This is a genomic window from Streptomyces sp. BB1-1-1 (genome assembly GCF_031597775.1).
GTDB classification, from domain to species: domain Bacteria; phylum Actinomycetota; class Actinomycetes; order Streptomycetales; family Streptomycetaceae; genus Streptomyces; species Streptomyces thinghirensis.
This window is the reverse complement of record NZ_CP134203.1, coordinates 3,108,912-3,224,254: the sequence shown is the minus strand read 5'-3', so window position 1 is coordinate 3,224,254 and position 115,343 is coordinate 3,108,912. Positions and strand designations below refer to the sequence as shown.

Annotated in this window: 104 protein-coding genes and 2 pseudogenes (1 of these 106 only partly in view); 67 read left to right on the top strand and 39 right to left on the bottom strand. The window is 69.3% G+C overall.

Annotated elements, in window-relative coordinates; all coding sequences use genetic code 11:
• Positions 1–1,269, top strand: the 3' portion of a protein-coding gene (locus tag RI578_RS14700; RefSeq protein WP_310871521.1) for a phosphoenolpyruvate carboxykinase (GTP). Its footprint begins 582 nt before the window's first position; 1,269 of the gene's 1,851 nt are visible here — the last part of the coding sequence; its start codon lies beyond the left edge, outside the window; its stop codon occupies positions 1,267–1,269.
• 384 nt (positions 1,270–1,653) lie between these two features.
• On the opposite strand, the gene RI578_RS14695 is transcribed toward RI578_RS14700, so the two are convergent.
• The 4 genes from RI578_RS14695 to RI578_RS14680 form a co-directional block, all read right to left on the bottom strand.
• Entirely contained in the window at positions 1,654–2,076 is a 423-nt protein-coding gene (locus RI578_RS14695; protein ID WP_310871520.1) for a hypothetical protein, read from the bottom strand.
• Positions 2,077–2,154: 78 nt separating this feature from the next.
• Complete coding sequence (locus RI578_RS14690; protein ID WP_310871519.1) at positions 2,155–3,366, bottom strand: pyridoxal phosphate-dependent aminotransferase; 1,212 nt, start codon at positions 3,364–3,366, stop codon at positions 2,155–2,157.
• A 96-nt stretch (positions 3,367–3,462) separates the two neighbouring features.
• The gene (locus RI578_RS14685) at positions 3,463–5,073 is read right to left on the bottom strand and encodes a D-aminoacylase (protein ID WP_310871518.1); all 1,611 of its coding nucleotides are present in this window, start codon (positions 5,071–5,073) and stop codon (positions 3,463–3,465) included.
• Between the two features lie 24 nt (positions 5,074–5,097).
• Positions 5,098–6,381 carry an amino acid deaminase gene (locus RI578_RS14680; protein WP_310871517.1) on the bottom strand — a complete coding sequence of 428 codons (1,284 nt, stop codon included), beginning with the start codon at positions 6,379–6,381 and terminating at the stop codon, positions 5,098–5,100.
• Between the two features lie 138 nt (positions 6,382–6,519).
• Here RI578_RS14680 and RI578_RS14675 point away from each other — a divergent pair, with 138 nt between their 5' ends.
• From RI578_RS14675 to RI578_RS14650, 6 genes are all read left to right on the top strand, one after another.
• Entirely contained in the window at positions 6,520–7,587 is a 1,068-nt protein-coding gene (locus tag RI578_RS14675) for a sugar kinase (RefSeq protein WP_310871516.1), read from the top strand.
• Positions 7,584–8,348 carry an IclR family transcriptional regulator gene (locus RI578_RS14670; RefSeq protein ID WP_310871515.1) on the top strand — a complete coding sequence of 255 codons (765 nt, stop codon included), beginning with the start codon at positions 7,584–7,586 and terminating at the stop codon, positions 8,346–8,348. The genes RI578_RS14675 and RI578_RS14670 overlap by 4 nt, the downstream gene beginning before the upstream one ends.
• Positions 8,345–8,755: a RidA family protein gene (locus RI578_RS14665; protein ID WP_310871514.1), complete on the top strand. Its 411-nt coding sequence runs from the start codon at positions 8,345–8,347 to the stop codon at positions 8,753–8,755. Before RI578_RS14670 ends, RI578_RS14665 begins: the two co-directional genes overlap by 4 nt.
• A gap of 122 nt (positions 8,756–8,877) precedes the next feature.
• Entirely contained in the window at positions 8,878–10,365 is a 1,488-nt protein-coding gene (locus RI578_RS14660) for a gluconate:H+ symporter (RefSeq protein WP_310871513.1), read from the top strand.
• Positions 10,366–10,442: 77 nt separating this feature from the next.
• Positions 10,443–11,114, top strand: a complete 672-nt coding sequence (locus RI578_RS14655; protein ID WP_310871512.1) for a hypothetical protein — start codon at positions 10,443–10,445, stop codon at positions 11,112–11,114.
• A gap of 79 nt (positions 11,115–11,193) precedes the next feature.
• Positions 11,194–12,516 (top strand): Nramp family divalent metal transporter, encoded by a 1,323-nt coding sequence (locus RI578_RS14650; RefSeq protein ID WP_310871511.1) that lies wholly within the window; start codon positions 11,194–11,196, stop codon positions 12,514–12,516.
• 24 nt (positions 12,517–12,540) lie between these two features.
• Here RI578_RS14650 and RI578_RS14645 read toward each other — a convergent pair whose 3' ends face one another.
• The 4 genes from RI578_RS14645 to RI578_RS14630 form a co-directional block, all read right to left on the bottom strand.
• Entirely contained in the window at positions 12,541–13,830 is a 1,290-nt protein-coding gene (locus tag RI578_RS14645; protein WP_310871510.1) for a hypothetical protein, read from the bottom strand.
• A gap of 80 nt (positions 13,831–13,910) precedes the next feature.
• Entirely contained in the window at positions 13,911–14,420 is a 510-nt protein-coding gene (locus RI578_RS14640; protein WP_310871509.1) for a SigE family RNA polymerase sigma factor, read from the bottom strand.
• A gap of 85 nt (positions 14,421–14,505) precedes the next feature.
• Positions 14,506–14,697 carry a hypothetical protein gene (locus RI578_RS14635; protein ID WP_307652189.1) on the bottom strand — a complete coding sequence of 64 codons (192 nt, stop codon included), beginning with the start codon at positions 14,695–14,697 and terminating at the stop codon, positions 14,506–14,508.
• An 11-nt stretch (positions 14,698–14,708) separates the two neighbouring features.
• Positions 14,709–15,560: a helix-turn-helix transcriptional regulator gene (locus tag RI578_RS14630; protein WP_310871508.1), complete on the bottom strand. Its 852-nt coding sequence runs from the start codon at positions 15,558–15,560 to the stop codon at positions 14,709–14,711.
• Positions 15,561–15,770: 210 nt separating this feature from the next.
• Here RI578_RS14630 and RI578_RS14625 point away from each other — a divergent pair, with 210 nt between their 5' ends.
• The 4 genes from RI578_RS14625 to RI578_RS14610 all read left to right on the top strand — a co-directional run bounded on the left by RI578_RS14625 (position 15,771) and on the right by RI578_RS14610 (position 21,687).
• Complete coding sequence (locus RI578_RS14625; protein ID WP_310871507.1) at positions 15,771–16,259, top strand: ATP-binding protein; 489 nt, start codon at positions 15,771–15,773, stop codon at positions 16,257–16,259.
• 121 nt (positions 16,260–16,380) lie between these two features.
• Positions 16,381–16,692, top strand: a complete 312-nt coding sequence (locus tag RI578_RS14620) for a hypothetical protein (protein ID WP_310871506.1) — start codon at positions 16,381–16,383, stop codon at positions 16,690–16,692.
• 6 nt (positions 16,693–16,698) lie between these two features.
• Complete coding sequence (locus RI578_RS14615; RefSeq protein ID WP_310871505.1) at positions 16,699–21,120, top strand: DUF6531 domain-containing protein; 4,422 nt, start codon at positions 16,699–16,701, stop codon at positions 21,118–21,120.
• Between the two features lie 12 nt (positions 21,121–21,132).
• Positions 21,133–21,687 carry a hypothetical protein gene (locus RI578_RS14610; RefSeq protein WP_310871504.1) on the top strand — a complete coding sequence of 185 codons (555 nt, stop codon included), beginning with the start codon at positions 21,133–21,135 and terminating at the stop codon, positions 21,685–21,687.
• A 91-nt stretch (positions 21,688–21,778) separates the two neighbouring features.
• On the opposite strand, the gene RI578_RS14605 is transcribed toward RI578_RS14610, so the two are convergent.
• On the bottom strand, positions 21,779–23,485 hold the full coding sequence (locus RI578_RS14605) for a glycoside hydrolase family 18 protein (protein ID WP_310871503.1): 1,707 nt from the start codon (positions 23,483–23,485) through the stop codon (positions 21,779–21,781).
• A gap of 394 nt (positions 23,486–23,879) precedes the next feature.
• On the opposite strand from RI578_RS14605, the gene RI578_RS14600 reads away from it, so the two are divergent.
• The 13 genes from RI578_RS14600 (at position 23,880) to RI578_RS14540 (ending at position 34,404) form a co-directional block, all read left to right on the top strand.
• Positions 23,880–24,746: a hypothetical protein gene (locus RI578_RS14600; protein WP_310875763.1), complete on the top strand. Its 867-nt coding sequence runs from the start codon at positions 23,880–23,882 to the stop codon at positions 24,744–24,746.
• A gap of 83 nt (positions 24,747–24,829) precedes the next feature.
• On the top strand, positions 24,830–25,537 hold the full coding sequence (cpaB, locus tag RI578_RS14595; protein WP_310871502.1) for a Flp pilus assembly protein CpaB: 708 nt from the start codon (positions 24,830–24,832) through the stop codon (positions 25,535–25,537).
• A gap of 8 nt (positions 25,538–25,545) precedes the next feature.
• Positions 25,546–26,808, top strand: a complete 1,263-nt coding sequence (locus tag RI578_RS14590; RefSeq protein ID WP_310871501.1) for an AAA family ATPase — start codon at positions 25,546–25,548, stop codon at positions 26,806–26,808.
• Positions 26,805–27,215: a TadE/TadG family type IV pilus assembly protein gene (locus RI578_RS14585; RefSeq protein WP_310871500.1), complete on the top strand. Its 411-nt coding sequence runs from the start codon at positions 26,805–26,807 to the stop codon at positions 27,213–27,215. Before RI578_RS14590 ends, RI578_RS14585 begins: the two co-directional genes overlap by 4 nt.
• Positions 27,216–27,348: 133 nt before the next feature.
• Positions 27,349–27,696 carry a TadE/TadG family type IV pilus assembly protein gene (locus tag RI578_RS14580; RefSeq protein ID WP_399063094.1) on the top strand — a complete coding sequence of 116 codons (348 nt, stop codon included), beginning with the start codon at positions 27,349–27,351 and terminating at the stop codon, positions 27,694–27,696.
• Between the two features lie 18 nt (positions 27,697–27,714).
• Positions 27,715–29,052 (top strand): CpaF family protein, encoded by a 1,338-nt coding sequence (locus RI578_RS14575; RefSeq protein WP_310871499.1) that lies wholly within the window; start codon positions 27,715–27,717, stop codon positions 29,050–29,052.
• Between the two features lie 224 nt (positions 29,053–29,276).
• Positions 29,277–30,221 carry a type II secretion system F family protein gene (locus tag RI578_RS14570; protein ID WP_310871498.1) on the top strand — a complete coding sequence of 315 codons (945 nt, stop codon included), beginning with the start codon at positions 29,277–29,279 and terminating at the stop codon, positions 30,219–30,221.
• A gap of 16 nt (positions 30,222–30,237) precedes the next feature.
• Positions 30,238–31,131 carry a DUF5936 domain-containing protein gene (locus tag RI578_RS14565; RefSeq protein WP_310871497.1) on the top strand — a complete coding sequence of 298 codons (894 nt, stop codon included), beginning with the start codon at positions 30,238–30,240 and terminating at the stop codon, positions 31,129–31,131.
• Positions 31,132–31,586: 455 nt separating this feature from the next.
• On the top strand, positions 31,587–31,787 hold the full coding sequence (locus tag RI578_RS14560; RefSeq protein ID WP_310871496.1) for a hypothetical protein: 201 nt from the start codon (positions 31,587–31,589) through the stop codon (positions 31,785–31,787).
• Positions 31,784–32,395 (top strand): pilus assembly protein TadG-related protein, encoded by a 612-nt coding sequence (locus tag RI578_RS14555; protein ID WP_310875761.1) that lies wholly within the window; start codon positions 31,784–31,786, stop codon positions 32,393–32,395. Before RI578_RS14560 ends, RI578_RS14555 begins: the two co-directional genes overlap by 4 nt.
• A gap of 16 nt (positions 32,396–32,411) precedes the next feature.
• On the top strand, positions 32,412–32,987 hold the full coding sequence (locus tag RI578_RS14550; protein ID WP_310871495.1) for a hypothetical protein: 576 nt from the start codon (positions 32,412–32,414) through the stop codon (positions 32,985–32,987).
• Positions 32,988–32,994: 7 nt separating this feature from the next.
• Positions 32,995–33,624 (top strand): OmpA family protein, encoded by a 630-nt coding sequence (locus RI578_RS14545; RefSeq protein ID WP_310871494.1) that lies wholly within the window; start codon positions 32,995–32,997, stop codon positions 33,622–33,624.
• A gap of 420 nt (positions 33,625–34,044) precedes the next feature.
• Entirely contained in the window at positions 34,045–34,404 is a 360-nt protein-coding gene (locus tag RI578_RS14540) for a hypothetical protein (RefSeq protein WP_310871493.1), read from the top strand.
• Between the two features lie 38 nt (positions 34,405–34,442).
• On the opposite strand, the gene RI578_RS14535 is transcribed toward RI578_RS14540, so the two are convergent.
• Positions 34,443–34,820: a DUF192 domain-containing protein gene (locus RI578_RS14535; protein ID WP_310871492.1), complete on the bottom strand. Its 378-nt coding sequence runs from the start codon at positions 34,818–34,820 to the stop codon at positions 34,443–34,445.
• Positions 34,821–35,145: 325 nt separating this feature from the next.
• Here RI578_RS14535 and RI578_RS14530 point away from each other — a divergent pair, with 325 nt between their 5' ends.
• Both RI578_RS14530 and RI578_RS14525 read left to right on the top strand, forming a co-directional pair.
• Positions 35,146–35,808: a hypothetical protein gene (locus RI578_RS14530; protein ID WP_310871491.1), complete on the top strand. Its 663-nt coding sequence runs from the start codon at positions 35,146–35,148 to the stop codon at positions 35,806–35,808.
• Between the two features lie 5 nt (positions 35,809–35,813).
• Complete coding sequence (locus RI578_RS14525; protein ID WP_310871490.1) at positions 35,814–36,833, top strand: hypothetical protein; 1,020 nt, start codon at positions 35,814–35,816, stop codon at positions 36,831–36,833.
• Positions 36,834–37,013: 180 nt separating this feature from the next.
• Here the strand turns inward: RI578_RS14525 and RI578_RS14520 are convergent, their stop codons facing one another.
• Positions 37,014–37,544 (bottom strand): hypothetical protein, encoded by a 531-nt coding sequence (locus RI578_RS14520; protein WP_310871489.1) that lies wholly within the window; start codon positions 37,542–37,544, stop codon positions 37,014–37,016.
• 108 nt (positions 37,545–37,652) lie between these two features.
• On the opposite strand from RI578_RS14520, the pseudogene RI578_RS14515 reads away from it, so the two are divergent.
• The 7 genes and pseudogenes from RI578_RS14515 to RI578_RS14485 form a co-directional block, all read left to right on the top strand.
• A pseudogene (locus RI578_RS14515) lies at positions 37,653–37,902 on the top strand (hypothetical protein); the annotation flags it as partial.
• 121 nt (positions 37,903–38,023) lie between these two features.
• Positions 38,024–38,341 (top strand): hypothetical protein, encoded by a 318-nt coding sequence (locus tag RI578_RS14510; RefSeq protein ID WP_310871488.1) that lies wholly within the window; start codon positions 38,024–38,026, stop codon positions 38,339–38,341.
• Entirely contained in the window at positions 38,338–39,702 is a 1,365-nt protein-coding gene (locus RI578_RS14505) for a putative T7SS-secreted protein (RefSeq protein WP_310871487.1), read from the top strand. The genes RI578_RS14510 and RI578_RS14505 overlap by 4 nt, the downstream gene beginning before the upstream one ends.
• An 84-nt stretch (positions 39,703–39,786) precedes the next feature.
• On the top strand, positions 39,787–40,380 hold the full coding sequence (locus RI578_RS14500) for a hypothetical protein (RefSeq protein ID WP_310871486.1): 594 nt from the start codon (positions 39,787–39,789) through the stop codon (positions 40,378–40,380).
• Between the two features lie 15 nt (positions 40,381–40,395).
• Positions 40,396–41,070: a hypothetical protein gene (locus RI578_RS14495; RefSeq protein ID WP_310871485.1), complete on the top strand. Its 675-nt coding sequence runs from the start codon at positions 40,396–40,398 to the stop codon at positions 41,068–41,070.
• A gap of 41 nt (positions 41,071–41,111) precedes the next feature.
• Complete coding sequence (locus RI578_RS14490) at positions 41,112–41,984, top strand: LLM class flavin-dependent oxidoreductase (protein WP_310871484.1); 873 nt, start codon at positions 41,112–41,114, stop codon at positions 41,982–41,984.
• A gap of 96 nt (positions 41,985–42,080) precedes the next feature.
• Positions 42,081–42,872 (top strand): class I SAM-dependent methyltransferase, encoded by a 792-nt coding sequence (locus RI578_RS14485; RefSeq protein ID WP_310871483.1) that lies wholly within the window; start codon positions 42,081–42,083, stop codon positions 42,870–42,872.
• 48 nt (positions 42,873–42,920) lie between these two features.
• Here RI578_RS14485 and RI578_RS14480 read toward each other — a convergent pair whose 3' ends face one another.
• The gene (locus tag RI578_RS14480) at positions 42,921–44,117 is read right to left on the bottom strand and encodes a winged helix DNA-binding domain-containing protein (protein WP_310871482.1); all 1,197 of its coding nucleotides are present in this window, start codon (positions 44,115–44,117) and stop codon (positions 42,921–42,923) included.
• A 1,047-nt stretch (positions 44,118–45,164) separates the two neighbouring features.
• Between RI578_RS14480 and RI578_RS14475 the strand changes: the two genes are divergently transcribed.
• The 3 genes from RI578_RS14475 (at position 45,165) to RI578_RS14465 (ending at position 49,154) form a co-directional block, all read left to right on the top strand.
• Entirely contained in the window at positions 45,165–46,490 is a 1,326-nt protein-coding gene (locus tag RI578_RS14475) for a PhoH family protein (RefSeq protein WP_310871481.1), read from the top strand.
• A gap of 427 nt (positions 46,491–46,917) precedes the next feature.
• On the top strand, positions 46,918–47,622 hold the full coding sequence (locus RI578_RS14470; protein WP_310871480.1) for a transglycosylase SLT domain-containing protein: 705 nt from the start codon (positions 46,918–46,920) through the stop codon (positions 47,620–47,622).
• Positions 47,623–47,771: 149 nt separating this feature from the next.
• A complete protein-coding gene (locus RI578_RS14465; protein WP_310871479.1) occupies positions 47,772–49,154 on the top strand; it encodes an AI-2E family transporter in 1,383 nt (460 codons plus the stop codon).
• A 66-nt stretch (positions 49,155–49,220) separates the two neighbouring features.
• On the opposite strand, the gene RI578_RS14460 is transcribed toward RI578_RS14465, so the two are convergent.
• Both RI578_RS14460 and RI578_RS14455 read right to left on the bottom strand, forming a co-directional pair.
• Positions 49,221–49,757 carry an alkyl hydroperoxide reductase gene (locus tag RI578_RS14460; RefSeq protein WP_310871478.1) on the bottom strand — a complete coding sequence of 179 codons (537 nt, stop codon included), beginning with the start codon at positions 49,755–49,757 and terminating at the stop codon, positions 49,221–49,223.
• 6 nt (positions 49,758–49,763) lie between these two features.
• Positions 49,764–50,318: a peroxiredoxin gene (locus RI578_RS14455; protein WP_121748980.1), complete on the bottom strand. Its 555-nt coding sequence runs from the start codon at positions 50,316–50,318 to the stop codon at positions 49,764–49,766.
• A 137-nt stretch (positions 50,319–50,455) separates the two neighbouring features.
• Between RI578_RS14455 and RI578_RS14450 the strand changes: the two genes are divergently transcribed.
• Positions 50,456–51,394 carry a LysR substrate-binding domain-containing protein gene (locus tag RI578_RS14450; RefSeq protein WP_310871477.1) on the top strand — a complete coding sequence of 313 codons (939 nt, stop codon included), beginning with the start codon at positions 50,456–50,458 and terminating at the stop codon, positions 51,392–51,394.
• Between the two features lie 126 nt (positions 51,395–51,520).
• Here the strand turns inward: RI578_RS14450 and RI578_RS14445 are convergent, their stop codons facing one another.
• The 5 genes from RI578_RS14445 to RI578_RS14425 form a co-directional block, all read right to left on the bottom strand.
• Positions 51,521–53,863, bottom strand: coding sequence for an FtsX-like permease family protein (locus tag RI578_RS14445; RefSeq protein WP_310871476.1), 2,343 nt, complete (start codon positions 53,861–53,863; stop codon positions 51,521–51,523).
• A complete protein-coding gene (locus RI578_RS14440) occupies positions 53,860–54,549 on the bottom strand; it encodes an ABC transporter ATP-binding protein (protein ID WP_310871475.1) in 690 nt (229 codons plus the stop codon). Before RI578_RS14440 ends, RI578_RS14445 begins: the two co-directional genes overlap by 4 nt.
• Positions 54,546–55,070, bottom strand: coding sequence for a PadR family transcriptional regulator (locus RI578_RS14435; RefSeq protein WP_310871474.1), 525 nt, complete (start codon positions 55,068–55,070; stop codon positions 54,546–54,548). Before RI578_RS14435 ends, RI578_RS14440 begins: the two co-directional genes overlap by 4 nt.
• A 160-nt stretch (positions 55,071–55,230) precedes the next feature.
• A complete protein-coding gene (locus RI578_RS14430; protein WP_310871473.1) occupies positions 55,231–55,530 on the bottom strand; it encodes a hypothetical protein in 300 nt (99 codons plus the stop codon).
• Complete coding sequence (locus tag RI578_RS14425; RefSeq protein WP_310871472.1) at positions 55,527–56,474, bottom strand: SPFH domain-containing protein; 948 nt, start codon at positions 56,472–56,474, stop codon at positions 55,527–55,529. Before RI578_RS14425 ends, RI578_RS14430 begins: the two co-directional genes overlap by 4 nt.
• A 281-nt stretch (positions 56,475–56,755) precedes the next feature.
• Between RI578_RS14425 and RI578_RS14420 the strand changes: the two genes are divergently transcribed.
• Positions 56,756–59,071, top strand: coding sequence for a transglycosylase domain-containing protein (locus RI578_RS14420; protein ID WP_310871471.1), 2,316 nt, complete (start codon positions 56,756–56,758; stop codon positions 59,069–59,071).
• 68 nt (positions 59,072–59,139) lie between these two features.
• Here RI578_RS14420 and RI578_RS14415 read toward each other — a convergent pair whose 3' ends face one another.
• From RI578_RS14415 to RI578_RS14400, 4 genes are all read right to left on the bottom strand, one after another.
• Entirely contained in the window at positions 59,140–61,266 is a 2,127-nt protein-coding gene (locus RI578_RS14415; protein ID WP_310871470.1) for a SpoIIE family protein phosphatase, read from the bottom strand.
• A 280-nt stretch (positions 61,267–61,546) separates the two neighbouring features.
• On the bottom strand, positions 61,547–62,263 hold the full coding sequence (locus tag RI578_RS14410; protein ID WP_310871469.1) for a DUF402 domain-containing protein: 717 nt from the start codon (positions 62,261–62,263) through the stop codon (positions 61,547–61,549).
• A gap of 98 nt (positions 62,264–62,361) precedes the next feature.
• On the bottom strand, positions 62,362–63,765 hold the full coding sequence (locus tag RI578_RS14405) for a class II fumarate hydratase (protein ID WP_310871468.1): 1,404 nt from the start codon (positions 63,763–63,765) through the stop codon (positions 62,362–62,364).
• Positions 63,766–63,844: 79 nt separating this feature from the next.
• Positions 63,845–65,512, bottom strand: coding sequence for a fumarate hydratase (locus RI578_RS14400; RefSeq protein WP_193776494.1), 1,668 nt, complete (start codon positions 65,510–65,512; stop codon positions 63,845–63,847).
• 201 nt (positions 65,513–65,713) lie between these two features.
• Between RI578_RS14400 and RI578_RS14395 the strand changes: the two genes are divergently transcribed.
• Together RI578_RS14395 and RI578_RS14390 are read left to right on the top strand one after the other, a co-directional pair.
• A complete protein-coding gene (locus tag RI578_RS14395; RefSeq protein WP_310871467.1) occupies positions 65,714–66,421 on the top strand; it encodes a DUF1707 domain-containing protein in 708 nt (235 codons plus the stop codon).
• A 104-nt stretch (positions 66,422–66,525) separates the two neighbouring features.
• Positions 66,526–66,903 (top strand): WhiB family transcriptional regulator, encoded by a 378-nt coding sequence (locus tag RI578_RS14390; protein WP_310871466.1) that lies wholly within the window; start codon positions 66,526–66,528, stop codon positions 66,901–66,903.
• Positions 66,904–67,332: 429 nt separating this feature from the next.
• Here RI578_RS14390 and glpX read toward each other — a convergent pair whose 3' ends face one another.
• Positions 67,333–68,364: a class II fructose-bisphosphatase gene (glpX, locus tag RI578_RS14385; RefSeq protein WP_310871465.1), complete on the bottom strand. Its 1,032-nt coding sequence runs from the start codon at positions 68,362–68,364 to the stop codon at positions 67,333–67,335.
• 135 nt (positions 68,365–68,499) lie between these two features.
• On the opposite strand from glpX, the gene RI578_RS14380 reads away from it, so the two are divergent.
• A complete protein-coding gene (locus RI578_RS14380) occupies positions 68,500–69,024 on the top strand; it encodes a DUF4245 domain-containing protein (RefSeq protein WP_310875760.1) in 525 nt (174 codons plus the stop codon).
• Between the two features lie 87 nt (positions 69,025–69,111).
• On the opposite strand, the gene RI578_RS14375 is transcribed toward RI578_RS14380, so the two are convergent.
• Positions 69,112–69,702: a malonic semialdehyde reductase gene (locus tag RI578_RS14375; RefSeq protein WP_310871464.1), complete on the bottom strand. Its 591-nt coding sequence runs from the start codon at positions 69,700–69,702 to the stop codon at positions 69,112–69,114.
• Positions 69,703–69,938: 236 nt separating this feature from the next.
• On the opposite strand from RI578_RS14375, the gene RI578_RS14370 reads away from it, so the two are divergent.
• The 4 genes from RI578_RS14370 (at position 69,939) to RI578_RS14355 (ending at position 74,649) form a co-directional block, all read left to right on the top strand.
• On the top strand, positions 69,939–71,240 hold the full coding sequence (locus RI578_RS14370) for a nucleotide sugar dehydrogenase (protein WP_310871463.1): 1,302 nt from the start codon (positions 69,939–69,941) through the stop codon (positions 71,238–71,240).
• Positions 71,237–72,703 carry a glycosyltransferase gene (locus tag RI578_RS14365; protein ID WP_310871462.1) on the top strand — a complete coding sequence of 489 codons (1,467 nt, stop codon included), beginning with the start codon at positions 71,237–71,239 and terminating at the stop codon, positions 72,701–72,703. The genes RI578_RS14370 and RI578_RS14365 overlap by 4 nt, the downstream gene beginning before the upstream one ends.
• Before the next feature lie 100 nt (positions 72,704–72,803).
• A complete protein-coding gene (locus RI578_RS14360) occupies positions 72,804–74,336 on the top strand; it encodes a polysaccharide deacetylase family protein (RefSeq protein WP_310871461.1) in 1,533 nt (510 codons plus the stop codon).
• A 94-nt stretch (positions 74,337–74,430) separates the two neighbouring features.
• On the top strand, positions 74,431–74,649 hold the full coding sequence (locus RI578_RS14355) for a DUF4287 domain-containing protein (RefSeq protein ID WP_310871460.1): 219 nt from the start codon (positions 74,431–74,433) through the stop codon (positions 74,647–74,649).
• A 25-nt stretch (positions 74,650–74,674) separates the two neighbouring features.
• Here RI578_RS14355 and RI578_RS14350 read toward each other — a convergent pair whose 3' ends face one another.
• The 3 genes from RI578_RS14350 to RI578_RS14340 form a co-directional block, all read right to left on the bottom strand.
• Positions 74,675–74,920 (bottom strand): exodeoxyribonuclease VII small subunit, encoded by a 246-nt coding sequence (locus RI578_RS14350; protein WP_121748993.1) that lies wholly within the window; start codon positions 74,918–74,920, stop codon positions 74,675–74,677.
• 9 nt (positions 74,921–74,929) lie between these two features.
• Positions 74,930–76,138, bottom strand: a complete 1,209-nt coding sequence (xseA, locus tag RI578_RS14345) for an exodeoxyribonuclease VII large subunit (RefSeq protein ID WP_310871459.1) — start codon at positions 76,136–76,138, stop codon at positions 74,930–74,932.
• A 76-nt stretch (positions 76,139–76,214) separates the two neighbouring features.
• Positions 76,215–77,588, bottom strand: coding sequence for an APC family permease (locus RI578_RS14340; RefSeq protein ID WP_310871458.1), 1,374 nt, complete (start codon positions 77,586–77,588; stop codon positions 76,215–76,217).
• A gap of 140 nt (positions 77,589–77,728) precedes the next feature.
• On the opposite strand from RI578_RS14340, the gene RI578_RS14335 reads away from it, so the two are divergent.
• Together RI578_RS14335 and ppgK are read left to right on the top strand one after the other, a co-directional pair.
• The gene (locus tag RI578_RS14335) at positions 77,729–78,745 is read left to right on the top strand and encodes a 4-hydroxy-3-methylbut-2-enyl diphosphate reductase (protein WP_210964216.1); all 1,017 of its coding nucleotides are present in this window, start codon (positions 77,729–77,731) and stop codon (positions 78,743–78,745) included.
• A gap of 29 nt (positions 78,746–78,774) precedes the next feature.
• Entirely contained in the window at positions 78,775–79,539 is a 765-nt protein-coding gene (gene ppgK, locus RI578_RS14330) for a polyphosphate--glucose phosphotransferase (protein WP_310871457.1), read from the top strand.
• Positions 79,540–79,777: 238 nt separating this feature from the next.
• On the opposite strand, the gene RI578_RS14325 is transcribed toward ppgK, so the two are convergent.
• A complete protein-coding gene (locus RI578_RS14325) occupies positions 79,778–80,419 on the bottom strand; it encodes a DUF6542 domain-containing protein (RefSeq protein ID WP_310871456.1) in 642 nt (213 codons plus the stop codon).
• A gap of 185 nt (positions 80,420–80,604) precedes the next feature.
• On the opposite strand from RI578_RS14325, the gene ychF reads away from it, so the two are divergent.
• The 3 genes from ychF (at position 80,605) to RI578_RS14310 (ending at position 82,654) form a co-directional block, all read left to right on the top strand.
• Entirely contained in the window at positions 80,605–81,693 is a 1,089-nt protein-coding gene (ychF, locus tag RI578_RS14320) for a redox-regulated ATPase YchF (RefSeq protein WP_310871455.1), read from the top strand.
• A gap of 281 nt (positions 81,694–81,974) precedes the next feature.
• A complete protein-coding gene (locus tag RI578_RS14315) occupies positions 81,975–82,259 on the top strand; it encodes a hypothetical protein (RefSeq protein ID WP_310871454.1) in 285 nt (94 codons plus the stop codon).
• A complete protein-coding gene (locus RI578_RS14310; RefSeq protein WP_081551890.1) occupies positions 82,241–82,654 on the top strand; it encodes a PIN domain-containing protein in 414 nt (137 codons plus the stop codon). The genes RI578_RS14315 and RI578_RS14310 overlap by 19 nt, the downstream gene beginning before the upstream one ends.
• Before the next feature lie 16 nt (positions 82,655–82,670).
• Here the strand turns inward: RI578_RS14310 and RI578_RS14305 are convergent, their stop codons facing one another.
• Positions 82,671–84,062: a hypothetical protein gene (locus RI578_RS14305; protein ID WP_310871453.1), complete on the bottom strand. Its 1,392-nt coding sequence runs from the start codon at positions 84,060–84,062 to the stop codon at positions 82,671–82,673.
• Between the two features lie 139 nt (positions 84,063–84,201).
• A complete protein-coding gene (locus tag RI578_RS14300) occupies positions 84,202–85,950 on the bottom strand; it encodes a DUF6119 family protein (RefSeq protein WP_310871452.1) in 1,749 nt (582 codons plus the stop codon).
• Between the two features lie 351 nt (positions 85,951–86,301).
• Between RI578_RS14300 and RI578_RS14295 the strand changes: the two genes are divergently transcribed.
• The 7 genes from RI578_RS14295 (at position 86,302) to RI578_RS14265 (ending at position 97,569) form a co-directional block, all read left to right on the top strand.
• A complete protein-coding gene (locus RI578_RS14295; protein ID WP_310871451.1) occupies positions 86,302–88,449 on the top strand; it encodes a hypothetical protein in 2,148 nt (715 codons plus the stop codon).
• 37 nt (positions 88,450–88,486) lie between these two features.
• Positions 88,487–90,118 carry a class I SAM-dependent DNA methyltransferase gene (locus RI578_RS14290; RefSeq protein ID WP_310871450.1) on the top strand — a complete coding sequence of 544 codons (1,632 nt, stop codon included), beginning with the start codon at positions 88,487–88,489 and terminating at the stop codon, positions 90,116–90,118.
• Positions 90,115–91,269, top strand: coding sequence for a restriction endonuclease subunit S (locus RI578_RS14285; RefSeq protein WP_310871449.1), 1,155 nt, complete (start codon positions 90,115–90,117; stop codon positions 91,267–91,269). The genes RI578_RS14290 and RI578_RS14285 overlap by 4 nt, the downstream gene beginning before the upstream one ends.
• On the top strand, positions 91,266–94,580 hold the full coding sequence (locus tag RI578_RS14280; RefSeq protein ID WP_310871448.1) for a type I restriction endonuclease subunit R: 3,315 nt from the start codon (positions 91,266–91,268) through the stop codon (positions 94,578–94,580). The genes RI578_RS14285 and RI578_RS14280 overlap by 4 nt, the downstream gene beginning before the upstream one ends.
• Before the next feature lie 226 nt (positions 94,581–94,806).
• Positions 94,807–94,992: a hypothetical protein gene (locus RI578_RS14275; protein ID WP_098019748.1), complete on the top strand. Its 186-nt coding sequence runs from the start codon at positions 94,807–94,809 to the stop codon at positions 94,990–94,992.
• Positions 94,989–96,395, top strand: coding sequence for an N-6 DNA methylase (locus tag RI578_RS14270; protein ID WP_310871447.1), 1,407 nt, complete (start codon positions 94,989–94,991; stop codon positions 96,393–96,395). Before RI578_RS14275 ends, RI578_RS14270 begins: the two co-directional genes overlap by 4 nt.
• Positions 96,376–97,569: a hypothetical protein gene (locus RI578_RS14265; RefSeq protein WP_310871446.1), complete on the top strand. Its 1,194-nt coding sequence runs from the start codon at positions 96,376–96,378 to the stop codon at positions 97,567–97,569. Before RI578_RS14270 ends, RI578_RS14265 begins: the two co-directional genes overlap by 20 nt.
• A 690-nt stretch (positions 97,570–98,259) precedes the next feature.
• On the opposite strand, the gene RI578_RS14260 is transcribed toward RI578_RS14265, so the two are convergent.
• From RI578_RS14260 to RI578_RS14250, 3 genes are read right to left on the bottom strand one after another with little or no spacing between them, the layout of a single operon-like run.
• On the bottom strand, positions 98,260–98,424 hold the full coding sequence (locus RI578_RS14260; RefSeq protein WP_310871445.1) for a hypothetical protein: 165 nt from the start codon (positions 98,422–98,424) through the stop codon (positions 98,260–98,262).
• 17 nt (positions 98,425–98,441) lie between these two features.
• Positions 98,442–99,377, bottom strand: coding sequence for a site-specific integrase (locus RI578_RS14255; protein ID WP_310871444.1), 936 nt, complete (start codon positions 99,375–99,377; stop codon positions 98,442–98,444).
• A gap of 24 nt (positions 99,378–99,401) precedes the next feature.
• Positions 99,402–99,902 carry a helix-turn-helix transcriptional regulator gene (locus tag RI578_RS14250; protein ID WP_310871443.1) on the bottom strand — a complete coding sequence of 167 codons (501 nt, stop codon included), beginning with the start codon at positions 99,900–99,902 and terminating at the stop codon, positions 99,402–99,404.
• A gap of 118 nt (positions 99,903–100,020) precedes the next feature.
• Here RI578_RS14250 and RI578_RS14245 point away from each other — a divergent pair, with 118 nt between their 5' ends.
• From RI578_RS14245 to RI578_RS14225, 5 genes and pseudogenes are all read left to right on the top strand, one after another.
• Positions 100,021–100,215 carry a helix-turn-helix domain-containing protein gene (locus RI578_RS14245; protein ID WP_310871442.1) on the top strand — a complete coding sequence of 65 codons (195 nt, stop codon included), beginning with the start codon at positions 100,021–100,023 and terminating at the stop codon, positions 100,213–100,215.
• Between the two features lie 508 nt (positions 100,216–100,723).
• Positions 100,724–101,977 (top strand): annotated as a pseudogene (locus tag RI578_RS14240) (DUF3631 domain-containing protein).
• 315 nt (positions 101,978–102,292) lie between these two features.
• Positions 102,293–102,868, top strand: a complete 576-nt coding sequence (locus RI578_RS14235) for a hypothetical protein (protein WP_310875759.1) — start codon at positions 102,293–102,295, stop codon at positions 102,866–102,868.
• On the top strand, positions 102,858–104,555 hold the full coding sequence (locus RI578_RS14230; protein WP_310871441.1) for a relaxase/mobilization nuclease domain-containing protein: 1,698 nt from the start codon (positions 102,858–102,860) through the stop codon (positions 104,553–104,555). Before RI578_RS14235 ends, RI578_RS14230 begins: the two co-directional genes overlap by 11 nt.
• 458 nt (positions 104,556–105,013) lie before the next feature.
• Complete coding sequence (locus tag RI578_RS14225) at positions 105,014–107,734, top strand: ATP-dependent RecD-like DNA helicase (RefSeq protein ID WP_310871440.1); 2,721 nt, start codon at positions 105,014–105,016, stop codon at positions 107,732–107,734.
• A 141-nt stretch (positions 107,735–107,875) separates the two neighbouring features.
• Here RI578_RS14225 and RI578_RS14220 read toward each other — a convergent pair whose 3' ends face one another.
• From RI578_RS14220 to RI578_RS14205, 4 genes are all read right to left on the bottom strand, one after another.
• Positions 107,876–108,421 (bottom strand): HAD domain-containing protein, encoded by a 546-nt coding sequence (locus RI578_RS14220; RefSeq protein ID WP_310871439.1) that lies wholly within the window; start codon positions 108,419–108,421, stop codon positions 107,876–107,878.
• A gap of 32 nt (positions 108,422–108,453) precedes the next feature.
• Entirely contained in the window at positions 108,454–109,146 is a 693-nt protein-coding gene (locus RI578_RS14215) for a class I SAM-dependent methyltransferase (protein ID WP_310871438.1), read from the bottom strand.
• Position 109,147: 1 nt separating this feature from the next.
• On the bottom strand, positions 109,148–110,059 hold the full coding sequence (locus RI578_RS14210) for an aminoglycoside phosphotransferase family protein (RefSeq protein ID WP_310871437.1): 912 nt from the start codon (positions 110,057–110,059) through the stop codon (positions 109,148–109,150).
• 78 nt (positions 110,060–110,137) lie between these two features.
• Positions 110,138–110,887, bottom strand: a complete 750-nt coding sequence (locus RI578_RS14205; protein WP_310871436.1) for a hypothetical protein — start codon at positions 110,885–110,887, stop codon at positions 110,138–110,140.
• A gap of 223 nt (positions 110,888–111,110) precedes the next feature.
• Between RI578_RS14205 and RI578_RS14200 the strand changes: the two genes are divergently transcribed.
• The 3 genes from RI578_RS14200 to RI578_RS14190 are packed head-to-tail and all read left to right on the top strand — an operon-like array spanning position 111,111 to position 113,462.
• Positions 111,111–112,466, top strand: coding sequence for a tetratricopeptide repeat protein (locus tag RI578_RS14200; protein ID WP_310871435.1), 1,356 nt, complete (start codon positions 111,111–111,113; stop codon positions 112,464–112,466).
• A 1-nt stretch (position 112,467) separates the two neighbouring features.
• Positions 112,468–113,004: an NUDIX domain-containing protein gene (locus RI578_RS14195; protein ID WP_310871434.1), complete on the top strand. Its 537-nt coding sequence runs from the start codon at positions 112,468–112,470 to the stop codon at positions 113,002–113,004.
• Entirely contained in the window at positions 113,001–113,462 is a 462-nt protein-coding gene (locus RI578_RS14190; RefSeq protein ID WP_310871433.1) for a hypothetical protein, read from the top strand. Before RI578_RS14195 ends, RI578_RS14190 begins: the two co-directional genes overlap by 4 nt.
• 18 nt (positions 113,463–113,480) lie before the next feature.
• Here RI578_RS14190 and RI578_RS14185 read toward each other — a convergent pair whose 3' ends face one another.
• Entirely contained in the window at positions 113,481–114,023 is a 543-nt protein-coding gene (locus RI578_RS14185; protein WP_310871432.1) for a hypothetical protein, read from the bottom strand.
• A 96-nt stretch (positions 114,024–114,119) separates the two neighbouring features.
• Here RI578_RS14185 and RI578_RS14180 point away from each other — a divergent pair, with 96 nt between their 5' ends.
• A complete protein-coding gene (locus RI578_RS14180; RefSeq protein WP_310871431.1) occupies positions 114,120–114,476 on the top strand; it encodes a hypothetical protein in 357 nt (118 codons plus the stop codon).
• A gap of 66 nt (positions 114,477–114,542) precedes the next feature.
• Positions 114,543–115,079: a CbrC family protein gene (locus RI578_RS14175; RefSeq protein ID WP_310871430.1), complete on the top strand. Its 537-nt coding sequence runs from the start codon at positions 114,543–114,545 to the stop codon at positions 115,077–115,079.
• Positions 115,080–115,343 lie beyond the last annotated feature (264 nt).

The window sequence follows — 115,343 nt, the reverse complement described above, 5'->3', positions numbered from 1 at the left end:
GGCGCCCCGCTGGAGCAGGGCCAGGAGGACGTCCCGTGGCCGTGCAACAGCACCAAGTACATCTCGCACTTCCCCGAGGACCGCGAGATCTGGTCCTACGGCTCCGGCTACGGCGGCAACGCCCTGCTCGGCAAGAAGTGCTACGCCCTGCGCATCGCCTCCGTCATGGCCCGCGACGAGGGCTGGCTCGCCGAGCACATGCTCGTGCTGAAGCTGACCCCGCCCACCGGCGAGCCCAAGTACGTCGCCGCCGCCTTCCCATCGGCCTGCGGCAAGACCAACCTCGCCATGCTGGAGCCCACGATCTCCGGCTGGACCGTGGAGACCATCGGCGACGACATCGCCTGGATGCGCTTCGGCGAGGACGGCCGCCTGTACGCCATCAACCCCGAGGCCGGCTTCTTCGGCGTCGCGCCCGGCACCGGTGAGCACACCAACGCCAACGCGATGAAGACCCTGTGGGGCAACTCCGTCTTCACCAACGTCGCCCTCACCGACGACAACGACGTGTGGTGGGAGGGCATGACCGAGGAGACGCCCGCCCACCTGACGGACTGGAAGGGCAACGACTGGACCCCCGAGTCCGGCACGCCCGCCGCGCACCCCAACGCCCGCTTCACCACCCCCGCCGCGCAGTGCCCGATCATCGCGCCGGAGTGGGAGGACCCCAAGGGCGTGCCGATCTCGGCGATCCTCTTCGGTGGCCGCCGGGCGACCGCCGTCCCCCTCGTCACCGAGTCCTTCGACTGGAACCACGGCGTCTTCCTCGGCGCCAACGTGGCCTCCGAGAAGACCGCCGCCGCCGAGGGCAAGGTCGGCGAGCTGCGCCGCGACCCCTTCGCCATGCTGCCGTTCTGCGGCTACAACATGGGCGACTACATGGGTCACTGGGTCGACGTGGCCAAGGACAAGGACCAGTCCAAGCTGCCCAAGATCTACTACGTCAACTGGTTCCGCAAGGACGACGAGGGCAAGTTCGTCTGGCCGGGCTTCGGCGAGAACGGCCGCGTCCTGAAGTGGATCGTGGAGCGCCTGGAGGGCAAGGCGGACGGCGTCGAGACCGCGATCGGCGTGCTGCCGACCAAGGAGTCCCTCGACACCGACGGCCTCGACCTCGCCGACGCCGACCTGGAGTTCCTGCTCAGCGTCGACAAGGAGGTGTGGCGCGAGGAGGCGGCGCTCGTCCCCGAGCACCTCAACACCTTCGGCGACCACACGCCCACCGAGCTGTGGGACCAGTACCGCAACCTGGTGCAGCGCCTGGGCTGACCGTCCCCACCCAGCTCCGCGTCCGGTCCGACTAGCCCTGACCCGCGAAGTCGTCACGAAGGCCGGCCGCGAGGGGGTCTCCCCGCGCTCCAGTAGCTCAGCAGTACCCCGGAGCACGGGGAGGTCCCACTCGGGCCGGGTCACCGCACAAAGGCGTGCGGCTGACCCGGCCCTTCAGCATGTCGAAACACCGGTGAGATCCGCGCCCCGAAAGGGGCGCGGGGAACTGCGCGACCAGCCACGACGGACGGAAAGCCGCCAACCGCCAGCCGGCCCCACGGCGCACATGCGAACCGCCGCTCCAGCCCACGCAGTGAATGGCACCCGGCCCGCACGTCGCTGCGGGTGCGCGCGGGCCGGGGCCGTCGGGGGAGCCCGGAGGGCTCAGTGGGACGCGAACTCGCGCGGTTCGAGGGCCGCTGCGTGCGCGTCCATGCGCTCGGCGGTCAGGATCGCGACCGCCGTGTCGGCGCGGGAGGCCGCCACCACCAGGGCGCGGCCCGCGAGGGTGTGCGCCCGCCGGTGCAGGGCCGCCAGGTGTGGCTCGGGGCGGGCGGCGGCCACCGGCACGCGGACCGGGGTCTGCCCTCCCCGCAGCCGGGCCACCTGCTCGGCGAGCCGGTCGGCCGCGGTGTCCAGACCGGTGCAGGGGGCCAGCGCGCGCAGCTCGTCCGTGACGGCGAGCAGGGCGGCGAGGTGACCCGCGAGCTGGATGTCCAGCTCTTCCTCGCGGGACCGGTGGGGGAAGTCCGAGGTGCTGCCGGCCATCGTGCTGTGGACCGACTTGGTGCGGATCGGTTCGTACATGGGATGGCCTCCTGAGTGCTTCAGGAAACCATCCTACATTGGATTCAATCTAAAGTTGATAGTGATCCGCGATACGGCTCAGGGCTGGCCGTACCCGTCAAGGAAGGTGCCGATCCGCCCCACCGCATCGCGCAGGTCGCTCGCCGTCGGCAGGGTCACCACCCGGAAGTGGTCGGGCTCGGGCCAGTTGAAGCCGGTGCCCTGGACGACCATGATCTTCTCCTGGCGCAGCAGGTCCAGGACCATCCGCCGGTCGTCCTTGATCTTGAAGACCTTGGGGTCGAGCCGCGGGAAGAGATACAGCGCGCCCTTCGGCTTCACGCAGGTCACGCCCGGAATGCTGGTCAGCGCCTCGTGCGCGGCGTCCCGCTGCTCCCGCAGCCGCCCGCCCGGCAGCACCAGCTCGTTGATGGTCTGCCGCCCGCTGAGCGCCGCGACCACGCCGTGCTGGCCCGGCATGTTGGCGCACAGCCGCATGTTCGCCAGGACCGTCAGACCCTCGATGTAGGACTCGGCGTGCGCGCGCGGGCCGGAGATCGACATCCAGCCGACACGGTAGCCGGCCACCCGGTACGCCTTCGACATGCCGTTGAAGGTGAGGGTGAGCAGGTCCGGGGCGATCGCGGCGGTCGGGGTGTGCGTGACCTCGTCGTACAGGATCTTGTCGTAGATCTCGTCGGAGCAGACCAGCAGGTTGTGCCGGCGCGCGATGTCGGTCAGCCCGCGCAGCATCGCCTCGTCGTACACCGCGCCCGTCGGGTTGTTCGGGTTGATGATGACCAGCGCCTTGGTGCGGTCGGTGATCTTCCGCTCGACGTCCGCGAGGTCCGGCATCCAGTCGGACTGCTCGTCGCACCGGTAGTGCACCGCCGTACCGCCGGAGAGCGAGACGGCGGCCGTCCACAGGGGGTAGTCCGGCGCCGGGACGAGGACCTCGTCGCCGTCGTCCAGCAGTCCCTGCATCGCCATCACGATCAGCTCGGAGACGCCGTTGCCGATGAAGACGTGCTCGACGTCCGTCTCGATGCCGAGGGTCTGGTTGTGCATGACGACCGCCCGGCGCGCGGCCAGCAGTCCCTTGGCGTCGCCGTAGCCGTGGGCCGTCGAGACGTTGCGGAGGATGTCCTCCAGGATCTCCGGCGGGCACTCGAAACCGAAGGCGGCCGGGTTGCCGGTGTTCAGCTTCAGGATGCGGTGCCCGGCCGCTTCCAGCCGCATCGCCTCCTCGAGCACCGGGCCCCGGATCTCGTAACAGACGTTGGCGAGCTTGGTCGACTGGATCACCTGCATGTCCGTGAGCTTACGACCCGGTTGCGCCTCATGGGTCGTGTTGTCCGCCACGTGGGACGTGCGGTTTGGGTGGATTTCCTCCAGCCGTGCGGTCCGCTAGCGGGGAGTCCGCCGCACGGACCGCCCCGCCAGTACGTCCGTCCGCCGCCCGTCCTCCATCACGAACCGCCCGTCGACCAGCACGTACGGGATGCCCGCCGGCAGCACGCGCGGGGTCTCGTACGTGCTGCCCGCCGCGACCGTCGCCGGGTCGAAGAGCACCAGGTCGGCCCGGTACCCCTCGCGGACCAGGCCCCGGTCCGGCAGCCGCAGCCGGGCCGCCGGGCGCGAGGTGAGGTGGGCGACGCACTCCTCCAGCGACAGCACGCCCAGCTCGCGCACGTAGTGGCCCAGGTAGTGCGGGAAGGTGCCGTAGGCGCGCGGGTGCGGCTTGGCGCCCTGGAGGATGCCGTCCGAACCGCCGGTGTGGACCCGGTGCCGCATGATCGCGCGGACGTTCTCCTCGTGGCCGACGTGCTGGAGGATGGTCGGGGCCAGCCGGTCGGTCAGGAGGAGGCGGCGGGCGGTCGTCCACGGGGTCTCGCCGCGCAGCCGCGCCGACTCCAGGACCGTACGGCCGACGTACTCGCCGAGCGCCGGGTCGCCCGTGCCGGAGATCTCGATCGTGTCCCACTCCATGGGCACGCCGTGGCAGCCGTCGGAGCCGATCTCCTCGATGTGGTGGCGGATGCGTTCGGCGGTGTCGTCGTCCGACAGCCGCTTCATGATCTGCTCCGGGCCGCCCTCGCTCGCCCAGCTCGGCAGCATGGCCACGAGGGTGGTGCAGCCGGGGGTGTAGGGGTACGTGTCGAGGGTGATGTCGGCCCCGGTGGCCAGCGCGTCGTCGAGCAGCGTCAGCAGCTCGGGCGCCTTGCCCTTGTTCACGCCGAAGTTCATGGTGGCGTGGGCCAGGTGGAGGGGGCACTCCGCCTCCCGCGTCAGCTCCACCATCTCCTCGTACGCCTGGAGGGCCCCGGCGCCGTACGAGCGGTGGTGCGGGCAGTAGTAGCCGCCGTACGACGCCACCACCCGGCACAGCTCGGTCAGCTCGGCGTCCTTGGCGTACATGCCGGGCGTGTATGTCAGCCCGGACGACATGCCGACCGCGCCCTGCTCCATGCCCTCGGCGACCAGGCGGCGCATGTGCTCCAGCTCGGCCTCGGTCGCCTCCCGGTCGTCCCAGCCGACCGCCAGCGCGCGCACCGTGCCCTGCGGGATCAGGTAGGCGGCGTTGACCGCGATGCCCTGGTCGAGCCGGTCCAGGTACTCGCCGACCGACCGCCAGTCGAAGTCGATGTCGTCACCGGGGCCGTTCCACCCGGCGATGGCGCGGCGCACCTCGCCGAGGGTGCGGTCGTCGACCGGCGCGTACGACAGCCCGTCCTGGCCGATGACCTCCAGGGTGACGCCCTGGGCGGCCTTGGCGCTGTGGTCGGGGTCCCGCAGCAGCGCCAGGTCGCTGTGGGCGTGCATGTCGATGAAGCCGGGGGCCAGGACCAGGCCCTCGGCGTCCAGCTCACGGCGCGCCTTCGGGCGCTGGCAGCCGGCGGCCGCCGCCTCCTTGACGATCGAGACGATCCGGCCGCCGTCGACCACGACGTCCGCGCGGTACGAGTCCGTGCCGGAGCCGTCGACGACGTCCGCGTCCCTGATGACCAGCTCTTCCATGTCCTGTTCCCTTTCCCAGGCGTCTCAGAAGAACGTGCGGATGTAGTCGACGACCGTCCCGTCCGCCTGCGCGACCGGGATGAGCTGCCACTTGTCGAAGGACGTGCACGGGTGGGACAGGCCCGTGCCGAGCCAGTCGCCCACCTCCAGGTCCGCTTCCGCGGTCGTGCGCAGCCAGGCGTGCTGGTCGGACAGGCCGGTCACCTCTACGCCGGTGGCGGGACGCTCGGCGCCGTCGCGGCGGACGACCTGGGCGAAGGGCAGGTGGAGGTCGTACGCCGCGTCCCGCTTGCCCGCGTTGGTGAACGCCTGCTCGGGGGAGGGACGGGAGACGACCTGGCTCCACAGGCGGAAGGCGGGCTCCAGGGCGCCCTCCTCGGGGACCCGGTTGAAGGGGGTCAGCTCGCGGTAGTGGCCGTCGTCGTGGGAGACGTAGGCGCCCGAGCGCAGCAGCTTCAGCACCGGCAGGGACAGGTCGGGGACCTCGGCGAACACGTCGGCGACCGCGTCGAACCAGGCGCTGCCGCCCGCGCTCACCACGATGTCCGCCAAGCCGTCGAACCGTCCGGCCTTGTCGAAGTCGACGGCGAGTGCGACCAGCCGCCGCAGCCAGGCGTGCACCTTCTCGGGGTCGGCGCCGGGCACCTCGCCCTCGTACCCGGCGACACCGGCCAGCCGCAGCGTCCGCGCGCCGGCCACCGCGTCGGCGACCGCCGCGCACTCGGCCTCCGTGCGGACGCCGGTCCGGGCACCCTCACCGGCGGCCAGTTCCACCACGACGTCCACCGGGCGGGAGGCGCCCGCGTCCGACAGTGCCGCGTCCATCAGTCCGACGCCGCGCACCGAGTCGACGTAGCAGACGAAGCGGAAGTCCGGGTCGGCGTCCAGCTCGGAGGAGATCCAGCGCAGGGCGGCGGCGTCGACCAGCTCGTTGGCCAGGAAGACGCGCTGGATGCCGAAGGCCCGCGCCACCCGTACCTGGTGCGGCACGGCGAGGGTGATGCCCCAGGCGCCGTGCTCGATCTGGCGGTGGAAGAGCTGCGGGGCCATGGAGGTCTTGCCGTGCGGTGCGAAGGCGAGGCCGTGCCGGGTGGCGTACGTCTCCATGAGCCGCAGGTTGTGCTCCAGGCGTTCGGCGGACAGGGCCAGCACGGGGGTGGTGAAACCGCCGGTGAAGAGGTTGCGGCCCTGACGGGTCAGCTCGGTGACGGTCAGGCCGTCGGCGTCTGGCGGGAGGCCCTTGAAGCGGTGGTCGACGCGCTCCTCGGCCAGACGGGCGAGGGCTTCGGTGCCGGTGTCGAGGGCCATGGAGCCTCCCTGATCTGATGCGTTGCAAGCAGTGCAACGATCGTTGCGTATATCGCTTACTGCTGTCTAACATCTCGGCCAACGCGGGGTCAACGGATCCGCCGAGGCCCGCGAGAGAGACGAGGAGCCCCCACCATCGTGACCGCCACCGGACCCACCAGCACCGCCCCCGGCGTCGTGGACGTCGTCGCGCTCGGCGAGTCCATGGTCACCTTCCTTCCCTCCGTGCCCGGGCGGCTCGCCGACGTACCCTCCTTCGACCGGGCCATCGGCGGCGCCGAGTCCAACGTGGCCTGCGTGCTGGCCGCCGCCGGGCACTCCGTCCGCTGGGTCGGCCGGGTCGGCGCCGACGGCTTCGGCGACCACCTCGTCGAGGCGATCGGCGCCTACGGCGTGGACGTCTCCGCGGTGCGCCGCGACCCCGACCGCCCCACCGGCGTGTACTTCCGCACCGCCGGGGACCGGGCCACCGACGCGCACGAGGTGGCGTACTACCGGGCGGGCTCCGCGGCCTCCGCGATGTCGGCCCGGAACATGGACCTCGACGCCATCCGCTCCGGGCGCGTCCTGCACCTCTCCGGCATCACGCCCGCGCTCTCCGCCGACTGCCTCGCCCTGATGCGCGAACTCACCGCCCGCCGCCCCGGCCGGCCCCTCGTCTCCTTCGACGTCAACCACCGCCCCGGGCTGTGGCGCGGGCACGACGACGGCTCGCGGGTGCTGCTGGAGCTGGCGCGCGGCGCCGACATCGTCTTCGTCGGCGAGGACGAGGCCTGGGGACTGGGCGGCGCCGAGGCCGTGCGCGCCGCGCTGGCCGAGCCCGAGCTGCTCGTCGTCAAGCAGGGCGCGACCGGCGCCACCGCCTTCCACCGGACCACCGGCGCCGACGGCACCAAGGCCCACCACGTCACCTCCGTCCCCGCCCTCACCGTCGACGTCGTGGCCGCCGTCGGCGCGGGCGACGCCTTCGCCGCCGGGTTCCTCTCCGCCACCCTGCGGGACCTGCCCGTCCGCGAGCGCCTGCGGCACGGCCACCTGATGGCCGCCGCCGCCCTCACCGTCCCCGGCGACCTCGCCGCACCCCCGGCCCGCGACCACGCCGACCGTCTGGCCGCCCTCGACGACGACGCGTGGGGGACACTTCGACTCGGCCCCGGCTGGACACAGGCCGGCGAGAGGGCCGAGGAGGAGGTACGAACCCCATGAGCCAGACCGTCGACCGCGCGCTGAGCATCCTGCCGCTGCTCGCCGAGGGCCCCGCCGACCTGGGCCGGGTCGCCGACCGCCTCGGCGTCCACAAGTCCACCGCCCTGCGCCTCCTGCGGACGCTGCACGAGCACGGCTTCGTCTACCGCCAGTCCGACCAGCGCTACCGCCTCGGCGCCCGGCTGATCGCGCTGGCCCAGGAGGCGATGGAGAACCTCGACGTCCGCGAGATCGCCCACCCCCACCTCGTACGCCTCAACGAGAGTTGCGGACACACCGTCCACCTCGCCGTCTACGAGGAGAACGAGGTCCTCTACATCGACAAGGTGGAGAGCCGCTACCCGGTCCGCATGTACTCCCGGATCGGCAAGCCCGTCGCCATCACCGTCGCGGCGGTGGCCAAGCTGCTGCTCGCCGACCTTCCCGAGAACGAGCGCCGAGCCGTCGTCGAGAAGCTCGACTACCCCCTGTACACGGCCCGTTCGACACCGAACGCCGACGGCTTCCTCAAGGAGCTGGCCAAGGTGCGCGAACAGGGCTGGGCCACCGACCTCGGTGGCCACGAGGAGTCCATCAACTGCGTCGCCGCGCCCATCCGGGGCGCCGACGGCCGGGTGACGGCCGCGATGTCGGTCTCCGCGCCGAACGTCGTCGTCACCGCCGACGAACTCCTCACCCTGCTCCCGCTGGTCCGCCGCACGGCGGACGCCATCAGCGGCGAGTACTCCGGCAGGACCCCAGTCAAGGAAGTCACCGCATGACCGACAAGATCGCCCTCATCCCCGCGACCCACACCGTCCCCCCGGCGAAGTTCAGCCACGGCGTCAAGAGGGGCAACATCCTCCAGGTCGCCGGCCAGGTCGGCTTCCTCCCGCACGAGGAGGGCAAGGCCCCCACCCCGGCCGGCCCGACCCTGCGCGAGCAGACCCTCCAGACCCTCGCCAACGTCAAGGCGATCCTCGAAGAGGGCGGCGCCTCCTGGGACGACGTGATGATGATCCGCGTCTACCTCACGGACGTGGACCACTTCGCCGAGATGAACGAGATCTACAACGCCTACTTCGAGGAGCAGGGCCTCACCCAGCCGCCCGCCGCGCGCACGACCGTCTACGTCGGTCTGCCCGCCGGACTCCTCATCGAGATCGACGCGCTGGCCGTCCTCGGCTGACCCTCGCCTCCGTCTCTCCTTCCGTCTGACTGTCGCACGGCATGGCGCCCCTCACCCCCGGGGCGCCGTGCCGCGCCCCGCCCTGCTCGAAAGCTGTATGTGTTTACCGCGAGGACCCCCGTATGTCCCCTGTGTCCCTCCAGCTCGCCGCCTCCGCCCCGGCGGAGACACCGCCCCACACCGGTGGCCTGCTCCACCTGATCGACGGCACGGCGGGCCTGCTGACCGTCGCCACGATCGGCATCGTGCTGCTGCTCTTCCTGATCATCAAGGTGCGGCTGCAGCCGTTCGTCGCGCTGCTCGCCGTCTCCATAGCCGTCGGCCTGCTCGCCGGCCTGTCGGTCACCGAACTCTTCGGCACCGTCCAGAAGTCCGACGCCGTCTCCACCATCGAGTCCGGCATGGGCGGCATCCTCGGCCATGTCGCCATCATCATCGGCCTGGGCACCATGCTCGGCGCGATCCTCGAAGTCAGCGGCGGCGCCCAGGTGCTGGCCTCCCGGCTGCTGGGCCTCTTCGGCGAGAAGCGCGCCCCGCTCGCCATGGGCCTGACCGGCCTGATCTTCGGTGTCCCGGTCTTCTTCGACGTCGGCATCTTCGTGCTGGCGCCCATCGTCTACGCCGCCGCCAAGCGCTCCGGCAAGTCGGTCCTGCTCTACTGCCTGCCGCTGCTCGCCGGCCTGTCGATGACCCACGCCTTCCTGCCGCCGCACCCCGGCCCGGTGGCCGCGGCCGGACTGCTGCACGTGGACCTCGGCTGGGTGATCCTCATGGGCATCGTCTGCGGCATCCCGGCCGTGCTCGCCGCCTGGGTGTTCTCCGCCTGGATCGGCCGCCGCATCTTCGTGCCCGTGCCGCAGGACATGGTCGAGGCGGCCGAGGAGGCCAAGCAGGCCGTCATCGACGAGCAGAGCAAGGCCGGCGTCGCGCCGCACGAGAGCCCCGTCGCGCTCGGCACGGTCCTCGGCATCATCGGCACCCCGCTGGTCCTCATCCTCGCCGCGACCTTCTCCTCCATCGCCCTGGACGAGTCCACCCTCCGCTCGGTGATCGAGTTCTTCGGCAACCCGTTCGTGGCCCTGACCATCGCCCTGTTCCTCGCCTACTACCTGCTCGGCATCCGGCGCGGCTGGTCCCGCAAGTCCCTGGAGACCGTCTCGACGGCCTCGCTGAAGCCGGTCGGCAACATCCTGCTGGTGGTCGGCGCGGGCGGTGTCTTCGGTGCCGTCCTCAAGGCCAGCGGCGTCGCCCAGGCGCTCTCCGACACCTTCAACGACGTCGGCCTGCCGGTGATCGTCCTCTCCTACCTGATCTCCCTGGTGCTGCGGGTCGCCCAGGGCTCGGCGACGGTGGCCATCGTGACGACGGCGGGCATCGTGGCACCGCTGCTCGCCGAGGGCGACCACTCCCAGGCGTTCGTCGCCCTGGTCATCATGGCCATCTCGGCGGGCTCCATCTTCGCCTCGCACGTCAACGACGGCGGCTTCTGGATGGTCGCCAAGTACTTCGGCATCAGCGAACGGGACACGCTGAAGACGTGGACCGTGCTGGAGAGCGTGCTGTCGGTCGCCGGGTTCGTGGTGGCGGCGGTGCTGAGCCTGTTCGTGTAGGCGTCTCGTGTAGGCGTCTGATAACGAAGTTGGGGCTGGCTGTGTCCGACACAGGATCGTCGACCATACTGCCCGCTGTGGAGCAGCGCAGAGGATCGACCAGCCAGCCCCTGGAAGGCGCCGGATTCGACCCGGCATTCGTCCCCGGGCTCACCGCACCCGTGACCGGTGAGCCGGAGGGCGTGAGATCGGAGAAGGAGGCGGAGGAGGAGCCCGAGGACGTCCGCGTCACGGACGGGACCGCGGCTCCCGAACCCGCCGAACAGGCCGCGGAGCCGGAGGAGGAAGAAGAGGCCCCGGACCCCGGTGGCCCCGTCTTCGAGGCCGCCGACCGCCGCGCCAGGATCGTCGCCGACCACAAGGGCGTACGTCTCTCCCTCGACGACCAGAGCTGCGAGTTCCGCTGGAACGAGGTCGGGGCCGTCGAGACGGAGACGGGCCGCTTCGGCAAGCGGTTCACCGTCACGGTGCACACGCCGGACCGCCGCTGGTACCCGATCGAGATCGAGGCGTCGTCGCGAAGCCGCTTCCCGGAGTGGGAGTCGGCCCTGGACGAGGTCCTGGACGCGTACTTCGAGGACGGCGAGACGCGGGACGAAGCGGAGCCCGAGGCCGAGGCGGACGCGAAGTCCGAGGTGGAGTCCGAGGCCGAGGCGGACGCGGAGCCCGAGGCGAAGTCCGGGACGAAGCCCGAGGCGAAGTCCGTGGCGAAGGCCGACGCGAAGCGCGAGGCGGACGGCGACGAGTAGGCGCATCGCGTGAAGATCCGCGTGAAGATCCCCGCACGCCCTCTTGTCCCACCGGCCGCCATGAGCTTTGTTGGCCCGCATGGCGGACACCACGGGCAACACCAGCGACGCCGGGGCAGCACCCGACCCCGACTCGGCACCTCGTAAATCCAGTTGGCGCTACATCGGCCCCGGCATCGTCGTCGCGGCGACCGGGGTCGGCGCCGGCGACCTCGTGGCCACCCTGATCGCGGGCAGCAACTTCGGCTACACCCTGCTGTGGGCGGCGGTCCTCGGCTGCCTGGTCAAGATCTCCCTCGCCGAGGCGGCGGGCCGCTGGCACCTGTCCACCGGCCGCACCCTCTTCGACGGCTGGGCGAGCCTCGGCCGCTGGACCACGTACTTCTTCGCGGTCTACGTCGTGATCTGGGGCTTCTCCTACGGCGCGGCGGCGATGTCGTCCAGCGCCCTGCCGCTGCAGGCCCTGTTCCCCGGCGTGATGGACCTCGAATGGTGGGGCGTGGCCTGCGGCGTGGTCGGCCTGGTCTTCGTCTGGTTCAACAAGTACGCCGTCTTCGAGAAGGTCATGACGGTCATGGTGGGCGTCATGTTCGTGGTGACGGTCTACCTGGCGATCCGGGTCACGCCCAACCTGGGGAACGCCTTCGCCGGCCTCCTCCCGGTCATCCCGGACGGCGAGGACTCCGTCCTCAACACCCTCGGCCTGATCGGCGGCGTCGGCGGCACGATCACGCTCGCCGCGTACGGCTACTGGGTCAACGCCAAGGGCTGGGCCAACACCGGCTGGATGAAGGTCATGCGGCTGGACAACCGGGTCGCGTACATCACGACCGGTGTCTTCGTCGTCGCCATGCTGTTCGTCGGCGCGGAGATGCTGCACGCCGCGAACATCGCGCTCTCCGGCGGTGGCAAGGGCCTGGTGCAGCTCGGCGACATCCTGGCGGACGAGTACGGCACGGCGACGGCCAAGTTCTTCCTGATCGGCTTCTTCGCCACGTCCTTCACCTCGCTCATCGGCGTGTGGCACGGCGTGAGCCTGATGTTCGCGGACTTCGTGGCCCGGCAGCGCGACAAGACGGCGGGCAAGGGCAAGGAGATCGCCTCCGGCGAGCACGAACGCTCCTGGCCCTTCCGCGCCTACCTGCTGTGGCTCACCTTCCCGCCCATCGTCCTGCTCTTCCAGGGCGAGCCCTTCCGCCTGGTCATCATCTACGGCGTCCTGGGCGCGGCCTTCATGCCCTTCCTCGCCCTGACCCTGATCTGGCTCCTCAACTCCTCCCGCACACCGCGCGAGTGGCGCAACGGCTGGCTGAGCAACACGATGCTCGCGGTCGCGGGCCTGCTGTTCCTGGTGCTGTGCCTGAAGGAGATCTGGGACCAGCCCTGGGCGGAGTTCTTCTGATCCCACCGGCCCACCGGCCGGGTCCTACCGGAGTTTGTCCCACTCCGGGCTGAGCGCCATCTCCCGCAGCTGATCCATGGTCAGCGCGGGATTGCCGCGGGACGGCTCGGCATGGGCGGCACCGTTGTTGAAGGCGCTGATCACAACGCGGAAGCCGTCCTTGCCGGGCCGCAGGGTGTCGGCCGTCCACATCAGGACCCCGGCGACCCGGTCGTCCCCGTTCCCCTGGTGCGTGGCGACGAGGGTGCCGTCGGGAAGGGGCTCGCCGTTGCGGCGCAGATGGTCGGCGATGTCGTGCATGCCGTACTGGACGTTGACCTGGACGAGACTCTCGCCCCGCCCGTCGTCGACGACGACGTAGGTGTACTCGGTCTCCTGGCCGCCCTTCCTCACCACGTCCAGCCCCTTGGGCAGCAACCCGGCCAGCGTCTCGGTGATGTCCTTGCCGGAGACGGCCGGCGGCACGGTGTCGGACGGGGCGGACTTGGTGGGCTTGGTGGGCTTGGTGGACTTCGGCGTCTCGGGAATCGCGTCCACCACCTTGCGCCACACCTCCGCCGTGGCGACCTCCTTCAACTCCTCGGTCGACAGCGGAGGCTCCGGGCGGGAGACGGGCGCGCCCTTCTGCGCGGGGGCGTTCCACTCGCCGACGCTGACATGCTGTCCCTCGGTCGTGACCAGGTCGGCGGACCAGTACTTGGTGTCGACGCGCTTGTCGGGATACTCGTAGCCCTTGAGGAGCCTGAGCAGCGAGCCGTCGGCCAGCCGGGTGGAGGAGCAGTCGTCGTACGGGGTGAACGTCTCGTCGGGGCATCCCGTCAGCTCGCGGACCTGCGGGCTGCCGGGATCGACCCGGGCGAAGCCCACGTTCATCGCGGCGGCTCCCTCCCCGTCGTCGTACACGAGGTACGCGTACGGCCCGTCACCCGATCCACGGGCGTTCTCCTGGCTGAACTCCCCCTCCGGAAGCAGCTTCTTGAGTTCACCGACGATGGTGTCGCCGGAGACGGGAGGCGGAGCGGGCTTCGTGGCGGAGGCGGACGGCCGGGAGGTGGCCCCGGAGGCCGCGGCGGAGACATCGGGGCCGTTGGACTTCCCCTGCGGCAGGAGCACTGCTCCGCCCACCCCGACCAGCGCGACACCGGCCACCGCCCCGCCGACCACCCCGGCCCGGCGCCGCGTCAGCGCCCGCCGTCCTCGGCTCCGACCCCCGGCGACGAGAGCCGTACGGTCGGTGTCGAAGTCGCCGCCGGCGTCGTGCAGGGCGGCGGAGAGCCGCTCCTCGAACGGGGTCTGGTACTGGTCTCCGGGCATGGCGAACCACCCTTTCCGCAAGGTGAGTGAAGTGAAAGCCGAAGTGGGGGAGGGGACGTATGACTGTGCTGGGACGGCCGTCAGGGTCTGGCGTACTCCGCGAGGTCCTCACCGAGCAGCTCACGCAGCCGTCCCAGTGCCCGGGAGCACCGCGTTCGCACGGCCGCCGAGCTGACGTTCATGACGTCGGCGGTCTCCTCGACGGACCGGTCCTCCCAGTACCGCAGGACGACGACGGCCCGGTCCTTGGCGGGCAACCGCGCGAGCGCGTCCAGCAGCGTCAGCCGCAGCGAGGCGTCCCCGTCCCCGGAGCCGGGCAGGTCCGGGAACACGTCCGTCGCCCGCTCCCGGCTGCTGCGCCGCCGCTGATGGGCGAGGAAGGCCCTGGTGAGCACGGTCTGCGCGTACCCGGCGGGATTTCCCACCCGGGACACGCGCCCCCACCGCACGTACAGCCGCCCGAAGGTCTCCTGCACGAGATCCTCGGCCAGATGCGTGTCCCCGGCGGTGAGCAGACACGCGGACCGGTACAGATGCCCGGCCCGCGCCACCGCGAACTCGGCGTACTCGTCCGCCCGCGCTTGCCTCATGTCCGTGTCCCCCGTGCCCACCGCTGCCGCGTACTGCCTTCACCTCATTGATGCGGTGGGCCCCGGAAAATGTTTCACACGAGTCTCAGAGCAGGTGGTCGGCCTTCCCCGCCTTGATGTCGAGGATCATGCGCCGCAGCGCGTCCCGGCTGTCGGTGAGGGGGGCGTCCTCCTCGCCGGCTATCGCGATGTAGGCGTTGCCGGTGGTGTCGGTGCCGAGGCGGAAGCAGGAGTTTCCCTCGCCGCAGAAGGGTTCTTCCCACGTGATGTCGCTCATCGAGCTTCTCCTCAAAGGTCGTTGGCGATCTCGCGGATGAAGTCGCGCGACGCCGCCGACGACAGGGTGATGCGCTCCATCCAGTCCAGGTGGGCACGGTACTTCGCCAGTTGGGCGTCGGCGTGGAGGAAGTCCGGCCCGTGCGAGCTGTCGATCTGCACCGTGTCCAGTTGGGGCACCGGACCTTCCGCGTACAGCACGGTCTGTCCGGCCCCCGGGAAGGCACCGGCGGCGAAGGGGATGACCAGGACGGTCACGTTCTCCTGCTCGGACTTCTCCAGGACGTGATGCAACTGAGCCTTGGCGACCCTGCGACCACCGAACTGCATGCGAAGAGCCGCCTCGTGCACGATGGCGACGAGCGGCGTCGCGTCGGCTCCCTCCAGCACTTGCTGGCGCTCCACCCGATGGGCCAGGCGCAAAGCGACCTCATGCTCGGGCAACTGCGGGATGACGACACGGAAGACGGCCATGGCGTGGTCCGAGGTCTGCAGCAGCCCTGGGATGTGCATGGAGTAGGCGGCGCGCATGCGGGCGGAGTACGCCTCCAACTCCGCGATGTCCAGCATCCCATGAGGAAGAGACCCCCGATACCTCTCCCACCATCCCCGCCGCCCGGCTGCTGCCATGCCGACCAGGGCCTCGACGTACGCCGAGTCCTGGCAGTCGCAGTTGCAGGCGAGGGTGCGGACCCGCTCCGGACTGATCGCCCGCACGCCCGACTCGACGTGCGAGATCGTGCCACGGTCGACCCCCAGCAGTCCCGCGGCGAACTCGGCGGACATCCCCGCCGACGTACGCATGCGACGGACCTCGATCCCCAGCCGCTTCTGACGTGCTGTGGCTGACGTCCTCGCTCCCATACCGCTCCCTCCACCTGCCGTCGTGAGCAGTCTGCCGCCCCGCATACGACCACTCACGATCGAGCGCACTTTTCACTTTGTGGTGCCAAATTAGGCACCGACGTCGATACATTCAGTAGCGCACACGCTACACACGGCGGTCGGAAGTGCATCGCGCAAGCCTGGCCGCGCGACGGAGCCACCGACCGCACCCCTCATGAAGGAGTCACCGTGCCCCCGTCCCGTTGTCCCCTCGCCCCTGTCTACCCGGCAGACCCCACACCCCCGATCCCCGAAACCCTGGCCTACAGCTTCACGCTCCCCGCCGCCCTGTCCAGCCCTTCCCTCGCGCGGGCGACGGCGCGACAAGTGCTCACGGCGCACGGCCTCACGGACATGCTCGACCCGGCACTGCAAGCGGTCAGCGAACTGACGGCTGTCGCCTGCCAGTTCACGGAGTCGGTGGACTACTACCTCGCCCTGCGCTTCCGCTTCTCCACCCTCCGGGTCATCGCCTATGACAGCCACCCCCGCCACACGAGCCCCCACCTGGCCACCGCCTGCGACACCCGCCGCCGCGCCGCCCTCCGCCTCCTGGCCTGCGTCTGCCGCGCCTGCGACGGCACGTGGGGCTTCGGTGAGGCGAGGGAGCCCGGCGGCGGCACGCGTATGTGGGCGACACTGCCGAGGGCGAGCGCGGCGGCGTACGGCGCACCCTGACGGCGTACGTCACAGTCGGTCTTTACTCGCCCTTGGCGCCACCCATACCTCCCGCATAACCGACCTCACTACGGTCATGAGGTTGGCATGTGCACAGGGTTAATCACGGGGGAGGGGCCGCATGGCGGACCTGGCGAAAGAGGCTGCGTCGCTGCACAAGGCGGCAAAGGGACTGCGGGCGGTGGGCCAGCACACGGCGAAGCCGTTGCAAGAGTACGAGTCGGCCTCGCACGACTTGTCGGCCCTGGGAGCCCTGGGCTCCCTTCTCGGTGCGAAGGACGACATCGAGGAGGGCATGACCACGCTCGCGAAGCTGGCCAGGCAGCTGGACGACGAGTGGGAGACCGAAGCGAAGTTCATGGGCGACGTCTCTGACGCATTCGACCTGCTGGACGTGCTGCTGACGTCCGCGGCCCGCGCCGAGAAGGGCTGAGCGGGAGTGGTCGACCTCAACCCCCTGCACTACATCAACAAGTTCAACCACATGTTCGGTGACACGGTCGCCGACGGACTGGAGTTCCTGGGCATCACCGATCCGGCGGTGGACCCGGACGGTATCCGGGAGATCGCCAAGAAGTGGCGTGCCCTGGCCACGGGCCTGGACGAGGCAGCTGAGGCGGCGCGCAAGGCACTGGCGGACGTGGAGTGGGAGGGCAAGTCCGCCAAGGCCCTTCACAAACGGGCCAAGTCGGCCCGTCAGCAAGCCACCGAGATGGCTGACTCTCTCAGGGAGGGTGCGAAGGCGCTGGACGACTTCGCGGACAAGGCGCACGAACTGCTCTCGGAGATCGGCGTCATCCTGGTGGAGATCGCCGAGTTGGAGCTGGCGGGGCTCGCCCTGTCCGTGCTGACCGGCGGCACGTCGGCCGTCGTCTCCACGCTGATGGCCGGCTCGCGCGCGGCGAAGGTGGTCGCGCTGGTCACCCGGATCGAGCAGGAGGGCACCGTCCTGGCGTCCGCGATCCGGGGGGTGATGGAGGTCATCCGGACGGTGGAGCGGGCGCTGAAGGCGCTGAAGGAAATCCGCGGCATCGCGGCGGCCGGGAAGATGGCGAAGGAGGGCATGAAGTTCTCCGCCTTCGACACCCTGCTGCGTGATCCGGAGGCGTTCAAGAACCCCGACAAACTCGCCGCCATCCTCACCGAGGGGGCACTCCTGGGAGTGGGCTTCGGTGCGCTGGGCAAGGCCCTGGGCAAAGGCCTGAAGGCACTCAAGCCGGCCGACCTGGCCAAGCTCAGCAAGGGCCTCAAGCTGGACTGCGCCTCGTTCGAGCGGTTGAGGCTCAACCCGGGCTTCAACAAGCTGCCGGCGTCGATCCGCAACGAGATCAAGAAGTTCGTGCGGGATCCGATCGATGTGGCCACCGGCGATATGGCACTGACCCGCACGGACGTCACACTGCCGGGCGTACTCCCGCTGGTCCTGGAGCGGACGCACCTCTCCTCCTACCGCTGGGGCGGATGGTTCGGCCCCTCCTGGGCCTCGACACTCGACCAGCGCGTGCAGTTGGACGACGAAGGCATCGTCTACGCGACCCCTGACGGCGCCCGCGTCTGCTTTCCGTTCCCCGCCCCGCAGACCGGCGAAGCGGTGAGGCCGAGAACCCCGGGCTCTCGGCTGTCCCTGTGCTGGGACGACGAAATTGACGGAGCCGTACGCATCACGGATCCCGACACCGGCCGTGCGTACGTCTTCCACAGTCCGGTCGCTGCGGTGGGAGACGAGGCGGTCGACCTTCCCGTGCAACATGTCACGGACCGCAATGGAAACCGCATCACCGTCTGTTACGACGAGGGGGACATCCCCGGGTCGATCATCCACTCGGGTGGGTACCGCATAGTCCTGGATCACCACCCCACGCTCTCGCGTATCACCGGCCTGCGCCTCCTTGACCCATCGTTTCCGGATGACCGGGGCATCACCCTGCTCACCCTCGGTTACGATGCACAGGGCCACCTGGCCGAGGAAATCGACTCCTCCGGGTTGCCCATGCGCTACACATACGACGGCGACGGGCGCGTCACTTCCTGGACCGACCGCAACAGCACCACGTACCGGTACACGTACGACGCCCGAGGGCGAGTCGTGACGACGGGTGGCAGCGGCGATTGCCTCGCGTCGGCCCTCGAATACGACAGCGGCGCCGGTACCACGCGCGTGACCGACTCCCTCGGCCAGGTCCGGGTCTACGAGCACAACGAAGCTCTGCGTCTGGTGCGGGAAACGGATCCGTTGGGCAACGTCACGACCCAGGACTGGGACGAGGAGCTGCGGCTGGTCGCCGTCACCGATCCGCTGGGAGCCACCAGACGGTACGTCTACGACGAGCAGGGCAACGTCACAAGAGTAGTGCGGCCGGACGAGACGGAACTGTGCTCCGAGTACGACGCCCTCGGCTTGCCCACGGTCATCAGGGGCCCTGACGGGACCGCCTGGTCGCAGGAGTACAACGATCGAGGTGACCGCGTATCCGTCACCGACCCGTTGGGCACCACCACCCGTTTTGCCTACAACAGCGCAGGTCACCTGGTCTCTGTCACCGATGCACTGGGCCGGTGCACACGGGTCCGGTGCAACGGCGCCGGTCTGCCTGTCGAAATCATCGATGCTCTCGAGGGCCGCACCCGGTACGTCCGAGACCTGTTCGGACGCCCGAGCACAGTTGTTGACGCCGCCGGGAACGAGACCCGGCAGGAGTGGACCACAGAGGGCAGGCTGACTCGCCGTGTCATGGCTGACGGAACCGACGAGGTCTGGACGTACGACGCCGAAGGCAACTGCACCAGTCACACGAGCCCCACCGGAGCGCGGACCCGATTCGAGTACGGCCCGTTCGACGTGTTGACAGCCCGTGTCGGGCCGGACGGCGCTCGTCAGAACTTCGGTTACGACACCGAGTTGCGCCTGGTGGAGGTCACGAATGCTCAAGGGCGGTGCTGGGAATACTTCTACGACCCGGCAGGCCGACTCGTGTCCGAGAGCGACTTCGACGGGCTTACGATCTCCTATTCCCACGATGATGCCGGTCGGCTCGTGGCCAGTACCAACGAATCCGGGCGGGCGATCAGTTTCCGCCGGAACGTCCTCGGTCTCGTCACCGCCAAGACGTCCCCTGAAGGGGAAACCTGCTTCACATACACCCCGACCGGTCGCATCGCCACCGCGGACACGGCCGACTCGTCGCTGGTTCTCACTCACGACCCCTTGGGGCGCTTGCTCTCCGAGACGGTCAACGGCCGTACTTCCACGTACGAGTACGACCTGCTGGGACGACGGACGAAACGCGTCACCCCGACGGGAGCCGTGAGCGTCTGGAATCACGATGCGGCCGGGCGGCACACCGAACTGATCACCGGTGGTGGCGTGATCACGTTCGCCCACGACGCGGCGGGCCGGGAGGTGAGCCGTTCGGTCGGCACGGTCACACTGGCCCGCTCCTACGATGAACTGGGGCGCCTCACGGGCCAGTCCGTGACGGACGCCGCTGGTCAGGTCACCATGAGCAGGGGGTACACCTACCGGGCCGACGGCTACCTGGCGGGTATCGACGATCAGATGACCGGCACACGGCACTTCGCCCTTGATGCCGTTGGCCGGGTCACGGGCGTCCGCGCCGAGGGCTGGTCGGAAAGCTACGCGTACGACGAAGCGGGCAATCAGACCGACGCCGCGTGGCCGGCGGCCCACCCGGGCCACGAGGCCACCGGCCCCCGCAGCTACGCCGGTACGCGGATCGTCCGGGCCGGGAACGTACGGTACGAGCACGACACGGCGGGGAGGATCACGCTTCGCCGAAAGACCCGACTGTCCGGCAGGCGGGACACTTGGCACTACACCTGGAACAGCGAGGACCGCCTTGTCTCGGTCACCACACCGGACGGTACCGAGTGGCGCTATCTCCACGATCCGCTTGGGCGCCGTATCGCGAAACTGCGACTGGAGCCGGACGGCGTCAGCGTCGCCGAGCGGACGGACTTCACCTGGGACGGCGCCGTCCTCTGCGAAGAGACCACTACGTCGGCGCGGCTGCCCCGACCGGTCACGCTCACGTGGGATCACCAGGGGCTGCATCCGATCGCCCAGACCGAGCGCGTGGGGGTCGGCGCGGCGTCCCAAGAAGAGATCGACTCCCGCTTCTTCGCCATCGTCACGGACCTCGTCGGTACGCCGACGGAACTCCTTGACCCCGCGGGCGGCGTTGCCTGGCGGACGCGAACGACCGTATGGGGCACCACGGCCTGGGCGGCCGACAGCACGTCGTACACCCCGCTCAGGTTCCCGGGTCAGTATTTCGACTCGGAGACGGGTCTCCACCACAACTATCACCGTCTCTACGACCCTGAGACCGGGCGCTACCTCACACCCGACCCCCTCGGCCTCGCGCCCGCACCGAACCCGTCGACGTACGTGCACAATCCGCACACCTGGGCCGACCCGCTCGGCCTGGCCCCGCGATGCGAGGAGACGATCCCTGGATTCCGAAAGCAGACCGACCACCCTCTGAGCAAGCGGATACACATAGGCGAGGACGGCAAGGTCACCATCACCGGGAAGGGGGCCCTTTACGTCAATCTGAGCGGAGACATTGGGCATACCGTGCGTTTCCGCGGCGAAGGTGGGCAGATTGTCGAGTTCCAGATATCGGCCGAGTTCCGAGAGAAGATCAGGCGAACCGCAGTGCCCCAGGAGGAGCCCGGCCTCGGCTTCAGCAGGGCCGAGTGGAAGCAAATGAAAAAGATATGCCCGGAAATCTCGGACCCCACCATGGGTGATGACCTGTACGGCATTCCCAGCGGGATGCTCAATGAGTTCAGGGAAGAAGTGGCAAAGTATCCAGGCAGGGTAGTCCAGGAAGGATAGGGCGCGTTCGGCATGTTGCATGAAATCGAGGACGTCGAGCAGGAGCGGCTCCGGTTGTCGCGCAGACCGTCGATACAGGATGTGCCGCCTGTGCTGTGCGCCTTCGACGTCCGGACCAGCGGCGAGGTCTCCGAGCTGGGGGAAAGGGCGCGGTCCGTGCTCGGTCCCGCACTGCGGCTGGCGGAATCACAACCGTACGAGGGCGAAGACCTCCCGGTGGACGCGATCCCCGACTGGTTCTCCGCTGCCGGACGGGGAAGTGGGGTGGCGCCTCCGGAATTCGCGGTGCGGGGTGCGGAGCGCTATGCGGCCGCGGTCGGACGAGGGGCGTGGGATCTCCAGGAGTGGCTTTACCAGTTCGATCCTGATTCCGAGTTCCGCGGCTGGGCGTGGTGGGACCTGACCCGGGCGGACGAGCAGCAGGCGCGCTTGTGGGTGGACACGTGGGGGGAGTCCTTCTTCGCCTGCGACGAACTTCGGTGGCTCTTGTACGTCTCAGGCGCTGTAGAGGTGAAGGGACCGATCCTGACACGGTCCGAGGACTGGGTCGCCGCGGTCGCGTCCTGACGAGTGACGGCCACCGGAGCACACGTGGCCGGTGATTGAGGGAGGCCCCTGGCGCCGTGGGTGCCAGGGGCCGGAGTGGGAACAACCATGGCTACGGCAGCGCGTGCACGTGCGCCCCCACCGCGTTCGACCACCCGTTGCCCGCCGTCGCGTCCCAGTTCGTGGACCAGGTCATCGCGCCCCGCAGGTCGGGGTACGTCCTCGACGGCTTGAAGGAGCCGCAGTTGACGGCCTTCGTCAGGCAGTCGAGGGCGTTGTTCACCACGGACGGGGAGACGTAGCCGCCGCCCGCCGCACGGGTGGAGGCCGGCAGACCGAGGCCGACCTGGGACGGGTCGAGGCCGTTCTCCAGCTGGATGCAGGCCAGGGCGGTGAGGAAGTCGACCGTGCCCTGCGCGTACACCTTGCCGTCGCAGCCCAGCATCGTGCCGCTGTTGTAGTACTGCATGTTGACGACGGTGAGGATGTCCTTCACGTTCAGCGCCGTGCGGAAGTACGAGCCCGACGTCGACTGCATGTCGATCGTCTGCGGCGCCATCGTCAGGATCATGTCCGGGCCCGCCTTCGCCGACAGGGCGCGCAGGGCCTGCGTCATGTAGGTCGGGTTGAGACCGTTCTCCAGGTCGATGTCGACGCCGTCGAAGCCGTACTCCTGCATCACGGACCAGACCGAGTTGGCGAAGTTCGTCGCGGAGGCGGAGTCGTTCACCGAGACGGTGCCCTTCTCGCCGCCAACCGAAATGATGACCTTCTTCCCGGCGGCCTGCTTCGCCCGGACGTCCGCCTTGAACTGGTCGACCGTGTAGCCGCCGAGCCCGGCCGAGTCGAGGTTGAAGGTGACCGCGCCCGGCGTCGCCGTCGCGTCCGCGAAGGAGACCGCGATGATGTCGTACTGGGCGGAGACGTCCGAGATCTTCTGGACCGTCGCCCCGTTGTCGAAGTTCTGCCAGTAGCCGGTCACCGCGTGCTTGGGCAGGTCGCCGCCCCCGCCGCCGCCCTGCTCCGTCGTCCGGGCCGTCACCGCGGCCGACCTCGCCGACTCACCGGCCGCGTTCGTCGCCGTGACCTGCATGGAGTACGACGTGGAGGCCGCGAGGCCGGTGATCGTCGCCGACGTGCCGGTGACCGCCGTCACCTTCGTACCGTCGCGGTAGATGTTGTAGCCGGTGGCGCCCGACACCGCGTTCCAGGTGAGCGACGCCGAGGAGGACGTCGTACCGGAGACGCTCAGACCCGCCGGGGCCGACGGAACCGTGGGCTCCGGCTCACCGTCGCCGCCGCCTCCGTCGGGGCCGAAGACGGACAGGTCGTCGGCGTAGTAGGCCGACTGCCCGTACCAGCCGTGCGTGAACACGGTCACCGAGGTCGTCGAGGAGCCCGTCGTGAACTTCGTCGACAGCTGCTTCCAGGAGGCCGAGTCCGGGGTCCAGGTCGACACGTCCGTCGTACCCGTGCCCGTCACGCCCAGGTAGGCGTACCCGCCCTGGACCCACGCGCTCAGCGTGTACGTCGAGCCGGGCTTCACCTTCACCGTCTGGGAACACCGGGCGTTGTCCTGCCCGCTCGGTGACGCCTTGAGCGCGGCCGAGCCGCCGTGCGCCGGGGAGGAGACGCTCGTACCGCTGTTCGCCGAGCAGGACCAGTTGCTCAGACCGGCCTCGAAGCCGGCGTTCTTCGCGTTGTTGACGTCCGCGGCGGACGCCTGGCCGACGGCCGTGACCGAGAGGGCGAGCGCGGCGGTGACGGCTCCCGCCCAGAACTTCGTCCGTCTGCCGAACCGTCTGTGCACGGGCTCCATTGAGGCCTCCGGTGGGGGAGTGGGGGCATTGAGGTAAAGGTGGTCCAGACCAATTGAGAGTGTCAAGGGGTAGGTACGGACCAAGTTCACGACCGCTCGCCGGACTTGGCGCCGTCCGGGACGCACTCCCCTGCTCGCTCGGTCACCGCCCGGTCACCGCCCGGTCACCCACCGAAAAATGCTCAACCTGCCCCGATTTGCCGCACCTTGTGCAACACAAGTTGTTCCACAGCTACAGAAACGCTGTTCTCCGGTCACAGACGCGTGGATACAGTGCTCGGGTAGTCACGCAGTGAAGTCATCCGGGTGTGCCGCAGTGACACCGGCAGACCGACGGGCATGGGGAGACGGGGAGCCGCGCGTGCCAACTGCCATTGCCGTGACCGGTGCCGACATGGCACTGCCGCCGCAGGACGAACGGACGCTGCCCGCGGTCGTGCTCCAGGACGTCGACCAACGTCCGCTGGAGCACGCGCTGGCCGAGCTGCAGTCGCTGGTCGACCAGCACGGGCACGTGATCGTGGTCTGCTCGCAAGCCCTCCCGGAGAGCGTCGAACGACGGCTGCACACCGTCCGCGCCCTCCTGGAGACCGACCGCATCGCCCTGTTCCGGCCGCCCCTGCCCCCGCTCGGACTCGCCGTACTGGCCCGACAGTTGCGGCAACTGGCCTCCTGCGACCTCAGCCCCGGCGTCCTCGCCTCGGCCGGCCGTCTCCTCACCCACTACATCCACGCCGGCGCGCTCCTCGGCTCCGTCGCCCGGCTCGACCACGTCCCCGTCGGCCTGAAGTCGCACGCCAGGTCCTGGATGCCGGGCAGCCAGTTCGGCGTCGTGGCGCATCCCGTGCCGCAACTGGTGCGGATCGGCCCCGAGGCCGCCCTCGACGGACCCGAGTTCGGCACCTGGCTGCTGGTCGCCAAGGGCCAGCTGCCGTCCGACTGGGTCGCCGGCACACTCGCCCCCTCCTGGCGCGTGCAGGGACTGCGCGAGATGCCGCTGCCGGCCGAGTCCCCCGGCTGGTGGGGCACCGGAAAGGTGACCGAGTTCTGCGCCTACCTGCCCGACCTCTCGGTCCTCTACCAGTTGGTCACGTCGGTGCGGCAGAGCACCTGCCACTGGTGCGGCATCGACGTCATCGGCGACCGGTGCGTGTTCTGCTCCGCGACACCACCGGTGTACGACACGACGCCGGCGTTGCCCGGCGCCCGCCGGGACGCCGCTCTCGGCCACCGCCGTGAGAGACGAGCCCTCACCGGGTAGGCCGCACCGCGCCGCTCCCCTCGCTCAGCCCGCCCGCCATCCGATCCGGTTCGACCGATTCCCCCAATGAGGTTGCACGGCACATGAACTCCCGTCAGCGCCGCGGCATCATCCTGCTGATCCTGTCGGTCCTCTGCGCCCTCGGTGCCTTCGCCGGCGTGCTCTCCGTCGTCAACGACGTGAAGTCCAAGGTCGGACCCGAGGTCACCGCGTACCGGCTGAAGACCGACGTGCAGCCCTACACGCCCCTCGGCGCGGGGCAGTTCGAGGAGATCGAGATGCCCGAGCGCTGGCTGTCGGAGAACGCCGTCACCGACCTCGGCCAGGTCCGCGGCAAGATCGCCGTGACGACGCTGAAGAAGGGCTCGTTGCTGCAGAGCGACATGATCGTCGACCAGCCCGCCCTGCGACCGGGGCAGCAGGAGGTCGCCATCATGATCGACGCGGCGACCGGCGTCGCCGGCAAGATCACACCCGGCTCCAGCGTCAACGTGTACGCCACCTTCGAGGGGGAGCGCGAGGGCGACCCCGCGCAATCCAAGATCATCGTCACCAACGCCAGGGTCATCGACGTGGGCGACCTCACCTCGCTGCAGCCCGACGAGAACAGCCGGGACCGGGAGCCCACCGACGCCGTCCCCATCACCTTCGCACTGTCCACCATCGACGCCCAGCGCATCACCTACGCCGAGTCGTTCGCCCAGCGGGTCCGGCTCGCGCTGGTGGCGCCCGGCGGCGACACCACGGTCCCCGACAAGGACCGGACGTACGAACTCGCGAAGGACAAGTGAGAGCCCGTATGCCCACGAGGATCCTCCCGGCAGTCGGCGACCCGGACGCCGTACGGTCCATCACGACCCTGCTCAGCCAGCTCCCGGACGCCGAACCGGTCGCCCCGGTGACCGACTCCACCCAGCTCGTCGACACCCTGGCCCGCCTCGCCGCCGAGTCGGTCGACGAACTGCCCGAGGTCGTGATCGTCCACGAGCGCATCGGTCCGGTCCCGGCCCTGGAGCTGATCCGCGAGGTCGCCCTCCGCTTCCCCGCCGTCGGCGTCATCCTCGTCACCTCCGACCCCGGCCCCGGCCTCTTCCAGGCCGCCATGGACTACGGCGCCCGCGGCCTGGTCGCCCTCCCGCTCGGCTACGAGGAACTGGCCAGCCGCGTCCAGGCGGTGGCCCAGTGGTCGGTGGGCGTACGCCGGCACCTCGGCAGCGCCGTCGACGTGTTCACCGGAGCCGGCGGCACCGTCGTCACCGTGAGCGGCGCGAAGGGCGGCGTGGGCGCGACCATGACCGCCATCCAACTGGCCCTGGCCGCTCAGGCGTCGGGCCGCCCCACGGCCCTCGTCGACATGGATCTCCAGGCCGGCGACGTCGCCTCCTACCTGGACGTCCAGTTCCGCCGCTCCGTCGTCGACCTCGCCACCATCACGGACATCTCCCCGCGGGTCCTGGCCGACGCCGTCTTCCGCCACGACACCGGCCTCGCCCTGCTGCTCGCCCCCGGCGAGGGCGAGCGCGGCGAGGAGGTCACCGACCGCGCCACCCGCCAGATCGTCAGCGCCCTGCGCGCCCGCTACGAGGTCGTCGTCCTCGACTGCGGCGCCCAGCTCGGCGGGGCCGGCGCCGCGGCCGTGGAGATGGCCGACTCGGCGCTGCTGGTCACCACCCCCGACGTGGTGGCCGTGCGGGGCGCCAAGCGGGCGGTGCGGATGTGGGACCGGCTGCAGATCCGCAAGGCGGAGGAGACCACCGTGGTCGTCAACCGGCACACCCGGGCCACGGAGATCCAGCCCCCACTGATCCAGAAGATCACCGGCACGGCGGTCGCGGCCACCACCGTCCCCGCCAACTTCAAGGAGCTCCAGGGCGCCGTGGACGCCGGCCGCGTCCACGAACTGGACAGCAAGGGCACGGTGAAGCAGGCCCTGTGGGCCCTCGCGGGCGAACTGGGGCTGGTCAGGGCCGCCGAGGCAGACCACCGCAAGGGCGGCGGCCGGTTCCGCGGCGGCGACCGGGGGTCGGTGAGCTTCCGGCGGCGGAAGGACGGTGCGGGATGAACGGCTTACGGCGCCGGCCCCGGGACGCCCGGCCCGCGGGAGGGGACGCGGGCCAGGTCACCATCGAGTTCCTCGGCATGACCCCGGTGATCATCGCGACGCTGGTGGTGCTGTGGCAGCTCGTACTCGTGGGATACACGTACACGCTCGCGGGTAATGCTGCGGACGAGGCGGTACGGGCGGCGACGGCGGCGGACCGGGGGGCGCGGCAGGGGGCCTGCCAGGAGGCGGGCCGGGACAAGCTGCCCGGCGCGTGGGAGGGGGGCGCCGAGGTGAGCTGCGACACCGCGGGCGGCTATGTCACAGCCGACGTGCGCATCGAGGTGCCCATCCTCTTCCCGGGCACGGTCAGCTTCCCGTTCACCGTGCACGGCCACGCGGGGGCCGTCGAGGAGGAGACCGACTGAGATGCCGTACTCCTCGAACTCCGTGAACTCCGTGAAGTCCGTGAAGTCCGCGAACTCCGCGAACTCGTCGTGCTCCACGAACGACCGCGAGCGGGACCGTGGCCAGATCGCCCGCGAGCGGGACCGTGGTCAGGTGGCCGTCGGGCGGGACCGTGGCCAGGTGGCCATCGAGTACCTGGGATTCCTCCCGATCCTGATCATCGTCGCCATGGCCGCCGTACAGCTGGGCCTGATCGCGTACACCGCCCAGCAGGCCGGTACGGCGGCCCGCGCCGGCGCCCGCAGCGCCTCGCTCCAGGAGAGTGCGGGGGAGGCGTGCGCGGCGGCGGTCAGCAGCTGGCTCGCGGACGGCACCGACTGTCCACCGTCCTACGGCGGCGACGAGGTGACGGTCACCGCGACCGTCGATATCCCCTCGATCGTCCCCGGCTGGGACTTCGACCCCGCCACCCGGACGGCCACCATGCCGCTGGACCACTGACCGAGGAGCCGAGGACGCATGAGCCTGCGCGCACGCATCCACTCCCCCGAGGAGCACGGCAGCCGGGGCGAGGACGCACACCTGGTCGCCTCCTACCGGGCCAAGCTGCTGGAGGAGATCGACCTCGCCGAGATGAGCTCGCTGGCGATGGCCGAACGCCGGGCCCGCCTGGAGAGGGTCCTCGGGCACATCATCAGCCGCGAGGGCCCGGTCCTGTCGACGGTCGAGCGCTCCCAGCTGATCCGCCGGGTAGTGGACGAGGCCCTCGGCCTGGGCATCCTGGAACCCCTGCTCGAAGACGCGTCCATCACGGAGATCATGGTCAACGGCCCGGACGCCATCTTCGTCGAACGCGGCGGCCGAGTCGAACAACTCCCCCTGCGCTTCGCCTCCAACGACCAGCTGATGCAGACCATCGAGCGCATCGTCTCCACGGTCAACCGCCGCGTCGACGAGTCGAACCCGATGGTCGACGCCCGCCTCCCCTCCGGCGAACGCGTCAACGTCATCATCCCCCCGCTCTCCCTCACCGGCGCTACCCTCACCATCCGCCGCTTCCCGCGCTCCTTCACCCTCCACGAGCTGATCGGCCTCGGCTCGCTCGACGAGCACATGCTGTACCTGCTCGCCGGCCTGGTGCAGGCCCGCTTCAACATCATCGTCTCGGGGGCGACCGGCACCGGAAAGACCACCCTCCTCAACGCCCTCTCCGGCCTGATCCCGGAGACCGAACGCATCATCACCATCGAGGACTCGGCGGAACTCCAGCTCCAGCAGGCGCACGTCATCCGCCTGGAGTCCCGCCCGCCGAACGTCGAGGGCCAGGGCCGCGTCACCATCCGCGACCTCGTCCGCAACTCCCTCCGCATGCGCCCCGACCGCATCGTCGTCGGCGAGGTCCGCGGCGGCGAGTCCCTCGACATGCTCCAGGCCATGTCGACCGGCCACGACGGCTCCCTCGCCACGGTCCACGCCAACAGCGCGGAGGACGCCCTGATGCGCCTCCAGACCCTGGCCTCCATGTCGGACGTGGAGATCCCGTTCGTCGCCCTGCACGACCAGATCAACAGCTCCGTCGACGTCATCGTCCAGCTCACCCGCTTCGCCGACGGCGCCCGCCGCATCACCGAGATCGCCCTGCTGGCCAGCCACGGCGGCGAACCGTACCGCCTGGCCACGGTCGCCCGCTTCAACGCCCAGCCCATGACCGCGGACGGCCGCATCTACGGCGCCTTCGAGTACTACCCCCTCCCACGCCGCACCGCCGAGCGCCTCTACATGGCGAGCCAGCCGGTCCCGCAGGCCTTCGGCGTGGCCCACACCGCGGAACAACTCGCGACCCGGGAGGCCAGATGACCGGACTGGTGGAAGCCAGGAAGCAGCCGCCTGCGGCAAAAGCCATGAAGGCCAGACCCCAGCCGCCCCGGTAGAAACCAGCAAGCCAGACACCAACCACCCAGCCAGAAACCACGCAAGCCAGAAACCACGCAAGCCAGACACCAGCCGCCCCGCCAGAAACCACGCAAGCCAGACACCAGCCGCCCAGCCAGAAACCATGGAACCCAGGTAGGAACCGCCCGATGGAACTGGAAACGCTCGTCACGCTCACCACCGGCATCACGGTGCTGACCTGCGCCCTGGCGGTCATGGGCCTGCACTCCTACGCCGCCGGCAAGGCCCAGCGCGCGGCCCTGGTCGACCGCCTCTCCGCCACCGGCCGGCCCCCTTCCGCCGGACGCCCGCGCCGCTTCCGCACCCTGGACCGCCGCCTGCGCCGCACGAAACTCGGCCGCAAACTCGAACTGCGCCTGGCGGCGACCGGCCTGGACGTCACGCCGGGCGAGTTCTTCGTCTACATGCTCGCCACGGTCGCGGGCCTCTGGCTGATCGGCCAGGCCGCACTGGCCCCCTTCTTCGGCCCCCTCGCCGGCCTGCTGGGCATCGGCGTGGCGATCCAGTTCCTCAACTGGCAACGCCAGAAACGCATCGAGAAGTTCATCAACCAGCTCCCCGAACTCGCCCGCATCCTCGCCAACGCCACCCAGGCGGGCCTCGCCCTGCGCACCGCCATCGGCATGGCGGCGGAGGAACTGGACGCCCCGGCCGGCGAGGAGCTGGGCAAGGTGGCCGACCAACTGGCCATCGGCGCCTCGATGGACGACGCTCTCGGCGAACTCGCCGACCGCCTCCCCTCCCGCGAACTGGTCGTCCTGGTCACCACCCTGGTCCTCTCCAACCGGGCGGGCGGCCAGGTGGTCAGCGCGCTGCGCAACCTGACGGACACGCTGGAGGAGCGCAAGGAGACCCGACGCGAGGTCCGCACCCAGCTGTCCCAGGTCAGCATGACGTCGTACGCCGTCCCCGTGCTGGGCGTCGGCTCGTTGTTCCTGATGAACGGGGTGAAGGACGGCGCCCTGGAGCGCATGACGGGCTCCCCGGCCGGCCAGACCGCGGTGATCATCGCGTTCGCGCTCTACGCGGTCGGCTTCGTCCTCATCCGCCGCCTGTCCCGTATCGACGTCTGAGGGGGAGTTGACCGACATGGGACTGGGACTACTCCTCGCCCTGCTCATGGGCCTGAGCGTCTGGGGCGTCTTCGCCGGCATCCGCATTTACCGGGCCGACGCCAAACTGCCCCACGACCTCGCCCTCGCCCTGGAAGTCGGCTCGACCCGCACCGGCGCGGTGGACTCCCTCATCGACCGCATGGGCATGCGCTACGCCCCCGCCGTACTGCGCCTGATGGGCCCCGCCCTGGTGGCCAAGTACCGCCGCAGGATCGACCTGGCCGGCAACCCCGGCGGCCTGACCATCGACCGCTACGCCGCCCGCCGCGCGGTCTACGGCTTCCTGGGCGCGGTCGGCTTCCTGGTCTTCCTCCTGCGCGGCCAGTTCGTGGTCGCGCTGCTGTTGCTGGCCTTCGGCGCGTTCTGGACGGAGGTCGGCATCTGGTCGGCGATCCGCATCCGCAAGGACGAGATCGAGCGCACGCTCCCCGACTTCCTGGACGTCCTGGCGGTGGTGGTCAGCGCCGGCCTGGGCTTCCGCCAGGCCCTGGACCGGGTGGCGATCCGCTACGAGGGCCCGTGGGCCGACGAACTCCGCATCACCCTGCGCCAGATGGACCTGGGCATGAGCCGCCGCGAGGCCTTCGCGGAGCTGCGCCGGCGCAACGACTCGGAACAGGTGGCGATGTTCGTGACGGCACTCCAACAGGGCGAGGAACTGGGCGCACCCATCGTCGACACCCTGGTCGCCCTGGCCAAGGACATGCGCCGCACGGACGCCCAGAACGCCCGCCGCAAGGCCGCCCGCGCGGTCCCGAAGGCCACGATGATGATCACCACCTTCATGGTCCCGGCCACGATGATCCTCCTCGGCGCCGGCCTGATCCTCGGATCGGGCACGGACTTCGGCACGATCACGGGCGAGTAGGGGGGGGAGGCAGGAGGACATCATGCCGATCAAGCGGCCGCAGCCGCGAAAGGAGGGCGGCGTAAACGACAAGAGTGCGACTGCACACGAAACGACAACATCAACAAGTGTTGCGCCGCAGCCCAATCGGGCGAGTTTCGAGCAACGCCTTTCGCACATGCAATCACCTGTGGGAGAGTCATTGACTGGTGCTCCCGACAGGACGAGGTCCCAACTGAGCGCGAAGGAGGTGGAGATCGTGGACGACGCGACATCCGGCACGACCAACCAGAAGACCGCCGCCACCCACCCCCGCGACCCCCGCCGAGCGGCTGCGCCCAGGGTGACCTCGCTGGACCGACTCACAGCACGTGACGGGGCCCACGACGGTCCCCCGGGGACCTCGGACTCGAGGGCCCTCCCGCCGCACGTTCCGCACGACGAACGCGGCATCGTCCACCCTGGAGGGGAACACCATGACCAACTGGCTTCACACCACCACCGCCTACCTGCACTCCCGCGCCACCGCCCGCAACGACAAGGGCCAGACGGCTGTGGAGTACCTGGGCATCATCGCGGTGGTGGTGGCGATCGTGCTGGCGATCACGGGGACGGATATCGGGCAGACGATTTTCGATGCGATCACATCGAAGATCGCCGAAGTAACCGGTGGCTGAGCCGGCTTCGTAAGCACAGCGACGCAGGGCAGGCTTTCCCCATCTACATCACGGTGGTTGGGGGCCTGCTCTTTCTTGCACTCGCCTACTTCGCAGTCGGCCAGGCCGCAGCGACGCGCAGTGAGGCGCAGACGGCGGCAGATGCTGCGGCGCTCGCTGCGGCTTTGGAAACGCGGGATCAGCTTGCCGATCAGTGGTTCACGAGCATCCTGGAGCCCGACTCATGGCAGGCCATTTTCGACGGCAAGGCGCCGGTTTCCAGCGCGTGCTGGCGTGCTCATGAGCTCGCGGCACGCAATGATGCGAGCGTGACTTGCCATCCGGACGGGCTGCTGGCCTACACCGTTGTTGCGGAGACCAACGAGACGGTCGGGGACAGCATCGTTCCCGGCACGGAGGATCAGAAGGCAACTGAATCTGCCACTGCCGTCATCGAGGCTCGCTGTTCATTCGAACTGCCCGCTGAGGACGCCGGTGAAGATGACCTGCCGAGTCTCTCGTGCAAGGGCGAGGAATGGGAACTGAGCCCGGACGACCTCGTGGATCTACCGAAGCCCGAGGATCTGTTCGACGTCCACCTGGCCTCCTCACAAGCGAATGACGAGTGACGAAGGAATCCAAGACATGAGCATTCGGTTCACCAAGACGGTCCGTAGGGGGACGCTCGCACTAGCTGTCCTGGCGAGCCTGACCCTCGGCGCTGTCGGCTGCGGTGGTGGTGGCGACGAGAAGCCCAAGGCTTCGGCGTCGGCCTCGAAGGAGGACGGGACCGGACCGAGTGCTCAGGATGGGGATACAGAGGAGCCATTGGCCGAGCTGCGGGGAAGCAACGGACTGCTCCTGCAGATCATCTCTGCTGAGCGGGACTCGGGTGGCTTCGTGACCGTGAACGGCGAGCTGAAGAACGACGGTGACAAGAGTGTCGCGATTCCATCTGCGTTGAGCGGGAACGAGACAGAGATCATCAGAAACGGCAGGTCGCTCGGCGGTGCGACACTTGTCGACTCCAAAAGCAAGAAGCGGTACTACGTGCTGCGTGACACGGATGGTCGTCCGTTGACGACCACGGGTTTCTCCACGATAAAGGCTGGCGACCGTGTGGCTGTGTTCATGCAGTTCCCGGCCCCACCAACGGACACCACCGAGGTCACGTTCCAACTACCGACCTTCGCCAGCGCGACCATCTCCATCTCCGGGTGAGGCCACCATGACCCCGACCCTGCGCCTCACCCGTGCCCTGACCACGGCCACCCTCTTGCTCGCCTCGACCCTGTACGGCACGACCACCGCCCACGCCGAAGACGACCCCGACGACCCCCCGGGAACTGAGCCCTCCGCCTCGGCTCCCGTAGAGGTGGACCCCAACGACCCGGACCTCAAACTCCCGGACGGCGCCACGCTCGCGCAGGCGAAGGTGCTGGACATCAAGTCGGTCGTGGAGGAGCAGAGCGGCGACGAACGCCGCGAGGACACCAACACGAGCGTGACCCTCGCGCTCCAGGCAGAGGTGCTGTTCGGAAAGGACAGCGCGAAACTCGGCGGCGAGGCGAAGTCCCGGATCACAGGCATCGCCGAGGAGATCAAGACCCAGAACGCCACCCGAGTCCGCGTCTTCGGCTTCACCGACAACCTCGGCTCCTCCGCCCACGGCGACGTACTCTCCAAACAGCGCGCCAACGCCGTACACGACATCCTGTCCCAGACCCTGAACGACCCCGGCATCACGTACGAGGTCCGCGGCTACGGCGAGCAGTACCCCATCTCCGACAACTCGACGGAGGCCGGCCGCAAGAAGAACCGCAGGGTCGAGGTCACGTTCCCGCGCACGGAAGGCTGACCGCCTCGGAGTGACACTTCGCCCGAGAGGGACGGATGCCCGGCTCCTCTCAGCGTGAGGCGCTGAACGCCGGCGCTCTCCAGGATCCGCTCGTGCCGACCGGGCGTCGTGACCGAGTCGGGTGGGAAGGCTGGTCGGCGAGAGCCGGAGCGAGGGGCGCCGAAGGGCGGAGAGGGGGAGCGCACCATGGCAGCGAAACCGCGGCTCAGGAAGCGATCACCGGGCACGAGGACTCGAGCGGGCACGAGTCTCGTACTCGCGGCGCTGCTCGCGCTGATGACGACAACCGGCTGCGACAGCGCTACCGAGCCGACCGGGACAACCACAAGCGGTGACCAAGCAGCGAAACCCAGCGCGACGCCCCGCCCTTCACCCCCACCCGATTCCTCCGACGACCCCACCGGCACCACCCACCCCCCGGTGTCGGCGGCGGACGGACGAGACATCGGCGCCTGCGCGGACGGTGATTGCCAGATCCTGGTGTCCGAGCCGGTCACCGTACGTTTCGAAGGCCCGTCCGGCGCGGCGGCGACGCTCAAGGTGACCAAGGTCGGCCCGAACGAGGTCGCCTACACGGTGAAGTCGGGCCATGGCCAGTCCAAGGGCAGCGCCCATGGCCCGGGACAAGGCTGCATCACAGTTCTCCGCAGCAACGGCAGCGGCAACTCCTGCGGTGGACTGGGCGACGGCGCCAGGCCGAGCGCCCAGCCCGGAGCCGTGGTGATCCAGGCAGCGACAGGAGAGGTCGGTACGACGATCCTCGACATCGTTTCCGACTGACGCGCCAGGAAGCCGAACGACCACCTGCTCACCTGCCCCTAACCTTCCACGACCGCGACCTGCACTCCTGCCTTCACTCCCCACTCGGCCATCGCCCCGGCCTCCGCCTCCAGCACATGGCGGGAACGCAACCGGGGCAGCCCGATCCTGCCCGCCCGCATGGTGCGCACGGCGATGACGACGAACCGCCGGTCGAGGTAGGCGACGTCGATGGGCATCCGCATCCGCAAGGTGTGCACGCAGTTGGCAGGGGACAGGAGAATCGCCCCCTCTACGGAGTCCCGCCCCAACAACCCCTTGGTGCGAGCACGGTATGAGCCGGCGATCTCCAACGGAACACGGACGCTCCCGCCGTCGGCCTCCCCTCCGACGACCAACACGCCCGAGCCGTCCCGCCACCGCCACCGCCGTCCCATCCTTGATCCCCTCCCGCAGCCGCATTCCGTCCCACGGAACGTATCTGCCCTGGGGCAGTCCCGGCGTGGGCCAACGAACCCGAACACGGTCGGGTCCCTTTGCTACTTCCTGTGCGAAACGAGCTGAGACGAAGCAGCGGGCGGGACGTCCCAGAGGCGCGGCACTCTCACGTTACGCAACAGTTATGACCCAAGAAGACACACGTAAGGCCGATTTGACCTCACGGGACGCCATCGGGAAGCAGGTTTCACCCTGGTGCCACTCGACCCCGGTGGATAGCGTTGCTTCGCTCGAGAGAAGCCTCGTCCCACCCAGGAGTCGACCGTGAATCGCCGCCCCACCCTGCTCGCAGCGCTCACGCTGACCGCCGCTGCGGCCCTGACGCTGTCCGCATGCGGAAGCGACGACAGCCCCTCCAGCGACGAGGACAAGATCGCGGGGGCGGACACGGGCGGCGAGCCGTCGGCGTCCCCCAGCTCACCCGCCCCCTCAACGGCAGGAGACGGGCGGCCGGAGATCAATCTCCCCTCCGATCTGAAACTGGTCTTCGAGGAGACCGAGACCGGAGACCCGGTGAAGGACGCCGTACTCGCCGACAACGCGGAGCGAATGCGAGCCGTCGACGCCGCGATCGCTGGAACGGACCCCAAGGGCGAAGCCCTCGGCTTCTACAACACGGGCAAGGCATTGGAAGCTGCCGTGTCATGGGTCGCGCAGTTCGAGAAGGCCAACGCCACTCTGACCGGTGAGGCTCGGTACTTCGAGCGGAGGGTGACGCTCAAGGGCAAGACGTCGGCCGTCCTCACGTTCTGTGCGGATGAGAGCAAGGGCTTCAGCAAGGACAAGAAGACCGGCGAGATCGCCAAGACGCCTGTCACCAAGAACAGCTACGTCCTGTACAACACCAGGCTGGACAAGAACGCCGACGGCGTCTGGCAGACATCTCAGATCATCTCCACGAGGGGGGCTGCCCAGTGCCAGCCGTAGCGAGGATGTCGGTATGCGCGGCCGTACTGGCGGGCGCCACCGTGCTGTTTTCAAGCCCGACGGCCTGGGCCGACTTCGTGCCCGGCGGTGAGGGGACCGCCTCTGAGACACAGGTGGACGGCGGGCAGGAAGACCGAACTGTTTCGGCGACCGCCGGCGCTGTCGTCTTCGACCGTTCCAACAACGGGTCGGGCCAGTCGGCGGGCCCCGTGGCATCGGCGACGAACTGGACCCCGCCTGCTTGCTACTACGCCCCGAAGTACACACCGGAGCAACTGCAGAAGGCCCTGGAACCCGTCTGGCAGGCCGAATCGACCGGGTACCAGTGGGATGCCGAGCAACGCGACAAGTATGTGAACGGGCACCCGTACAAGGACTTCAACAAGGAAAAGTCCGGTGACGGCTACTGGTGGGACTCCTACGTCACAGACGGAAGGGAGGGCGACCCTGGTGCGCTCGATTGCACGAAGCCACCCTTCTGGGTGGACACCGATGACGATCCGCCGGCGGACATCCCGCAGGCGATCACGCCGGAGGTCCTCGCCCAACTCGCCTATGCCGAGATTCGCGTGCCCAGCACGGAAGTGGATCTCGCACCGGAGAACGCCACGAAGGTGAACCTTCCGACCTGGGCATGGCTCGACGGTGCGAAGTTCAAGCCTGTGTCGGTGACGGCTTCGGTGCCCTTGCTGGGCGTCCAGGCGACCACCACGGCCGAACCGGTGTCCGTGGAGATCGACCCGGGTACGGCGGACGCCGAGACCTACCCTGCCTCCGGCGTGTGCGAGATCGAGAACGGCGCTATCGGTGAGCCCTACGCCCAGGGAAAGGCTGATGAGACACCGCCCTGCGGAGTCAAGTACCTGCGGTCCTCCGGTGACGGGTCGTACCAGCTGAAGGCGACGGTCACCTGGAAGATCCACTGGACCGGTACCGGCGTCGACGGTGAGCAGAACTTGCCCGACGGCGCCTTCGGTGGGGAGCAGGACGTCGTCGTCCAGGAGATCCAGGCCGTCAACCGCTGATGCAGATACACCCAGCTCCACCGCGCACGCCATGGAAGTCGGTGAATACTCGACCGCTGTCCGTCCTTGTGCGCGAGGGCAGTTCCAGGGACTGGGTGGCATCGACGGGCCGGGGCCGACACTGCCGTGATCCGCAACCCTGCCTCCTGGGCCTCTACCACGGGGTCCGGCTCTGACCGGTCAGCCGTAGGGGTTGGAGGAGAACTCGGGACGGTCGCAGGGGAAATCGGGAGGGAAGAATGGAACGACCGTCGCGCGTGTGAGCACGTCGAGGATCATCGCCGTCGAACTGCGAGGCGAGACGACGGCACGCAAACTGCCCGCTTGGATGATCGCGGTCGGCCACTCCTCCGGATTTCCACGACTGATCCAAACCAGTAGGTCGGCGTTGTCCGTGACCCCCCATTGGACGAGATCGTCGGCATCGAAGCTGAGTTCTCCCAAGTCTTCATGAGCTGCGCTGAGTTGCTTGCCCCGCCACATATCCCGGAGGTCGCGGGTGCGCTCGGCGATGTCGAGCTGGTCGCTCGAGGCCCCCTCCGCGAAAATCCACAGAAATTCGTCGAAACACCCCGTTCCATAAATTTCTACTAGTGCCTTATGGCTGGTCGGGACAGTGATGCGTCCGGTAGCCCGGGCGAGTGCCGGGTTAGCTGGAGGGGGGCACAACGTCGTGAGGAGAGACAGGGCGCTCCCATCCGCGTTTTCCATGATCAGTTTTCCTCTCACATGTTCGGCAGTCTGCTGCTGAAGGACCAGCCGAAGTCGTCGACGGCCTCAATGAGTACATGGCTGGGGACATCACCCCCGTTCGCGTACCTTCCGACCTGGGCGTGGCTCGACGGTGCGAAGTTCAAGCCTGTGTCGGTGACGGCTTCGGTGCCCTTGCTGGGCGTCCAGGCGACCACCATGGCCGAACCGGTGTCCGTGGAGATCGCCCCGGGTACGGCGGAGCCGGGATCTACTGAAGGCGACGGACACCTGGAAGATCCACTGGGCCGGTGCCGGCGTCGACGGTGAGCAGGACGTCATCGTCCAGGAGATTCAGGCCGTCAACCCTGACCGGTGACGCCAGCCCTCAGTGCGGTATGTGATCCTCCGGAGGGGGTCAGTAGTCACTTGCACGCCACGAAAACCGGATGTCGTCGTTCCTCTCATCGGTGCAGGTGGACCGGAGAGGGGACGGACACATGGCGGAGCGGCTTGCCGTTGACGGCGACGAACTCGGGCGGTTCATGAAGTCGCTGAGGGAGTCGTCGACCTCGCTCAGAGGCGTCCGAAAGGCACTGTCGGACGCCACGATCACCGGCCTCGGCACGGACGACCTCGACTCGGCGTGCGAGGCCTTCCAGGAGGACTGGAAGTACGGCTCCGAGGAGATCGGCAAGCAGACCGAGGATCTGGCCGACATCATCGGCAAGAGCAAGGACAGTTACCTCGAAGTCGACAAGGCGCTCGAGGAAGCGGTGCGGAAGGCGCGCGAGGACAAGAGCGGCGGCAAGAAGTGACCGTCACCGCCGGAAACGACCAGTACGGTGCCGCGCTCGACCCGCAGTCCCGTGCCGACCTCGGCAAGCCGCAGGGGCTCAAGTCCGCCCCGCGAATCCCGAACCCCTGTTATCCGCACCTCGGCTTCAACCCCGTACCGGGCGACACGGAGACGGTACGGGGCCTGCGGAAGAAGCTCAGCGGTTGCGCCAAGGTCCTTCAGGAGACCCACGACCTCGTCACCAAGCTCCTGGACGGCAGCTACTGGAAGGGCGACGCCGCGGTCGCCTTCCGGGAGCAGCTCGATGGCGGTCCGCTGCCGCTGAACCTCAAGAACGCGGCGCACTCCGTCCGCAAGGCGGCCAGGCAACTGGACCGCTGGGAGGGCGAACTCGACGACTTCCAGCGGCGGGCCAAGAAGCTCGAAGAGGACGCGAAGGAAGCCCAGGCCGCGGTCGACCGCGCACAGGGCCGCGCGAACAAGGCCGGCGACGATCCCGACCTCAAGAAGGACGGCGCCGATCACGACGCCGCGCAGAAGGCGTTGACGCGCGCGAACGCGGATCTGGACGACGCCCAGGCCGAGCTGAAGAAGATCATCGGCAAGGCGAAGAGACTCGCCGAAGAACACGAGGAAAAGGCCGGCTACCGGGCGGGCAAGATCCGCGACGCCACGAAGAAGCTGGTGCCGCATGAGCCGGGTTGGTTCGACGAGGTACTGGACTGGCTGGGCGACAACCTGCCGGACATCCTCAGCTTCACGGCGGGGCTCATCGGGGTGGTGGCGCTTCTCCTCGCGGGGCCGCTGGGGTGGAGTCTCGCGGCAACTGCCGCTTTGATGCTTACGGCTTCTGGGATCAGCGGGACCGCCCTTGCCTTGCGACTCACCGACCCGGAAGTGCGAGCGTCCTTGTTGGACGGCATCACCAAGGGAGAACTCGATGCTGACTTCTGGAGCAATGCCGTCTCCCTGGGAGCGGATGCCGCGGGTGCGCTGCCGGGCGTAGCGGCAGTTTCTAAGGGCTCGTTCGAGGCGACGCGAGCTCTTCGGAGAAGTAGCCAAGTGCTTGATTTCTGGCAGAAAGCGGGCACCTATGGTTCGAAGGTTATCGATGAGGCAGGGGCGATCAGCAATCTCGAGAATTCTATGATTGCTCGAGCCGTGCGCGGTTTCAGTGATCCCGGTCGAGCGGCTAAGGCAATTGCCGGAACTTCGGGCCTGACCGGTGTCGGCACAGGCGGGTTCGGGCTGTACAACAAAGCCGTAGACGCAGAGGACGACGGCATCAAGGACGGCACCGTCGCCGGCATCGACGGCTCACGCCTCATCCTCGACAGCGGTGGCCTTGTTGACATCGCACGATACGTCTTCTGTCGTTAGCCAGGAAGGGAAGGACTCTTGAACCCCGTTGACTGTGCGACTGCTTGGGAGCACCCACCTACACGTCGGGCCTGGGTCAGTCATATGGCGATGAACGTTGTCGGCTTCATCGGCTGGGCCGGTGGCTGGGTCGCATTGCTTGGGGTATCGCTCTACCTGGAAGGCTGGGCCGTTTGGGTGTTCCTTCCGTACTTCCTTTACGGTCCATACCGCGCTTTGACGCAATTGCGATACTTCCCCGCAGCGCTGTGGATGCTGCGCATCTTGCGCACCTATCCATGGCAAGTCCTGCATGGTGTTCCGTACGGGCTTAGTGATCGGCCAGAGGTCATCAGTAGGCATTATGGCTGGTTCGAGTTGCCCATTCCGGGCCGTCCGGGTCAACTATTGCCAGTGGTTTTCACTCAGCATCTTCGCTTGGAGTGGTGGTCTCGGCGTATGGCGCCTCGTGCCGAGCCGCGTCTGAAGGCGCAAATCGAAGAGATCTGGTTCGCGGGCGACGTGCGATTCGTGGGTGTAATTGCTGTGCCCACGCGGAAGGGGCTTGCGCCTCGACGTCTGCACGTCATCGAACAGCGGATGGACGCCCAGAACGGTCGGCGGTTCATTGACTGGGGTGCTGGTCCTGATGACATCGAGCGCGGCCAACAAGCGGGTGTCTGTCCCGCGCCCTTTTAGTCGCATGGAGATTCTGTGAGCAGCCTTGAGATCGTCATCCACGACTCCGTGAACGACGCGCAGGCAGACCTGTGGTTCGCCGAACCAGCCGGCTTCATGGCTCTGCCACTGGACTGCCTGCTCGCCGAGCCCGGTTCGCCGGACGCCGAAAGGATGCGCGCGGCCGTCGCTCCGCTACTCGACGCTGCGCCCGGCGAAATGGTTCGTCAGCAGCTAGTTGCGCAGCTTGCGTCGGGGCAGCAAATGCTCGCAACCCTCTGCGACTTCGGCACCGTCCACTGCTCGATCGGCCTGCACCGCGATGACGTCGGAGGCCAGGCGAGTAGCGGCGCGCAGCCTCTGCTCTCCCTCTTCGCGATCTCCTGGCGTGACACGAACGTCGCTCCACGCGCCGTCACGGCGGCCCGTGCGGTCACGGCGGGTGAGGGGTATACGGACATCGTCTTCCAGGAACTCCCTTGTGGGCCGGCGGTTCTCAGTGAGACCACGCATCGAGCTGCCGCCGACAGCGGGCTGCCTCAGCAACCCCTCCTCCAGATTCACGCCCACATCCCGCACCCGGACTGCAAGCGCCTGGCCGTACTCACGTTGAGTACCACGGCCACGGCGCGTCGGGAGGAGTACCGGGCGATCCTGCGGCAGGTCGTCGAGACGGTCAGGTTCGAGAAGCCCCTGGGGGCCGACTCGTAATGTTGTTGTCCGGCGGACCCGGCCGAAGGTAGGAAGGCCCCATGACTGGACTTGGCGCCGTATTCCGCCCCCAGCTCGCCCCCGAGCGGCTGCGTGCCGTGGCGCGCGTCGCCGATGAGGCCGGGCTCGAGGAGCTGTGGCTGTGGGAGGACTGCTTTCGCGAGGGTGGGATCTCCGCTGCCGCCGCCGCGCTCGCCTGGACCGAGAGGGTTCGGGTCGGGGTCGGGCTGCTGCCCGTGCCGTTGCGGAACGTGGCCGTCACCGCCATGGAGGCCGCCACGCTGCACCGGATGTTCCCCGGCCGCGCGATCCTCGGCGTCGGGCACGGGGTGCAGGACTGGATGGGGCAGGTCGGGGCGCGGGTCGAGTCGCCCGTCACGCTGCTGCGGGAGCACCTCCTGGCACTGCGGGCGCTGTTGGGTGGGGAGCGGGTGACGACCGAAGGGCGTTACGTACGGCTCGATGACGTCGCGCTCGACTGGCCGCCGGGGGAGGGGGTCGAAGTGCTCGCCGGCGCCACCGGGCCCCGTTCGCTGCGGCTCGCGGGGGAGGCCGCCGACGGGACCGTTCTCACCGCGGCCACGCCGCCCGACGGGGTGCGTCGGGCTCGGCGGCTCATTGACGAAGGGCGCGCGGCGGCCGGGCGGACGGAGGCGCACAAGGTCGTCGTGTATCTCCTGGCCGCCACCGGGCCCGGCGCCGGCGAGCGGTTGCGGGCCGAGCTGGTCGCCGAAGGTGTCGGATCGGTGCCGGATCTCGGCGTCGCCGGGGACGCGGGAGCCGTCGCCAGGGCCGTGGAGAGGCTGGCCGAGGCGGGGGCCGACACCGTGATCCTCCAGCCGACCGCTGACGAGCCCGATCCGGAGGGATTCGTGCGGTTCGCCGCCGAGGAGGTCCGGTCCTTGGTCGCCTAGCCAGGTCCGGTCCCTGGTCGCCTAGCCAGGTCCACCGCCGCCGTTTCATGGCCCACGCCGCCCCGCCCGTCCTACGTTGATCGGACTCATCTCCTCATGGCTCAGCCCAACACCCCTACCTTCGACGAGCTCGTGGCCGAAGGAGCCTCCGTGCCCACCGAAGGGTGGGACTTCTCCTGGTTCGAGGGGCGGGCCACCGAGACGCGGCCGTCCTGGGGGTACGCGCGGTCCATGGCGGGTCGGCTGGCCGAGGCCGACGCCGTACTGGAGGTGCAGACCGGGGGAGGGGAGGTTCTGGACCGCGCCCTCGAAACCGCTGCCCCGCGCCGTCCCCGTCTCGTCGTCGCCACCGAGGGCTGGCCCCCCAACGTCGCCAAGGCCACCGCGCTGCTCCGCCCTCGCGGCGTCCCCGTGGTCGCCTCGCCCGACGACGCGCCCCTGCCCTTCGCGGACGGAGCCTTCGACCTGGTCGTGAGCAGGCACCCCGTCGAGCCGCACTGGGGTGAGGTCGCCCGTGTGCTCGCGCCCGGCGGTACGTACTTCGCCCAGCACGTCGGGCCCGGCAGCGTCTTCGAGCTCATCGAGTACTTCCTCGGGCCCCAGCCGGAGGAGAGCCGGAACCACCGTCACCCCGAACGAGAGCGTGCCGACGCCGAGGCCGCCGGTCTGGAGGTCGTCGACCTGCGGGCGGAGCGGCTGCGGATGGAGTTCCACGACATCGGTGCCGTCGTTCACTTCCTGCGCAAGGTGGTGTGGATGGTCCCCGGCTTCACCGTCGAGGGGTACCGGGACCGACTGCGCGATCTGCACGAGCGCATCGAGGCCGACGGCCCCTTCGTCGCCCACAGCACGCGTCACCTCTTCGAGGCGCGCAAGCCGCGCCCCTAGGTCACGCCGCGCCCCCAGGTCGCAAGCCGCACCCGTACGCCGAGTCGCTCACGCGTGCGCGCCCACCGTCACCTCGCCCACCACCAACTCGGCCTCGGCTTCCAGTACCTCCCCGACCCGTGCCGCCTGCGCCGCCAGCTCCCGCTGCTGCCGGGACGTCAGGCGGCCCAGCGGTTCGACCGTGACCGTCGTACGACGCCCCCGGCGCCGCTGGTGCCAGACGCCCGCCGCGACGCCGTCCACGAGCAGCACCGGGAAGTTGCCCGCCTGCCCGCCCGCCAGCGCACGCCGGTACGCGGCCCCGGGGAAGAGCAGCTCCCGCGGCTGTGCGGCGATGAGATACGCGTCGAAGTACGGCAGCAGCCGCACCCCACGCAGGAGATCTTCCTGCTCGGATCCGCCGGGGAAGACGGTGTCGCCCGCCACCACCCACGCCGGCGTTCCCTCGAAGTCGACCTGCTCGATCTCGCCCGCGGCGGCCAACTGGTCGTACAGGGCCCTGGCCCAGCCGGGCGGCGCCGCCAGCCACCGGGCGAGGTGCTGCGGTGTGGCCGGGCCGTACGCGTGCAGGTAGCGGCGTACGAGGAGCCGCAGCGCCTCCTCGGACCGCATCGGAGCGAAGTGGGGCGGGCGGGTGTACGTCACCTTGCGGCCGCGGTTCGGGCCGAAGGAGAGGGCGCCGGACTGGCCCGCCCGGTGCAGCGCCTGCCGCCAGCGCGGCCACATGGTCTGGAACGCCGGCATCACGAGGTCACCGGCCCAGGGACCGGTGCGGGCGACGACCTCCTCGCCGAGTTCGTCGATGGTCAGGAAGGTGCCGTCGAGGGCGTCGCCGATCGCCGACACGACCTGGTCCGCCTGCTCACGCGTGAGGCGTACGCCGGACGGGAAGGAACCCGGCCCGTCGGCGATCGCGGGCAGTGCGGCGCACCACATCGGCAGGTCGCGGGCCGGGAGCAGGTGCACCGTCCCGCGCGGACCGTGCGTCTTCACGAGCGAGGGCGGCGGCGGTGCGGAGGGCGACCCGGTCGGCCACAGGGACGTCCGTACGTCCGCCCGGGTGACGCCGTCGGTCCGCAGGCCGACCGACTGTTCGGCCGCCGACAGTACTTGGGCGTGGACGCCGAGCATCGCGTCGGCCACGTCGGCGACCGGTGTGCCCGTTCGGGCGGACATGGCCAGGAACTGCCGGTCCAGCCGGCGTGCGCTCGCCGCGCCCCAAGTGATCCCCGCTGTCTTCGTCATGAGGCGACGTTAGGAGGGGAGTAGGACAGGTCGCGGCCTGGTTGGTGCACGGAGGGGAAGGGTATTCCGGGGCGTATGCGGCGTACCTTCGCAAATATCGGCACGCCTGGTGACAGGGTGCGGAATCACCCTCCGATCCTCACAGGGTTCCCACATCGTTATTCAGCGTTGTCCACCTTGCGTCGAATCAGGCATTCCCGATCACGTAAGTTCGGAGTAGGTAATTCGCGTGAGCAAAGCTGCGCGTGTGGCACCGCGCAGTGGAGGGGGCTGCGCGGTGCCCGGTCAAGCGGGCGTTCGCCGGTGGGTTCACCCGGTGGAGGGAAGTGGGGGTGGTCCGCCGCCTGGTTCGCGGGGGCCGTCTGGGCCGCTCCGGATCGCCCATTCCGTCCCTTCGGCCCCTTCCGGCGCCCTGTTCACCTATGAATCCGCTGTGTTTTGGCCATGATTCAGGGCGGAATGAGCGCTTCCGGGGTCATCCGGGCGTCGCCGGGCAACTTCGGAGAGTAGTTGTGGCACGCCGATGCACGCAGCATCACTTACAAAGGGTTATGGTGGAAACCCCCCCTCGGGCCGGTCCGTCTCCCCCCCACGGACCGGCCCGTTTTTTCTGCCCTCCCGGCCGCACGCCTCTTCTCCTCGCCGGCCGACTTCCCTTCCCTCCCCCTCCGGGGCCCCGTGCCTCGCGCCGCGATCTCCCGGCGGGACGCCCGTAATGAGGAGTTCACCGGTGCGCCGTCCTGTGTCGTGGCATGGCGGCGCTTGTTCGAGGGCATAAGCCAAGCAGGTCGACGCCCGAACCACGGGTGTCGTATCTCAGCGGACGGCACGGAGCCGTCCGCCCGGGAGGCCCTTTGCACCAGCCCCACCGTGCGGTCACGGCACGGAAGGCGCGGCGGAGGGCCGGTTCGCGGCCCGCGCCGGTGCATGGCGGTCTTACGGACCTGCCTGACAGGCAGGCCCCAGACCGGTCGGCTCGTTCCCGCCCTTCCGGCCCAGCGTCCACTCCGTCGCTCCCCGACCTCTTCCGAGGGGGTACGTCCTTCCGTGGTGACCAGCACAAAGCGCCACAAGCCTGATCGGCGCACCTACGTTCTCGACACCAGCGTCCTGCTGGCCGACCCGAACGCTCTGAACCGCTTCGACGAGCACGAGGTCGTGCTCCCGATCGTCGTGGTGACGGAGTTGGAGGCCAAGCGGCACCATCCCGAGCTCGGCTACTTCGCCCGGCAGGCCCTGCGCCTGCTCGACGAGTTCCGGGTGCGGCACGGTCGCCTCGACGCCCCCATTCCGATCGGGGATCTCGGCGGCACCGTGCGTGTCGAGCTCAACCACTCGGACCCCAGCGTGCTGCCCACCGGCTATCGCCTGGGGGACAACGACTCCCGCATCCTCGCGGTGGCCCGCAATCTGCAGGCGGAGGGATTCGACGTCACCGTCGTGTCCAAGGACCTCCCACTGCGGATCAAGGCGTCCTCCGTCGGCCTGCTCGCCGAGGAGTACCGCGCCGAGCTGGCCATCACGGACGCCTCCGGCTGGACCGGCATGTCCGAACTCACCCTGCCGGGTGAGCAGGTGGACGTGCTCTTCGAGGAGGGCCGGGTCTACGTCCCCGAGGCCGCCGAGCTGCCGGTGCACACGGGCCTGACCATCCAGTCGGAGCGCGGCAAGGCCCTCGGCCGGGTCACGCCCGACGGCAACGTCCGCGTGGTGCGCGGCGACCGGGAGGCGTTCGGCATCAAGGGCCGCAGCGCCGAGCAGCGGATCGCGCTCGACCTGCTCCTCGACCCGGACGTCGGCATCGTGTCGATGGGCGGCCGGGCCGGCACCGGCAAGTCGGCGCTGGCGCTGTGCGCGGGCCTGGAGGCCGTGCTGGAGCGCAGGCAGCACCAGAAGGTGATGGTCTTCCGTCCGCTGTACGCGGTGGGCGGGCAGGAGCTCGGCTATCTGCCCGGCTCCGAGGCCGAGAAGATGAGCCCCTGGGCGCAGGCGGTCTTCGACACCCTGTCGGCCGTCACCAGCCGGGAGGTCATCGAGGAGGTGACCGCGCGCGGGATGCTGGAGGTGCTGCCGCTCACCCACATCCGGGGGCGCTCGCTGCACGACGCGTTCGTCATCGTGGACGAGGCGCAGTCCCTGGAGCGGAACGTCCTGCTGACCGTGCTGTCCCGCATCGGGGCCAATTCACGGGTCGTACTGACCCATGACGTGGCGCAGCGGGACAATCTGCGGGTCGGGCGGTACGACGGAGTCGTCGCCGTCATCGAGAAGCTGAAGGGTCATCCGCTCTTCGCGCACGTCACCCTGACGCGCTCCGAGAGGTCCCAGATCGCGGCACTTGTGACCGAAATGCTGGAGGACGGGCACATCTGACACTTCCGCGAACTCCGACCCGTGAGGGGCCGGTTACCCGAGAGTCGGCGCCGTCCGGAAAGGCCAAGAGCCTAGCCGGGCGGCGTCTTCGCGTGTGGGGCTTTCCGGGAATCCCCTGGGCCAAACGGGATGTGAGCTTTCACACGCAACACAGAATTGCCTCACCCCGCCGGGTTACGGCAGAGTCTCACTCCTGTCAGGCCCCGCATACGACACATCTGTACCCCCAGCGGTACGGCACCACAGACGCACCAGTCCAACTCCATAGCAGCGTCGTATGCCGCCCGAGCACCACGCGGCGCTCCCCTCGGGGGAGTTGTCCACCGGGCCCGTGCCTCCCGTGACCCGTTAGTTGGGGAGGCCAGCGCCAGGGGCACGATTGCGTCCGCGAGGGTCACCGAAGCGGGCGATGCTGGAAGGAAACCGTGTGAGCCGGATCTCGGTCCGGGGATTCGCAGTGGCCTCGGCCACGGCGGTCACCGCAGTCGGAAGCGTCGTCGGCGTTGCCTCGGGCAGCACCGCGCAGAACAACGACGCGGAGGCGACAGCAGCAGGCACGACGCTGCTCGCGGACATCCCCATGGGCGAGCAGGCGCAGGTGCAGACCGCGTCCCTGACGCAGCAGGCCGACGTACAGGCCATCGCCGCGGACGCGAGCGCCAAGAAGGACGCCGAGGAGGCGGCCCGCAAGGCAGCGGCGGAGACCGCCGTGGCCAAGCAGGAGCAGGCCAAGAAGGAAGCCAAGGCGGCCGAGGAGGCCAAGAAGCGCGAGGCGGAGCAGGAAGCGGCCAGCCGCGACGCCAAGCGCGAGTCCACCAGCTTCGCCGTCCAGAGCTCCTACAGCACCAGCCAGATCCAGGCGATGGCCCGTCAGATGGTGCCCAGCGGCCAGTGGCAGTGCTTCAGCAACATCGTGGACCACGAGTCCAGCTGGAACTACAAGGCGGTCAACCCCTCCTCGGGCGCCTACGGGCTCTTCCAGGCGCTGCCGGCGGGCAAGTACTCCTCCGCGGGCTCCGACTGGCGGACCAACCCGGCCACCCAGATCAAGTGGGGCCTCAACTACATGGACAGCCGCTACGGCAGCCCGTGTGACGCATGGTCCTTCTGGCAGGCCAACCACTGGTACTGAGCCCGCCCGGCGCGGCCGGAACACCGCTCAACCTCGCGCAGCCCCTCACCGTCCTACGGTGAGGGGCTTTCGCGTTCCCGCCATGTACGGTCGGACCGAAACGACTCCAGGGGGGAGTGGTGGGGAAAGACGGGGGAAGAGGACGGATCATGTCTCGAGTGCCAGGGTGGCTCGGTCGGCTCGGCGCCGGACTGACGCGGATGAGCAGGCGGTTGGACCAGCGACGCGAAGCGGCCGAGCGTGCCGACTCCGACGACGACGCACCGGCGACCGCCGCCGACCACGCGGCGCCGCCGTCACCGGAGGACACGCCTGGGGAGCACACCTCCGCGCAACACCCGCTCGCGGTCCAGACCCGCCCCGACCCGGCACAGGCCGTGCCCTGGGGGGTGCGCGTCGCCGCGGAGGCGGGGTGGCGGCTGCTGGTCCTCGCGGGCACCGTATGGGTACTGATGCGGGTCATCAGCGCCGTACAGCTGGTGGTGCTGGCGTTCGTGGCCGCGCTGCTGATCACGGCGCTGCTCCAGCCGACCGTGGCGTGGCTGCGCCGGCACGGGGTGCCGCGGGGGCCGGCCACCGCCCTGACCGCCATCCTCGGGTTCGTGGTGATGGGGCTGATCGGCTGGTTCGTCACCTGGCAGGTCATGGAGAACATCGACAACCTCTCCGACCAGGTCCAGGACGGCATCGACGAGCTGCGCAACTGGCTGCTGAACAGCCCGTTCCACGTCACCGACAAGCAGATCAACGAGATCGCCAAGAACCTGCGCGAGGCGGTCGGCGCCAACACCGACCAGATAACGTCCGCCGGTCTGGAGGGCGTCACGGTCGTCGTCGAGGCGCTCACGGGCATCCTGCTGGCCGCCTTCTCGACGCTCTTCCTGCTCTACGACGGCAAGCGCATCTGGCAGTGGACGCTGAAGCTGGTGCCCGCGGCGGCCCGGCCGGGCGTGGCCGGCGCCGGCCCGCGCGCGTGGCGGACGCTGACGGCGTATGTGCGCGGCACGGTGATCGTGGCGCTGATCGACGCCATCTTCATCGGCCTCGGCATCTACTTCCTGGACGTGCCGATGGCCGTCCCGCTGGCCGTGTTCATCTTCCTGTTCGCCTTCATCCCGCTCGTCGGCGCGGTGGTGTCGGGCGCGCTCGCGGTCGTGGTGGCGCTGGTGACGCAGGGCATGTTCGCGGCGGTCATGACGCTCGTCGTGGTGCTGGTGGTGCAACAGATCGAGGGTCACATCCTGCAGCCGTTCATCCTGGGCCGCGCGGTGCGGGTCCATCCGCTGGCGGTGGTGCTGGCGGTGGCCACGGGCGGCATGGTGGCCGGCATCGGCGGCGCGGTGGTCGCCGTACCGCTGGTGGCGGTGACGAACACCGTCGTGGGCTACCTGCGGGCGTACTCACGTGAGGCCGCCGCCCGGCAGTCCCCGAAGCCGCGCGGCGCGACGTCGTCGGACGCCTCCCCGGCGGTGGAGCCCCCGCCGAAGCCCGCGGCGGCCGAGCCGCCGCCGTCGGACACCTCTCCGGCGTAGCGACACGCGGCGGGCCCCGCTCACCGAGTCGGTGAGCGGGGCCCGTGTCGTTTCCGCGTCGCGGGACTACTGGTCGGCGAGAACCGCCTCGGCGTCCAGCGTGACACCGACGGCCTCGACCACGGCGGCGATCTTGAACGCCTCCTGGATCGTCTCGCGGTCCACACCGGCCTTGCGGAGCACCTGCTCGTGCGAGTCCAGGCACATGCCGCAGCCGTTGATGGCGGACACCGCGAAGGACCACAGCTCGAAGTCGACCTTGTCGACGCCCGGGTTGCCGATGACGTTCATCCGCAGACCGGCGCGCAGGGTGCCGTACTCGTGGTCCGACAGCAGGTGCCGGGTGCGGTAGAAGACGTTGTTCATCGCCATGACGGCGGCGGCCGACTTGGCGGCCGAGTACGCCTCGGGCGTGAGGTTGGCCTTCGCCTCCGGCTCCAGCTCACGCAGCACGATGGGGGAGCGCGAGGCGATGGCGGTCGCCAGCACGGTGCCCCACAGCTGCTGCGCCGGGAGGTCGGAGTTGCCGATGACCGAGCCCAGGTTGAGCTTCAGGTCCTTGGCGTAGTCCGGTACGGCGGACTTCAGGGAATCGAGGGACATGTCAGCTCACTCTCCCGACAGCAGCGCGACGGGGTCGAGGGTCTCGTCGCCCTTGCTCCAGTTGCACGGGCAGAGCTCGTCGGTCTGCAGGGCGTCGAGGACCCGCAGGACCTCCTTGGGGTTACGGCCGACCGAGCCGGCGGTCACCATGGTGAACTGGATCTCGTTGTTCTGGTCCACGATGAACACGGCGCGCTTGGCGAAGCCGTCCTCGCCCTCGATGCCGAGGTCGCGCATCAGCTCGTGGCGGGAGTCCGCCATCATCGGGAACGGCAGGTCGGTCAGGTCCGGGTGGTCCTTGCGCCAGGCGTGGTGGACGAACTCGGAGTCGCCGGAGAAGCCGAGGACCTGGGCGTCACGGTCGGCGAACTCGTCGTTCAGCTTGCCGAAGGCGGCGATCTCGGTCGGGCACACGAAGGTGAAGTCCTTGGGCCACGCGAAGACGACCTTCCACTGACCCTCGTAGGTCTTGTGGTTGATCTGCTGGAACTCCTTGCCCTTCTCCAGCGAGACGCAGGCGGTCAGATCGAACTCGGGGAACTTGTCACCGACAGTGAGCACGCGCTCTCCAAAAATGCAGCGAAGAAACACCCGGTTTGCGAGTGTTTCCCATGGGTTGGACGTTATTGATGTTGGCACAGGGTGCATTGATTAGTGAAATAGCTACACTCGGTCGAGTTGATCGGAGGTGGCTATTAGTGTCCGGTAAGAAGAGGCAGCCCAGCCTCGCCCAGCTGCGGGCTTTCGAAGCGGTCGCCGAGCATCTGCACTTCCGCGATGCCGCCGCCGCGATCGGCATGAGCCAGCCCGCGCTCTCCGGCGCCGTTTCCGCCCTGGAGGAGACACTGGGTGTCACCCTCCTGGAGCGTACGACGCGCAAGGTGCTGCTCTCGCCCGCCGGGGAACGGCTCGCGGTACGGACGAAGGCGGTACTGGCGGAGGTCGGCGCGCTGCTGGAGGAGGCGGAGGCGGTGCGGGCGCCGTTCACCGGGGTGCTGCGGCTCGGGGTCATCCCGACGGTGGCGCCGTATCTGCTGCCGACGGTGCTGCGACTGGTCCACGACCGCTATCCGGACCTGGACCTCCAGGTCCACGAGGAGCAGACGGCGAGCCTGCTGGACGGTCTCACGTCCGGCCGCCTCGACCTGCTCCTGCTCGCGGTACCGCTCGGCGTCCCCGGAGTGACGGAGCTCCCGCTCTTCGACGAGGACTTCGTGCTCGTCACCCCGCTCGACCACCGGCTCGGCGGCCGGGAGGGCATCGAGCGGGCGGTGCTGCGCGAGCTGAAGCTGCTGCTGCTCGACGAGGGGCACTGCCTGCGCGACCAGGCACTCGACATCTGCCGTGAGGCGGGCCGCGCGGGCGTCCCGGCGACGACGACGGCCGCCGGTCTGTCGACGCTGGTGCAGCTGGTGGCGGGTGGCCTGGGCGTGACGCTGCTGCCGCGTACGGCGGTCCGGGTGGAGACGTCCCGCTCCAGCCAGCTCCTCACCGCCTCCTTCGCCGACCCGGCCCCCACCCGCCGCATCGCCCTCGCCATGCGCACGGGCGCGGCGCGCTCGGCGGAGTACGAGGAACTGGCGGCGGCCCTCCGGGAGGCGATGGAGGACCTGCCGGTACGGACGGTGCACGGCTGAGGGCACGCCGCCACCGGCGTGCCCTCGGTCCCGCGTGCCCTCGGTCCCGCGTGCCCTCGGTCCCGCGTGCCCTCGGTCCCGCGTGCCCTCGGTCCCGCGTGCCCTCGGCCCGGACGCGCCGGGAACCTACTCCGTGCGCAGTCCCTCCGGCCGCATCAGCCTCAGCAGCGGTGGCAGGCTGAACAGGGTCACCGCCAGGACGACCGCGGCGCCGATGCCGGTCATGGTCAGGACGCCGGCCCAGTCGACGCCGACCGGGGTGTTCGTCATCTTCAGCAGTACCGTGCCCAGGGTCAGGCCCACCACCGTGGCCAGCAACAGGCCGAGCGCGATGGGAATCGCCGTCTGCCACAGCACCGACAGGCTGAGCGTGCGCCGCCGGGTGCCGAAGGCGACCAGGGCCGACAGCAGCTTCTTCCGCTCGCGCAACTGCTCCAGCTGCGAGACCAGCAGACTGACCCCGATCAGCGCCAGTACGCACGCCGCCCCGACGAACAGACCGGTGCGGATGGCGTCGAACCGGTCGGTCCGCCTCGTTTCCGCCCAGGTCACGGTGTCCGCCAGCGGATCGATGCCCGCCGCGGCGGTCCGTACCCGGTCGTGCACGTCCGCCACCGACTCGTCCAGCCTGAGATAGGCGTGGCCGGTCAAGGCCGGCGCGAGCGCGTCCGGCATCGCCTTCGGCGTGAACAGGAAGCCGCCCCGGTCCGTCCCGGCCAGCAGCCCCTTACGCGGCTTCGCCGCCTTCACACCCTGCGGCACCGTCCAGGGGATCTCCTTGCTCCTCGGGCCGCCCTCGTACGACGGGTCCATGTAGAGCTTCCGGCCCGGCGCGGCCAGCTTCGCCATGTCCTCCTCGCCGTCCCACTCGGCACCGTGGACGGCGAACACGTCCCCGTCGGCGCAGGAGTCGATGCGGGCCATCTCCCGCAGCGACGCGCAGTCGCCCACGGTCACCATCGAACCGTGCTCCGGGTCCAGGCGGCGGTCGCCGGCGTAGCCCTCGGAGTAGGCGTAGACGGCCTTCACGCCCTCGGTGTCGCGGAGCCTGTCGGCCGCCGGGGCCGCCAGCAGCGCGCTCGGCGTGGTGACCTCCATCTGTGCCTGCGAGAGGTCCTGCCCGGTGGACCTGGTGTAGTCGTCGTCCACGCCGACGAACAGCATCTGCAGCGCGATCGCCCCCGCGACGGCCACCGCGATGCCGTTGACCATCCGGGCCGCCGTACCGCTGCTCATCTGCAGCCTGCGCACGGCGAGCTGCCAGGCCACGCCGCCCGAGCCGAGCCGGGCGACGACGGTCTCCACGATCCACGGCAGCAGCGCGGTCACGCCCACCAGGAGCAGGACGACGCCCCCGGTCACCAGGTACTGGTTGAAGTCGCCGTTGTCCCGCCCGTTGCCGATCATCGGGTAGAGCATGGCGAGACCGGCCAGCGGCAGCAGCAGCCGCCACCACAGGCGGCGCCGCGCCGGCCGGCCCGCGCGGACCACGCCGAGCGGTTCGATGACCACCCCGCGCAGCGCGAACAGCGTCACCAGCACCGCCGCCGCCGGCACCGCGACGCCGACCAGCAGGGCCAGCAGCGGCGACGGGTTGAGGTAGCTCGGGAACACACTGATGCGGAACACCTCGGCGGTGCCCGCGAGCCGGCGTCCGATCATGAAGAACACGGCGCCGAAGACCAGCCCCAGCACGGCGCCCGCCATCGCCTCGCCCGCGGCGATCCGCCGGGTCATACCGCCGTCCGAGCCCACCAGCCGCAGCGCGGCGAGCCGCCGGTCCCGCCGCTCGCCGCCGAACCGCACGGCCGCGGCGATGAAGACCGCGACCGGCGTCAGCAGCACCGCGAAGACCACGAGGATCAGCAGGAGCAGCACCGGGTCGGACCGCTCGGACGACGGATTCGGATTCCCGAACCGGTCGATACGGGCGATCGAGCCCCCGTCGATGTGCGGCGCGAGGCCGTCGGCGCCCCGGTAGAAGGCGAGTTCGGCCGAGCCGATCAGCCCGCTCTCCCCGATCGTGCCGACGATCCGGTCCGGCAGCCGCTCGCGCAGCAGCGCGCCGGAGTCCGACTCCAGCAGCTTCTTCAGCGCGGGGGAGACCACCATCTCCCCGACCGCGGGGAACTTCTCCACCCCCGGCGGCAGCGGCGCCCGCGGCCCCTCGGGGTCCAGGGCCCGGCCCCGGACGCTGTCGTCGCGGAACTCCGAGCCGACCTCGGCGACCACGAGGGTGTCGTCGGCCTTCGGCATCTGCTCGGAGGAGAAGGTGATGTCGGTACGGGCCGCCTCCCGGTCGTGCCGGACGGCGAGCGCGTTCGGGATCGCCGTCGTCAGCAGGAGCAGCGCCACGCCGAGTCCGACACCGACGGCCGTCAGCACGGCCCGGGTCCAGCCCTCGCGCCCGCCGGTGAAGGCGAAGCGGGCGCCCATGGCCAGGTCCCGGGCCCACTGCCGCACGCTCATACGACCCGCTCCATGTCCCGGGACTTGCCGTCCCGTACGACGATCTCGCGGTCGGAGTAGGCGGCCACCCGTGCCTCGTGGGTGACGAGGACGACGGCGGCGTTGGTGGAGCGGGCGGCGTCCGTGAGGAGTTCCATCACACGCTCGCCGTTGAGGGAGTCCAGCGCGCCGGTCGGTTCGTCGGCGAAGAGCACACGCGGGTCGGTCACCAGCGACCGCGCCACCGCGACCCGCTGGCCCTGGCCGCCGGAGACCTCGCCGGGCCGCTTCTTGCGCAGGTCGTCGACCTCCAGGCGCTCCATCCAGGTCAGCGCGGCCCGCTCGGCCTCCTTGCGGGAGGTGCCGTTCAGCCGCAGCGGAAGGGCGACGTTCTCGACGCAGGTCAGCTCCGGCACGAGCTGCCCGAACTGGAACACGAACCCGAAGTCCGAGCGGCGCAGCGCACTGCGCTGGGCGTCGTTCATGGCGGACAGCTCACGCCCGTTGTACGTGATCGTCCCCGAGTCGGGCGGCACGATGCCGGCCAGGCAGTGCAGCAGCGTCGACTTGCCGGACCCGGAGGGGCCCATCACGGCGACGACCTCGCCGGGGTGGATGGAGAACTCCGCGCCGTCGAGGGCGAGGGTCGGGCCGTAGGTCTTGCGCAGCTGCTCGGCCGAGAGCAGCGAACCTGCGGGAGGAGTCATCGGGCCACCGCCTCACGGAGCTTGTCGAGGCGCGCCGCGGTCAGCTCCAGCCACCGCAGGTCGGCCTCCAGATGGAACAGGGCGTGGTCGCAGATGAGCTGGTCGGCGAGATCGCCCTTGCGCTTGCGGTCGGTGAGGATCCGCATGCTGCGCAGATGCTCCGAGCGCTGCGTGTCGAGGATGTCGGCGGCGTCGCGGTGGGTGAGCAGCGCGAGGACGACCTTGGTGTAGAGCGTCGACTGGAGGTACGGCTCGGGCTTCTCCGGCGTGGCGAGCCACTGCTGTACGTCGGTGATCCCCGCGTCGGTGATCGCGTACCGCTTGCGCTCGGGACCGCCGCCCGCCTCGATGCCGTCGACGACGACGAGGCCGTTCTTCAGCAGGCGGGACATCGTCGAGTAGACCTGGCCGTAGTGCAGCGGCCGGTCGTGACCGAACTTCTCGTCGAAGGCGCGCTTCAGGTCGTAACCGTGGCGCGGCCCGGACTCCAGGAGCCCCAGGAGGGTGTGACCGATGGACATGCCGAGCACTCTACACACGGTGTATACGCGTCATGTATACGCCCGGTGCAGAGATCGTGGCGGGGCGTACGGGGCCGCAGGTCGGGGGCGATTGTCACGGTTCCGTGACGACGGAGGCCGCGCCTCCGCATGACGCGGTGGCGCGGCCTGTCCGGCTTCGTCACGACGGTGGCGTGGGCCCGGGTCCCGGTCCCGGACCCCTGGGCGGACGTCCTCGGCGGGGCAGCGGTCCCGCGTCCCCGGGCAGCCGGCCCGCCTCGGCCAGTGCCCTGCGGAGCAGGAACTCGATCTGGGCGTTGGCCGAGCGCAGCTCGTCGCCCGCCCAGCGGGCCAGCGCCTCGTACACCTGCGGGTCCAGCCGCAGCAGCACCTGCTTGCGCTGCTGCTGCGGCCGACGCTTCGGGGCCGGGCCCTCGGGCGCGGAGCCCTCGGTCGGGGAGCCCTCGGACGGGGTCGTCACTGGTAGAGCGTCCCCGTGTTCAGGACCGGCTGGGCGGCGCGGTCCCCGCAGAGCACGACCATCAGGTTGGACACCATCGCCGCCTTGCGCTCGTCGTCCATCTCCACGATGCCCTGCTCGCTGATCCGGGCGAGCGCCGCCTCGACCATGCCGACCGCGCCGTCCACGATCTGCCGCCGGGCCGCGACCACCGCGCCGGCCTGCTGCCGCTGGAGCATCGCCGAGGCGATCTCCGGGGCGTACGCGAGGTGCGTGAAGCGGGACTCGATGATCTGCACACCGGCCGCCTCCACGCGCGCGTGCAGCTCGACGGCGAGCTTCTCGGTGATCTCCTCGGCGTTGCCGCGCAGCGAGAGGCCGTCCTCGTCGTGGGCGTCGTAGGGGTACTCGATGGCGATGTGCCGCACGGCGGCCTCGGTCTGGGTGGAGACGAACTCGATGTAGTCGTCCACCTCGAAGGTGGCCTGCGCGGTGTCCTCCACCCGCCACACCACGACGGCGGCCAGCTCGATGGGGTTGCCGTAGGCGTCGTTCACCTTCAGGACGGCCGTCTCGTGGTTGCGCACCCGCGTCGAGATCTTGGTGCGCGAGGTGAAGGGGTTCACCCAGCGCAGCCCGTCCTGCCGGATCGTGCCCCGGTAGCGCCCGAAGAGCTGGACCACCCGGGCCTCGCCCGGCGCCACCATGTTCAGCCCGCACATCGCGAGGAACGCGGCCAGGGCGACCACGATGCCCGCGACGATCAGCGCGGCCTTCGCTCCGGCCGACGCGGTCGCCGTCGCGGTGGCGATCAGGCCGGCGCCGACGAGCAGCCCGACCAGCCCCAGCAGCAGCGCGAGGCCGCCACCGATGCTGTGCGCCTGCATCTCGCGCACCCGTGGCGCCGGCATCTCGGGTACGTCGGCGGTGGCCTGCGAAGTGTCGTGCGTGTCGTGTGCGGACATGGGTGGTCCCCCGTTCCGGCCGGGCGCGCTCGCGCTCGCTCGGCGTCTATCGTCGGTCTAGCTAAGTGATATCACTTTACCCGCGAATGACAACCTTGAACCCCCCTCGTACGTCGGTTCCATAGGAGCGGGTGCTGATTCTCACGTCCGTACAAGGCCGGATCGGCAGCCGTTTGTCATATCTCCCGGTGTTAGCTTTCTGAGTTGACCTGAGCGACGAACCTGTGTGACTCGTGAGCGAGACGTGGTCACAGATGAACGAAGCGGAGCGGATCGGACCCATGGGACGAGCGGAAGAGAGAAAAGCGCGACAGCGCGGTGGCCGCCGCGCGGCGCCGAAACGCCGCCGTTCCGCGGGAGCGGGCGGGAGCGGCAAGAGCGGCATACGCAGGCTGTTCACCTGGAAGAAGATCCTCGGGACCTTCTTCGGCCTCTGCCTGCTCGGCATGGGCGCCTTCATCGTCCTGTACATGGTGATCGACATCCCCGAGGGGAACCCCGAGGCGGAGCTGCAGAGCAACGTCTACAAGTACAGCGACGGCAGCATCATGGCCCGTGACGGCGAGCGCAACCGCGAGATCGTCGACCTGGCCAAGGTGCCCAAGGAGGTCCAGCGCACCTTCGTCGCCGCCGAGAACAAGACCTTCTACAAGGACGCTGGCGTCGACCTCAAGGGCACCGCGCGCGGTGTGCTCAACACGCTCTCCGGCAAGGGCGCGCAGGGCGGTTCGACGATCACCCAGCAGTACGTGAAGAACTACTACCTGTCCCAGGAACAGACGGTCTCGCGCAAGCTGAAGGAACTGGTCATCTCCCTGAAGCTGGACCGGGAGAAGTCCAAGGACTACATCCTCGCCGGCTACATCAACACCAGTTACTACGGCCGCGGCGCCTACGGCGTCCAGGCCGCCGCCCAGGCCTACTACCGCGTCGACGCCGAGGACCTGACGGTCGAGCAGGGCGCGTACCTCGCCGCGCTGCTCCAGGCGCCCAACCAGTACGACTGGGCGATCGCCAGCGACACCGGCAAGAAGCTGGTCCAGCAGCGCTGGAACTACGTCCTCGACAACATGGTCGAGCAGAAGTGGCTGGACCAGTCAGATCGCCAGAACATGAAGTTCCCGGAGCCCGAGGCGCCCAAGCCGGTGCAGGGGATGGAGGGCCAGACCGGGTATCTGGTGGACGCGGCCGAGTTCACGCTGAAGCAGCGGCTCGTGGCCCAGGGCGTCGCCGAGGACATGGAGCAGGCCAAGGCCCTGGTGGACCTCGGCGGCTACACCATCACGCTCAACATCGACAAGAAGAAGCAGGCGGAGCTGGAGAAGGCGGTCAAGGCCAAGCTCACCAGCAAGCTGGACCCCGAGAAGCGCGCGGTCGACGCCGACGTCCAGGCCGGCGCCGTCTCCGTCGACCCGAAGACCGGCGCGGTCCTGGCGATGTACGGCGGCGTGGACTACCTGAAGCACTTCACGAACAACGCCACCCGCGACGACTACCAGCCCGCCTCCACCTTCAAGCCGGTGATCCTGGCCGCGGCCGTGGAACAGGACGCCGAGACCCAGGACGGCGTGCCGATCACGGCCAACACGATCTACGACGGCACGAGCGAGCGCCCCGTGCTGGACGGCGACCGCGAGGTCGGCTTCGCACCCCCCAACGAGGACGACAAGAGCTATGGCGACGTCACCGTCCAGGAGGCGATGAACAAGTCCGTCAACTCCGTCTTCGCGCAGATGGGCATCGACGTCGGCATGTCCGAGGTCATCAAGACCGCGGGCGAACTCGGCATGGACACCGAGGGCGTGGATGCCGTGCCCGCCCAGACCCTCGGCAGTATGGGCGCGAGCCCGCTGGAGATGGCCGGCGTCTACGCCACCCTCGACAACCACGGCAAGAAGGTCACCCCGGCCGTCGTGAAGTCGATCGAGCACAAGGACCGGAAGATCGAGCTCCCCGACCCGATCGGCGAGCAGGTCATCGGCCGCGAGGCCGCCGACACGGTGACCTCCGTACTGACCGGCGTGGTCGACGACGGTACGGCCAGGCAGTCCGTGCGGGAGAACCCGCTCCGCGACGGCCAGCAGGTCGCCGGTAAGACGGGTACGTCCGACAACAACAAGTCGGCCTGGTTCACCGGCTTCACGCCCGACCTGGTCACCTCGGTCGGCCTGTTCGGCGAGGACGACAAGGCACCGCACCCGCAGGTCCCGATGTACAAGGCGGGCGGAGTGCCCCGCGTCAACGGCGGTGGCTTCCCCGCGGAGATCTGGGCGGCGTACACCTTCGGTGTCATGGACGAGGTCACCGAGTTCGACCTGGAGACCAAGCAGGGCGCCGCGGTGAAGCCGAGCAAGTCGCCTTCGGCCCCCGAGTCGCCGACCCAGTCGCCGTCCGACGAGCCGACGACCCAGGAGCCGACGACCGACGAGCCGACGACCCAGGAGCCGACGACCGACGAGCCGACGACCGACGAGCCGACGACCGAGGAGCCGTCGCAGTCCCCGTCGAACAGCCCGTCGACCGAACCGCCGACCGGCGGTGAGTCCACCGAGCCGGAGAACCCGCTCTTCCCGGACGGGGACCGGCAGGAGCGGTAACCGACGGCAGGAACGCGCGAAAGGGCGCCCGGTGACCTTTACCGGGCGCCCTTTCGCGGGTACGTGCCTCAGCCCCGGTTCAGCTCGAACCAGACCACCTTCCCGGTGCTCAACCGCGTCGCTCCCCAGCGTCGGGCCAGCCGGTTCACCAGGTACAGCCCGCGACCGCCCTCGTCGGTCGCCCGTGCCTGCCGCAGCCGCGGCAGCTGCGGCACGTCGTCGCCGACCTCGCAGCGCAGCACGTCCGTGCGCAGCAGCCGCAGTGTGACCGGCTTGGTGGCGTACCGCACGGCGTTGGTCACGACCTCGCTGACCAGCAGCTCCACCGAGTCCGTGAGGTCCTCCATGCCCCAGCGTGCGAGGGCGCGCCGGGCCAGGCGCCGGGCCCGGCCGGGGGCCGCGTCCTCGGGCTCCAGGAACCAGTACGCCACGTCGCTGGGCGCGATGCCGTCGAAGCGGGCGGCGAGCAGCGCGATGTCGTCGTCCCGGTCTCCCGGGCCGAGCATGTCCAGCACCTCGTCGCACAGGGCTTCCAGGGGCGGCGGATGGTCAGGACCGGTGAGCTGCGCGGTCGCCGCGAGGCGCTCCCGCAGCTGCTCTATGCCGGTCCACACGTCGCGCAGCCGGGACTCGACCAGTCCGTCCGTGTAGAGGAGCAGGGTCGCGCCTGCGGGGGCGTCCAGCTCGACGGCCTCGAAGTCCACGCCGCCGACCCCGATGGGGGCGCCCGCGGGCACCCGCAGCACCTCGGCATGGCCGCCCAGGTGCAGCAGCACGGGCGGCGGGTGTCCGGCGTTGGCGACGGTGATGCGGTGCGATACCGGGTCGTACACGGCGTACAGGCAGGTCGCCATGCGGTCGGTGCCCAGGCGCTGGGCCTGCTCGTCGAGGTGGTGGAGGACCTCCTGCGGGGGCAGGTCGAGCCCGGCCAGGGTCTGCGCGGTGGTCCGCAGCTGGCCCATGATGGCCGCCGACGTCATGGAGTGGCCCATGACGTCCCCGACGACCAGCGCGACCCGGCTGCCGGGCAGCGGGATGGCGTCGTACCAGTCGCCGCCGACCCGCGCCGTCTCGGCGGCCGGGAGGTAGCGGGAGGCCAGCCGGACGCCGGTGCAGCGCGGCAGGTTCTCCGGGAGCATCGTGCGCTGCAACTCGTCGGCGATGTACGCCTCACGCCCGTACAGCACCGCCTTGTCGATGCCGAGGGCGCTGTGCGTGGCGAGCTGGGCGGCGACCAGCAGGTCGTCGGCCTCGAAGGCGACGCGCTCCGGGCCGCGCAGGAACAGGGCGGCCCCGATCACCCGGCGTCGGCCGCGCAGCGGCGCGAGGATCGCCCGCCGGCCGTCGGGTACGGCGAAGTCCCGGCCGTCGCCGAGCAGTTCGGGCAGGGCGGCGCGGGCGGCGGGCGTGTCCGTGAAGACCGGTCGCACCCCGCGCAGCACCTCGGCGAGCGCGCTGCCCGGCCGCACCTCGCACAGTTCGGAGCCGACCGTGTCCAGCTCGGAGGGCTCGGGCTGGGCAGCGGGCGTGAAGCCGCTCTCGGTGTCCCGCTCGGCCGGTATCCGGTCGGTGCGGCGCAACCGCAGCACTAGGGGGCCCGTGGGCCGCTCGTCGCCGACCGGCAGCGGCTCGCGCAGGTAGACGAGGATCGCGTCCGCGAACGTCGGCACGGTGGCCCGGCACAGCCCCATCACGATCTCGTCGAGGTCCATGCCCCGGGCGATCCGCCGGGTCGCGGCTCCCACGAACCGCAGCCGGTCACCGTCCCGCCGCATGGGCGTGGGCTGTCCCGGCGCGGTGGGCTGCCCGGTACGGCGGTCCGGTTCCAGCGGCGCGCCACGGCGCTCCGCCCCCGCCGGTGTCCCGGAACCGGGTACGGCTCCGGGGACGGTTCCCGCTCCGGTCTGCGCGCCGCCGGGCTGGGCCGGGACGCCGTCGGACGTGGGCCGCGGGCGGTGCGTGTCGGGCTCGGCGGCCTGCTCGGCGCCGGGCTGGGAGTGCTCGAAGGCGCCGGAGGAGTCCGCGCCCGCGGTGGGCGGCGTCTCTCCGGTGCGCCCCTGTGCCGGTAACGCGGCCCCGGGGGCGCGTGGCGGCACGGGGGTACGCAGGAGCGCCCCGCGGGGATCCGCGGGGTCGCCGCCCGTCGGGGGGCGGTCGAAGGAGGTCGGGTGCTCCGTCACGCGTGTCGAATCCATCCGTCCGGGACTGCGCGCGGCGCGTGCAGTTCGTCCCGCAGAAATCCCGATACCCGGAATACATGCCCCGGGAACGGGATCGCCGCGTGGTCAGAAGCCGTTCCTGTGTCACCGGCGGACCGTCTGCGGCCCGTATCCGTGTCGCCCTCGTACCTCTCGCTCACGTCCTGCCGCCCCTCGGTGACGATCGGTCAAGCACAGCGCACACTCCGCCGGTTGGTGCCGCGCTCCCTTGCGGAGGACGATCCTACGTTTCCTGCCCGGGGGCGTATCAAGGGTCTCATGAGGACACGTGCGTGGGCGTGCGGTCCCAGTCCCCGGGCAGCGACGGTACCGGCCAGGACGGATCCGGGCGCCAGTGTTCCCAGCCGTCCGCGAACGGGGAGCCCCAGGCGCGGATCTCCGCCACCGCGGCACGCCCCGCCTTCCGCACCCGCTCGGCGAGCCGGGCGTCCATCAGCCGGTCCCGCTGGGCCTGGGCGAACTCGTCCTCGTCCCGCCAGTGCCAGGTGCGGTCCGGGTGGACGGAGATGTCCAGGAAGTGGTCCTCGGAGTCCACCCCGCCCTCCCAACGGGTCAGCGGCTCCTCCAGGTTCACGTACCAGTTCTTGAACCGCCAGCCCGGATCCCAGAACAGCCACACCGACCAGGGCTGGCCGGGCCGGGCCAGCTTCAGCACTCCCGTGCCGAACCATCGGTCGCGCTGCACGGTGCGCGGTTTGGTGTAGCGCGAGACCAGCGGCTCCAGGTGCACGGGCGTGCCGTCGGCGAGTACCGGCTTCACGCAGTCGGTGCCGGGGGCCAGCCACACGGCGAGCAGGTCGGCGTCGTCCCGTACGACGGTGACGGGGCGCACGATGTGGAGGTGCGGGCCGCCGTTCTCCCGGTACCGCCACAGGATCCGACTGCCGGGCGCCCAGTACCCCGCCGGGGCCGCCGGACCGCCCGCCTCGGCCCCCGCTTCCGTCGCCGCGCTCACCGCTTCACCGTCTGCCATGGACAGATATTAGGTGCCCTTGCCACCTGACGCGCCGGTGATCGCGGACGAGCGCCCACGTACCCGAGCGTTCGCGGGCGCTCACGAGGGTCGCCCGGTCATGGGTGGGTCATCCGCAGCACGTCCAGCGCCTCGTCCAGCTGCTCGTTCGTGAGGTCGCCGCGCTCGACGTAGCCGCCCTCCAGCACGACCTGACGGATCGTCTTCCGCTCGGCCAGCGCCTTCTTGGCGACCTTGGCGGCCTCCTCGTACCCGATGTACTTGTTGAGCGGCGTGACGACGGAGGGGGACGACTCGGCGTACTCGCGGGCCCGGTCCCGGTGCGCGACGACGCCGTCGACGGTGCGGTCCGCGAGCAGCCGCGAGACGTTGGCGAGCAGCCGGATCGACTCCAGTACGTTCTTGGCGATGACCGGCAGCATGACGTTCAGCTCGAAGTTGCCGGCCGCTCCGGCGGCGGCGACCGTCGCGTCGTTGCCGGTGACCTGGGCGGCGACCATGAGGACCGCCTCCGGGATCACCGGGTTGACCTTGCCGGGCATGATGGACGACCCCGGCTGGAGGTCGGGCAGGGAAATCTCCGCCAGCCCCGTCCGCGGCCCGGACGCCATCCACCGCAGGTCGTTGGCGATCTTCGTCAGGCCGACGGCGATGGTCCGCAGCTGCCCGCTCGTCTCGACGATGCCGTCCCGGGCGCCCTGCGCCTCGAAGTGGTCGCGCGCCTCGGTCAGCGGCAGCCCCGTCGCGCGGGCCACCTCCTCGATCACGGCGGCGGAGAAGCCGGGCGGGGTGTTGATGCCGGTGCCGACCGCGGTGCCGCCCAGCGGCAGCTCGGCGAGGCGGGGGAGGGACGCCTGAAGCCGCTCGATGCCGTACCGCACCTGGGCGGCGTATCCGCCGAACTCCTGGCCCAGGGTGACCGGCGTGGCGTCCATGAGGTGCGTACGCCCGGACTTCACCACGTCGGCGAACTCTCCGGCCTTGCGCTCCAGGGCCCCGGCCAGGTGGTCGAGGGCCGGGATCAGGTCACGGGTGACGGCGGCGGTGGCGGCGATGTGGATGGAGGACGGGAAGACGTCGTTGGACGACTGGGAGGCGTTGACGTGGTCGTTGGGGTGCACGTCCCGGCCGAGCCGCTCGGTGGCGAGGGTGGCGACGACCTCGTTGGTGTTCATGTTGGACGAGGTCCCCGACCCCGTCTGGAACACGTCCACGGGGAAGTGCTCGTCCCACTTGCCCTCGGCGACCTCCCCGGCCGCCGCCTGGATCGCGCCGGCGACGTCCTTGTCCAGGACCCCCAGCTCGGCGTTGACCTTGGCGGCCGCGCCCTTGATCCGGGCGAGTGCCTCGATGTGGGCGCGCTCGATGCGCTGCCCGGACACGGGAAAGTTCTCCACGGCCCGCTGCGTCTGGGCACGCCACTTGGCGTGGGCGGGAACCCGCACCTCACCCATGGAGTCGTGCTCGGTGCGGTACTCGGTCCTGTCCTGCTCGTCGGCCATCGACGATCACCTCCACGTGTTCACAGCGTCCTGGACGCGACCACTGTTCCCCGTGGAGGTGAACCGTCACCGGCCGGGCTCAGGCGAGCCCGGGCCCCCGCACCGGAATGCTCGTGAACGTCGGCGCCGGCGCCGGGTCCTGGAAGAAGTCGTTGCCCTTGTCGTCCACCACGATGAACGCCGGGAAATCCTCGACCTCGATCTTCCAGACCGCCTCCATGCCGAGCTCCTCGTACTCGACGACCTCGACCTTCTTGATGCAGTCCTGGGCGAGGCGCGCCGCCGGACCGCCGATGGAGCCGAGGTAGAAGCCGCCGTGCGCGTCGCACGCGTCGGTGACCTGCTTGCTGCGGTTGCCCTTGGCCAGCATCACCTTGGAGCCGCCCGCCGCCTGGAACTGCTCGACGTAGGAGTCCATGCGCCCGGCCGTCGTCGGACCGAAGGACCCGGAGGCGTACCCCTCGGGAGTCTTCGCCGGACCGGCGTAGTACACCGGGTGGTCCTTGAGGTACTGCGGCATCTCCTCGCCCGCGTCCAGCCGCTCCTTGATCTTGGCGTGCGCGATGTCGCGGGCCACGACCAGCGGGCCGGTCAGGGAGAGCCGGGTCTTGACGGGGTGCTTCGTCAGCTCGGCGAGGATGTCGTCCATCGGCTGGTTGAGGTCGACCTTCACGACGTCACCGGCCTCGTCGAGGTGCTCGTCCGTCGTCTCCGGCAGGAACCGCGCGGGGTCGGTCTCCAGCTGCTCCAGGAAGACGCCCTCGGCGGTGATCTTCGCGACCGCCTGGCGGTCCGCCGAGCAGGACACGGCGATGGCGACCGGGCAGGACGCCCCGTGCCGGGGCAGCCGCACCACGCGCACGTCGTGGCAGAAGTACTTGCCGCCGAACTGCGCGCCGATGCCGATCTTCTGGGTCAGCTCGAAGACCTTCTCCTCCAGGTCCTGGTCCCGGAAACCGTGCCCGAGCTCCGAACCCTCGGCGGGGATCTCGTCCAGGTAGTGCGCGGAGGCGTACTTCGCGGTCTTCAGCGCGTACTCGGCCGACGTGCCGCCGACCACGATCGCCAGGTGGTACGGCGGGCAGGCGGCCGTGCCCAGCGAGCGGATCTTCTCCTCCAGGAACTTCATCATGGAGGCCTCGTTCAGGACGGCCTTCGTCTCCTGGTAGAGGAACGACTTGTTGGCGGAGCCGCCGCCCTTCGCCATGAAGAGGAACTTGTAGGCGCCGCCGTCGGTCGCGTACAGCTCGATCTGGGCCGGGAGGTTGGAGCCGGTGTTCTTCTCCTCCCACATGGTGAGCGGAGCCATCTGCGAGTAGCGCAGGTTCAGGTTCTTGTACGCGTCGTAGACGCCCCGGCTCAGGGCCTCCTCGTCGCCGCCCGCCGTCAGGACGTTCTGGCCGCGCTTGCCCATGACGATCGCCGTGCCGGTGTCCTGGCACATGGGCAGCACGCCCGCCGCCGCGATGTTCGCGTTCTTCAGCAGGTCCAGCGCCACGAACTTGTCGTTGCCCGACGCCTCGGGGTCGTCGATGATCCGGCGCAGCTGCGCCAGGTGGGCCGGGCGCAGGTAGTGCTGGATGTCGTGGATGGCCTCCTCGGCCAGCTTGCGCAGCGCCTCGGGCTCCACCTTGAGGAAGGTCCGCCCGTCGGCCTCGAAGGTGGAGACACCCTCGGAGGTCACCAGCCGGTACGGAGTGGTGTCCTCTCCCTGGGGGAGCAGATCGGTGTACGCGAACTCAGGCATCTCGCCCATTCCTCACTCGGCATCACGCGCGGCTGGATTCCTCAGCAACGACGGCTCGCCTCCATTGGCAGCGTCCACCAGCGTAAAACCTGCCGCCGGCGACGAGCTTGTGAGGTAAGGCTCAGTAGGGCGCGCACAGAGTTGAGACAAGGTTGTCCACAGGGGTAGTCGCGATCTATCGCGTTTCGGTACGCTGCTGCCGTGGACCTTCAGAAGCACGCCCAACCGCAGGACGCGGCACCCCGCGGCACCGCGGCGCCCGTCTCCGAGATGCGCGCCTCGGACGCCGACCGTGACCGCGTCACCGACATGCTGCGCGAGGCCCTCGCCGAGGGACGGCTCACCGCCGAGGAGCACGCCGAGCGCGTCGAGGGCGTGCTGGCCGCCAGGACGGTCGGTGAGCTGGACGTCTTCGTACAGGACCTGCCCGCCGCGCACACCGGGCGGGGCCCGGGCGCCGCCCCGGTCCCCAACCGCCCCACCGCCGGCCCCATCCCCGCCGAGGCCGACGAGAACCTGGTGGCGGTGTTCAGCAGCGCGGTCCGCAAGGGCCGCTGGCGGGCGAGCCGCCGCATCCACGCGTACGCGGTGTTCGGCAGCGTCGAGATAGACCTCAGCGAGGCGGTCTTCGAGCACCAGCAGGTCGTGATCAAGGCGTTCTCGGTCTTCGGCAGCGTCGAGGTGCGGGTCCCGGAGAACGTGTCGCTGCGCGGCGCGGGCGGCGGCGTGCTCGGCAGCTTCGAGGTCCACACACTCGACTCGGCCGAGGCGGAGGCCCCCGTCATCTACGTGGACGGCTGGGCGGTGCTGGGCAGCGTCGAGGCGCGCCCCAAGCGCGGCAGGGTCGTCGCGGACATCCTCGACCGGGTGCACCGCAAGGTCGACAAGGGTTTGCGCAAGCACTCGTAGCGCGGCACCGGCGGCGGTTGGAAACCCAGTGCATAGGCGCGCGTACAACGGGTAAGCCTTGACGCATCGTCTCTCGCTCGCGAAGCCGTCGTCAGGAGTAGACCGTGCTGCAACCGCCGCATTCGTCCCTGCAGGTAGCCGCCGTTCCGGCCCAGCGGGTGCCCGTGCGGGACAGGGACCAAGACGCTCCCTGGCACACCGAGGCGGTGTGCCGGCGCGACGAGGCCGGACTGTTCTTCGCACCCTCCAAGGAACCCACCGCCGCCCGCCTCTCCCGCGAGGAGGCGGCCAAGCGCGTCTGCGCGCGCTGTCCGGTCATGGTCGAGTGCCGCGAGCACGCCCTCCTGCAGCCCGAGCCCTACGGCGTCTGGGGCGGCCTCACCGCCGCCGAACGCCGCGTGGTCCTCGCGAGGCGCCGCCGCCGCGAGGTGGAACTGAAGAACGCCGCCCGCACGACGGGCCGCATAGCGGCGGCCGGCTGAACACGAACGCGACAAGGGCGCCCCCTCCGCACAGGGGGCGCCCGTGTCATGCCGTGGGGGCTGAGTGCCCCGAAGGGGCGCGGGGCTGTGTCCGATCTGCGGCTCCGCCGCGCGGACGCGACCAGCGGTGCCTTTTCATGCCGCGGGCCTGGCCGACCCAGGGGCGCGGGGCTGTGTCCGATCTGCGGCTCCGCCGCGCGGGCGCGACCAGCGGTGCCTTTTCATGCCGCGGGCCTAGCCGACCCAGGGGCGCGGGGCTGTGTCCGATCTGCGGCTTCGCCGCGCGGGCGCGACCAGCGGTGCCTTTTCATGCCGCGGACCTGGCCGACCCAGGGGCGCGGGGAACTGCGCGACCAGCCACAGCGCGCCCGCACTCGCCACGAGACAGGAACCCCCCACCTCAGAGCGCGCCCCGCACGCCCGACGGAGTCACTTCGCCCGGTCGAAGTCCACCGCGCTGTACGCCCGCAGCTTGCTCAGCCGGTGCTCGGAGTCGATCCGCCGCACCGTGCCCGACTTGGACCGCATGACGATCGAGTCGGTCGTGGCGGTCTCGGACCGGTACCGCACCCCGCGCAGCAGCTCACCGTCGGTGATGCCGGTCGCGACGAAGAAGACGTTGTCCCCGGAGACCAGGTCGTCGGTGGTCAGCACACGGTCCAGGTCGTGCCCGGCGTCGATCGCGCGCTGCCGCTCCTCGTCGTCCTTGGGCCACAGCTTGCCCTGGATGGTGCCACCCAGGCACTTCACGGCGCAGGCCGAGATGATGCCCTCCGGCGTGCCGCCGACGCCGAGCAGCAGGTCGATGCCGGTGCCCTCGCGCAGCGCCAGGATCGAGCCGGCCACGTCGCCGTCGGAGATCAGCTTGATGCGGGCGCCGGTGTCCCGGACCTCCTTGATGAGGCTCTGGTGCCGGGGCCGGTCGAGGATGACGACGGTGACGTCCTCGGGGGTGCGCCGCTTGGCCTTGGCGATCCGGCGGATGTTCACGGACACCGGCGCGTTGATGTCGACGAAGTCGGCGGCCTCCGGTCCGGTGACCAGCTTGTCCATGTAGAAGACCGCGGACGGGTCGAACATGGAGCCCCGCTCGGCGGCGGCCAGCACCGCGATGGCGTTGGTCATGCCGTTGGCGGTCAGCGTGGTGCCGTCGATCGGGTCGACGGCGATGTCGACCTCGGCCCCGGTCCCGTCGCCGACCCGCTCCCCGTTGAAGAGCATCGGGGCCTCGTCCTTCTCGCCCTCGCCGATGACGACGACGCCGTTCATCGAGACGGTGTGGACGAGGGTCCGCATGGCGCGCACCGCGGCGCCGTCGGCGCCGTTCTTGTCGCCGCGCCCGACCCACCGGCCGGCGGCCATCGCCGCGGCTTCGGTGACCCGCACGAGTTCCATGGCGAGGTTGCGGTCGGGGGCCTCTGAGGGGACGTCCAGTTCGGACGGCAGATGATGCTCGGTCATCGGAGCGCACCTTTCTGATACGACGACGGCCGGATGAGGGTGTGAGCCGCACTCTATCGTCAGTCCGACAAAATGAGCAGGGGACCCCACGTATGAGCGGATCAGGCACCTGCGACGATAGGGGGCGTGGCAGGTATGCAAGGCAAGCAGAAGTCGGCCCGGGACATGATCCTCTCCCTCGGGCTCATCGTGCTCGCGGCGGGCGTGATCTGGATCTTCATTCCGCACGACGACGGCGAGCCCCCCGTCAAGCGGGTGGACTACCGGGTCGAGCTGCTGACCGCGCAGCGCGCGGCGTCGTATCCGGTGGCGGCGCCGGAGGGCCTCTCCGAGGACTGGAAGCCGACCTCCGTCCGCTTCCGGGGTGACGAGTTCGAGGCCTGGCACCTGGGCTTCCGCGCCCCGGACGGCGAGTACGTGGCGGTCGAGCAGTCCACGCAGAAGCCGTCCACGTTCATCGACGACGCCAGCCAGGGAGCACGGGAGACCGAGGCGACTCAGGAGATCGGCGGCCGGACGTGGACCCGGTACACGGGCGGCCGGTACGACGCGCTGGTGCTGCACGACGCGGACGGGATGAAGGGCGCGACGACGGTCGTGGCGGGCACGGGCTCGTTCGACCAGCTGGGCAGGATGGCGGCGGCGCTGAAGCTGACGTGAGCGTCCGCCGCACGCGGACGACGTGACGAAGCCCCCGGCGAGGTGCCGGGGGCTTCGTCACGTCATCGGACATCGGGGCCGCGCGGCTCAGACCGTGGTGACGACCTGGTCGTACGCCAGGCGCGGGGAGCGCGGGAACCAGGCGTCCGGGCCCGGGCGGCCGATGTTGACGACCATCAGCGGGGTGTGGTCGTCGTCCAGGAACTCCTTGCGGACGCCCTCGAAGTCGAGGCCGGTCATCGGGCCGGCGGCGAGCCCCGCGGCGCGGACGCCGACGATGAAGTACGCGGCCTGCAGGGCGGCGTTCAGCGTGGCGGCACCCTCGCGGACCGGGCGCTCACTGAAGAAGGCGTCCTTGGCCTGCGGGAAGTGCGGGAAGAGCTCGGGCAGCTCCTCGTGGAACTCGTTGTCCGCCGACAGGATCGCGACCAGCGGGGCGGCGGCCGTCTTGGGCCGGTTGCCCTCGGCCATGTGCCGGACGAGACGCTCACGGGCCTCGGGGGAGCGGACCAGCGTGATGCGCAGCGGCGACTGGTTGAAGGCGGTCGGGCCGTACTTGACCAGGTCGTAGATCGCCTGCACCTGCTCGTCGGTCACCGGCTCGTCGGTGAAGGTGTTCGCGGTGCGGGCCTCGCGGAACAGCAGGTCCTGGGCGGCGGGGTCAAGAACGAGAGACATACGTGATCTTCCTCGGGGTGTGCGTCGGCGCTCCGCGCGATCGGTGGGGAGCCGTTGACGCGTACGACGCTACGCGAAAGAAGTTCAACTTTCAACCAAAACGGGAACGCGGTGATCCGCTTCACACGGCCGCAGGGGTGAGCCGCAGGGGTGAAGAGGGCCGGTGCGCCGCGGCGCCAGGCGTGTCGGACAGGCGGGGTGCGTGGGAAGTACGCCTATATGACGACGTGAAATTCATGTCACATGGTGATGTAGCCGGACTCACCGTCGCGGTCGTAGGACTCGGCTACGTAGGACTGCCCACCGCACTCGCGCTCTCGGACGCGGGCGCGACGGTCATCGGCATCGACAACGACCCGGCCCGGCTGGGGGCGATCGCCCGGGGAGCCGTGGACCTGCTCCCGCTGCACCACGCCCAGCTCGCCGTCGCCTCGGCAGGCGACGGCTTCCGGCTCGCCTCCGACGCCACGGCCGTGGGAACCGCGGACGCCGTGGTCGTCTGCGTGCCCACCCCCGTCGACGCCCGGCGCGAACCCGATCTCACCGCACTGTCCGCCGCCTGCGCCTCGGTGGTGGAACACGCCGTGCCCGGGCAGCTGATCGTGCTCACCTCCACCAGCTACGTGGGCACCACCCGGGACCTGCTCGTCGAACCGCTGCGCGCCCGCGGACTCGCCGCCGATGAGGACGTGTACGTGGCCTTCGCCCCCGAACGCATCGACCCCGGCAACGAACAGCACACCCCCGAACGCACCCCGCGCCTGGTCGGCGGCGCGGGCCCGCGCAGCACCCGGGCCGCTGCCGCCCTGCTGGCGCCGACGGCCTCCGGCATCCGGACCGTCGCCGACCCTGAGACCGCCGAGATGGCGAAGCTCTGGGAGAACACCTACCGCGCCGTCAACATCGCCCTGGCCAACGAACTGGCCGACGCCTGCCACGTCCTGGGCCTCGCCCCCGTCCCGGTCATCGAGGCGGCGGCGACCAAACCGTACGGATTCATGCCGTTCTACCCGGGGCCCGGGGTGGGCGGTCACTGCATTCCCTGCGACCCCCACTACCTGCTGTGGCAGCTGGGCAAGGTCCGCCAGCAGGCCCCGGTGACGGCGACCGCGCTGGCCGCCAACACCGGCCGCCCCGGGCGGATCACCGAACGGGCCCTGGAACTGCTCGCGAGGTCCGCCGTCCCCGCGCCGGGCGCCCGGGTGCTGCTGATCGGCGTCGCCTACAAGGAGGGCGTGGCGGACGTACGGGAGAGCCCCGCGCTGGAGATCATCGACCGGCTCACCGCGGCCGGCGCGGACGTCGCGTACTGCGACCCCCTGGTGCCGTCGGTCCGCGTCGGCGCGGGCACGCTGCACCATGTGCCGGACCCCCACACCAGCCCCTGGGACCTGGTCGTCCTGCACACCGTCCACCCCGTGCACGACCTGGAGTGGCTCCGCGCCGCCGGCTCCCCGCCCCTCCTGGACACCCGCCAGCGCGGAGCCCTGGCGGCTACCCGGGCCGCGGTCACGGCCGAGGCCGAGGTCACCGCATGACCGTCCTCCGCCCGGGCCGCGCACCGGCCGCCTCCCCGCTCCGTACCGGCGTCCGCCACCTGCTGGGCACCCGGCTGGACGCCCTGGAACCCGGCGTCCGCCGCGACGTCGTGCGGCTGCTGACCCTCGTGGCGCTGCTGCCCCTGCTGCTGCTCCTGGCCCGCCGTGCGGTCCGCCTGCCCCACGGCTTCGACCTGCTGACCCTCTACGGCCTGACCGTCCTGGCCGGCACGATCTGCCTCCTCCACCTCGCCTACAGCCGCTACGACGACCCGGCCGTACGCCCCCTGCGCCGACGCCCGCGCCACGCCCAGGCGTTCCCGGCCCTCCCGGCACAGCCCCGGGTGAGCTTCCTGCTGGCCGTGCGCAACGAACGCGCGCACATCGAGGCCTGTGTGCGTTCCATGGCCGCCGTCGACTACCCGGACCTCCAGCTCGTCGTGGTCGACGACGCCTCCGACGACGGCACGGCGGACGTACTGCGCCGTCTCGCCGGGGAACTGCCGCTCACCCTCATCCGGCTGGAGGAGAACCTCGGCAAGAAGGGGGCGCTCGTGCGCGCCTGTGCCGTCGCCGACGGGGACGTCCTGCTGTTCACCGACTCCGACTGCGTCGTCGCACCGGACGCCGTACGGCACTGCGTCAACGCCATGGCCCGGCACCCGGAACTGGGCGCGGTCAGCGGCCACTGTCGGGCGCTCAACACCGACGCCGGACTGCTGGCCCGGGTCCAGGACGTCTGGTACGAGGGCCAGTTCCGCATCACCAAGGCAGCCGAGGCCGCCTTCGGCTCGGTGTCCTGCGTCTCCGGACCGCTCGCCGCGTTCCGCCGCGAGGCGATCTACAACTACCTGCCCGCCTGGGCCGAGGACCGTTTCCTCGGCGCCCCCTTCCGCTTCGCCACCGACCGTCAGCTCACCGGCTACGTCCTCGGCCAGGCCTGGCACGGCCGCGCGCTCAAGGACCGGCACGCCGACTCCCCGTTCGTCCGCGAGCACGACTACCCCGAGCTGCGCTGGGAGGTCGGCTACAGCCGCGCCGCCCGCGTGTGGACCCGGGTGCCGTCCCGGCCCGCCTCCTTCCTGCGGCAGCAGATCCGCTGGAAGAAGAGCTTCATCCGGAACCTGTTCTTCACCGGCCGCTTCATGTGGCGCCGGGGTCCGGCCGCCGCCGCGCTCTTCTACGGGCACGCCCTGTGGGTGATCGCGGCGCCGGTGCTGGTCGTACGGCACCTGGTGTGGGCGCCGCTGCACCTGGCCGGCCTGCTGACCCTGCTGTACCTGTGCGGGGTCGTCCTCAAGGGATGCGTCTGGGGCATCGCCTACCGGCTCGACCACCCCGGCGACCGGGCCTGGCGCTGCCGCCCCCTGATGAGCCTGCTGTCCTGCTGCGTACTGGCCTGGCTGCTGCCGTACGCCCTGCTCACCCTGCGCCGCAACGTCTGGTCGAGGAGTGCCGCATGAGAAGCCTTCTGCACGGGGTGGGCCGTGCTCTCGCAGTCGGCGTCACGTTCGCCGTCATCGTGCTGGTCTACCTGTTCGTCGTCTCCCGAGGACGGCCGCTGTGAAGCGCGACGACGCCCGTGGAGACCGGCAAGGGCGACGACCGCTGCTGCGCGCCGCCCTCGGGCTGCTCGCACTGGCCGTGGTCGCGCTGCCCTTCACCGCCGCCTGGCAGTACGACGCCTTCCGCCGGGCGGTGGCCCACCAGGCGGCGCCCCCGCCCGCGCCCGGCGCCGCCGGCGTCGACGCCGGGGCGGCCCCCGCCGGGAGCGCGCCGGTCGTCCTCGCCTACCACGACATCGGCCCCGACGACCGCAGCCGGTACACCGTCTCCCCGGCGCACTTCGACGCCCAGCTGCGCGCCCTGCGCGAGGCGGGTTACCGCACGCTCTCCACCCGGGAGTTCACCGACTTCCTGCGCACCGGCCGCACACCCGCGCCGCGCACCGTCTACCTCACCTTCGACGACGGCACACACGGGCTGTGGGTGCACGCCGACCGGATCCTGGCCAGGTACGGGATGACGGCCGCGGCCTACCTGATCACCGGGCAGGTGGGCACCCACCGGCCGTACTACCTCTCCTGGGCCGAGGTCGAACGGATGGCACGGTCCGGGCGCTGGGACTTCCAGGCCCACACCCACCTCAGTCACGAACGTGTCCCGGTGGACTCCGCCGGGCACGAGCGATCGGCGTTCACGAACCGGTTGTGGCTGACCGACGAGGGGCGCGTCGAGACCCGGGACGAGTACCGGCGCCGTATCGCGGCAGACCTGGACCAGTCGGTCCGCGACCTCACGGAGCACGGTCTGCCCCGGCCGGAGCTGTTCGCCTACCCCTTCTCGGAGCGGATGGGCGAGTCCAACCTCGGCCGGCGCGGGGCCGACGCCCTGCGGACACTGCTGCGGGACCGTTTCACGGCGACCCTCACCAACAGCGCGGACCGGCCGCTGCCCCCGGGCCGGCGAGCGGCCGCCGCCGGGCAGGTGCAGCGACTCGGGGTGACCCGGGACACCACACCGGCCGGCCTGCTGCGGGAACTCGCCCGCTGGGCCCCGGTGGCGCCGTCCGGCGTCGAGCGGCCGCTGTCCCACCCGGGACACTGGCGTGTGACCGGCGACGGGGAGCCGGTCGGCCTGGGGGCGCTCACCGGCGAGGGCAGCCGCCCGCGCGGCACGGACTACGTCTCGGCCGCATACCGCCCCGTCGCCACCGCCGACTGGACCACCTACCGCGTCGAGGCCACGGCCCGCGGACTGCGGGGTACCACCAATGGCGTCGGCATCACCGTACGGTCCGACAGCGAGCATCCGGTGGCGCTCTCGGTCGGCCGCAACACCGCGAGCCTCACCGCACCCGACTCGGGCGGCACGGACGAGCGGCCGTCCTGCCGGCTCGACCCCTCCGGCACGCACAGGATCACCGTCGCGGTGACGCCCGAGCGGGTGCGGGTGACCATCGACGGCCGACCCTGCATGACGGTCCGTGCCGACTGGCGGCGAGCGGCGGAGGGGGCCGGAGGCTTTGCGCTCAGCGTGCGCAACAGCGGGCCGGACGGGCCGTGGCCCCGCTTCGCCTCACTCAGGATCGAGTGACGCGAATCACGCGTGCCGGGCGACCACTTCGCCTGCCGCCAGCGGTCGAAAGAGGGGACCGCACCGCCGCCACACACCGATGGAGCGCACTGACATGACGACCGACAGCACCGTAAAGGGCCCCGCCTCCTACTTCCCGTCGATCGAGAAGAAGTACGGCCGCCCGGTCGCGGAGTGGAAGGAACTGATCCGCTCCTCGCCGCTCACCAAGCACATGGAGCTCGTCGCCTGGCTCAAGTCCGAGCACTCACTGGGCCACGGACACGCCAACGCGCTCGTCGCGCACACCCTCGCCGAGGACAGCGGGAAGTAGCCCGCCCGTCTCCGCGCGGGCGCGGCTAGCCGTCCTCGTCCTCCGCCCCGGCCTCCTCGGCCAGCGCCGCGTCGAGGCGGGCCCGGGCGCCGTCCAGCCAGCGGCGGCAGACCTTCGCCAGCTCCTCGCCCCGCTCCCACAGGGCGAGGGACTCCTCCAGCGTCGTGCCGCCGGCCTCCAGCCGCCGTACGACCTCGATCAGCTCGTCCCTCGCCTGCTCGTACCCGAGCGCCTCGGACACGGCCGTCGGCTGCTCCACCTCGCTGGTCATCCACCCACCCTATGCCTCGACTCGTACGGAGAAATCGCCCTCGGCGACGCGTGCGCGCAGCGTTTCGCCCGGCTCCACCTCGCCCGGGTCACGGACGGCGTGGCCGTCGGCCCGCTGCAGCACGGCGTACCCGCGCTTCAGGGTCGCGGCGGGGGAGAGGGCCACCACGCGCGCGTGCGTGTGCGTCAGCTCGGAGTCGGCCCGGTCGAGGTGGTGCCGCAGCGTGCGGCGGCCCCTCTCCAGCAGGGCCGTGACCTGCTCGGCCCGCTCGTCGATCATCCGGTGCGGATCCTGTATCGACGGCCGGGCCAGCGCGTGGGCCAGCCCCCGCTCCTCGCGGTCGACGTACGCCGCCACACAGCGGCGCGCACGGTCCCGGAGCTGGCGCACCCGCTCGTACTCCTCGCCGACGTCCGGTACGACCTTCTTCGCGGCGTCGGTCGGCGTGGAGGCGCGCAGGTCGGCGACATGGTCGAGGAGCGGATTGTCCGGCTCGTGGCCGATCGCCGAGACGACCGGCGTACGGCAGGCGGCGACCGCCCGGATCAGCTGCTCGTCGGAGAACGGCAGCAGATCCTCCACGCTGCCGCCACCCCGCGCGACGACGATCACGTCCACGTCGTCCATCGCGTCCAGCTCCTTCACCGCCTGCACCACCTGCGGCACGGCGTGCACGCCCTGCACGGGGACGTTGCGCACCTCGAAGCGGACGGCGGGCCAGCGGCGCCGGGCGTTCTCCAGGACGTCCCGCTCGGCCGCCGACGCCCGCCCGCACACCAGGCCGATCAGCTGCGGCAGGAACGGCAGCGTCTTCTTCCGCTCCGGCGCGAACAGCCCCTCGCGCGCGAGTGCCTTCTTCAGCTGCTCCAGGCGCGCGAGCAGCTCCCCGACACCCACCGGCTTGATCTCGGCGGCCCGCAGCGACAGCTGCCCGCGCGGCGCGTACCACTCCGGCTTGGCGTGCACGACGACGCGCGCGCCCTCGCCCACCACGTCCGCCACCGCGTCGAACACCTGCCGGTAGCAGGTCACGCTCACGGAGATGTCGTGCGACGGGTCGCGCAGCGTCAGGAACACGACACCGGCACCCGGCCGCCGCGACAACTGCGTGATCTGCCCCTCGACCCACACCGCGCCGAGCCGGTCGATCCAGCCCCCGATCAGCCGGGACACCTCACCCACGGGCAGCGGGCTTTCGGGAGTCGAGTTAACAGCCATGCGCCCGAGCGTAACGGCCGGGTGTGACAACCCACCCCGGCACGCAGCGCCCTTCGCCGGGCCCGGCGAACCCGCCTCACGCCCCCACCGAGCGCCTCCCGCGCGCCTGCACCGCCAGTACCACCAACCCCACCGCCAGCCAGATCGCCCCGACCACCTGCGCGGTCCACGACGCCTCCACGATCACCGCGATGGTGATCGCCGCCCCCAGCGCCGGAATCAGCGCGTGGCGCCACCAGCTCACCGTGTCACCGAGGCGCCGGACGACGAACCAGCCCACCACGCTCACGTGAAGCAGCGTGAACGCGGTCAGCGCGCCGACGTCGACCACCGACACCAGATGGTCGAGACCGTCGTCCCGACGGGCCGCCCACACCGCCGCCACCATGGTGATCACGGCGGAGACCAGCAGCGCCACGCGCGGCACCCCGGAGTCCGTCCGCGACAGCACCTTCGGCAGCCGCCGGTCGCGGCCCATCGCGAACAGCAGCCGCCCGGCCGCCGCCTGTCCGGCCAGCGCCGCGAACGCCGCGCCGATCGCCTTGCTCACCGCCACCAGGTCGTGCAGCCACGTTCCGACCGACGCGTCCACGGCGTCGTAGAACGCCGACCCCTGCCGTTCCGGCTCCGCCGCGAGCTGGGCGGAGGACACCGGCTCCAGCAGCGCCACCAGATACGTCTGCGCCACGAACAGCACGCCCGCCAGCGCCAGGCAGAACAGCAGCGCACGCGCGACCTTCGCCGAGCCGCCGGTGACCTCCTCCGCGAAGGTCGCGATCGCGTCGAAACCCAGGTACGACAGCACCGCGACCGACACCGCGCCGACCACCGCCGACAGCGCGAACGCCCCCTGCGTGCCGTCCCCGGACAGCGGCGACAGCCAGCCGCGCTCGGCCCCGTCGCGCGCGAGGACGACGCTCGCCGCCACCACGAACACGAGCAGCACCACAATCTCCATGGCGAGCACCAGGAAGCCCACCCGGGCCGCCGCGCGCACCCCCCACAGGTTCAGCAGCGTCGTGACGACCACCGCGATCGCCGTCCACACCCACCGCGACACCTCCGGAACCAGCGCCTCCATCGCGATGCCGGAGAAGAGATACGCCACCGCCGGGATGAGGACGTAGTCCAGCATCGCCATCCAGCCGGCGACGAACCCGGCCCCGTTGCCGAGCCCCGCGCGCGCGTACGCGAAAACCGACCCCGCCTGGGGGACCACCCGCACCATCTGCGCGTAGCTGAACGCGGTGAACGCCATCGCGATCGTGGCGACGACGTACACCAGAGCCACCGCGCCGTGCGACTTGGCGTCCAGCGTGCCGAACACGCCGACCGGCGCCATCGGCGCGATGAACAGGAGCCCGTAGACGACCAGGTCCCTGAAGCCCAGGCTGCGCTTCAGCTGGTGTTCCTCACCGGCCCCCTGGGCCGCCGTACCGGTCTCGGACATCGTGCCTCCGCCAGCGCATCGGACTGTGCCTCGGAACGTTCCCGTCAGCGTCCACTTCAACGTCCACTTCAACGTCCCCGTCAGTCTCCCGGGCGACGTCGTACCCACGCGATCTTTGACCCGCCGAACGCGGCCTTACGATGGGTGCCATGACTGCTTCGCCTGGCCGCCGTGTCCTGCTCGCCGCCCCCCGTGGCTACTGCGCGGGTGTGGACCGCGCCGTGATCGCCGTCGAGAAAGCCCTGGAGCAGTACGGAGCTCCCGTCTACGTCCGGCACGAGATCGTCCACAACAAGTACGTCGTCCAGACCCTGGAGAAGAAGGGCGCCATCTTCGTCGAGCAGACGGAGGAGGTCCCCGAGGGGAACATCGTCATGTTCTCCGCGCACGGCGTGGCCCCCGTCGTCCATGAGGAGGCCGAACGCGGCAAGCTCGCCACCATCGACGCCACCTGCCCGCTCGTCACCAAGGTGCACAAGGAAGCCGTCCGCTTCGCGAGCGACGACTACGACATCCTCCTGATCGGCCATGAGGGCCACGAGGAGGTCATCGGCACCTCCGGCGAGGCCCCCGACCACATCCAGCTCGTCGACGGTCCCGAGGACGTCGCGAAGGTCGAGGTCCGCGACCCGTCCAAGGTCGTCTGGCTCTCCCAGACCACCCTCTCCGTCGACGAGACCATGGAGACCGTCGACGCGCTCAAGGACAAGTTCCCGCAGCTCATCTCCCCGCCGAGCGACGACATCTGCTACGCCACGCAGAACCGCCAGCTCGCCGTGAAGCAGATGGGCGCCGAGGCCGAGCTGGTGATCGTGGTCGGCTCGCGCAACTCCTCCAACTCCAAGCGCCTCGTCGAGGTCGCCAAGCAGGCCGGCTCCCGCGAGGCGTACCTGGTGGACTTCGCCGACGAGATCGACGAGTCCTGGCTGGAGGGCGTCACCACGGTCGGCGTCACCTCCGGCGCCTCCGTCCCGGACGTGCTGGTCGAGCAGGTCCTGGAGTGGCTGTCGCAGCGCGGCTTCGAGGACGTGGAGATCGTCAAGGCCGCCGAGGAGTCGATCATCTTCTCGCTGCCCAAGGAGCTCCGCCGCGACCTGCGCGAGGAGGCGGCTTCCCTGGTGGCGGAGCGGGGCGGCTCCGGTACGGCCGGGGCGTGACCGTCAGTCGTCCGTCGTAACGTGGTGCCATGCAGATCTTCGGCGTGGACATCGGCGGATCCGGGATCAAGGGCGCCCCTGTGGACCTCGACAGGGGCGACCTGGCCCAGGAGCGCTGCAAGGTACTGACCCCGCACCCGGCGACCCCCGACGGCGTGGCCGACGGGGTGAAGCAGGTCGTCGAGCACTTCGGCTGGACCGGGCCGGTCGGACTCACCTTCCCGGGCGTGGTCACGGGCGGCGCGATGGTCCGCACGGCGGCCAACGTCGACAAGAGCTGGGTCGACACGGACGCGCGCGCCCTGTTCAGTGAGCGGCTCGGCGGGCTCGACGTGACGGTCGTCAACGACGCGGACGCGGCGGGCGTCGCCGAGATGCACTTCGGCGCCGGCCGCGACCGGAAGGGCACGGTCGTCCTGCTCACCTTCGGCACCGGCATCGGCAGCGCCGTCTTCACCGACGGCGTCCTCGTCCCGAACAGCGAGCTGGGCCACCTGGAGCTGGACGGACACGACGCGGAGAAACGCGCCTCCAGCAAGGTCAAGGAGGACCACGACCTGTCCTGGGAGCACTGGGCCCACCGGGTGCAGCGCTATCTCGCCCACGTCGAGATGCTGTTCTCACCCGAGCTGTTCGTCATCGGCGGCGGGGTCAGCCGCAAGGCGCACAAGTTCCTGCACTACATCGAGGGCGTCCAGGCCGAGATCGTCCCCGCGCAGCTCCAGAACAACGCCGGGATCGTGGGGGCGGCGATGCGGGCGGCGGAGGGAAACGGCCGGCCGGTCGTGGGGTGAAGCTGTGGGTCGTGGGCTGAGCTTCGGTCGCGCGGGTGAAGCTGTCGGTCGCGGGCTGGGCCTGCCGGTCTCGGGCTGAGCCCCGGTCGTGGGCTGAAGCTGTCGGCTTCGGGCTGAGCCTGCCGGTCTCGGGCTGAAGCTGCCGGTCTCGGCTGAGTTCCGGCCACGGACTGAAGCTGCCGGTCTCGGCTGAGTTCCGGCCACGGACTGAGCCTGCCGGTCTCGGCTGAACCTGCCGTCACGCGGCCGTACGCTCCCGGACGGCGGCCCGACGGCGGCGCCGCAGCAGCCGGACCCTCCGGACGATCACGGTCGACCCCGCGACCAGCGTCCCGCCGTACAGCCAGCCCGCCTCCGTGGCCAGGGCGGTGACGAGCCCCATCAGCCGCCCTCCCACCCCCTTGCCGCTCTCGGCGACGGTCACCAGGCCCACGGCGAAGGCGATCGGCACGACGACGGGGGCGGTCAGCAGATCGCCCCTGCGCACCCAGAGCGCGGTGAGCAGGCACACCGGCAGGAACAGCACGCCGTACACCGTCAGGGACGCGCCGAACAGCAACTGGTCGAGGAAGCCGAGCACCAGCATCACCGCCGCGCAGAACAGGCCGCTGCCCAGCCCGGTCAGCCGCGGGTTGGGCATCCCGCGCAGGGCACGCGGCGCCCGCACCACCGGCGGCCCGGACCGCTCCGCCGGCGCACCGGAGCGCACCGGCGGCCGTCCCGTGGCCGGCCTGCGCGGAGCGCCGCCCGCACCCGGTCCGACCGGGCGCGCGACGGCCCGCCCGACCGCGGCGCCGCCCGCTCCCCGCCCCTGCGGGGGCAGCGGCGCCCGGCCCCGTCGCGGTCCGTACTGCGCAGGTCGCGTCCTGTGTTGCTCCACTGGACCAACTTAGGTCGGTTTATGTGCCGAATAGCCCGACAGACACGCCGTCGGTCCGAGCTTGGCCGAGCGTTCGACACCGCGCGGGTCCGGTACCGGCCACCCCGTAGACTGGTGGATCGGCCCTGCCTGGCCCGCCCAACCCCCTCCACCCCTCCGCATCCTCACGTACGGGAAGTCGCAACGTGTCGCTCACGATCGGAATCGTCGGTCTGCCCAATGTCGGCAAGTCGACCCTGTTCAACGCCCTGACCAAGAACGACGTGCTGGCGGCCAACTACCCGTTCGCCACGATCGAGCCCAACGTCGGCGTCGTGGGCGTCCCCGACCCCCGCCTGACGAAGCTGGCCGAGATCTTCTCCTCGGACAAGGTCCTCCCGGCGACGGTCGACTTCGTCGACATCGCGGGCATCGTGCGCGGCGCGAGCGAGGGCGAGGGCCTGGGCAACAAGTTCCTCGCCAACATCCGCGAGTCCGACGCGATCTGCCAGGTCATCCGCGCCTTCAAGGACGAGAACGTCGTCCACGTCGACGGCAAGGTCTCGCCCAAGGACGACATCGAGACGATCAACACCGAGCTGATCCTCGCCGACCTCCAGACCATCGAGAAGGTCCTCCCGCGCCTCCAGAAGGAGTCCCGGATCAAGAAGGACGTGGCGCCCAAGGTCAAGGCGGTCGAGGAGGCCAAGGAGATCCTGGAGAAGGGCGACACGCTCTTCGCGCACGGCATCCTCCAGGGCAGCGAGCGCGCCGAGCTCCTCCACGACCTGCACCTCCTCACCACCAAGCCCTTCCTCTACGTCTTCAACGTCGACGAGGACGAGCTGACGGACGAGGACTTCAAGAACGAGCAGCGCGCCCTGGTCGCCCCCGCCGAGGCGATCTTCCTCAACGCCAAGCTGGAGGCGGACCTCGCCGAGCTGGACGAGGACGAGGCCCTGGAGCTCCTCCAGTCCGTCGGCCAGGAGGAGCCCGGCCTCGCCACCCTCGCCCACGTCGGCTTCCGCACCCTCGGCCTGCAGACCTACCTGACCGCCGGCCCCAAGGAATCCCGCGCCTGGACCATCAACAAGGGCGCCACCGCCCCCGAGGCCGCCGGTGTCATCCACACCGACTTCCAGAAGGGCTTCATCAAGGCCGAGGTCATCTCCTACGACGACCTGGTGACCACCGGCTCGGTCGCCGAGGCCCGCGCCAAGGGCAAGGCGCGCATGGAGGGCAAGGACTATGTGATGCAGGACGGGGACGTCGTGGAGTTCCGCTTCAATGTGTGACGGGTGACATAACACCACGTCGCTGATCTGGCAAACGTGCAGGTCAGATGGGGTCCGACTCTTCGGAGTCGGGCCCTTTGTTTTTTCCCGTGCTGGGATGGTGCTGGGATAGCTGATCCCTCGTCACCTGTCGTCATCCCTGGTCATTCGTACCGTGCTGGGATCGTGTTGGGATGGGATGGGGGTGCCCGTGCTGGGATCTGTGTGAGCGGGGCGCTGACCGAGCTGTGAAGGTAGTGCGGACGTGGCGCTTTTCCTACTCGTTTGACACAATCGGGGGCATGGCTGAGGCGACGTACAGCATCGGGGAAGGGCCGGCGACGCGGGTGAGCTTGTCGCTGCCGGAGGGGACCGCGGAGGCGATCCGGGCTCGGGTGGGCAAGCGGGAGTTCTCCGCGTTCATCGCCGAGGCGGTCGAGCGTGAGCTGCGCGGGCAGGTCCTGGACGAGTACCTGGCGGACTACGAGAGCCGCAAGGGGCCGGTCGCCGAGCCGGCTCGTCAGCGGGCGCGGCAGGTCTTCGACGAGGTGTTCGCCGAGGAGGCCGAGTGGCCCGCCGCCGGCTGAGTCACGAGGGGACCCTGGTCCTCGACAGCGAGGGGCTCTCGAAGCTGCTCGCTGACGACGAGCAGGTGGTGGCTCTGATCGCTGAGGCGCGCTCGCGTGGCATGGAGGTCGTGATCAGTGCGCTCACCATCATCGAGGCCGTCCACGCCCGTACGAACAAGTCACGCCTGAACTGGGTGCTTTCCGGGCTGCGGGTCGTCCCGGTCGGTGACGAGGAGGCGAGGGCTGCCTCGAAGTTGCTGATGAATGCCGGGTTGCACGGGCACAAGTACGCGATCGATGCGGCCGTCGCCGAGGCCGCGCTGCGACAGCACCGCCCCGTGGTCATGCTGACTTCCGATATTGACGACATGGCTAAGCTGTGCGGCGAGCGGGTCCGGCTCGTGGCGGTGTGACTTCCCTTGGTCCGGCTCAGTAGGAGCGGGGTCCGTAGGGGCTCCAGTGACCGAGGAAGGGCTTGAGGTCGTCGCCGCTGGGTTTCGGCGGCGTGGGCAGTTTCGGCGCTGAGGCCGATTCGGTGAGGTTTTGGAGGTGCGCATCCGCGAACGCGAGCCACGCCTCGACCTCGGTGCGCTCCTGCCCGGGCGGAAGTGATGTGGCATGGACGCCTACTGCTGCGACGTATTCAGTCAGGCGGCTGGCCTGGTACCAGGTGTCTGCCTGTTCTCCGAGGCGTTTGACGCGGTAGGCGTGGGCGTAGGCGGCGTGGGCTTCCTGCATGGCGGCTTCCCAGCGCTTTTGCTGTACCTCTCTGGCTTGCTGGTCTGCAAGGCGTTTGCGTTCTGCAGCCTCGCCGCGGAGTCCGACCTCCTGCACGATCTCGGCGAGTTGTTCTTCCAGAGGCCGCTCGGGGAGATCTGCCCATTCGCTTGCACGGTGCGGGCTGCCGCCGCGGAGTATGAAGCGTAGGCGGCTGGAGGGGGTGTAGTCGAAGCGGGGGATACGCATCCATGAGTACTTCTTGGCGTCGGCGAGTTCCTTGTCTGTGGGGACGTGTTCGCTGCGGTCCTGTTCTTGGAGGACGAGGAATCCGACACTTTCGCCTTGGGCAGAGATGGAGAAGTGCGGTGGTGCCTTGCGGCGCCGATGGGGCGGGGGCGCGCCTTGTGTGGTTCCGAGCGATGCCTTGTGGCCTTGGGCTGTGGTGGCGGCGATGAGGGTTTGGATGATGCGCAGGGCTCGGCCCTGGAGGGGTTTGGTCAGGCCCATGGGCTGCGGCTGCTTTTGGAGGGCGGCCACGACGGCATGGGGTTTGGTGAGTCTGGCCGGCACAGGGAGCGGGGTGAGTTCCGCGAGGCGCCAGGCAGGGATGTCGAACAGCTTGATCTCGTAGCCGCGGTGGGTGCGGTATCCGTGGAGTTCCTGCGTGTGGGGGATCTTGCCGGACTTGCGGGCGGCGTTGACCCGTGACGCCCAATTCACCGCGTGCGGGCCGGATTCGATGGGCTTGATGAGACAGCCGTCGTTCGCAACCGCCAGTTCATCGAGTAGCTGGTCCGCGTAGTTCGCAAGGGCCTTCGGCACGGCTCGGGGGCGCGGCGGTGCCGGTTCTCGGGCGGGGCGCTCCGGCGGTCGGGTGCTCTGCTCCACGGGGCAGATGCCGCGTTCGATGAGATGCTGCCGCCCCTTCTCGGTGAGGTGGGCGCTCCAATGCCCGCGGCGTTTGGTGACTTTGATGAGCCCTCGGTTCTGCAGGGCTTGTCCGCTGGTCTTGTACGTGCTGTCCGGCCAGACTCCGTCGGGACACCCCTGGCCCACCCAGCCGAGCACGGCCTGCTGCCGCTTGTTGAGGGCCTGTTCCATGTAGCCTCCCGCCGTTCCCTGGGTGCCCTGACCCCGGAGACGATGCCCGCTGCCCTTGCGGGAATTCTGGGTTGTTGAAAGGACTCCTCGTTCGGATGAGAGATATAGAGGGCGTGTTTACGGCGAGAGTCCCGGGCGGCTACGCAGCCTCGTCGCGCATGGCGGACTGGGCCGACTCGCTTTCGACGCCGATGACTTCGACGGTCACGCCGCGAGCGGCGAGGGCCTTCGCGGTCTGGGCCAGGGTGATGGCGGAGAACGGGAAGAGGGAGTCCGGCGTGAGCTTGGCTCCGTCCTTCAGAAGGATCGCGAAGACGACGAGGCGCGGGGTGAAGTCCTCGGGGATGCTGCGGGCCGGATCGCTGTTCACGTGTACGGACCGGGCGAACTCCGCGCGCACGGCCGCGTTCTCGAAGAGGAGCTCAACGGAGACGCGAGCCTGGCTGAACAGGTGACTCAGCGGGCTCGAGGAGTGCGCGGGCTTCACGAGGACAAGAGTGTCGTCCTCGGTGAACAGGTCGCAGATCTCGACGGAGTTGCTTGCCCGAAAGGGGTTGTGGACATTCTTCTTGTCCAGGCAGACCCAGCCGCGACGGGCCTGGGCGGCCAGCTTGTTGTAGTCGCCTTCGTCTGCGGGACGCATCACGCGCATACCCTTCCTGTTGAGCTTCTCGACGAGCGGCCAGCGGGGGAGATCGACTGAGGGCGCGTCGGGGAACAAGGGAGCCACGGTCTCGTTGACGTTGCGCAGGTAGCCCGCCCCGAGCTCGTACCACTCACCGTCGAGCAGACAGAACGTGCGGGAGCTGAGGGAGAAGGTGGCCTCGATCCACTTCATGGCGGTTTCCTTGGACAGGGCTTCCAGGGAGGCGGTGCGCGGGGCGAGCGCGGTACGTGCGGAGAGCGTGTCACGAAACAGTTCGACGGTGCCCTGCCGGAGCGCCGTGACGCGGGCGCCTGCCTTGATCACACGGGCCCGCTCCAGGACGTAGTCGAGACTGAACTCGTCCCGGAGGTGGGGCGGGCAGGACCCGATCCTGATGGTGCAGGCGGTGGACCGGGGCAGGTCGGTGCTCTGGGAGAAGGGGACGGCGGTGATGATCCGGCCGTCTGCGGGACGGCCGAGCGTGGCGTCCAGTTCCGCGTCGAGCGCGTCGATGAGGGAAGGGTCCTTGACCGCGGTGATGTGCTCGACGAAGGCCAGGTCGGGGTGGGGAACGACGTGCTCGCAGATCGCGGCGATGGCGCGGATGTCCTTGATCAGTGTGGCGGGGGTGGTGCCGAGTTTGATTCGGAGACCGATGCCGCCCTCCGCGGTCATGGCCCCGTTCCTGGTGCCACTCCCTGCGGTGAGGTCGACTTCGTCGAGGTAGCCGCCGAGGTGGCGGATGATCCGCCCGTGGTCCCGGAGTCCGAGTGCCGGTACGGAGGCGCCGGCATGGATCAGGGAACTGTCGATGCGCGCCTGGCCGAGGACGCTGGCGGTGAAGTCCCGCACCTGACGCGGGTTGATGGCGCGGATACCGAAGGACAGACCGAAGTGCGCGTCCTTGAGCTGGGCGGGGAGAAGCCGGTAGCCCTGGTCGAAGCCGATCGCGTACACCACGTCGTCGACGGCGAGTACGAGCAGTGCGCCGGTGCGCTGCTCGCTCTGCAGCAGGTCCGATTCGGCGGCGAGCCGGAGGACATCCTTGCCCCAGGCGGCTTCCTCCTTCGCTACGGCGAAGGACACCGCGAGGGCGGGAACTCCCATGTGATCGCTGACGTCGCGCACGACCGCGTCCAGGGTGTCGAGGGCGCCGACGTCGAGGGCTTCGAGCATCGACTCAGGGGTCGCATTGACGTGGGTCAGGCGGTACAGGGTGCGCTTCGACGCGGTGCTGGACACAGAGGTCTCCTGGGGCGAGGTTGCGGTGCGGTTCGGTAACACGAGCGGCCTTACGGGACGGGTGGTGTCGAGGCGGACAGGGGTGAGTGCCCGGCAAGGGAGCAGAGGTGCGGCGATGAGGACGCCGGTGCGGTCGGTCTCGTACGGGGTTGGCGTCCCGGCGGGTGGTGCCGGGGTGATGGTGACGAAGGTGCCAGAAGATTGGAGGCAAGATGTTTCGAGAACCTGATAACCCTGGTTATCAACCGCTGGCGAAGCTGAGAGCTCGACCGGCTGTAGCGTGTGAGGTGCCCTGGGAGAAACGTTCTCGACCGAGAGCACGAGGCAGTCGTCACGAAGGGAGCGGACCGCATGGCTGGCACACGTGAAGCAACCGCTCCCATCCTGCCCGAGGAGATCTCCTGGCGGATCAGGTACGCCGAAATCGGGACCTTGGCCCAGGTCCAACGTCCCGTCGTCACCACCTGGGCCCGTCGGCACGCGGATTTCCCCGAGCCCGTCGCTTACGAGGGGGCCAGCCCGCTCTTCGACGGCCGTGAAGTCGCCGAATGGCTTCTGTCCACCGGCCGCGGCAACGCTGACGCCGACCAGATCCGGGCGGAGCTTGTGCTGCACACCCTGTCTGCCTGGCGGCGCGCGATCCCCGCTCGCACGCTGGTCGACACGGTGACCGCGCTGCTCTGCCTGCGTCAGCTCCTCGACGAACCGCTCTCCGACCTGCCCTGGCACGCGATCCTGGAGCGTGCCGCCGAGACCGACTTCGACGACACCTTCCTTCGAAGGGAGCTGAGCGAACTGCCGAACGCCGAACGGCAGGGTCCTCTGCTCGCCGTGCTCGCCGACCAGCTCACCGAGGCCGCCTACACCCCGGCCGAAGCGCTTGAACGGGTCATGGACGCACGCCGCCGCCTGGGCTGCGACGACCTCGCCGCTGAGGAACCGATTCCGCTGGTGAGCCGGACGATGGCCCGCCTGACCGGCCTCGCGCGACTGAACGAGCGCGAGGAAGGAGCAACGGCCGCCGTCCTGCATCCCCGGAGCGGCGATCTGCTGGTCGCCCTGCGCGAATCCGTGTCCGACGCCGAGGACTCACCCTTCTTCCTCTCCGCGGACCCGATGCCGGACCTGGCCCGGCTCGCCCGCCGCCGCCTCATGGCACAGGGCGTCCAGGAATTCGAGATGGACCTTGCCGACGGCGAGGAACTGGCCACGGAAGACTGGGGAAACCCGCACGTCATCGCCTGCTGCCTCCCTTACGAGGCAGCCGAGACCCGCAGCCCGCTCGCTGTCCTGCAGAGCCTGCAGGACCTCACCGACCTCCTCGCAGAGGACCGCACGGCCGTTGTCCTGGGCCCTGCCGACGCGCTCGTCAGGCCCCTGGCCGCACGCGGGGAGGCGGACCGCCTGCGCCGGGATTTCCTGGAACAGCACCTTCTCAAGGCCGCGATCAGCCTCCCCGAAGGCGTACTTCCTTTTCGCCCGGCCCACCGCACCGCGATCTGGATCCTGCACCGCACTCCAGAAGGCAAGCGCACCGGCCAGGCCCTCCTCGCCGACCTCTCCTCACGCACCCTCACCCCACAGACCCTGGACGCGCTGGCCGAGGACATCGACATCTTCCGCGACGCCGGCTGGCGAGCGGACAGCCGCCACGAACCGCGCAATGCCGCCGTCGTCCCGGCCACCGCGCTGACCGGCGCACCCGGTGCCGCGTTCACCCCGCAGCACCGCCCGCACGCCGACCGCTACACCCGCACCGTCGTCGAACGCCCGGCCCGCATCTCCGAGACCGAACTCCGCCTTCAGCAGCTGATCGACGCCACCCGTAGCGCACTCGACCACGCGCCCACGATCCGCGCCAACGCCGTCCTGCGCCCCGACGACCAGCCGGCCCGCCGTACCACCGTGGCCCGCCTGCTCAAGGACCGCCGCCTCCGCCGACTGCCCGGCCACCGCATCGCCGCCGAACACCTCCTCACCGGCGGCGCGGGCCACTACACCGTCCTCACCCCGGCCGAGATCACCGGCAGCGCGCCGATCGACAGCCACCGGATCGACCGCGCCGTACTCCTCAACACCTACGAGCACGCCTACTTCACCGAACCCGGCGACATCGTCGTCACCGCCACCCCGAGCTTCGGCGCGTACGTCGACGACGAGGGCCTGTCGGTGGTGGCCTTCCCCGCCCGCCTCCTGCGCGCACGGTCCGACGCCGAGCATCCCGTACGGCCTCGCGTCCTGGCGGCGCTCCTGCGCTCGGCGGCCACCGAACACCGGCGGGTGAGCGGCGCGGTCCGCTCTGCCCGCCGCATGGAGGACCTCCTCATCCCCGACCTACCCGGCGACGAGGCCGAGCGTTACGACGCGCTCCTGGCCGATATCGCCCGCCGCACGGCCCTGCTGCGACAGCACGCGGCGGCCCTCGACGACCTGACCGCTTTGACCGCCGCCGGCCTCGTCGACGGCACGCTGACCCTCACCGAACCCCCTCTCGCCTGATCTCTCGTCCGAACTCTTGAAGGAGACCCGAGCGCCCATGCCGCCCCGGAAGAAGAAGCCCGCCGACCAGGCGGAGCTGTTCACCGCCTCCACGCCCAAGGAGATCCAGGCCATCCTCTGGAAGGCCGCCGACAAGCTGCGCGGCTCCATGGACGCCAACCAGTACAAGGAGTTCGTCCTCGGCCTGATCTTCCTCAAGTACGTCTCCGACGCCTTCGAAGAGCGCCGCGAACAGCTCGCCAAGGAACTCGCGGAGGAAGGCATCGCCGAGGACCGCCTGGAGGAGTTCCTGGAGGACCAGGACGAGTACACCGGGCACCACGTCTTCTGGGTCCCCGAGAGTGCCCGCTGGTCCTCGATCTCCGCCAACGCCAAGAGCGGCAACGTCGGCGAGGTCCTCGACCAGGCGATGGACGCCATCATGAAGGCCAACCCGTCGCTGACCGGTGTCCTCCCCAAGATCTTCAACAAGGACAACGTCGACAAGAAGCGCCTGGCCGAACTCGTCGACCTCATCACCGACGCCCGCTTCGGCGGCAGCGACGACAAGACCGCCCAGGACGTCCTCGGCGAGGTCTACGAGTACTTCCTCGGCAACTTCGCCCGTGCGGAAGGCAAGCGGGGCGGCGAGTTCTACACCCCTAGCAGCGTCGTCCGGCTGTTGGTCGAGGTCCTGGAGCCGTATGAGGGCCGCGTGTACGACCCGGCCTGCGGCTCGGGCGGCATGTTCGTCCAGGCCGCCAAGTTCATCGAGGCCCACCGCGGCCGCGGCCACAAGTCCGACATCTCGGTCTACGGCCAGGAACTCAACGAACGCACCTGGCGCCTGGCCAAGATGAACCTCGCCATCCACGGCATCGACGGCAACCTCGCCGCCCGCTGGGGCGACACCTTCGCTGACGACAAGCACCCGGACCTCAAGGCCGACTACGTCATGGCCAACCCGCCCTTCAACATCAAGGACTGGGCGCGGAACGAGTCGGATGCGCGGTGGAAGTACGGCGTCCCGCCGAGGGCTAACGCCAACTACGCCTGGCTCCAGCACATGATCAGCAAGCTGGGGGAGCGGGGGGCAGCTGGAGTCGTCCTCGCCAACGGCTCGATGAGCAGCCAGCAGAGCGGGGAGGGGGAGATCCGGCAGGCGCTGGTGGACGGGGACATGGTGGCGTGCATGGTCGCGCTGCCGGCCCAGCTGTTCCGGACGACGGCGATTCCGGCTTGTCTCTGGTTCCTGGCGAAGGACAAGTCGCCGGGGGGCGTGAAGGGACAGAAGGTCGCGGCTGCGGACCGCCGGGGCGAGATTCTGTTCATTGACGCCCGGGACATGGGCGAGATGGTCGACCGCACTGAGCGGGTGCTGACCGAGGACGATCTCGCGAAGATCGCGGGGACGTACCACGCGTGGCGCGGGACGGCGAGCGCGAAGGACGCGGGGGAGACGTACGCGGATGTGCCGGGGTTCTGTGCGAGCGCGGACCTGAAGACGGTTCAGGAGCACGGGTACGTGCTGACGCCGGGGCGGTATGTCGGGGCGGCCGAGGCGGAGGAAGAGGACGCCGAGGCGGTCGCAGACAAGATCGCGCGGCTGACGGGGGAGCTGTACGAGCTGTTCGACAAGTCGGACGAGCTGGCGAAGACGGTGCGTGAGCAGCTGGGAGGGGTGCAGTGAGCAACTGGAAGCGCTCCAAGCTGGGCGACTTGCTCAAGGTCCATCACGGATTTGCTTTCGCTGGTGAAGGGATGACCGATGCTCTGACGGGTCGCCCCATCGTAGTGAGTATTGGTAACTTCAACTACTCGGGAGGGTTTCGCTTCTCTTCGACTCGAGTTCGGGAGTTCATCGGTGACTACCCGCCAGAATTCAATCTGATGGCAGGCGACCTCTTGGTTGTTATGACATGCCAGACGGCCGGTGGGGAAATTCTGGGAGTGCCGGGGCTGGTTCCAGACGACGGTCGCGTTTACCTCCATAATCAGCGAATTGGGCGAATTGCGTGCGACCCGTCACGCATGGATAAGAGGTTCGCGTATTACGCGTTCCTCTCCCGGGAGGTCAACCGACAGCTCTTTAGCACGGCGTCAGGAACGAAGATCCTGCATACTTCGCCGGGGCGCATCGAGCAGGTCGAAATCGACATCCCGCCGTTGAGTGAACAGAAGCGTATCGGTGAGCTGCTCGGGGCGCTGGACGACAAGATCGCCGTCAATGAGCGCATCGTGAATGCGGCGATGGAGCTGGGTGCGGCGAAGGCGGCGCAGGTTTCGGCGTCGGCGATGGAGTCGGCGGTGCTGGGTGACATCCTTGAGTTGAAGTACGGGAAATCCCTGCCCGCTGCCCGGAGGGTCGCCGGAGAAATTCCCGTGTTCGGGAGCGGCGGAATCAGTGGAACGCACATTGAGGCCCTGCTTGAGGGGCCCGGGATTATTGTCGGCCGCAAGGGGACGATTGGGTCGGTTTATTGGTCGGAGGGTGGATTCTTCCCAATTGACACGACATTCTATGTAGTGTGTCGCGGCGATGGGGTGTCCATGGAATACGTGTACTTTCTCCTCAAGGGATTGGGCCTGGAGGAGATGAACTCGGACTCAGCTGTTCCTGGACTGAACCGAGATAGGGCCCTGTCGGTCCGGATCAAGGTCCCGGACGCGCCCTCCATTCAGCGGTTCACAGTGGAAGCACGAGAGCTTTTCGCGATGTTGCGGGTGCGCGAGCAGGAGAACCAAACCCTCGCAACCCTCCGCGACACTCTCCTCCCCCAACTCATGTCCGGCCGACTCCGTGTCAAGGACGCCGAGAAGATTGTCGAGGATCACGTATGACCACGCACGGGAACGACGACGGCATTGGCGACACCCCCACCCCCGACAACTTCCGCCCCCTCGAAATCGACTGGGAGTTCCTCGCCCTCGAAGAGCTCCTGGAGCTCGACTGGCCGAAGGCCGAGGGCAATGAGCTCGCGCCCGGTTCCGGTCACCGCCGTTCGTGGGACGACCTGATCCTGTACTCCGATCTCCGCGAGGCCATCGAGCGGCTCAACCCCGCCCTCCCCCCGGAGGCCGTCCGCGAGGCCCTCGCGACCGCCGCGACCCCGACCTCCCAGGACACGTACGAGGAGAACCGGACCGCGCACGGCTACCTGACCGACGGCGTCCACTCCGTCACGTACACCGACGCACTCGGCGCCGAGCACACGCCGACCGTCCGGATCGTCGACCTGGAGCACGCGGACGCGAACACGTACCGCGCCGTCCGCCAGGTGATCGTGATCAACGGTGAGCGCAACCGCCGATTCGACCTCGTCCTGTACGTCAACGGTCTCCCGCTCGCCGTCGTCGAGCTCAAGCGGGCCGGCGACCCGAACGCCACCCTCGCCGCCGCGCACACCCAGATCCGGCACTACATCGAGGAGTTCCCGACCGCCTTCCGCTACAACGCGGTCGTACTGCTCTCCGACGGGATCACCGCGAAGTACGGCACCCCCTTCACCCCGTACGAGCACTTCGCCCCGTGGAACACCGACGAGTTCGGCGCCCGCGTGGACACAGTGGACGCCGCCGCTGTCCACGCCGACGCCGATGCCGACGTCCCGACCGGCCAGGACCTCGCCCTGCACGGCCTGTTCACCCAGCCCCGCTTCCTTGCCCTCGTCCGGTCCTTCATCAACTTCGTGCCTGCCAAGCGCATGAAGCGGATCGCGAAGCCCCACCAGTACTTCGCGGTCACCCGCGCCGCCGACGCCGTACGCCGCGCCGCCGCGACCGACGGCAAGGCCGGCGTGGTCTGGCACACCCAGGGCTCGGGCAAGTCCGAGGAGATGGTGCTGACCACCAACCTCGTCATGCGCGACCCCGCCCTGCACAACCCCACCGTGGTGGTCGTCACCGACCGCACCGATCTCGACGACCAGCTCTTCGACACGTTCAAGGAGAGCGAGGTCCTCCCCGAGCAGCCTCACCAGTTCCTCAACCGCGCCGCACTCCGCGAAGAGCTTGCCGCCAAGCGCACCGGCGGCATCCTCTTCACCACCCTGCAGAAGTTCGGCCGCACCAAGCAGGAGAAGGAATCCGGGACCGACCACCCGCTCCTCTCCGAGCGGCGCAACATCGTCGTCGTGGTCGACGAGGCCCACCGCAGCCACTACGACCACCTCGACGGCTACGCCCGCCACCTGCGCGACGCCCTCCCGCACGCCACGCTGCTCGCCTTCACCGGCACGCCGATCTCCGAGGCCGACCGCAACACCCGTGAGGTCTTCGGCGACTACATCGACACCTACGACCTCAAACGGGCCGCCGACGACGGCGCGACCGTGAAGGTCTACCACGAGAGCCGCGTGGTCCAGCTTGTCCTCGACCGCGACGTCGACCCCACCGCCATCGACACCGAGGCCGACCGCATCACCGACGGCCTGGACGACACCGAGCGCACCCGCGTCGAGCAGGCCGTCGCCACCATGAACGCCATGTACGGCGCCCCCGCCCGGATACGCGACCTGACCCAGGACCTGGTCGAACACTGGGAAGCCCGCCGTGCGGCCATGCTGCCCTTCGTCGCGGACGCCGATGACGCACCCGGCGGCGCCCCCGGCAAGGCGATGCTCGTCTGCGCCACCCGCGAGATCTGTGTCCGCGTCTACGACGCTCTGAAGGAACTGCGTCCCGACTGGCACACGGACGACCCCACCACCGGCGCCATGAAGATCGTCTACTCCTCGGACTCCCGCAAGGACTCCGAGGAACTGCGCGCCCACGCCCTGCGCGACTCTCAGCGCAAGGCCGTCATCAACCGCGCCAAGGACCCCGAGGACGAACTCCAGCTCCTCATCGTCAACAACATGCTCCTGACCGGCTTCGACGCGCCGTCCATCCACACCATGTACCTGGACCGGCCGCTGCGCGGCGCCGGCCTGATGCAGGCCCTCGCCCGCGTCAACCGCCGCTTCCGCAAGAAGGAGGAGGGCCTCCTCGTCGGCTACGCCCCCCTCACCGAGAACCTCCAGAAGGCCATCGCCGAGTACTCCGCCGACGACCAGGCCGACCGGACCCTCGGCCAGGACATCGACCGCGCCCTGGACGAACTCCGCAACGAGTACGACATCCTCGATCAGATGCTCCTCGGCTGGAACTGGCGCGAACGCCTCTCCCGCCCCGACCCCAAGGCTTTCATCAAGGCCGCATACACCACGGCCGAGTACCTCCGCAGCCCCGCCACCCCGGGCAACAACCCCGACCAGCTCGACGACCCGAACCAGACCCTCAGCCGCCGCTTCCGCGAACACGGCTACCGCCTGGAGCGCTTCTTCGCCCTCGCCGGCTCCTCCGCCGACATCTCCTCCCGGTTCACCGACCAGCCGTACTGGAAGCGCGACATCCAGTTCCTCGTCGAGGTCCGTACGTACATGGCGAAGCTCGACGCCATGGACCGCGAGGCCCAGGGCCTGCCCGTCGCCCGTGACGTCGCTCTCTACCTCTCCCAGCTCACCTCTGCCGTCGTGGAGACCGGCGGTGTCACCGACCTCTTCTCCGAGGCCGGACTGGACAAGGCCGAGCTCACGCACCTCAACGACGCCCTTGTCGGCCGCCTGCAGAACAGCGAAACCCCACACCTGGCCGCCGAAGCCCTGCGCCGCCTCGTCGAGCAGAAGATGCGCGAGCAGACCCGGCACAACATCGTCCGCCAGACCGCGTTCTCGGAGCGCCTCCAGGACCTGATGACCCGCTACATGCGCCAGCAGCTCACCAGCGCCGAGATCATCGCCCAGCTGGTGGAACTGGCCAAGACGGTTGCGGAAGACGCCCGGCGAGGTGAGAAGTTCACCCCGCCGCTGGGGAACGACGAACTCGCCTTCTACGACGCGGTCGCCGACCTCGGCAGCGCCCGCGACCTCATGGGCGACGAGATCCTCTCGGGTATCGCCCGGGATCTCGTGGTCCAGGTCCGCAAGAACCTCAAGAAGGATTGGATCGCCCGCGAACCGGTCCGGGCCAGGCTTCGCGCCACCATCAGGCGCCTCCTGGCCCGTCACGGTTACCCGCCGGAGCAGTCCAAGGAAGCGATCGACCTGGTGATCCGCCAGATGGAACACTTCGCCGACAAGTGGTCCCAGGACGGCTCGGCCGCCGACGCATAGCCCTCGCCTATATCGCTCCTGGCCCCGGCAGGCGCCTGCTTGCCGGGGCCGTTCTCTGCCCGACCGGATGTCCTTCGCGGGGGCCGGCAGGGGCTGCGCCCAACCGCTTTACGGCAAAAGCAAATTCCCGTGCTGCGAGACGTGAGGCGCGTCAGGCCACTACTTTCAAGTCCGCGGAACGAACCGCAGAACTGCTAACTGCTGGTGGAACCGAGGGAGTTGTGGCATGTCGCAGCGAGCGCTGCTGTTGGTGGTGGTCGTCCTGGCGTCCGTGGTGGTGGGGCTCGTGGCCGGCATCCTCGAGTTCGTGGGCGCGGGAGAGGTCGTCACGGCCATCCAGAACGGTGGCGCCGCCTGCGGAGCCACCGTTCTCATCGGGCTGGCGGTCGTCTCCTGGCTGAGGTCGTTGTGACCCAGGAGGAATGGGCGAACGAAGAGGGGCGGCTGAAGTACCGGCGAGTGCTGCGGGCCGTCGAGAAGCTGCGCAGCGTCGCCGATGCCGCGACAACGTACCGGCTTGCCTTTCAAGTGGTCTACCTTCACTGCTTGTTCCAACACGGAACGGCGGTGGAGGTGGACCGGCTGTGGGGGCCGGGCTCGGAGTCAGCGGGGGCCAGGCTCGGTGCAATGTGGCCGCATACGCCCGTTGCTCGCGCTCACGGCCTTCCCGCGTATCGCGACGAAGGTGCGAGCCGTCCCTTCGAGCTCATCGACCCGGCCCTCCATGAGCTGATCGCGGAAGTGCGGCAGCTGGATCCGGACGTGAAGCTCCTTGACACGCTCCTCGACATGCACTCGGCACGCTACGCGCGTGGCGATGACTACTTCACATCGAACGACCTGGCGTATCTCTTCGCGGGGCTGGCCGTTCCCCGAGGAGGCGAGGTTGTTCGGGACCCGGTGTGCGGCAGCGGGCGACTGCTGCGCGCAGCCGCACACCGGGCTCGGGCACAGGGAAGTGAAGTGCGCTTGTCCGGTGCGGATATCAACCGGACGGCGCGCTATGCCGCAGCCGTCAACCTTGCCCTGCACGGATTCCACGCCGACCTCGGCAAGGAAGGAGCTGACACCCTCAGGGCGGGCACTTCATCGATACCGGCCGACGTGATCGTCGCTAACCCTCCAGTGAACCAGCGGGACTGGGGGCACGGTGAACTGAAGGACGACTGGCGGTGGACTCTGGGGGTGCCACGTCCGGGTAACGCGAACTTCGCCTGGGTCCAGCACATCCTTGCCGATCTCACGCCACAAGGACGGGCCGTCGTTCTGCTGTCTTCCGGCGCGGCGCACAGCAGCAACAGCACCGACGGACTGATCCGCCGTGGGCTGCTGGAGAACGGTCTGGTCGTGGGTGTTGTGGCCTTGCCGACATGGCTCTTTCCGCACACCAGTGCGAGCACGGCGCTGTGGCTGCTGGCCAAAGGGGAGCGGCCGCACTCCGATCAGGTCTTGTTCGCGGATGCAGGGAAACTGCCAGCAGCGAAGGAGGGGGCGCGGCGCCACTTCGTAAAGGATTCGGTCGAACGCCTGCTGAAGATCTTCGGTGAATGGCAGGGACTTCGACGCCGTGAAGGCGAGGGGGACCCTGAATCCGTCCCATGGTGCCGTGCGGCGAGCCACGAGGAAATCGCTGAGGCGGGCTTCGATCTGACTCCCGCACGCTACGTGCGGCACCGGGAGGCCGTGCAGGAGAATTCAAGAGACGTAGAACGCAGTCGGAAAGCCGAGCTGTATGAGTGCTTGGACCGTAGCGCCATAGCCAGACGCCGAGTCCGCGATGCGTTGGAGGGCAGACATGACTACAGAGCCGGATGACCTCACCGCCCCGTGGTCCATCGTCGAGTTGCGGGATTTCCCTGGGATCGAGTACGCCGCTTACGGCATTACGCAACCGCAGAAGGCACCCGATGGAATCCCGATGATCGGCGCAAAGGAGATCATCGAAGGGGAGGTGCACGTCCAGGAGTTCACGTTCGTGCCTCCGGAGGTAGCCGAACGCCACCCGCGCAGCACCCTGAGAGCAGGGGACCTTCTTGTCGTGCTCGTAGGGCGAGTGGGGGAGACGGCGGTAGCGACGGAAGAACATGGGGGATGGAATGCCGCCAGGTCGCTCGCAGTTGTCCACTGGACACCGGAGGGCCGCGTGCAGCAGTGGGACCTGTGGCTTCGATGGTGGCTGAAAACATCGCAGAGTCGCAGCTATCTCACGGTGTCCTCTTCGAACTCCGAGCACATGACCTTGCCTTTGCAAGCGCTCAACCGACTTCCGGTGCCGAAGCCTCCGGACCGGGTGCGGGAGAGGCTGCTTGCGCTGATCTCCCTTGCCGAGCGCAAGAATGTGTTGAACAACCGGATCGCGACGTGTGCGACGGAACTGGCGGACGCGTACTTCATAGAGACGCTGAGGGCATGCGGACAAGGTCCCACTGCCGAGCGCGCGATGGGCGAGGTTGCTCAGATCACGGCGGGTGTGGCGCAGCTCCCGCCGGACCGTGAGCAGCCGACCATGCCGTGGGTGTCTCCCCGGCAAGTACTGAACTGCAGGGAAGTGCATCTGGGTGCAGTGACGTCACGGACCGTGGCGCGAGGGGAGACTGTGTGTCCGGCCGGCAGCCTGTTGATCGCGCCCCGTCCCGGTGAGGTGCGGACCGTGCTCACCACGACTCCGCTAGTTCCGGGGCGGCGGACGCTTGCACTTCACACGGAGTCCGAGGCCGACCGAATGTGGTTGCTGCACACATTGCGTTACCAGCGGCGGGAGTTGATGTCCGTAACGCAAGGCGAGCAGGCTCGTGCGATGAGGCGCAAGGACTTCTCGCGTTACAAGATCCCCTGGCCGGCAGATGTGGTCAGGCAGGGTTTCGCCACGCGTGCCGCTGCCCTGCACGACCTCGCCTACGCCTCCGCCAGGGAGCGACACGTGATGGAGGAGCTGGTGGTGCACGAGCTGGAGAAGGGGGGCCTGGCGCGTCTCACTTCTGCCGGCTGAATGCCGAGCTGATCCACGTTGCTCCTCTCTGGAGCGCGGAACTCAACGCCGTGAATGAACGGCGCAGCACCGCGCGCACCGCTTCTCCGCTGGCGGCCCGAGAGTGCCCTGACCAGCCATGTTTGGGGCCTCCGGCAGGACTCGAACCTGCGGCCAAGTGCTTGGAAGGCGCCTGCTCCACCCGCTGAGCTATGCAGGCTGACCTGCGACAGCGCGGAAGCTTCTGACTATGCCCTACCAAACCGGGGGTATGCGGGATCTGTGGACGCTCGCGTCGGCCCCGAGGTCTGGACGTGCATTCTGGGCGGCGGCCAGGCGTCGGAGCTGGCCGCTGGCGTCCGGGGAGACTGCGAGTGAGCGCGAGCGCTGTGCTGCTCTGCGAGGTTGGTGCGGTGGCACCAGCCTTATGCGGCGCTCGTAGAAGTTCCGCAGACTTCAGGCATGTGCGGGCGTTGCCGGGTAGCGTTGGCGATCTTCGGTCTTCTTGTACTTTGTTGCGCATCCCGTGCTGGGATGGTGCTGGGATGCGCCTGTATTTCCGCAGGTCACAGCCTTGTGGTGGAGTTCCGCTTCAACGTCTAATACGTTCGGCGAAAGGCCGTCTGACCTGCGGCGGAGCGGGTTGGGCGGCCTTTGCGGTCCGCGCAGAGTCCGCAGCGTACTGACTTCGGTCAGCGCGCGGGGGAGCGGCTACGCCGCTTCGTCGACCCCCGGCTGGGCACCGGCGGACTGGTCCGCGTACGCCTTGTCGACGGCGGCCCGGGTCCGCTCCTCGGAGTCCGGCCACAGGTGGGTGTAGATGTTCAGCGTCATGGCCGCGTTGGTGTGGCCGAGGCGCTCGGAGACCGTCTTCACGGACTCGCCGTGCTTGATCAGCAGCTGGCGTAGTGGTGCCGGAGGGCGTGGGGTCCGGTGCCCTTCGGTATGCCGGCCTTCGCGCAGGCGGGCCGCCAGGACCCGTCCATGAAGTGCGTGTAGACCACGGGTCCGCCTTGCGGCGCCGTGAAGATCCAGCCCTCGGGCCCATCAGCGGGGAAGTCCCGCAGGTGGGCTTTCATCGCATCCACCGCCATGCGGGGGAGCGGGACCGTGCGGTGCGAGCGAGCGGTCTTGGGCGGGCAGACGTACACGCCGTTCTTGGCGGTCTGCTGGATCTGCTGCTCGACCGAGACGGTCGCGTGCAGTAGGTCCACGTGCCGGAGCTGGAGACCGAAGAGCTCGCCGGGGCGGAGCCCGGTGGCCGCGCCGAGCAGCACGAGGCCCCTGTAGCGCGCGGGTATCTCCTCGGACAGCGTCCGCACCTGCTCGACGGCCTGTGGCACGATCTTCTTCCGTGGCACCGAGGGCAGCTTCGCCTCGGCGCACGGGTTGTGGGGGATCATGCGGTCACGGACGGCTGCCCGGAAGACGGCGTTGACCGTGTTGAAGACCGTCCGTGAGGTACTGGCGGCCAGCCCGTGCGTGGTGGTCAGGCTGGTGACCCAGCTCTGTACGTCGCCGGGCTTGATCGCGCCGAGTGCCCGCTTCTCCCAGGCCGGGTAGACGTAGCAGCGCAGGTGCTGGGCCACCGCCTTGGCCGTGGAAGGCCGGTGCGGCTGGATGGCCCGCCATTCCTCCGCGTACTGCTTGAAGGGCTTCTTCGCCGACCGCGGGTCGACGTACTGACCGGTGACCAGGCTGGCCGTGACCTCGTCGATCCACCGCTGGGCGTCGATCTTGCGGTCGAAGTGGCGGGCGTGCTCCTTGCCGTCGAGGTCGCGGTAGCGAGCACGCCATTTGCCGTTGGGGCGCTTCTGGATGTTGGCCAAGTGGCCTCTCCTTCGTGTCGGTTGTCAGTAGTGGCCGCCGTCCTCGATGTCACCACTGAGGGTGCGAGCGTCGCGCTCGTCGCCCATGAGGCGGAGGCACTGCTCGTGGATGGCCCGCGAGCTGTCGGGGTGGGACTTGATGTGATCGGTGATGGCGACCACGGCGCGGTGCAGGCGGTCGCGCGCGTCGCGGGCCTCGTAGAACGCCTCGACCGCCTCTTGGACGAGGCGTCGGCTGTCGATGTCGAGCCCCTCCAGCGGCGGGGACATCAGCTCTTCAAGGGGGAGCTCGAAGACGCGGGAGAAGGCGAGGGCCTCGTCGAGGTTGATGCGCCGGCGAGGGGTGCCGTTCTCGATGCGCCAGACCGCCGTCTGGTTCATCTTGATGCCGGCTCTGGTCACCCGATCTGCCAGCTCGGTCGTGCTCCACCCTCTGACCTCGCGCTCCAGGGCCACACGCGCGGCCACGTTTCCCTCGCTGTAGAGCAGCGGCACCTCGCCACCCTCGGGCCTGTCGCCTGCCATCGAACCTCCATCGCCGTTGCTATCCCAATTGAAACATGAGCTTCCCGATTTGGGTAACCACCGATCCTGGGGTACAACTTTATGCAGATCGAATCGTTGTCTAGCCGAATGGGAATGCATGCGATACCTGACCACCTCCGAGGTCGCCGAGCGCTACCGCACAGCCGAGAGCACCGTCCGCTACTGGCGCCACATTCAGAAGGGGCCGCGCGGCATCAAGGTCGGCAAGCGGGTGCTGTACCCCGAGGCCGAGCTGCTGCGCTACGAGCGCACCCTGATCGACGGCCAGGACGAATGGGGCCTGGCCTCGTGAGCCACCGACAGGCCCAGACACAGCAACGGCCCCCGGCGCGCCAACGCCGAGGGCCGGAGATTCCCCTGCACGTCGCCCATCCCTGAACGAACGAACCGGTGAAGGTCGGGACCTTGCCCGTCCCGTCCCTCACCTGAGAGGAACGTCGATGGAGGACTCTACGTCCCCCGCCACCTCGAACACATCCCACAAGGCCGTCTGGCCCACCCCCGCGGTCCCCGGCCAGGGCATCCCCTGGCGCAACGGGGACCGAACGGAGTCACGGTCCCCGGCTGCAACCCCCAGCGGCGCTGCTGCGACAGGTGTTCCGGTCGGGGACCGAAATTACCCCAACGCGGAACATGCGCAGGTCAGCGCCCCGGGGACCGGTCCCGCCGAACCGGAAGCCGGGGACCGGACAGAGACTTCCGGTCCGCCGGTCCCCGAACCCGGTCCCCGAATCCCGGACGAGCGCGACGCGCCCCGAGCCGATGGTGAGGACCACCGTCCCCACGTATCTGCGGGGACCGTGGTCCCCGACGGCGGTTCGGGGACCGGGGACCCCGCCCGTGCGAGCGACGAGACGGTGGACGAAGGAGCCGTGCTGCTGGATGACCTCCGTGCGGCGATCGGCCGGTACGTCGTACTGCCGAGCGAGGAGGCCCTGACGGCGGTCACCCTGTGGGTGGCGGCCTCCCACATTCAGCCCGCCCTCCAGCACGCGCCGCGCCTGGCGGTGGTGGGGCCGACCAAGGGATGCGGCAAGTCCCGTGTCCTGGACGTGCTCCACGAGACCGTGTACAAGCCGATGATGACGGTGAACACCTCGCCAGCGGTGGTCTTCCGGATCATCGGCGAGGACCCGCCGACGCTGCTAGTGGACGAGGCCGACACCATCTTCGGCCCCAAGGCCGGCGACAAGGAGGACCTACGCGGCCTGCTGAACGCCGGACACCAGCGCAACCGCCCCGCCTGGCGGATATCCGGCCCTGAGCACAAGCCGACCGCGTTCCCGACCTTCGCCATGGCCGCGCTGGCAGGCATCGGCGACCTGCCGGACACGATCATGGACCGCGCCGTCGTGCTCCGCATGCAGAAGCGCAAGCCCGGCGAGAAGGTTGCTCCCTTCCGCTCCCGGCACTCCGTCCCGGAACTGAACGCGCTGCGCGACCGGCTGGCCGCATGGCTTACCCCACTGCGCGGGACAGCGCACCGGCTGGTCCCCACGATGCCGGTCGAAGACCGGGCCGCCGACACCTGGGAGCCCCTGGTCATCGTCGCCGACCTGGCCGGCGGCCACTGGCCCGCCCAGGCCCGTGCCGCCTGCCTGGCGATGACCAGGAACGAGGTGGTCCAGGACGAGCAGACGACGCTGAAGACCCGGTTGCTCCGGGACATCCACCGAGTCTTCGAGTAACAGGGTGACCAGGAAGCTCTGCGCAGCCAAGACCTGCTCGCCGCCCTCGTCCAGGACGCCGAGGCGCCATGGGCCGAGTACGGCACCAAGGGCCTGAACGCCTACCACCTGGCCAACCTGCTGCGCGACTTCGGCATCAGCCCGGCCAACCACCGTTTCGACAACGGCAGGCAGGCCAAGGCGTACGCCCGCAACCAGTTCCTCGACGCCTGGGCCCGCTACTGCCCCGCCCCCGCCCCAACGGCATCCGCAACCGGCGAGGCTGCGCTCGCACGTCGACCCCAGGGCAAGCCACTGACCCCTCCGTCGGGGACGCTGCCCATCGGTCCTCCCGGCGGGCCTGCTGGCCCCAGGCCCACGCGCTGACACCAGCTCCGTATCAATCCGTCGCATCCGTCCCCGCGCAGGTCAGCGCGGGGACGGAGTTCCTCGCCGATACGGATCACTCCGTACCTGCGGCCGTCTCCGTACCTGTCCTGACCAGCAATGGGACGGATGCAACGGACGTGACGAAGCCCCACCCCACACGATCACCGGAGCACCACCATGTCCGAAACGAGCACCGACAAGGCTCCCACCCGGCGCCGCAAGGGATTCTTCGGCCTGACCCTCCGATCAGCAGCAAGCTGGAGCGAACGAGCCTCTAACGAGGTTTCGTCCGCGCTTGCCCCTGCCCCAGGGGTGGCGGAGGAGGAGGCCGAGCGCCAGGGGGCGCCCGAGCCGGAGAAGGGTGCGGCCGAGACCAGCTCTCAGCCGGCAGCCGACTCCGTCGCCCCTCGCACTCGGCCGCCGGTCGATGTCCCACCGCTCGTCGAGCAGCCCTCCTGGCGGGATCTCGACGCTCCCGTCCTGCCCGCGCTGATGAACCGCAAGCGCACGGTGGAGAAGCGCGACCAGGAGAAGACCATCCGCTTCACGCGGACCGCTGTGAGCGTGATCAGCGCCGCAGCTCACCAGCGCGGTCAGAAGTTCGCCGGATTCGTCGGGGACGCCGCCCTCGCCGTCGCCCTCGGGAAGGCGGGGCTGGTCGGCAGCCCGGAGGACGACCCGGTCCGCCCGCTGATCGAGGCCGTCGAGGCGCACACGGTCGCGCTGAACCGCATCGGCGGCAACCTCAACCAGATCACCGCGGCCATCCACCGAGGAACGGTGCCCGAGCGTGCCGAGGCGGTACTGGACCGTGTCGAGCAAGCGGCCGAGAGCAGCTACTTGCTGATCGACCAGCTCCTGGCGGAAGGCGCCACGCATGGTTCCTGACGTCTCTACCGGCTCCGACACCCGCGGACTGATCGTCTACCTCTTCGGCCCCGGCCGTCGCGACGAGCACACCGACGCTCACATCGTCGCCGCCTGGGACATGGCCGGTGCCCCCGACCCGGGCCGCGACCCCGAGGCCAGCTACACCCTGCTGGCCAAGCGCCTCGACCACCATGTCGACCTGCGCACCCGCGAGCTGGGCGGCAAGAAACCACCTCAGCACGTCTGGCACTGCCCGGTCCGCACCGCGCCCGGCGACCGCTACCTCACCGACGCCGAGTGGGCCGAGGTCGCCCGCCGCATCGTTCACGCCACCGGCATCGCCCCCGAAGGCGATGAGAAGGCATGCCGGTGGATCGCGGTGCGCCACGCCGAGGACCACATCCACATCATGGCCACCACCGTCCGCGCCGACGGGCGCCGCCCGCGCACCCACCGCGACGGACAGCGGGCCCAATCCGAGTGCCGCAAGATCGAAGCCGAGTTCGGCCTACGCCGCCTGAAGTCCGGCGACCTCACCGCCCCACCCACACCGACCGGCGCCGAACGCGCCAAGGCAGAACGTCAGGGCCAGTCGGTCACGGCACGGCAGTGGCTGCGCGAGCAGGCGTACGCGGTCGCCGCCGCCGTACACAACGAAGCCGACTACTTCACCGTGCTGCAGTCCCTCGGCATCAACCTCAAGACACGCCTCGGCCCGGAGACCGGCGACGTGATCGGCTACAGCCTCGCCGCACCCGGCGACACCAACGCGGCCGGCGAGCCCGTCTGGTACGGCGGCTCGAAACTCGCCCCCGACCTCTCCATCAACCGCCTACGCGAACGCCTCCCCGACCAGAGGGTGGCCGACCGCCCCCGGTACGTGGCGGACCCCACCGCCTCATGGCGGCACACCACCGCCGCCATCCACGCGGCACGCACCGTCCTCGACTCTGGTGACGATGCCGCCGCCCAGGGCCACCTGGCCGCCTTCGGCGACGCCCTGTACAACATCGCGAGCGCCACGACCGGCCCCCACCGGGCGGAACTACGAGCGGCGGCGACGGCGTTCAACCGCGCCCGCCGCTCCGCCACCCGCGCCGACCACCAGGCCGCCACCGCCCTGCGCAAGGCCGCCAAGGAACTCGCCTACGCCTCGGGCGAACCGGGCGGGCTCGCCATCGCCCTTCTCTTCGCCACCGTGCACCTGGCCCAGGCCGCCGCCAAGTGGCACGAGCAGCGTGGCCACGAGCAGAAGGCCGCAGCGGCCGAGGAAGCCCTCCGCCACCTCCAGGCGGGCTACCAACAGGCCGCCCCACCCGTCTTGGCGGACCTTGCCCGCCGCGCACCACGAACCGCGACCGCCAGCCGCTACGAGCAGGACGTTCGCGCGGCCCTCCCCGACCACGCCGCTCGGATCCTCGCCGACCCCACTTGGACCGCCCTGACCACAACCCTCGCCCACGCCGAAACCGCCGGCCACAACCCCCGACGCCTCCTGGCCGAGCTGGGCACCCAACGAGAACTCGACAGCGCCGAGCACCCTGCAGAGGTCCTCACCTGGCGCATCACCGCTCAACCGAACCAGCGGACGCAAGCCGCTCGCAGCCGGAGCACCATCAGCGGAACGTCGTCCATGTCCGCCACGCCACACTCTCCGGCCACACCAGTGGCCACGAGGCCCGAAGAGCGCAGTCGGCACCGCTGACCCCCGTCAGATGCCCTCGCCACACCTCGCGGCGGGGACATCTGATCCTCTGCCCCAGACTCGCGCCAGCTCCTTCGACCTAGCTCGAAGGATCAGGCGCAGCAGGCTGGCTGCATGGTGAGCAGCTGCCCCAGGTCCCTCCCAACCAGAATCCCGGCGAAGAGAACAATTAGACGGTGGGCAAGGGCGCCCTCCGCGCCCGAGGGGGTGACCCCGCGGAGAGTCTCACCGCAGAAGCGGAGGACTTCAGGACTAGGCCGTCTCCCGCTAGCTACTGCACCCCAATTCCACAGCATCACTGTGCAGTTCGAGGCTATAATGACCGCCCTATCCGACTGCACGACGACAACCACCAAAGTCGGCACGCAACGGATCGACAGACGGGAACTGACCGATGGCATTCCTGGAGAAGGCGCTGCCTCGGCGGTTTGCGGCACCGAAGGGCAGGGGAGTCGCTCGTGACCACCGTTGGCGAACAGATTAAGAGTGCAGATGATGCAATCTGCCGGAATATCGCTTCACTCACCGACCAGCGAGCGCTACTCTCCCAGAATATCCTGGCCCAACTCCGCAATCTGGTGGAGGGAGTTTCGGTACGCCTTCATACTGGCCGGTCTGACATCGAGTTCAACTATGCGGCTATAGAGCCCGGACTCGCCTTCGTCAGGGGCAAGGGAAAACTCAACTTCCTCGGCAAGTTCCACAAGCTAATCCAGATGAGTGCCTCTCACTACACCCTGAGTGGGGATTCATCCGAGCGATTGATGCTCAAGTATTACGAGTACCTCCATCGCATCCGCAGCCTACTTAAGGACAGCTGCGGGATTGAGGCGTTGGCGAATCTCGAAGCATTCCCCGTCGACCTCGACCCATCGCTGCGGGAGTACCATCAGAAGATCGCCGCGAGGATCGAGATGGTCCGTCCGACACCGGAACCGCAGGACTCTGCGGCGCGAAGCCGATACTACATCCACAAGACTCGCCCCTTCTTCGTAGGAGATCGCATCTACTACGAGGTCACCTTCTATCGAGCTGTCAATAAGGTGAGCAAGTTCGACCGCATAATCGCCTTCACTGACATCGACATGACCGACGAGTATGCAGCCATGCTTACGCTCCAGAGCGACTCGATCGAAGTACTCGGCCAGAAGATGCCAATCACGATCGTCCGCAAGTGGGAAGTCTCCATACGTCCGTGCGAGTTCAACAACTTCGCTCGCCTCCTAGATGTCGCCACCAACGTTCGGTCCAGCTCTCCGGAGTACCGCTATCTGATGCGTGGGCTGACATCAGCTTCGGGCAACCTACTCGACTTGATCGACATGGCCGACGATGAATATGCGAGGGTGAAGGAGACGGGTACGGCCGGCGTCACCGAACCGCGGATCTTCCCCGTGCTCGATGAAGCGCGACGCATCGTGAGGTCAGCAGCTCCAGGCCACAACATCATCCGTTATCTATTGCTACGGATGCACAACCAGGTTCTAAAGTCGCAGTATTACTGGCAAGGCTGTGGCCGCCTCTCCGGGATGAAACTGCAATATGGCTGCATCCCGTTCGACACTATGCCGCTCTGCACCTCGCTACCCGGGCACAATCCCCGGTATTGGGATCTCATCGAGAGCCTCGGCGCGACCGGACGAAGCCACGAACTGCTCGCTCGACGCGTGAAAAACAATGTGGAGCGTAACGGGATCCTCTACACGCCCGAGGCCGATCTCGCGGAGCTCGGGGGCGTCAAGGAGTTGATCGGCGCATATAACAACAAGCTCTACTACAAGCACAAGGAGCGCCGACTCGTACGGGACAAGGGGCACGTCTTTATTTGCGGGTACGAGCACGACACCGTCGCCATCGTCGAGAAGCTACAGGAGCGCGCTTCGTCCGGAATCGACGGCTACAGCCAGGCCGTCGAACGCTGGCTCGATGAGGTACCTCGCGGCATCGACGATGAGGGCAAGAAGGATGCACTCAAGCTACTCTTCAGCCAGTCACGTGTCGCGTTGATCTACGGCGCAGCCGGTACGGGCAAGTCGACGATGGTGGACCACATCGCGAACTATTTCAACGACAAGGAGAAACTCTTTCTCGCACACACCAACCCGGCGATCGACAACCTCAAGCGCAAGGTGACTGCGCAGAACTCGACGTTCCGGACAATTAGTAGCCAGATCCACCGAAGCGCCACGGATCCGGAGTATGACCTTCTGGTTATCGATGAGTGTAGCACGGTCAGCAACACTGACCTACTCAAGGTACTAGAAGAGACGTCCTTCAAGTTGCTCGTGCTCGTTGGCGACGTCTACCAGATCGAGTCAATCCAGTTCGGAAACTGGTTCAACATCATCCGTTCCTTCCTCCCGAACACCTCGATATTCGAACTGAAGAAGCCATTCAGAACCAATAACGAATCACTCCTAAACTTCTGGGAGAAGGTCCGGAACGCTGACGATGTTATCGCCGAGGTCATGGCTCGAAACGGATACTCGACCGTGCTCGACAAAACACTGTTCGAAGCTCAAAGCGACGACGAGATCATCCTGTGCCTGAACTACGACGGCCTCTATGGCATCAATAACATCAACCGTTTCCTCCAGAGCAGCAACCCCAGTGCAGCGACCACTTGGCGCGTCTCCACGTACAAAGTCGGCGATCCGATTCTCTTCAACGAGACCGAGCGCTTCCGGCCACTGATCTACAACAATCTGAAGGGGCGAATCGTCGATATCGAGCGCTTCCCTGGCCGGATCCAGTTCGACGTGGAACTCGATCGAACGGTCAGCGAGTTCGACGTTGACGGTGATGAACTCGAATGGATGGGGGACGCGACTGTGAGATTCTCCGTCTACGAGTACGACACCAGCGACGAGGACGATGACTCGCTGAATACCAGCGTGCCCTTCCAGGTAGCCTATGCAGTTTCAATCCATAAGGCACAGGGTCTCGAGTACGACTCCGTCAAGATCGTCGTCACCGATGCCAACGAAGATGACATCACACACAGCATCTTCTATACAGCCGTCACTCGGGCACGTGAGCGTCTGCGGATCTTCTGGACGCCCGAGACGCAGCAGGCCGTTCTCAAGGGGCTCCACCGGAGCTCCAACCCGAAGGACGTCGCTCTACTGTCCAGCCGTCGTGGCCTTACTCCTGTCACTGGAACTCGACGATCCACCTGACCACTCGACGCGACGGATGAGCGGCTGTCTCCGATCCTCAAGTCCGGCAAGCAGTGGCGCTCGACTACCCGCACCCAGGTAGTCGAGCCCCACAGCACATGCTGGTGTCCTCGTTGTCCATGGCAGCGAGGGCAGCGGTCGTCAGGCGGCACGGCCTGCGGGTAGCTGCGAGGCCCACGTCGTGACCTCGGTCAGGTGCTCGGGTTGCAGCCCGAGGAGTGGGTCGGGCTGAACGAGGAGGGTCGCCGTTCCCTTGGCGGTGCGCTCCGCCGCCCAGGCGTGGTCGAGGCCGGTGAAGTCGTCGTCGATCCAGACGGCGGGGGCGTCTGCCAGCCATGCGTCGACGTGGTCACGCTTCCACAGGTAGCCGTTGGGGTGGCTGATGGTGACCTGGGGGCGCGGCAGGTCGATGTACGACCAGGTCGGGAGGCCCAGGAGGGGCCCGATGAGGGTGGTGGCGTCCTGGCGCCAGCTGGTGCACCAGACGGGGGTGACCAGGCCGGTGCGGATGACGTCCATGAGCAGGCGGCCGTGGTCGGGGTTGAGCCAGACGGTGACCGGGTTGTTGGCGCTCCGGCCGGCGGGAACGACGTCGTGGCGGGCGTGGGTGGCCGGGGTCGAGCCGTCCGCGTGGGGGAAGGGTATGAGGACGCCGTCGATGTCGAAGAGCAGGTAGGGCGGGCGCATCGGTTCCTCCGGGGAAGCCGGGCGGGTGGCTGTCAGAGCTTGCGGGCGCGGATCAGCAGGGTGGTGGGGCAGTGGCCCATGCGGGGGTCGTGGAACTCCTGGGCTGAGGTGAGCCAGAAGCCCGCCTGGCTGAGGTGCTTCTCCCACCGGTCCGTGGAGAAATCCCAGCGGGCGATGGGGAGCCGGGTGCGGTCGGGAAGGGTGACGAAGTCGCGGCGAGGTCGGTCGTCGCCCGAGGGGCTGCGGTCGCCGCGCTGCGGGTGGGGGACGGAGAAGGCGAGCACCCGGCCGGGCGTGAGGCGCTGGGCGATGGCTGGCAGCAGGAGCTCGGGTACGACGAGGCCGACGGCGCCGAAGACGGAGTAGATCGCGTCGAACTGCTCGTCGGAGGCGTGCAGGTAGTGCAGTGCGTGGCCGGCGACGAAGGTGAGGTTGTTCAGCCGTCCGTAGTGGGAGCGGGCGCGGCGGACCTGGAGGCCGGCCAGGTCGACGCCCGTGACGTGGGCGCCGTGGCGGGTGGCGAGGTGGGCGGCGTTGTGGCCGGGGCCGCAGCCGAGTTCCAGGAGTCGCTTGCCGCGCAGGTCGGGGCCGAGGGCGTCGGCTCCGGGACCTTGGCCGGGTCTCGTGGTCCATTCCATCCGGGCGGGTACGGATAGGGGTTCGGCGAGGCCGGCGGCGGTGCGCTGGAGCGCGTGGACGTGCCAGGGGGATGCCTGGGCGAGCACGTCAGATCTCCAGGAGGTGGAGGACGTCGGTGAGGTGGCGGCGGACGGCCTTGAGGTAGGCGGGGTCGGTGGCCGGGTCGTTGATCCAGCGGATGGACTGCTCCATGAACCACTCGACGGCCCACATGCGGTGCCAGCCCAGGGCCCAGTTCTCGGCGGTGAGCCCGCCGCGCGGGGCGAGGGCGTCGGGGGTGCCGCCGGCGGTGACGTACTGCTCCAGGAAGACGCGCAGGCGCGCGGGGTGCGGCGGATCGATGGTGCCGTGCCAGCTGGCGAAGTCGAACAGGCCGGGGCCGGTGAAGGCGCGGGCGAAGTCGAGCAGCCGCCAGCCGCGCTCGCCGATGTGGAGGCTGGTGGGGTGGAACTCGGAGTGCACCCAGCCGAACGGTTCCAGCGTCGCTCCGGCCGAGCGGGCCTCGGCGGCCTGGGCGATCCGGTCGAGCGCGTCCTCGACGTCGTCGGCGTCCTGCCACCGGTCGGCCTTGCGCAGCCGTTCGAGGTGTTCCAGCGCCCGGGCCGGCAGCGTCCGCAGCCGCTGCTGGTCGAGGACGGGCAAGGGCGGAGCCGTACGGGTTCCGTGCAGGACTACGGCCGCGGCGACGCCGTCGAGGTCGTCGGCCTCGCGGACGGACGGTCCGAGGTCCTCCATGAGCATGCCGAGCCAGCCGTCCAGGACCGCGGAGGCGTGGACCTGGGGGACGGGCACGCCGAGGGTGTGGGCCAGCCGTAGGGCCTGGTCTTCGCTCTCGAAGGGCTTCTTGGCGTACTTGAAGATGGCCGTGGTGCCGTCGGGGAAGGTCACGCGTTCGACGCCGGACATGGACCACACGCGCACCTCCTCCCGTACGGCGGTGGTCTGGCCGGTCGCGGTGAGCAGGTTGTCGAGGAGTTCGGCGCTGGGGTTCGCGGTCACGTGGGGCTCCGGGGAGATGGTGGCATCCGGGGCGGGCGAGAGATGCCGGCCCGCCCCCGAGCCTGATCGGGTGATGGGTTACGCAGCGGGGCTCACGCGGTGGGCATAGACCTGCTCGATCCAGCCCGCCTTGAACGCGGCGAGGTCGTCACGGAAGTTCGCCATCGAGGCACCGTAGGGCGCGACCACGCCGCCGGACTGGTCCGGCACGGACTGGCAGCCGTGCACGAGCCGGCCGCCGAGGGCGGCGTGGGCCTTGATGGACTCGATCCGGCGGTGCTCGTTGAACCAGCCGCCGTGGTAGACCTCGTCGAGCATCCCGCCCATCTCGTCGTCCAGGTCGAAGACGACGGAGGTGGCGGCGGGGAAGAACCAGCACGGGCCGACGTTGGAGATGTGACCGTCCAGCTCGACCTTGTTGAGCGCCATGAGCGTGGCCGCCTCGCGGAGCATCCGCAGGTGCTCGGCGGTGATCTGCGGCAGGCCGAGGCCGGCCAGGTGCTCGTCGCGGAAGAGGTAGGCGTACACCTCGTACGCGGTAGCCAGGATCCGGGCGGCGTCGGAGGTGGACTCGCTGTGCTGCTTGATGAAGTCGAGCGCGAGCTGCTCGACCGCGCTCTCGGTCGTCTCGTCCACCTCCAGGAGCTGGGACTTGACCAGCTCCCAGTCGGCGACGAGCCAGGTGTTCGACTCGAAGCGGAAGAAGTACTCGGCCGGGTCGATGGCGATGCGCCGGCCGTCGACCTTGATACCGGGCAGGCGGCTCCAGCGCGGGTCGAACGCCTCGGGCAGTTCGACCGTGATGGCCGTGGTGTCGATGGTGGTCACCGTGTCTCCGTCTCTGATTGGCCGGGTTCGGGCACAGGAATGCCCGGGCCCGGTGTGGGCGTACGGAACTTCGGGGTGCCGCCCGGACCAAGGGGGAGCCTGGATCACGGTCGCGCCGTTCCGGGCGGCTGCTGATAAGTGAACCGGTGGTTACGCTCAGTGGGTACGTTGAAAGGCAGTTGAAGCGGTATACGCGGTTTACAGCTCCGGAGTGGAGGCGATCGTGGCGGCGCAGAGAGAACCCAACTCCCGTCTGCGCGACGTCATCGACGCGGCCGGCTGCACCTACGAGGCCCTCGCCAGGGACGTGCGGCGTATTGCTGCCGAGAACGGCGAGATCCTCCAGACCAACAAGTCGGCCATCTCGCACTGGGTGAACGGCACCCGTGCCCCGTCGGGCCGGGTAGGCCAGTACCTCGCCGAAGCTCTGTCCCGCCGAGCGGGGCGCACGGTCACCCAGGCCGAGATCGGCCTCCAGGTTGGTGATGACGAAGAACCGGCGGAGTCCGACCCCGTCCTCGCGGTCACCGACCTGGGCCGCGCCGACGTTGAGCGCCGCCGCTTCCTCGCCATCGCGGCCTTCACCACCGCTGGCGTTGCCATGCCGCTCGGATACGACCACGAAGTCACCGCCCGCATGCTCCGCGCCCGCACCGGCAAATCCCTGGTAGGCGCGGAGGACGTGGACGTCGTACGGCAGATCACCGCGGCCTTCAGCGCCGCCGACGAGCGCCTCGGTGGCGGGCACGGCCTGACCACCGTCACCGCGTACCTCGCCGACACAGCCGCCCCCATGCTGCGCGGACGTTTCCCCAGTGAAGCCATACGCCGGGCCGCCTTCGGTGCCGTCGCCGAACTCGCCTACCTCGCTGGCTGGAAGCACCACGACCTCGGCCAGGAAGGCGCCGCCCAGCGCTACTACCAGGTCGGCTACAAGCTCGCCTGCGAAGCCGACCCCCACGGCCACGCCGCCTGGATGATGCGCGCTCTCGCCCACCAGGCCCTGAGCCTCAAGCAGCCACACCACTGCGTCGACCTTGTCGAAGGCGCCCTGAAGCGCGGCCTCGGCCACGTAGACGGCCAGACCGAGGCCCTTCTCCATATCACCCACGCCCGCGCCTACGCAGCCACCGACGAGAACCCTTTGGCCGCGCGCGCCCTGCTCGCTGCCGAGAACGCCCTCCTACGAGACGACGGCCCCCAACCCAGCTACTCCCGCGTAAGCGGCCCCGCCGCCGGCACCGTGGCCAGCCACACCGCCCGCACCCTGGCCGACCTCGCCGACCACATCGGCACCGAACAGCAACATCGGGACGCCCTCACCCGCTGGGACCCTGAGAAGTACAAGCGCGTCCACTCCCTGACCCACGCCGATCTCGGCGACAGCCTGGCCGCCCAGGCCCGCGCCGACGAGGCCGTCGCCGCCTGGACCCGGGCCCTGGTCCTCATGGAGGGCATGACCTCCAACCGCACCCGCAAGGCGATCATGTCGATCCGCTCCACCCTTGCGGTCTACCAGAGGCGCAAGGTACCCGGCGCTGCCGATCTCGCCCGCCGTGCCCGCGAGGCCCTCGCCTAACATGCCCAACAACCCGCCCGACGAAGGGAACACCGTGGCCCAGCAGACCGACGACCGCTCCCAAGCCCTCAAGCCGGCGCTGGAATCGATGACCCTGCTGGTCGCGGCCGTCATCGTCCACGACAAGGCGACCAACCGCGTCGTCCTCCTCCAGCGCAGCGAGAACGCCAAGTTTGCCCAGGGCCTGTGGGACCTCCCAGTCGGCAAGAGCGAACCGGGTGAGCCCATCACCGAGACCGCCGTCCGCGAGCTCTACGAGGAGACCGGCCTCACGGTGAAGCCCGAGTCCCTCAAGGTCGCCCACATCATCCACGGAGCCTGGGGCGTCGAAGCCCCCAACGGCTTCCTCACGGTCGTCTTCGCCGCCCACGAATGGACCGGCGAACCCGAAAACCGCGAACCCCGCAAGCACGCCCAGGTCCGCTGGGTCGATGCCAACGCCATCCCCGAAGCCTTCGTCGACACCACCGCCAGCGCCCTCCACCATTACCTGAATGGCGGCTCGGAGGTCTCGCTGGACGGCTGGTCGGCAGCGTGAGCATCACGCTGCTCCACCTCATACCCAAGGACCCGCACTTTTCGCCTGCGCCCGCTGCGAGCGAGGCTGCGCAGGCCCGGCTACGACTACTGGTTCCTGAGGCGTTGGGCGGTTACGACGTCTGGGACATCCCCGGCACAACCTTCATTGATCCCGGGGAGAACTGGTGTGGTGTCCGGTGCCCCGTATGCGGCTCCGACATCGAAGACTGGTGGGGCGACGCGATGGACACGGCAGCCCTTCCGGACGACTATTTCGACGCGCTTGCCGTGACGATGCCCTGTTGCTCTGCCCAGACGGACTTGAACGCCCTCGACTACGTCGAGGCTGCGGGTTTCGCCAGGTACAGCCTCGTCACCACAGACCCAGAATGCGAGCTGCCACTACCACCAGCCAGCATCCAGGCGCTGGAGGACCTCCTGGGCACGGACCTGCGACAGGTCATCGCCCGGTACTGACGTCAAGCGCTGGCTTCGCTATGCAGGGCTACTCGGAAACAGAAGCTCGTACGGCAGGTGATCGTCGTCCGGTACGCGCGGCACGTAGTCCGGGGCCGTGCGTGCAGCCACAGCCAGCAGGCGAGCGGCAGCCTCCTCCTCGGAGATGGAAGCAAGCCCGAGGGCGTGCAGAAGGCGGTCGCGCTCGGCGTCGAAGTCCGGGTGGTCGGCCCGAAGGTCCGAGCCAAGCTCGCTGATCGCGAAGCTCTTTGCCAGGTCGCGCCAGAAGGGCAGTACGGCGATGAGTGTGATGGCCTCGACGAGGTCGGCGCCGATCAATGTGGCCTGGCCCTCCGAGTCAGCGTACAGGACGGGTCTCTCCTCGGCCCCAGCCTCACCGCACAGGTAGTACGTGCCGCCAGCGCCGCAACCGGCTATCGGGTGTAGGGGGATCCTGGTAGGAAGGGCAAGTTCCTCGATGGGATCCCGGAGCTCGACGTCGAAATCGCCAGGCCAGGCGAGCGCGGTGGCAAGGGAAGGCTCCTGCTCGATCCGGCGGAGTAGATCGTCTGATGCGGTCATGGGACGGAACGTAACAGCGCCCTCGGACGTCGGGTGCGGCTGGCCTGCTGATCGACGCTCAGCGGTGCTGTCAGTAGGGCGTGGCACAGTTCGGCCATGAGCTACGACCTGGCGGTGTGGGAAGGCAGCAAGCCCGCTGACGATGTGATCGCGGGCGAGGTCCTCACCCAGCTGTACGACCGCTACATCGACACGGAGGAAGAGTTTCCACCGTCACCGCGTATCGCGGAGTACGTTGCTGGGCTCTTGGCGCGATGGGTGGACCTCACGGAGGACGAGGAGGACACCTCCCCCTGGTCGACGGGGCCGTTGATCGGCGAGGCGTCCGGGCCGTTCATCTACTTCCCGATGCGCTACAGCATGGCCGAGGAGGCTTCGGCCTACGCCGCCGATCTCGCGGCATCGATGGGGCTCGTTTGCTACGACCCGCAGGCTCGGATGCTGCGACCGTGACCGCCTTCGGACCGAGGGCGGGTGCAGTCCGGCACGGCCTTCCTGCGCGCAGGTAGCGTGACCGGCATGTCCGAGGAGTTGCCCGGTTTTCCCTACCACCCCGACCCCTTGGCGACCGGGGCGGTCGTTGCATCCAACACGACGTGCCTCTCCTGCGGGAGGGCGCGGGGGTTCATCTACACGGGCCCGGTGTACGCGGTCGAGGAACTTTCCAACCTGCTGTGCCCATGGTGCATCGCGGATGGCAGCGCGGCTGCGAAGTACGACGCGCACTTCATCGGTGACCCGGTCGGGGATGATGTCCCGCTTGAGGTCGTGATGTTCGTTGATGCGTGTACGCCGGGCTTTTCCTCCTGGCAGGACCCGCGGTGGTTCTTTCACTGCGGTGACGGCACGGCGTTCATGGGGGCGGTGGGGGCGGCCGAGCTGGCTGCGTTCCCGGATGCTCGGGAGGAACTGCGCAGCGAGGCCGGCGCGTGGGGGTGGTCTGCCGAGGCAGTGGAGAGCTATCTGGCTGCTCTGGACAAGGACAGTCAGCCCACGGGCTACCTCTTCATGTGCCGCATTTGCGGCCGGAACATGGCGTACGCGGACTTCACGTAGCCGCAGTCAGACGGCTGCGGCTACGTCCGGGTCCAGCCGTTGGCGAAGGCACAGTGGAGGTCCGTCCAGCGGAGCAGCTCGGCAGGGGTGGAGTCGGGTGGTTGCGGAGGTGGACCAGGGCGTTGACCCACTGGTCCCAGAGGCCGTCGGGCTGGGTGAAGCAGGCCGCGTCCGAGATCGTCGAGGACCTCCAGGCTGCCCTGTCGGAGTTGGCCGCGATTGCCGAGACGCTGGAGCAGGCCGAGATCGATTCCCCCCGTTTGA

Coding starts and splice junctions, on each gene's coding strand:
- RI578_RS14695 (WP_310871520.1), bottom strand. CDS start 2,076: ATGTACGAACCGATCCGCACCAAGTCGGTCCACAGCACGATGGCCGGC.
- RI578_RS14690 (WP_310871519.1), bottom strand. CDS start 3,366: ATGCAGGTGATCCAGTCGACCAAGCTCGCCAACGTCTGTTACGAGATC.
- RI578_RS14685 (WP_310871518.1), bottom strand. CDS start 5,073: ATGGAAGAGCTGGTCATCAGGGACGCGGACGTCGTCGACGGCTCCGGC.
- RI578_RS14680 (WP_310871517.1), bottom strand. CDS start 6,381: ATGGCCCTCGACACCGGCACCGAAGCCCTCGCCCGTCTGGCCGAGGAG.
- RI578_RS14670 (WP_310871515.1), top strand. CDS start 7,584: ATGAGCCAGACCGTCGACCGCGCGCTGAGCATCCTGCCGCTGCTCGCC.
- RI578_RS14665 (WP_310871514.1), top strand. CDS start 8,345: ATGACCGACAAGATCGCCCTCATCCCCGCGACCCACACCGTCCCCCCG.
- RI578_RS14660 (WP_310871513.1), top strand. CDS start 8,878: ATGTCCCCTGTGTCCCTCCAGCTCGCCGCCTCCGCCCCGGCGGAGACA.
- RI578_RS14650 (WP_310871511.1), top strand. CDS start 11,194: ATGGCGGACACCACGGGCAACACCAGCGACGCCGGGGCAGCACCCGAC.
- RI578_RS14645 (WP_310871510.1), bottom strand. CDS start 13,830: ATGCCCGGAGACCAGTACCAGACCCCGTTCGAGGAGCGGCTCTCCGCC.
- RI578_RS14640 (WP_310871509.1), bottom strand. CDS start 14,420: ATGAGGCAAGCGCGGGCGGACGAGTACGCCGAGTTCGCGGTGGCGCGG.
- RI578_RS14635 (WP_307652189.1), bottom strand. CDS start 14,697: ATGAGCGACATCACGTGGGAAGAACCCTTCTGCGGCGAGGGAAACTCC.
- RI578_RS14630 (WP_310871508.1), bottom strand. CDS start 15,560: ATGGGAGCGAGGACGTCAGCCACAGCACGTCAGAAGCGGCTGGGGATC.
- RI578_RS14620 (WP_310871506.1), top strand. CDS start 16,381: ATGGCGGACCTGGCGAAAGAGGCTGCGTCGCTGCACAAGGCGGCAAAG.
- RI578_RS14610 (WP_310871504.1), top strand. CDS start 21,133: ATGTTGCATGAAATCGAGGACGTCGAGCAGGAGCGGCTCCGGTTGTCG.
- RI578_RS14605 (WP_310871503.1), bottom strand. CDS start 23,485: ATGGAGCCCGTGCACAGACGGTTCGGCAGACGGACGAAGTTCTGGGCG.
- RI578_RS14600 (WP_310875763.1), top strand. CDS start 23,880: ATGGCACTGCCGCCGCAGGACGAACGGACGCTGCCCGCGGTCGTGCTC.
- cpaB (WP_310871502.1), top strand. CDS start 24,830: ATGAACTCCCGTCAGCGCCGCGGCATCATCCTGCTGATCCTGTCGGTC.
- RI578_RS14590 (WP_310871501.1), top strand. CDS start 25,546: ATGCCCACGAGGATCCTCCCGGCAGTCGGCGACCCGGACGCCGTACGG.
- RI578_RS14585 (WP_310871500.1), top strand. CDS start 26,805: ATGAACGGCTTACGGCGCCGGCCCCGGGACGCCCGGCCCGCGGGAGGG.
- RI578_RS14575 (WP_310871499.1), top strand. CDS start 27,715: ATGAGCCTGCGCGCACGCATCCACTCCCCCGAGGAGCACGGCAGCCGG.
- RI578_RS14570 (WP_310871498.1), top strand. CDS start 29,277: ATGGAACTGGAAACGCTCGTCACGCTCACCACCGGCATCACGGTGCTG.
- RI578_RS14565 (WP_310871497.1), top strand. CDS start 30,238: ATGGGACTGGGACTACTCCTCGCCCTGCTCATGGGCCTGAGCGTCTGG.
- RI578_RS14560 (WP_310871496.1), top strand. CDS start 31,587: ATGACCAACTGGCTTCACACCACCACCGCCTACCTGCACTCCCGCGCC.
- RI578_RS14550 (WP_310871495.1), top strand. CDS start 32,412: ATGAGCATTCGGTTCACCAAGACGGTCCGTAGGGGGACGCTCGCACTA.
- RI578_RS14545 (WP_310871494.1), top strand. CDS start 32,995: ATGACCCCGACCCTGCGCCTCACCCGTGCCCTGACCACGGCCACCCTC.
- RI578_RS14535 (WP_310871492.1), bottom strand. CDS start 34,820: ATGGGACGGCGGTGGCGGTGGCGGGACGGCTCGGGCGTGTTGGTCGTC.
- RI578_RS14525 (WP_310871490.1), top strand. CDS start 35,814: ATGTCGGTATGCGCGGCCGTACTGGCGGGCGCCACCGTGCTGTTTTCA.
- RI578_RS14520 (WP_310871489.1), bottom strand. CDS start 37,544: ATGGAAAACGCGGATGGGAGCGCCCTGTCTCTCCTCACGACGTTGTGC.
- RI578_RS14510 (WP_310871488.1), top strand. CDS start 38,024: ATGGCGGAGCGGCTTGCCGTTGACGGCGACGAACTCGGGCGGTTCATG.
- RI578_RS14500 (WP_310871486.1), top strand. CDS start 39,787: ATGGCGATGAACGTTGTCGGCTTCATCGGCTGGGCCGGTGGCTGGGTC.
- RI578_RS14490 (WP_310871484.1), top strand. CDS start 41,112: ATGACTGGACTTGGCGCCGTATTCCGCCCCCAGCTCGCCCCCGAGCGG.
- RI578_RS14485 (WP_310871483.1), top strand. CDS start 42,081: ATGGCTCAGCCCAACACCCCTACCTTCGACGAGCTCGTGGCCGAAGGA.
- RI578_RS14480 (WP_310871482.1), bottom strand. CDS start 44,117: ATGACGAAGACAGCGGGGATCACTTGGGGCGCGGCGAGCGCACGCCGG.
- RI578_RS14465 (WP_310871479.1), top strand. CDS start 47,772: ATGTCTCGAGTGCCAGGGTGGCTCGGTCGGCTCGGCGCCGGACTGACG.
- RI578_RS14460 (WP_310871478.1), bottom strand. CDS start 49,757: ATGTCCCTCGATTCCCTGAAGTCCGCCGTACCGGACTACGCCAAGGAC.
- RI578_RS14445 (WP_310871476.1), bottom strand. CDS start 53,863: ATGAGCGTGCGGCAGTGGGCCCGGGACCTGGCCATGGGCGCCCGCTTC.
- RI578_RS14440 (WP_310871475.1), bottom strand. CDS start 54,549: ATGACTCCTCCCGCAGGTTCGCTGCTCTCGGCCGAGCAGCTGCGCAAG.
- RI578_RS14435 (WP_310871474.1), bottom strand. CDS start 55,070: ATGTCCATCGGTCACACCCTCCTGGGGCTCCTGGAGTCCGGGCCGCGC.
- RI578_RS14425 (WP_310871472.1), bottom strand. CDS start 56,474: ATGTCCGCACACGACACGCACGACACTTCGCAGGCCACCGCCGACGTA.
- RI578_RS14420 (WP_310871471.1), top strand. CDS start 56,756: ATGGGACGAGCGGAAGAGAGAAAAGCGCGACAGCGCGGTGGCCGCCGC.
- RI578_RS14415 (WP_310871470.1), bottom strand. CDS start 61,266: ATGGATTCGACACGCGTGACGGAGCACCCGACCTCCTTCGACCGCCCC.
- RI578_RS14410 (WP_310871469.1), bottom strand. CDS start 62,263: ATGGCAGACGGTGAAGCGGTGAGCGCGGCGACGGAAGCGGGGGCCGAG.
- RI578_RS14405 (WP_310871468.1), bottom strand. CDS start 63,765: ATGGCCGACGAGCAGGACAGGACCGAGTACCGCACCGAGCACGACTCC.
- RI578_RS14400 (WP_193776494.1), bottom strand. CDS start 65,512: ATGCCTGAGTTCGCGTACACCGATCTGCTCCCCCAGGGAGAGGACACC.
- glpX (WP_310871465.1), bottom strand. CDS start 68,364: ATGACCGAGCATCATCTGCCGTCCGAACTGGACGTCCCCTCAGAGGCC.
- RI578_RS14380 (WP_310875760.1), top strand. CDS start 68,500: ATGCAAGGCAAGCAGAAGTCGGCCCGGGACATGATCCTCTCCCTCGGG.
- RI578_RS14375 (WP_310871464.1), bottom strand. CDS start 69,702: ATGTCTCTCGTTCTTGACCCCGCCGCCCAGGACCTGCTGTTCCGCGAG.
- RI578_RS14370 (WP_310871463.1), top strand. CDS start 69,939: ATGTCACATGGTGATGTAGCCGGACTCACCGTCGCGGTCGTAGGACTC.
- RI578_RS14365 (WP_310871462.1), top strand. CDS start 71,237: ATGACCGTCCTCCGCCCGGGCCGCGCACCGGCCGCCTCCCCGCTCCGT.
- RI578_RS14355 (WP_310871460.1), top strand. CDS start 74,431: ATGACGACCGACAGCACCGTAAAGGGCCCCGCCTCCTACTTCCCGTCG.
- RI578_RS14350 (WP_121748993.1), bottom strand. CDS start 74,920: ATGACCAGCGAGGTGGAGCAGCCGACGGCCGTGTCCGAGGCGCTCGGG.
- xseA (WP_310871459.1), bottom strand. CDS start 76,138: ATGGCTGTTAACTCGACTCCCGAAAGCCCGCTGCCCGTGGGTGAGGTG.
- RI578_RS14340 (WP_310871458.1), bottom strand. CDS start 77,588: ATGTCCGAGACCGGTACGGCGGCCCAGGGGGCCGGTGAGGAACACCAG.
- RI578_RS14335 (WP_210964216.1), top strand. CDS start 77,729: ATGGGTGCCATGACTGCTTCGCCTGGCCGCCGTGTCCTGCTCGCCGCC.
- ppgK (WP_310871457.1), top strand. CDS start 78,775: ATGCAGATCTTCGGCGTGGACATCGGCGGATCCGGGATCAAGGGCGCC.
- RI578_RS14315 (WP_310871454.1), top strand. CDS start 81,975: ATGGCTGAGGCGACGTACAGCATCGGGGAAGGGCCGGCGACGCGGGTG.
- RI578_RS14305 (WP_310871453.1), bottom strand. CDS start 84,062: ATGGAACAGGCCCTCAACAAGCGGCAGCAGGCCGTGCTCGGCTGGGTG.
- RI578_RS14295 (WP_310871451.1), top strand. CDS start 86,302: ATGGCTGGCACACGTGAAGCAACCGCTCCCATCCTGCCCGAGGAGATC.
- RI578_RS14290 (WP_310871450.1), top strand. CDS start 88,487: ATGCCGCCCCGGAAGAAGAAGCCCGCCGACCAGGCGGAGCTGTTCACC.
- RI578_RS14280 (WP_310871448.1), top strand. CDS start 91,266: ATGACCACGCACGGGAACGACGACGGCATTGGCGACACCCCCACCCCC.
- RI578_RS14275 (WP_098019748.1), top strand. CDS start 94,807: ATGTCGCAGCGAGCGCTGCTGTTGGTGGTGGTCGTCCTGGCGTCCGTG.
- RI578_RS14265 (WP_310871446.1), top strand. CDS start 96,376: ATGACTACAGAGCCGGATGACCTCACCGCCCCGTGGTCCATCGTCGAG.
- RI578_RS14250 (WP_310871443.1), bottom strand. CDS start 99,902: ATGGCAGGCGACAGGCCCGAGGGTGGCGAGGTGCCGCTGCTCTACAGC.
- RI578_RS14245 (WP_310871442.1), top strand. CDS start 100,021: ATGCGATACCTGACCACCTCCGAGGTCGCCGAGCGCTACCGCACAGCC.
- RI578_RS14230 (WP_310871441.1), top strand. CDS start 102,858: ATGGTTCCTGACGTCTCTACCGGCTCCGACACCCGCGGACTGATCGTC.
- RI578_RS14220 (WP_310871439.1), bottom strand. CDS start 108,421: ATGCGCCCGCCCTACCTGCTCTTCGACATCGACGGCGTCCTCATACCC.
- RI578_RS14195 (WP_310871434.1), top strand. CDS start 112,468: ATGCCCAACAACCCGCCCGACGAAGGGAACACCGTGGCCCAGCAGACC.
- RI578_RS14185 (WP_310871432.1), bottom strand. CDS start 114,023: ATGACCGCATCAGACGATCTACTCCGCCGGATCGAGCAGGAGCCTTCC.
- RI578_RS14180 (WP_310871431.1), top strand. CDS start 114,120: ATGAGCTACGACCTGGCGGTGTGGGAAGGCAGCAAGCCCGCTGACGAT.
- RI578_RS14175 (WP_310871430.1), top strand. CDS start 114,543: ATGTCCGAGGAGTTGCCCGGTTTTCCCTACCACCCCGACCCCTTGGCG.